The sequence below is a fragment of the Ruminococcus sp. HUN007 genome, assembly GCF_000712055.1.
In the GTDB taxonomy this organism is placed as follows: Bacteria; Bacillota; Clostridia; order Oscillospirales; family Ruminococcaceae; genus HUN007.
Window position 1 is genome coordinate 2,537,550 of the sequence record NZ_JOOA01000002.1, and the last position, 97,451, is coordinate 2,635,000.

Below are 97,451 nucleotides of genomic sequence, written 5' to 3' on the forward strand. Positions count from 1 at the left end.
GTACCCCTTTTCATTTAAAAAATAGTTTCAAATCATCTAATGATTTTATATTGATTATAGCACTTATATCACTATTTGTCAAATCGTTTTTTTGATGATTCTGAAAAAACTTTATAACTGAGAAGAAATGACGTGAACCGGACTTTTTACATAAACAATGAGCGGGAAAATGAATTATACATTCACAAAATGGAAAAATAATAATGAACAGTTTCTGAATTATGTGAAGATTAAGAGGCGGGCGATAAATCTGCACATGATCCGTACAGCGCGGTGACCTTTCAGTACGGACCGGTAAGGCTTAAATGCCGGATATAAAAAAACAACTGCAGACATTGTCTGCAGTTGTTCCTGGCGCGGAAAGAGGGATTTGAACCCTCGCGCCGGTTTCCCGACCTACTCCCTTAGCAGGGGAGCCCCTTCACCACTTGGGTATTTCCGCATGTTGAATCAAAAAAATATAACGCCAACTATTAAAAAAATTTGGCGCAGAGGGTGGGATTCGAACCCACGTGACCGTTAAGTCAAACGGTTTTCAAGACCGCCTCGTTATGACCGCTTCGATACCTCTGCGTGTGTCAGCTTTATTATTATATCACGCAGAGCACCGGATGTCAAGACTTTTTTTCAAAAAAATTCACGCAGGTTCCATGATGGAAACTGCGTGACGGTAATTTATACTGCCGGGCAGGAATTTTCAATGAAGTCTGCCACGTCAGTGTAAGGCATAGGCTTTCCGAAAAGATATCCCTGTACGAGTTCACAGCCGATATTCTGAAGGAACTGTACCTGCTGAGGGAATTCCACGCCTTCGCATACTACGCGTATGTTGATGTTGTGTGCCATATTGGTGATCGACTTTATTATCTCGGCAGGCTTTTTCTCAATAAGATTTTCAGTGAGGAAAGTCTTGTCTATCTTAAGTGAGTCAACAGGTATATCCTTAAGGAAGTTAAGAGTTGAATAGCCTGTACCGAAGTCGTCCATTGATATCCTGAATCCGCATTCACGCAGTTCAGACAGCACTGAGATCGTTTCATCCAGATTGTTTACATAGGCACTTTCGGTAACTTCAAGCTCAATGTACTTTGGCGGAATATTATACTTTCCTGTAAGAGCCATGAGCCTTCTGACATATCCTTTTTCATGTATGGTTATCTGTGACTGGTTTATTGCAATAGGAAGAACGCGCAGATCTGCGTCGAGCCTGCGGCGGATGTACGAGCACATCTGTTCGAGTACGCAGAAGTCTATGTCGCTTATAAATCCGTTTTCCTCGCAGACATCAATGAATTTGTCCGGAGTGAGAAGTCCGCGTACAGGATGGTTCCAGCGTACAAGCGCTTCCATACTTACGTATTCGTGGTTGAGTATGTCGTACTGAGGCTGAACAAAAGTGCATATCTGACCGGTACGGCAGGCGTTCTGAATCTCACTGAGTATTTCGTATTTATGAAATTCTTCGCTGTACATTGAAGGCTCAAAGCGGATGTGAACAGAGCCTTTCTTTTTCTTTGCGTGTTCATGCGCTGTTATTGAACAGTCGATGAGCTGCTCGAATTCAGTGCTTCTGTTCGAGTCGTCTATCTGTACGTATCCGGCAGAGAACTTTATTTCGTTTTCGTCGAGAATGTTGAGCTTCTGAAGTCTGTAGTTTATCTCTTCCATACGGCGCATTACTGCGAAAGTATCATGTACCTGCGTCAGAATAAGGAAGTTGTCTGCAAACAGCCTTGTAAAGTATTCACCCGGTTTCAGGAATTCCTGAAGCATCGAGCAGATCTCTTTCAGCATCTTGTCGCCTTTTTCGTAGCCGAGTATATGATTTATATTCCGGAACTCTTTTATATCAGCGTTGTAGAGGTGATAAACAACTCCCGGTTCCTTAACTGCTTTCGAGGCTTTTTCCTTGAAATCGTAGAGAATGAGCTGCCTTCTGTCCGAAGCATTTTCTTCGGAATAAATTGCGTATCTTGTCTTGTCGAATCTTTTTGCATTGCTCAGCGCGGCTTCAGCTTTCCTGTAAAGCGATTCAAAGTCACAGCCGTGCGCAGGAGAGTAAGCGACTCCGACACATCCGGTGACAGTCTCGTGATCACTGTCGGGAGTTTCAAGATTGTTGCATATTGAACAGAGTTCCTTTGCAGTGATGTTAAGATCGTCATAATCGCTGATGTCCTTGATGAAGATCAGAAATTCGTCTCCGTAGCTTTTGCCTGCTATTGAAGGACGCTTTACTGCAAGCAGCCCCTTTGAGACTGTGTCGAGTATTTTCTGACCTGCATCAGTTCCGTGGCGTTTCTGAAGGCTGCTGAAAGCGTTCAGGTCGAGCACGTAAAGCGCCTGCAGTTTTCTGCTGTTTTTACGGACGGAAAGATACTCATTCACAAGCCTGCGGAACAGGTCTTTCGGAACCATTACAGGCGGATGTACTGAAGTTGGTTCTTCAGGTATCTCTATGCCTGTGCTGTCGCCCAGGTCGGTGATTTTCATTGTGACAAAAATATCGCTTGATACATCTTCAGAGAAATATTTTACCTCAAGCTTTTCACACTTTGGTTCCTGCGTTTCAGTGTTTATCCTGAAATCAAGACTGTAGCTGGTTTTACCCTCAAAATAATTTTTCCAGAGATTTTTAAGCGTAAGGTTTTCAGATATCATTTTCCTGTCAGCCGGGAAGACGTGTGAAATAATAATGTTCATCAGAAGCGAATCGTGATAGGTCTGCCCTGACAGCGACATGATCGTGCCGCATGGATTGCGGCATATAACTATTCTGCTCTGACTCAGGTTTACAAGAAAGACCATACGTTCATTTTCAGAAGCATCCCCTATCATGCTTTCAAGGTATTCTTCCGATGTCATCTGCTCTGAGATGTCGGAAATAATAGCTATTGCCTTTGAAGGAGATTCGTTTACGCTTTCAATGGCTGACAGATCGGCCCTCAGCCAGATAGGACTTTCTGTTTCCGGCACGTACTTGAAAATACTGCTTCCGTTTCTTTTTCCGTTTCTTATGCTGTAGTAGAGGGAAGATATCGCCTCGTGAAACGATTCGTGGATGCGTCTGGTCCTGAAAAGTTCGTCAGGCATATTTTCGATAATTTCCGGAATGCCGTATTTCCTGCTGAAGTATTCCGGAAATGTAAGAGTTCTTTTTTCAAAGTCTATTGTACAGTAAACATCAGAATTGCGAGCAGCTGCCATGGTAAGGACGGCTTTTGTGGTCGTCAGTTCGTTTTCTGTTTCCTTTAGTGCGGTAACATCATGAAATGTGCACATGTAGCATGGTTTGCTGTTTTCCAGGGTCGTGAATGAATCACAGGATACCCAGATGACCTTTCCGGTTGCAGTAACAGCGCGGCATATACCGGAACGCTCATTTCCCGAGCGCATGATCCCGCTTATGAAGCGGCTGTGGTCGTCAGGATGTATGATCAGTTCGCTTATGTTCTGACTGAACTTTTCCATGTCTTCTTCAGTATATCCGAAAAGCCGGAAAAAACCTTTGTTTGCCCTGATAAGAGCAGCATGAGTTTCCGTTCTGTCAAGTGAAAGCAGTGCACATGAAAGATTCTCGGTTATGTTATTAAGGAGCATACGGTTTTTCGTCAGGTCGAGTTCGGTTTTCTTTAAGTCGGTTATATCTTCTCCGATGCCCATGAAGTATTCGCTGCCGCATGATGAGACCATTTTTTTGAATGAGCAGCTGACCCATTTTATATTCTTGTTTTTATCTGTTACACGTACTGTACAGCTTGAAAAAGTATCAGATTTGTCGGAACATCTTATTGCATGGAGAAAATGATCGACATCGAGTGAATTCATGAAGTCTGTATAGCTCAGATTTAATTCTGATATTTCTTCACGCGTGCAGGCTATGAGTTTCAGAAAGCTGTCGTTATAGTAGAACGGAAATTTGTCTGTACGTCTGAATTTGAATACGAGGGAATGCATGCCGCGGAGCATCTCTTCCTGCTGTCTGAAGAAGTCAGAGTCTCCGAGTACGGAAAAAGCACATACTATTCTTTCGTAATTGTCATCTGTTACATTATATATAAGGTTGCAGGTAACATAAATAAGTGTTCCGTCCTTTTTTATAAGTCTTAAGTCGATGCTTTCGAACGGATTTTCAGAAGACAGCGCTTCTTTTACGGAACGGTATTTTTCCAGATCGTCCGGATGGATTATCTTTGTCAGATCTCTTATTTCAGGATCAGTAAGGGAATTGTATCCGGTAAGACTGGAAAATCTTGCGTCATATTCGCAGGTAACATGGTGGTTGCAGACATCAGTGATAAAAAAACAGTCACAGCTGTTGTCGTTGTAGCAAAGATCATTTGGTGAATACATTATAGGTTCTCCTCCCGTTAGGCCGGTGTGTTCTGAATATCACGCCTGCGTGCATGAAGCAGGATTCTGGGGTGAATATCTTAATAACTGACTTTACACACAATTTGTATTATACGAATGTTCATAAAAAATATGACGTCCACTCTAATTATAGCCTGTAAGCAGAAAAAAATCAATACCGTATCAACAAGAACAAAAGAAATCTGTGAAATATCACGAAAATATGATTTTAAATACATATGAAATAGCAATGCAAAATGAAAAATAAAGAGATCCGGACGGAGAATACAGTTACAGAAAACAAAAACAGCACCCGTAAAAGGGTGCTGTGAAATGAATTGCAATTATTGTTTTACTTTGTTTTTATTCCGTTTTCTTCAGCATATTTTTCAGCGGCAGAGCCTTTCTTTGTCTTTATGCTGAAATCTTCCTTCAGTAATTCTTCAGGATCACTTACGGCTTTTGAAGCATCGACGTTGTAGCCGAATGCTTTTTCACCGATTTCCGTGACTGTTTCCGGTATTGCGGCTTCAGTGTAGTCCGGACACATGAAAAAGGCTTTTTCACCTATTTTTACGAGTGATTTCGGGAAGCTTACTCCGGAAAGAGCTGAAGAACGGGCAAAAGCGAAATCTCCGATCTCGGTCACGCCTTCAGGAATAACCACCTTTTTTAACAGGCTGTCGCTGAAGCAGCTTTCCGGAATGACTGTGAGCGACTTTGAAATGGTGAGATCACAAAGCGTATCACATCCGGCGAATGCTCCTGTTCCGAGTTTTGTAACTGAATCCGGAATAACGGCAGTTCTCAGATAATTACAGTTGTAGAAAGCGTATTCACCTATGGATTCGGTATTGCTTCCTGCCGACAGGGTCTTCATTGCGAAGCACTCGAAAAATGCGTAATCTCCGATTTCCTTTACAGTGGATGGCAGAGAAACGCCGGCAAGTTCATGGCATGATGCGAAAGCACCTTCGCCGAGGATCTCGACACCTTCTGCAAACGTAAGTTCAGTAAGCGAAAAACAGTTGGTGAAAGCGCCTTTTTCAATTGTTTTTACACTTCCCGGGATGTGTATCGATGTGATAGTGTTTATATTGTTTTCCCTGTAAGGCTTTTCATTCTGACCGTTCTGACCGGCTGTATCGTTTTTTTTCAAAACCGTCAAAAGCGTATTCAGCGATGGAAACAACAGGTTTGCCGTCTATCTCAGAAGGTATGTTTACTGTTTTTGAATTTCCCTTATATCCTCTGACAGTTATATTTCCGTCTTTTTCTTCGTATACAAACTCGGAAGCGTCGTTCGGGGTCACGTCACTGTCAGCAACGACAGGTACGGCCGGCGTGTCTGTACTTTTATCTGTATCAGTTTTATCTTTTTCGCATCCGCACACTGCACATGAGACAAGTGCGAGTGAAAGGATGCAGCACAGGATCTTTTTCATTGGCGGTTCTCCGTTATAGTTATTTTTTAGTAAAGAAATACGGACCAGGCTTTTACTTAGGCTTAACTTTCATTATGAATATTGTAAGGAAAGTCCATACCGTGTGATACAGAATGACCATAAGCGGTGTTATCTGTCCGATTATACCGATGATCATGAATACTACTGCAAAGATAAGCGCAAGTATTGCTGATGTGCTCTGAAGCACAAGCCCTGTAAGCGAACTGTGATGGATGTTTCTTATGTTTGAAAGCGCCTTTGTGATGGATGAAAGCTTTCCGGTGCAGATGACAGAGGCACTTGATTTTTCAACCGGTGCTGTTATACGTTCGCAGAAGTCACGGTGTTCTTCAGGAATGATCTTTACCATGTCTCCCGGAAGGCCGAAGAGTCTTGCGATTCTCGGGGCTGTAACTGCACAGTCATTGTTTTTCACTATGACTGAAATATTGTTGTCGATGAGTTCGGAAAGATATTCTGATACCTTTTTGTCAGCTGTGAGCATTACGGTAAACACCGCAGCCAGATTGCCTGAAACTGAAAGGTAAAGAGGAATGCGGCCGTTCATTACAGCATCCTGATCCTTTGACTTTGACGGAATGCCTTCGATGTTGTGGTTTACCATCAGCTGACGTGTGCCAAGAAGAACACGCTTGTTTTCCATCCATCCGCAGATCCCGAGTGAATCTTCAGCAAAGAAGTTTTCTACTTTTACAAGAAGCGATCTGTCATGGTTGATTATGCTGTCGAACATGTCACTGAAAATACTGCCGGATTCAATGATCAGGCTTGCCGCAGAAACTATTGCATCATCGATTTTCGTGTCGGAACACATTCTTATGGAACAGAGTTTGAGAGAACTGTCAGGGAACAGCTGCTTTGTATCAAGAATAACGGCGTTCGTGTCATAGAAATCGTCAATACTCTGGTATCCCAGTATCAGGCTTTCATTGTCCTCGACCTCTGCGGCAGCAGCGGCGAGCGGCATATTGACAACCAGCGGTACTGCAAAGCATGAACACAGTGAAACGAACATTGAGAACATTGAAGTGATGAATGTTATGTTCAGTGTTGTCACTGTACGGCTGCAGACTATGACTGAGGCAAGAGTCAGCAGAACTGAAATGAACAGCGAAGCCGGTACGTATTTTCTGCAGAGCTTGTCAGCGATATCGGCAGAATATGAATACCTGAGGAAGTTTTCTGAAAAATTCGTCTTTCTTGCTGCTGCAAGTATCGGATATTCATTTATAGTTCCCTTGGTGATCTGTTCCGCTCTGGCTTCATCGTCGACATAAATAAGTGAATACTTGTCATCGTATGAGGTGATAAGCGTGTCGAAATTGTTTATCGCCCTGTTTACAATAAGATGTTTTCCCATTGTATTAACAAGAAAAGCGGTTATGGCTGCCGGTGCGAAAAGACACACGGAACCTGAGCTGATGAGTTCAGGACTTTCCGTTGAAATTGCAGCGGCGATCGTGCTTACTGTTATTGAAACTGCCGCAAGGCTGTCACAGTCTGCTTTTTTTCTGAACAGATTTTTAAGTCCGCTTGTTATCACAGGGAAGGACGAGAAAAGAGCTGCTGCTGAGACCATGAACATCGTGAAACTGTACCTGTGAGGCGATATGGTGCTGCTTATGAATGAAGGTACGGGAATTTTATACAGTGCTGAAGCAGAAAGATAAATGCTGATGAGCATGGCAGCCATCTGTATTCCGAATTTTATCGTGAGATTGCTTTTCAGACTGTAAAGATCTTCAAGTATCAGCGATGCATCGGAAGGATCGTTGTAATCGTCAAGACTGTTTTCTGCTGCCCTCTCGAAGCTTTTGTTGATTTTTCTGAAAAACCCCTGCGGATTTTCAGCTGCTTCATCAGATGTGGTGTTTTCGTCTATATCAACGTCTATCGAGAAGTAGTCAACTTCAGGAACGGACTTAACGTCCATTTTCTGTTTTCTCTCAGAAACGCTGCGCGATCCGAACATATACTGCTTTAGTTTTGTGAAAATGCCTTCTGACTGTCCGGCATCTTCAGTGGAATCTGCTTTTTCCTTTACGGTTTCAAGCGGAGCGTAGTCCGACTTTGTTTCGTTCTGATCGGAAAGATGCTTTTTTTTTCGGGGTGATCTCCTCTTCGGCTTCTTTCTTCAGTTTTCTGCTTTCTTTTCTGACGTACCTTATGTTGTCCTCAGGATTGCGGATAGCAGGACCTGATCTGTCTTCGTTTTTTGCAGTACTTATGTAGGAAAAACTCTGTCTTTTGCTCCGGTATATGTCTTCGTCCGCACCGCGGAATGAAGACGGAGCTGTGTCGTCGGATACAGGTCCGGAGAAGAGAATAGGTTTCTTTTCATCTTCAGGACCGTCATCTGTTTTTTCTGCGCCGCTTTCAGATTCCGTACGGTCTGAAGTGTCTGCAGATTCTTCCGCATCTGATGGATCATCAGTACTTTCCGGTTCTTCATTATCGGGAACATCGGGGATGATGCTGATTTCTCCGGCATCTTCTTCCGTGATGTCTTCCTTTTCTTCATTAACGGGATCTTCAGAAGGTGATACGGTGTCTTCCGCTGATACGGAAAACATGTCTGTTTTTGCGAGCTTTTCTGATTCCTCTTCAAATTCCTTCAGAAAATCAGGTACGACCTCCTCAACGTGTGCCCCTTCGTCAGCTGTCTGACTGTCTGAAAATGTGCTGCTTTCCGGTTCGGAAATGTCCGGTGTGTTTTCCTCATTCTCTGCACCAAACTCAAATTCAGCTTCTGTGCCGGTGTGGAGAATTTCTTCTGTTTCATTTTCCGTCTCAGCTTCTGCATCCTCAAAAACGAGCTTTTTCAGAAGCTCTCCAAACGGATTTGGCTTTTTCGAGTCCATTTTAACTCCTTATTTGTTTCTTTGTCTTACCGCTTCATACATGAAAATTCCGGCTGCAACCGAAGCGTTAAGAGAATTTACGTGTCCGTACATCGGAAGGCTGAGAAGAAAATCACATTTTTCCTTTATCAGTTTTCCCATGCCGAAGCCTTCGGAACCTATAACGAAGGCTATTCCGCCGTTTAAGTCAACTGTGGTGTAATCGGCGCCTTCCGCATCGGTTCCGTATATCCAGATGTTCTTTTCCTTGAGATCATCGATCACTGAAGCGAGATTCGATACTCTGGCGACCGGGATCCAGCTTGCAGCTCCTGCGGAAGTTTTGTGCACTGTCTGATTAAGCGATGCGCTTCTCCTTTTCGGGATGATGACACCATCTGCACCTGCTGCTTCAGCTGTACGGATTATCGCACCGAGGTTGTGCGGATCTTCGATCTCATCGCATATGATGATGAACGGAGCATGTCCCTTTTCTTCTGCTCTTTCAAGAATGTCCTCAACAGTTGAGTATTCTGCACATGCGCATACAGCGACAACTCCCTGATGCGTAGCTGTGCCGCACATCTGACGAAGTTTCTGGTCGTTGACGTTCTTGACTACGACTCCGTTGTTTTTTGCCATGGAAGTGATCTTGCTGAAGATCGTTCCTGAACCTGCCAGATAGATGGTGTCGATCGGCTGGTCAGCCTTCAGCGCTTCCATTACGGGATTTTTACCGAGAATAAGATTCTGCTCGTTATCACGGCTGTTGTTTTTATCGTTCATATTATGATCATTCCTGTTTTATAGGTTGGCTTCAGAGACCGTTTTCTGCGGTTTCTCGTAACATACATTATTAATTATATCATTTCTCTGAATAAAAGACAATAGTCACTTAAAGCTTTTTTATCCTTATTATGGCATCGTTCCTGCTCCATGATACTGAAAAAGACAGATTTTCATATGTAACGTGCACAATTTTCTGAAAATTGCTTGTTTTACATTGCGTTCTGTATTATAATTTTATATATAGTGACTATGGAAGGAAAAGAGAAGGGAGGATTGGTTATGAAACTTTTTGGCAGAGAGCGTTTCACGTTCGGCAAAACAAAAAAAGAACAGGACGCCGACGATAACCAGGCCGTAAATTCCGGAGAAAACACAGATGAGGCTTCGGCTGCTTTGAAGCAGACTGATGAATCCCCTGAGAACGGATCCGCTGCGGAAAAGAAAAAAACTGACGAAAGACTCGGAATTTCTGAAAACTCGAAAATATATAAACTGTGGAACGAGTATCCGGAAAGCGTAAGGGGGGATAAATTTGATCCTCTGGGATTCATGTACGATAAGATACAGGAAACGCATGATGAGCTTAAGGAAAATTTCTACAGAATACATGCTGACACAGCGAATTTTAAGGATTTTGACGCTAATCAGAAAGAGATAGCAGAGTTTATAAAGGAACTTTCGCAATATTCCGGAAGGGTCCTCCGCACTGTAAGCAAAGGTTTTGAAATCACACAGGAACAGATAGAAAAGATAAAAAACATTGCCTTTGACGAAAACGGTGAGTTTTCGGAGACACGTCTCAGGAACAGTCTGCTGAACGACAGCAGTCTGGCTTCACTGGGCGGCTTCAGAAGCAGCGAGGAATTAAAGAAAATTATAGCTGCTGTACGTTCCGGAGATGATGCTCCGGGGAAAAAGGAAACTGATGCCGTGTATTCAGAAACAGAGGAAGCTGATTCTCTTCCGGCTTTCAGCGAACGTGACGCTGAAATAAAGTTTAAACTTTCATCTGATCTCATCCATGCCTGGGTGTTCATACTTCCTCCGGGCGTAAACGGAAAGGATGTGACCGTTTCAGGCATTACGGAAATACTTGCGCAGAACGGCGTTATTTTCGGAATAGATGAGTCCATGGCAGAAAGAATAGAAAAAGAAAAGCTTTACTTTAAACTCATCGAGATAGCCCGCGGCAAATATCCGGTAAACGGTTCAAACGGAAAGGTACGCGAACTTTTTTCAAGGGAGATAAATAAGATAAACCTTGTTGAAGACGAACACGGAAGAGTCAACAACAAGGAACTCGGTCTGATAAAGAGTGTGCACAAGGGCGATGTTCTTGCGGAGATCGAACTTCCGACCGAGGCCGCTGACGGAATGCAGGTAACCGGCGAGCCGGTACAGGGCACTGACGGTGAGTATCCGAAGGTCCCTGCCGGTACAAATACAAAGATATCCGAAGATAAAAAGACTGTTACTGCGGATGCTGACGGTGAGCTCTATTTTCAGAACGGTATTTTTGGTGTAAGAAAAGTGCTGAAGATAAACCATGACATTGATCTGTCAGTGGGAAATATTGATTTTGCAGGCGACCTGATCATAAACGGAAATATAAGGGAAGGATTTTCGGTAAAGTGTTCCGGCAACATGAAGATAAATGGTCTTTCGGAAAGCGCGGAGATAAGCGCAGGCGGCAATATTTTTATAGAAAAGGGCATGTTCGGCGGCTCGGACGGCAGCATTACCGCAGGCGGAAATCTTAACTGTAAATATCTTGAAAACTGCCGCGTTGATATCAGGGGTAATCTCAGTGCAGACCAGGTTCTGAGATGTACTGTATCAGCTGACGGATTTGTGGATGTTTCCGGTGTGAAGGGCAGGATAATCGGCGGAAGTATAACCGGAGGCAAAGGAATAAGCGCAAACTTCATCGGTACACAGTCGGGTATGGGAGCAAATGTGACCCTGACAACGGGAATGACCTCAGTTTATCTGAAGCAGCGTTCCCTGAAGGCGGCAGAGCTTGCGATCATCGAAGAAAGCCTGGCGAAACTCATGCAGAACATTCGTTTCCTTGAGGCTAAAAAGAATTCGCTCAATCAGCTTCAGAAGGCTCTTCTTGAAAAACTTGTGCTTCAGATCAAAGCAAGAAAAATTCAGAGAGATGAGCTTACGGCTGAGATTGAGGAAATCGATAAAAAAAGCCGCGGCAGCCGGTCCGCAGTTGAAATAAAATGCGGTCAGCTTCGTTCGGCAGTGGAAATCAACTTTGACGGATTCAGATATAATATCAGCAAGGAACTTAACAATTTCCGTGTTTTCAAGGACGGACCGAAGATAATCGCAAGGGCGAACGGGTTTGAAAAAGTAATAACCGACAAGGCGTGATCATTATCCGTGGTTAAGTCCGGGGTCTGTCTTAAACAACAGATCTGCATGCATATGTTATGCATGTTAAAACGTTTGGGATTAGTGGAAAATCCTGTTGAGAATGTGGAAAAAACAGATTACCATGTTGAAAATCAGAGGTTTTCCTGTTGAAAATTCTGTGGAAACAGTGGAAAAAGCACACTCTGACTCTTTGTTGAGTGTGTTGAATCGAATAATATATATCGGGAGAAAAAACAGTAGAGAAAAATTATGGATTACAGAGTAACAGATAATGGGATAATTGTGAGCCAGAATTGTTTTGATCTGGCACAGACGCTTGACTGCGGACAGGCGTTCCGGTGGAGCCGGAGGCCTGACGGAGCTTTCGAAGGAGATTTTCTTAACGAACATCTCGTTATATCGCAGCAGAGCAGTGATGAGTTTCTTCTGCACGGGGTTTCAGAGGAAAAATTTCTCGGCGTATGGAAGGATTATTTTGATCTTGATACAGACTACAGTGCCTTTATAGAACGTTTTTCCGATGACGAAACACTTTCACAGGCTGCGGAATTTGCGTCCGGAATAAGGATCCTCAGACAGGATCCCTGGGAAACGCTGTGCTCATTTATCATTTCGCAGAACAATAATATTCCGAGAATCAAGGGGATAATCGGCAGACTGTGTGAAAAATACAGCGGATTTCCGGATTACAGTACACTTGCTGAAGAAACTGCGGAATCACTGGCTTTTCTCAGGGCGGGCTTCCGCGCAAAGTATATTGAAGATGCCGCAAAGAGAATAGCCTCTCACGAGATCAGTCTTGAAAAAATAAAATCCATGCCGACTGATGATGCACGAAAGGAACTGATGCACATATGCGGTGTCGGACCTAAGGTTGCTGACTGTGTGCTGCTGTTCGGAATGCACAGACTGGAGGCTTTTCCGGTGGATGTATGGATGAAAAAAGTGATGGAACGCTTTTATCCTGACGGAATGCCGGAATGCGCAAAGGGACTTGAAGGTGTAGCTCAGCAGTATCTTTTCCACTATGTGCGGTGCAACCGTGAAAAACTTATCTGAACATATTGTGATATTATAACGAATTAGTTAGAACTTTTTTGTTCTTTCTTATGTAAATTGCATTAATATTATTGACACTAAGGGCATTTTGTTGTATTATTAATATATAGAATTGTATTATACCGGCGGAGCATTTATCAGGGGAAAATCTGCCCGTGGTTATTTTCGGGGTTAGGAGATATGTCCTGTATGCATCGGCTTTGATCAGACAGGTGCTTTATGCAGGAATTATTATGGTAAAGGGAAGGAGGGCTAATGAATGGAAGAAAAGAGAAGAGTAAGGATCGGGCTGTTTGTCAACAGTATACAGAACGACTACTCAACACTTGTGTGTCAGGGTGCAGCTGTAGCAGCAGAAGAGCTTGATGCTGATCTTCTTATTGTTCCGGGACGTGAGCTGGTCAATACGTGGGACAAAAGAGAAGTAAAAAGGTTTGAACTTCAGAACAATGTACTTTATACATTTATCAATTCCAGTAACATTGACGTGCTTATTGTTTCGATCGGAACTGTCGCTTCTTCTCTGAACGATAAGAAAAGAAAAGAATTTCTTGATCAGTACAGGGGCGTGAAAATTATTGCCCTTGAATCTGAGGTCGAAGGCTATCCGTCCATTCTTTACAGTATGAGCGGTCTCAGGCAGGAAATAGAACATTTCATAACTGTGCACGGAATGCGCAGGATTGCTTACCTGAGCGGTCCTGAAAACAATAATGTTGCACAGGAAAGAGTCGGCGTTTACAGGCAGGTAATGTCTGAACATGGTCTTGAAATACCTGACAACTACATTGCGTACGGCGATTTTTCGGATCTCTGCACTGATGTAGTGCGAAACTGGTTCGATGAAATGGCAGATAACTTTCCTGAAGTTATCTGCAGTGCCAACGATACCATGGTGAAGTGCATCAAAGAGGTATGCGCGGAACGCGGGATCAGGATCGGTACCGATCTGTTCGTTGCAGGATTTGACAATGCAGCATTTACAAATGTAATGGTGCCGCCGCTTACCACAGTAAAGTCCAATGTTATGACAATGGGCTATACTGCTGTTGTCAGCGCTGTGAATTACTATAAAACAGGAGTTTTCAAAAACACATCTGTTGACACCATGCTTATCACAAGGCAGTCCTGCGGATGCAGTCCTGAATCAGTCAGGGAAACAGAAACCAAAGGCATAAGTCTCGCTGTTGAAAAAGAAGAGCTTATTGAAAACATCATAAAATACACTGTAAAAAAATCATCACTTGATATAATTCCGCAGAGGCAGATACAGGTCCTCCGTGACTTTATCGGATATGTCTACGAACGCGCTGCGGGAAAAAGTTCTTCATCTGTCCCTTCTTCCGAAATGAGCAAACTTGTTTCGGAACTTATGAGTGAAGAAAATATGGAGTTCTTTACTTTTGATGCTATTAATGCTGTGGCTTTTGCTTTGCGCAAGATCGCACTTGAAGGAAACCCGGGAGCAAAACGCGAGGAAGTATTCAGAACCTTTGAAAGATTCTTCCGCAGTGTAAGCCTTCAGTTTGCTGAGAAGAGTCAGAACACTGAAAGCAGAATGATATCAGACCGCCTTGTTTTCTCGCGCATTGCTGATGACATGATGTCCAGCGGAAACGATGAATCCGAGAGCTTAAGACTGCTCATGAATGATATAAAACAGCTGTGTGTAAAAAGCTGTTACCTTTATCTTTACAATAAATCATTTGACGGTCTGTCCAAAGCAGCGTCCGCTGAAGAGGACATATCAGTCTGGAAAAGGCCGGACTATATTTATCTCAAGGCTTTGTATGACGACAACGCTTCTGTTTTTCCGGATCACGATGAGCAGAAGATGAGTTATGATGAATTCCTGACCAACAGATTCCATCAGAGTAAAAAACGCAGGACCATGGTTCTGCAGGCGCTTTATTTCAATAATGAGCACTATGGCATAATTCTCATGGAAAGCAGTACAATAGGTCTTATGTCTGAGACAATGAACATTTCACTTCAGATAAGCACGGCCATCAAACTTACACAGTTTATGGGGCAGCTTACTGATGCGCTTGACAATGTTGAGAAAGCCAACATAAAACTCAGCAGGGAATCCGTTACAGATCAGCTTACCGGTATTTATAACCGCCGCGGTTTCATAAGCGAGTCGGAAAAGATCCTTTCTGACAGAAGCGGAAAAGCATGCAGCGGTGCTGTGCTTTACGCTGACCTTGACTGCCTGAAAGTAATAAACGATACCTTTGGACACAGGGAAGGCGATTTTGCTATCAGGAAGGCTTCGGAGATACTCCGGACAAGTCTGAGAAAGTCAGATGTTGTCGGACGTGTGGGCGGTGACGAGTTCGTTGCGTTCATTATGGATATTGATGAGGAGAGAATAATGGCTGTCTGCCGGAGAATAACGAATATGGCGGCTGCCTTCAATAAAGAGAGCGACAAACCGTATAATATCGGGATCAGTATGGGATTGTACCGGTTCAATACTATTGACGGTGAGTCCATAGATCAGCTTATGTCCGGAGCGGACAGGGAGCTTTACAGCAATAAAAAGAATAAAGTCAAAGTAGTGCTTAAGGAAAAGCACTGATCAGGAGATCAATATGGAAAAAGAACACTGTCACTGTGTTTCGGAACACGGCGGATTTGACGGGAACATGCCGGATGACAATGTCCTGTACGATGTTTCCGAACTGTTCAAGGTTTTCGGTGACGCAACAAGGATAAAGATATTGTTTCTTCTTCTGAAAGAAGAAATGTGCGTCTGTGACATCGCGGGACTTCTTGGAATGCAGCAGTCCGCTATATCCCATCAGCTGCGTGTGCTAAAGCAGGCCAGACTGGTGAAATTCCGCAGGGAAGGCAAAACGGTCTTTTATTCCCTTGCAGACGGGCACGTCGAAACAATGCTCAGTCAGGGTATAGAGCATGCGACTGAGCAGCAGCCGAACACAGGCAACTAAATAAACGGATATGAATATAAGGAAACACTGATCAAATCGGAAATCCGGCGAAGCCGGATTTCCGGAGGTGGGATTTACGGGGCTTCGCCCCGAACCTCACGCTGATTTATGAATAAATCAGCGTTTCCATAAAAAACATATCTCTGATACAGAAAGGATACAGAATATGAAAAGAACTGGAAGACTATTTGCTTCTCTGGCAGCTGTTATTCTTGCGTCTTCGCTGGCTTCATGCGACAGCACAAAGCAGGAAAGCAGTAAAGACAATCTCGATACTGCCACAAGAGAAGAACTTGCCAGTCTTGCTGCCAAGGACTCAAGACTTACCGGAGAACTGGAAAACAAGACTATCAAGTGGATGGCAAACTGGGGCTATTCTGCTGAAAAAGATCCTAATCTTGTTGTTTTTCAGGAAAGATACGGCGGAACGATCGAAGAGACTATTATCGACTGGTCTGTAAGATACGACAAGCTCGCAACAGCTATAAACGGTGACGAAGGAATTGACTTTTTCCCTGCAGGAGATACGGATGCATTTCCTAAGGGCGCTATTAAATCAATGTTCGTTCCTGTTGATGACTACATTGATTTTGATTCGGAGCTCTGGAAAGATGTTAAGAAAGCTAACGACATATTCCTCTGGAACGGAAGCCACTACGTGATCTGTACAGATGTGAGCGGTGCCAATACTGCAGTTTTCTACAATAAGAAAACCATTGAGGAATACGGACTTGAGGATCCGGCTGAACTCTTTGCAAAGGGTGAATGGACATGGGATACCTTCAAGAAACAGCTTGATGATTTCGTTGATCCTGACAACGGCCTTTACGGTATTGACGGATACTGGACCGAGGCTGCTCTTTCACTTACCACCGGTGTTCCGTACATCGGACTTGAAAACGGAAAACTCGTAAACAACCTGAAAGATCCTGCTATAGAACGTGTACAGAATTTTATGGCAGAACTTCACGATGACGGATGTGTTCTTGACAAGGGACTCTTCGACTGGCAGGAAAAGCCGAACTTTATCGGCGAGGGTAAGGAACTTTTCTATCCGTGCGGATTATGGGCTGTTTACAAGCCTGCGGCAGAATGGAAAAAGACTTTAGGGGAGGATGCATTCTTCGTACCGATGCCAAAGGATCCGAAGGCAGACCACTACTACATTCCTTCAACTGTTGAAGGATTTATGATGGTATCAGGAGGAAAGAATCCTGAAGGCGTTGCAAAGTTTGCTGAATGCAAGAGAGCAGTGCTTCTGAATGAAGGCCTCAGACAGCTCGGAGAAGATATGACGGTTGAAAGCTACGGCTGGACACCTGAAATGGTTGCCATGAGAGACAAGATGACCGAAATGGCAAACGAGTATCCTGTGTTTGATTTCTATGTCGGCGTAAGCAACGATGTAACAAGTATTCTTGACAGTGCTGAAACCGGAATAAGAGGTACACTTCAGGCGGGAACACCATGGTCCGAGACTGTGGCTTCGTGCTATGATGTTATAAATACTCTGATTGATGATGCCAATAACGGAAAATCGTAACGGTAACAAGCAGAATAACAGGGGGAAGACAGTACCCTGAAAAAAGACCGGCATATCCTGGATCACATCAGAATTTGATGAGATCATGATATGCCGGTCTTGTTTTATTACAGCTCTTTTAACTTTCCTTTGATCTTATACCCTGGCGGCTGTTCCGGTTTTTTAGCTCCCTGTCTATTCCGTTGAGTACAGAACGCTTGTCACAGGTCCACAGCGGAGCTATAAGTGTTTTTTTTGTCTCCGTCTCCGGTGACTCTTTCAATTACGGTATCCGGTGCCATTATTTCGATCTGGTCACAGACAAGTGAGATATATTCATCTCTGTCAGGCAGCGGAAACGGATCAGCCGTGTACATTTCTGCAAGCTTTGTTCCTCTGATTATATGGAGCATATGGATCTTTACGCTTCCGGGATGAAGGCTGCTTACAGTTTCGGCTGTTTCCATCATCATTTCATATGTTTCACCGGGAAGACCGTTGATCATGTGAATGCAGGTGCGTATGCCTCTTTCCTTAAGCTTTGAGAATCCGCGGATGAATGTACTGAATGAGTGGCCGCGGTTAATGAGTTCTGCAGTTTTGTCGTGTATGGTCTGCAGGCCGAGTTCGACCGTCAGAAAAGTATGCTCTGACAGTTCGGAAAGCAGCTCTGTGATCTCATCGGAAAGACAGTCGGCTCTGGTGGCAATGGTAATTCCTCTGGTGCCCGGAAAGGCAAGTGCTTCATTATAGAATGCCCGGAGTGTGTTTACAGGGGCATAGGTGTTTGTGCCGGCCTGAAAGTAAGCGATGTAACTTGAACTTTTCCATTTGCCTGACAGAAGCTTTATCTGTTCAGTCATCTGATCGGTTATTGTGCTTCCGGAATTGCCTGAAAAATCTCCGCTGAGCATAGGTGAGCAGTAAATGCATCCGCCTGTGCCGCATTTTCCGTCCCGGTTCGGGCAGGAAAGGCCGGTGTTGACCGAAAGTTTTATCACTTTTTCGCCGAATGTTTCACGGAGAAAACGGTTCTGGGTGTAGTAACGCTTGTTATCGCGTGAGATATCAAATTCATTCATATAAGTGTCCTGTGCATGTGCAAAGTGTCGATTTTGTAAGAATCCTATTGATTTTGTTCTATAAATATGATATACTGTATATGAGAAATAGTACGATTTTTTATTAATATAATTATACACTAAAAAAGGAAATATAACAACACTGACTGAAAGGAGAATTGGGATGGCTAAGATCTTAGTTACCGGTGCTTGCGGGCTTATGGGTGAAAAGGTCTGCTCAGGATTACTTAAAAGAGATAATAATGAGATAATCGGAACCGACACTAAGTCAAGCACCTACAATGAGGGGAAAGAACGCTATACTTTCGTAGCTGCAGGTCCGAGAGACCGTGCTGTTTTTGAAGAGCTTTTTAAAAATGAGAAAATTGACATACTTGTTCACTGTGCTTGTACTGCTGACAACGATCTGAAAGATATTATCACAGAAGATGATATCAAGGAAAGCGGAATATATGATGACTATCTTTACACACTGGCAGTTTCGTCCGGAGTAAAGAAAGCTATTATAATCAGTACGAGTCAGGTCTATGATTTTCCGAAATCAAGAGAGCCGATCAGAGAAACAGACAAGCTGAAGCTTGACTCAAACTATGCAAAACTGAAAAGAAAAGCTGAGGAGAAGTTCGGAGAAGCCATAAAGGCTAATCCTGAAGTTATCGGAGCTGCACTCAGGGTCGCTCCTATCTATACCAGTGATTTTTCAGATAATCTTCTTGCGAAGATATATGACCCGGAAACAGACGGATTGTTTGTGTACTATTCAGGTGATTACGGATTTCAGTTCTGCTGTCTGCATAACCTTGTGGAATTTATCATGTGTTATGTAAAATATGCTGAAGACAGAACTTACAGTGGTCTCTACAATATTGCTGACAATAACATCTGTTCAGCGCGTGAGATCATATCCTATGCGAGAGCCCGCAAGACATACGGTCCGGCTCTTCAGAGAAATGTAAGCAAGGACAAGATGAGGAATCTTATCGGACGTCTGACGAGCAGGGGCGATCAGAAGACTAACTACCGTTACAATGATATGGACATTTTCTTCAACAATAATGTACTTGACGGAACCAGAGCCAAAAAACTCTGCAATTTCAAGTGGAATATCGAAAATACGAAGTAAATGCGGGATACATTCATGCCGAACGCATGATGAAAACAAAGATCATAAACAGGCGGAACACCACTAAAAAAAGCACATCGGAAGATGTGCTTTTTTTGTGCCGTAATTCCCGGATTATGATGATATTCCAGCTCAGTGCTGTTATCCGAGTATGCCTTTCCATTTGGTTATGAGTGCGGAACACTGTTCAAGTTCAGAGGATGAAACAGCTTCCTTCAGTTCGTCAAATACTGTTTTGCTTTCGCCGGTAAGTTTGAATTTGCTGAGATTTTCAACAACTTCTTCCATAGTAAGTGAGTCGAAGTCTTCTATGGCTTCCGCAAGCTTGTCCAGCTGTTCGTTTATCTGACCGCTGTCAGCTTCCTTTTCCTCGTCCTCGTCTGGAACGTCAGGGAAGAGATACTTCAGTGATTTTCTGTAACCGCGGTATTCTTCGAGCATAGATGCAGTCTTTTCGCGGATAAGATCGATGTTGCCTTCGTTGCCCGCCTTTTCCATTTCGGCAGCAACTGCAGAAACGTGTTCGGCACCGATCTGTTTTGAAGTGCTCTTGAGGGCGTGAACTTCGATGGTGTAGTTCTTCCAGTCCTCATTGTTGTAGTGGTTCTCGATGGAACGCGCTTTCTGTTCGATAGAACAGAAATACTGTTTGAGTACAGTGAGGAAGAGTTTTTCAGTTCCGAGAAGTGAAAGTGCAAGCTTTACATTGAGACCTTCAATTTCAAGCGGCCCGCTTCTCTGACCCGGAGCTGCAGGCTTAGGCGGAGCCGGTTTAGGAGCCGGCGGAGGAGCTGCAGGAGCACTCTTAGGAGCCGGCTGAGCAGGGACACTCTGTGAAGCTGGTGCTGATGCCGGCTGAGGAGCAGGCTGTGCAGGGGCACTCTGAGGGGCCGGAGCTGATGCCGGCTGAGGAGCAGGTTGTGCAGGAGTGCTCTGCGGAGCTGGTGCCGGAGCGGACTGAGGAGCCGGCTGGGCAGGAGCACTCTGTGGAGCTGGTGCCGGAGCGGACTGAGCTGCAGGCTGTGCCGGAGTACTCTGAGAAGCCGGAGCTGCTGCAGGCTGAACTTCAGGGGTTTCCGGTACAGGATCCGGTGAAGCGTCAAATGCAGACTGTTCTTCGGCGGCGCTTTCCGTTTCTGCTGTTTCAGTGTCGGTTCCGTCAGGATATGCTTCAGATTCAACTTCAACTTCCTTGTAGAACGGACCGAGCTCATCTTCCTGTTTTTCTTCATGTTGTGATTCTGCAATGACGATCTTTTCATGCGGCAGCCATTTCTTCAGTTTTGAAACGATATCCTTTATTTCAATCGGCTTTGCAACGAAGTCGTTCAGACCTTCGCTTAGGAACATGTCCTTGGCGTTGGCCACGGCATTTGCTGTAAGTGCGATGATAGGCGTATCCTCGTAGTCCGGGAATGTGGTCCTTATCATATGTGTTGCTTCGACACCGTCTATTTCCGGCATCATGTGGTCCATGAAGATAAGGTCGAATTTCTTTTCCTTTATCTTGTTGATAGCATCCTTTGCGCCGGTAGCAGTATCTATCTTCATGTTGAGCGGTTCAAGAAGACCTTCTGCAACCGTGAGGTTGATGGTGTTGTCGTCTACGATGAGGATCTGTGCATCCGGTGCGGTGAACGGGAAGTCGTCATCCATGAAGTCTGCAAATGCAGCGTAGTCTTCACCGATACCGAGTATCGAGTACAGTGAAAGTACGTAGATCGGCTTTCTTATTGTACGTATATTTACAACGTTGAAACGCTTGAGGCTCTTTCTGTTTTCGATAACCACACACTGGAGTTTCGGATTGTTTGTAACGAATGTCTGTATCTCCTTGGTGAAAAGATTTTCCTCGATGAACAGAAAATCAAAGTCGAGGGAGTCCATGTAGTTCTCTTTTTCAAGGACTGTGTAGGTTGCGTTGAGACGTGAAAGGTCCTTTACGAGCTGCATGCATATGTACATGTTCTGCGAAATGACTGCAGCTGAGATGGTTTTGTCAGCCTTAGGCACTGAAGGCTCCTTGCTGACGATCTTCTGCGGAATGATTATAGCAAAGGTACTTCCTACATTGTATTCACTCTCAACATCGATAAAGCCGCCCATGAGTGTGAGAAGCTGCTGCGTGATGGCAAGTCCCAGACCGGTACCTTCGATATTTCTGTTACGTTTACTGTCTACCTGCTGGAACGATTCGAAGATCTTGTCGAGGTTCTCTTCCTTGATACCCATACCGGTATCCATTACGAGAGCCTTGAGCGTTCCTTCGTTTTCATTCTTTTTTCTGAATTTGAGACGAAGCTGGACCTGACCCTGCTTTGTGAACTTAACGGCGTTTGTAAGAAGATTGATAAGTATCTGCTGTATTCTTACATTGTCGCCGAAGAGCTTGTGCGGTATCTCAGGCGGAGCATCGACAGTGAATTCGATGTTCTTGTCGCCGATACGGCTGTTTACCATACTTGCAATGTCGTTGATCATCGAAAGCGGTTCATACGGTACCTCGATGATCTCCATTTTTCCGGATTCGATCTTGGAGAAGTCGAGGATGTCGTTGATGATGGTGAGGAGGTTTTTACCTGAAGCACGTATCTGGTGGATGAAGTCACGTGCAGTAGGGGACATTTCCTCACGGAGAGCCATTTCCGCCATACCGAGCACGGCGTTCATAGGCGTACGGATCTCGTGGCTCATGTTCGCAAGGAAGTCGGATTTGAGCTTTGCACTTTTCTCGACTTCAGCGCTGTTGGCGAGCATGTTGAAGTTGTTCGTTGCAACTGTGCTGAGTACTTCGGCAAGACTGTTCAGTGAAAGTGCCGCCTTGTCGATTTCTTCCTGTGCAAGAATACGTACTTTCTTTGCTTCGTGTGTATAGTCATCCGGGTCTATTCCCAGTTCGTTTGCTTTTTCAGCGAAAGCATTCAGGTCAGGAGGTGATGAAAGGATCTGACCTCCGACAATACTGCCGACCATCTGGCCGTTTGCCATGATCGGTGCGGCGAATTCTATAAGTCCGGCGTGGCAGAAATATGTGCATACCCCTTTGTTTTCTATCGCCATTTCTGCTCCTCGCCTGTCGCATTCTTCGCATCTTCTGGCACCTTCAGGTGAAACACGCGTGAATCTTGAACAGAAATCACAGAAGTTCGACCCGTTTGTGACAGCTACGCCGTATGCATCGGTTATAATGCATGCCATGTCAGTCATAGAAGAAAACGCATCCTGGATCTTATGCAGTACATCCAGGTCTATAATATCAGTAAGATAAACATTTTCCGCTTCCATTATCAATAATCCCCTTTCACTTGCTTATCTTATGAGACTGTAAATGCTCGAAAACAGTTTTTCCATGTTGATCGGTTTCAGAACGTACCCCTGAGGTTTTAATGACATTACCTCCTGTATTTTCTTTCTGTCTGAAACACCTGTCAGGAAAACTATCGGTGTGGATTCCGCATTCGGTATTTTCCTGAGTCTCTGGAAGACCTGAGGACCGTTTTCTCCCGGCATTTCGTAGTCAAGAAGAATAAGGTCAACGGTCTTGGTCTCAAAATATTTGTCTATAAGATCTGCGTTAAGCATTGTGGTTATGTTGAAAAACTCGCTGCAGGCACTCTTGATAAGACGCAGAATGTTCTTGTCATCGTCGATAACAAGAATGTTTGCCTTTGAGTTCTTTACATTAGGTTCATCGATTATCTTGTCAGGCGGTATTACCGGAACGTTCTTCTTCGGCGGCGGAGGAGGCGCTGCCTCTTCTCTGACAGGTTCTGGATCCGGGGCCGGCTTTGGTGCAGAAGCAGGCTGAACTGCCTTCGGCGTTGATATAACGGAAATAGGTCTCGGTCCGGAAGAAGCTGTGCCTGAATGGCTCATCTGTACCGGAGCGGATGCCTGTTTTGTCCTGACCGTTTTAATTATTTCGGCTGTCATTACGTCTGAGGCAGTGCTCTGCGGTAAAATGAGATCCGGTTTCTGCGGAAGTCTTTCGAGCATTTTGCAGACATTTTCATCGGCTACAGCGATTATCGGAACATTTCCAAAGTCGTGACTGCTTTTTAAGGCGCGCATCTGCGTTACCAGCGGACCGCACTGTGCACCCTCGCTGAAATACACGTAAGCCTGCGGCTTGAAAAGCTTGAAGTGGTTAGCTATATCGTCAAGGCAGTCCGATGTGCTGAGACAGTCAAAGGCCTGCGATGTCTGTTTGAAAAAATCACTTATAACACTGTTATGCTTGGAATTTAACAGTATTCTGAGTTTCATAGGTTCATCCCTCTTTTCCCTTGGTCTGCGTCCACGATCCCCTGACGCAGTTTCTGTATCTCTGTAAATAAAATTATATCACAAAGTTGAACAAAAATCAACGGTAATATTATCAGAAAATTGTCGTTGTATATGTATATTCATTTGCTTTCGGAAAAATAAAAACCCCCGCACGTAATGTACGGGGGAGTTCTGATGCGGTGTTACTGCATCGCGGCTGTCTGATCTGTGAAAAACACCGGGCTTCCGGCAAAGGATAATGCCGGTCAGGCTTTTTCTTCGTCCTTTAATGTACAGCAGCAGATACCCATTATGAACCAGATGAATGGTGTTACTGATGCAGTACTGTTGGTGATAACAGCTGTTACTGTGTAGAACACTGCGATCACTGCTCCGGCTCTGAATATCCAGTTTCTGTTCTTTGCTGCGGAAATAACACCGTTTGCTGACGAATAGAAAAATGCAGCAGCAAGAGAAACAGCGGCCGGTATGCCGTATGTTGCAGCGTAGTAGAGATATTCGTTGTACGGACGGTCAACAGAGAGAGGAACGTCATTGAGCGTACCGCGTCTTTCAGCAAAAATGAAGGCGTCAGGACCTATACCTGTGATACCGAACTGATCGATTATGCTGTATGCCTTGCCCCAGAGGTAAGGGTATACAGCCTTTATGTCGTGAATGTTCACGGCACCTTCAATGCTTGTTGAGTACTGCCCGAAAGCGGCAAGTCTTACACATCCGTCTGTCCAGATGACTTCACCGTCGTAAACAGCGAAACCTTTTATAATGATGTATGCATAGGCAGCGGCCATGCCTGTGATAAGAAGGAGCAGCGGTGAGCCTTCTTTTTTCTCTGCTTTTCTGCCTCTGAAGTAATCAGCAGTACCGGCTGCAAGTATCAGGACTGAACCGGTATATCCGATGAGTGTCTGTGTTTTGACAAGGAAAAATGAAGCACCGACAACAGCGGCTTTATGTATCAGTGAAAAGAATCCGTTCCTGTCACCGGCTGCTGAGAAATATGCGGTTACAGAAGCTGCGGCCATGAATGTGGCGAGTGAAGCCGGACTTCCGGCTGTGCCGCTCGGGAGCATGACCGGCTGCATGAGGTAAGGAACTTTGTAGTAGAACGAAGGGAAGGACGGAATGAACTGAAGTCCTGACCATATGCACTGGCAGATAGTTATAACTGAGAATACTCTGAAAATATTTCTGACTGTTTTTTTCAGTATTTACTGACAGGGCGCCGAGAAATATGAACAGGTAACTGAGATACACCATAAGTCCTTCGTATCTGCCGTAACGGAATCCTAGAAAAGGTGAGTAGTCCTGTACGGTCGAAATGGCATTTACATATGAGATGTACATGCATACCGCAAGTACGAGAGCTATTACGGAAGCAGCTATCTGTTTTTTGTTAAGCGTCTGTTTAATGAAAGCGATAATAAAGATACTTACTGACAGAATACCTGTGATACCGAGCGCGACCGAAGGCACTATCTTCCAGTCGTATGTTGCGACAGAGATCCTTCCTTTTGACATGAGTTCTGTTACAGCAGACAGAACAAATATCAGCGAAAATCCGATGGTAAAGAGTACAGCTGCCAGTTTGCTGAACTGATCGTTTGTCATGTTCAGAATGAAGTTGGATTTTTCGGTGGTACCGAATATGGTTTTATGAGTTTTTGCCATACGAAAAATTCCTTTCCGTTAAGAAAACGCTGATTTATTCATAAATCAGCGCGGGGCTCCGGGGCGAAGCCCCGCAAATCCCACCTCCGGAAATCCGGTGAAGCCGGATTTCCGGGTTAATCAGTGTTTTCTTAATCAAAGTGTAAATATTAAGTTACCCTACTCGCTTGAGTAGGGTAATGTGGAAACTTATTTTGCGTATTCGATCGCTCTGCTTTCGCGGATGAGGTTGACCTTGATCTGTCCCGGGTATTCCATTTCATCTTCGATTCGCTTAACGATGTCTCTTGCAACAAGAACCATCTTTTCATCGTTGATGACTTCCGGAAGTACCATGATACGGACTTCACGTCCTGCCTGTACTGCGAAGCACTTTTCAACTCCGTCGTATGATGAGCAGATCTCTTCGAGCTTTTCAAGCCTCTTGATGTAGCTTTCGTAGTTTTCGCATCTTGCAGCAGGTCTGGCAGCTGAGATAGCGTCTGCGGCCTGTACGATACATGCGATGACTGTCTGCGGTTCAACGTCGTTGTGGTGAGCTTCAACAGCGTGGATGACTTCATTGCTTTCCTTGTACTTCTTACATACATCCACACCGATCTGTACGTGTGATCCTTCGATCTCGGAGGTGAGAGCCTTACCGATATCGTGAAGAAGACCGGCACGTCTTGCGATGTTTGCGTCAACACCGAGTTCTGAAGCAAGCACGCCTGCGAGCTGTGCAACTTCAATAGAATGATTGAGGACGTTCTGACGGTAACTTGTACGGAACTTGAGACGTCCTATAAGCTTTACAAGTTCATGGTTGATGTTGTGAACGTTTGTTTCAAGAAGAGCGCGTTCACCTTCCTGCTTGATCTTGTGTTCAACTTCACGTCTTGCCTTGTCGACCATTTCCTCGATTCTTGTCGGATGGATACGTCCGTCCTGAATGAGTTTTTCAAGTGCTATTCTGGCAACTTCACGTCTTACCTGATCGAAGCATGAAAGTGTGATAGCTTCAGGAGTATCGTCGATTATAAGGTCGACGCCTGTAAGTGTTTCAAGTGTTCTTATGTTACGTCCCTCACGGCCGATTATACGGCCTTTCATCTCGTCGTTAGGAAGTGCAACTACTGAGATGGAGGATTCTGAAACCTGATCAGCTGCACATTTTGCAATAGCAAGTGATATAAGGCTTCTTGCCTTGTCGTCGCAGCAGTCTTTTATCTGCTGTTCATAAGCTGATATCTTGAGTGCCTTTTCATGAACAAGTTCTGTTTCAAGCTGTGAAATAATGTAATCCTTGGCCTGTTCTCTTGTGAATTCCGAGATTTTTTCAAGAATATCCATCTGGCTTTTCTTGATGGATTCAGCTTCATTGAGTTTTTCCTCGGCTGACTTGATCTTGCTCTGAAGTATCTCTTCCTTGCGTTCAAGATTGTCATTCTTCTTGTCGAGGTTTTCTTCTTTCTGCTGGATTCTGCGTTCCTGACGTGAGATCTCTGATCTTCTTTCCTTAATCTCCTTGTCAGCTTCATTCTTAAGCTTGTAGATCTCGTCCTTTGCTTCAACAAGAGCTGCTTTTTTTCTGTTTTCGCTTTCCGCTTTTGCGCTTTCGATCAGTCTGGAAGCTTCACGTCTTATCTTGTCTGCTTCCTGCTCAGCTGAGCCTATAGCGGCTTCAGCCTGCTGCTGTCTGTAGAGAATGCCCTTCTGGAAACTCTGCTTTCCGTAAAAATAGGCACCGGCTGCAGCACCGACCGCACAAGCAATAATCGCAATAATAATAACTATTGGTATGCTCATGGAAAAATTATTTCCTCCTTTCACCGGTAAATATTAAGATTGTTTTCGTAAAACGCTTACCTGTAAAAGTCAAAAATATTCAGTTTTAAACCGTACCGTGTACGAAGAAAGATTCCGGACAGTATCTGGTCTGACTTCTTCAGAACGTACTGACGACAGGATCTTCTTTAAAAATTTTCAAAAAATGTAGATATATAAAAATTATATAAATTGAAATAAGAAGATATATAAAATTGTGTATTATATATAAATTTTAAGAAATTTATGCGTATCTGTAAGATTAAAATAATATATTTTGACCACGGACAGCGTTTAATTTAATCGCTTTGACAAGCGACAGTAATTGTTGATGCATTGGCTAATAGTAAATGAAAAATATAATTTTTGATTTACTAAAATAAATAAATGCAATACTTCTATTGTACTTCTTTTTGATGAAGATGTCAATAGATTTTTCATATATCGTAAGCATGCACTAATAGCTTTGGTGGGCAGAACAGAGGAAAAATGCGTGACATGATATTCAAAAAAACTATTGACATTTATTTTTTTTCGGTTATAATTAGAATATACGTAAAATCGAATACGTTAAAATGATGACGAGGAAAGCCTTGCACGGCGTTTGATCTTTAACAGAGAGTTTTCCGGAAGCTGAGAGCGAAAACAGGATCTGTCGGCGAAGGACACCGTCCTCTGAGTGCGTTTAATACACGCCGGATGTTCACCGTTACAGGAACACATCGAGATACAGATCATCTGCATCTGATAAGAACGTGTTATCAGTTGAGGTCTGTGAAAAAGGGTGGAACCGCATTTTAAGTGCCCCTTCAGAAGTATTTTCTGAAGGGGCTTTATTTTTTAATTCAAGAAAGGAACTGATTACAATGTTAAAACTGACATTAAAAGACGGCAGTGTAAGGGAAGTCGAAAACGGACAGTCTGCTGCTGACATCATCAAGGGCATCGGTGCCGGACTTTTCAAGGCTGCATGCTGCGTAAAGATCAACGGAGAAGTAAAGGATCTCCGTACCATTATAGATAACGACTGTGAATTTGAAGTAATGACTTTCGATTCACTTGACGGTAAAAAGACATTCTGGCACACTGCTTCACACATTCTTGCTCAGGCAGTAAAGAGACTTTTCCCTGAAGCAAAGCTTGCTATCGGACCGGCTATCGACACTGGTTTCTACTACGACTTCGATGTTGAGAAGCCGTTTTCAACTGATGAACTCACTAAGATCGAAGCTGAAATGAAGAAGATCGTAAAGGAAGGCATAGCGCTCGAACAGTTTGAAATGTCTCCTGCCGATGCGATCGCATATCTTAAGGAACAGGGTGAACCTTACAAGGTTGAACTCTGTGAGGAACACGCAGACAAGGGCGAACCTATCTCATTCTACAAGCAGGGCGATTTCACGGATCTCTGTGCAGGTCCGCACCTCCTTTCAACAGCTCCTGTAAAGGCATTCAAGCTTCTTTCATGCACAGGTGCATACTGGAGAGGAAACGAAAAGAACAAGATGCTCACAAGAATCTACGCTGTTGCATTCCCTAAGGCATCTGAACTTGAAGAACATCTTAAGAAACTCGAGGAAGCAAAGCTCCGCGACCACAACAAGCTCGGCCGTGAACTTGAATACTTCACAACAGTTGACTACGTAGGCCAGGGACTTCCTATCCTTCTTCCAAAGGGTACAAGAGTTATCCAGCTTCTCCAGAGATGGATCGAAGACGAGGAACAGAAGAGAGGCTGTCTCCTTACAAAGACACCTCTTATGGCTAAGAGAGACCTTTACAGAATCTCAGGCCACTGGGATCACTATCTTGACGGCATGTTCGTTCTCGGCGATCCGACAGACGAAACAAAGGAATGCTTTGCACTCCGTCCAATGACATGTCCGTTCCAGTATCAGGTATATCTCAACCGTCAGCGTTCATACCGCGATCTTCCTATGCGTCTTACAGAGACATCAACTCTCTTCAGAAACGAGGACAGCGGTGAAATGCACGGACTTATCCGTGTACGTCAGTTCACAATTTCAGAAGGTCACTACATTTTAAGACCTGATCAGCTCGAAGAAGAATTCAAGGGCTGTCTCGAACTTGCTAAATACTGTCTCGACACAGTTGGTCTTCTCGAAGACTGTACATTCCGTTTCTCACAGTGGGATCCTGCAAACCCGAAGAACAAGTACGAGGGTACAAAGGAACAGTGGGAGGAAGCTCAGCGCGTAATGGGTCAGATACTTGACCACCTCGGTGTTGAATATACAGTTGGTATCGACGAGGCTGCATTCTACGGTCCTAAGCTCGATATTCAGTACAAGAACGTATTCGGCAAGGAAGATACACTCGTAACTATTCAGATCGATATGCTCCTTGCAGAAAAGTTCGGCATGTACTACATCGACAAGGACGGACAGAAGAAGCTTCCGTACATTATCCACAGAACATCACTCGGCTGCTACGAAAGAACACTTGCATACATGATCGAACACTTCGCAGGTGTAATGCCTCTCTGGCTTGCTCCTGAACAGGTAAGACTTCTTCCTATCGGTGAGCAGCACGTTGAATATGCACAGAAGCTTGCTGACAGACTTACATCACTCGGCATGAGAGTAACTGTTGACAGCCGTGACGACAATATCGGTCCTAAGATCAAGGCTTCAAGACTTGAAAGAATTCCTTATACATTCATTATCGGTGACAAGGAAGTGGCTGATAACACAGTTACAGTACGTTCACGTAAGGAAGGGGAACTTCCGGGCGTTCCTGTTGACGATATCGTTGCTAAGCTCGTTAAGGAAATTGCCGATAAGGTAAAATGATCCCCCACCCCCCTGCCCCCCTCCCCGAGGGGAGGGGGGATACGTTCCCGCCGGAACGAATGAGTCACGCCGGATTGAATGGGTTCCGTCAGAACAGGTGGTATGCTCCTGATTTCCGGTCGTTGAATATCCGAATTAATAAAAAAGGCATCAATGCAGCAGGCTGCATTGATGCCTTTTTGACTATTTATATCTGATCGAGCACCGAAGGGTCGGCGTTTATTATTATTGTGTTCCGGGTTATGACAAAGCGGTCCGGAGCGGCGGTGTCTGCGGGGCGGCAGGCTATTACGGTGCCGTCCGGGGTGATACCGCTGTAGTTTTCCGTTCTGCGGTCGGAGAGTTTTTCAGTGACAGCCGGTCGTTCAGCGCGTTTCGGAGAGACGCTCTGGCTGTGGACTGCCGGAGTGAAGTTTTCATTTTTGTTGTGTATCAGGAAATGCACCAGTTCAAAGAAACGAAATCTGATGATGAAGATGATCGTCAGAACGATCAGTAAAACGGTCAGTGCACCTGAGCTTATAAATAGTATTTTCCAGAATGTATAAGTCATTGTTTTCCTCCGTATGCCCGGTTGATCGCCTTGTCAGCTGCGCTGTAGCTGTCGATTATACTCTGTCTGATCTGACCGGTTTTTTCCGTTGTGGTCACAAGTCTGTCCGTTTCCGCTTTTACTTCGCTGAACAGATCACGCATTTCATCCTCCTCAATAAATGATGAAAACTTGTAGGCGTATGTATTTATCGAGTTTATAATGAGTCTGTATGTTTCGAGAAGGACGATTTCGGTTTCAGTCTGCGATGACATGACGAACTGCTTCATTTCAGTGAGACTGTGCCAGTAGTCGCTGTATACTTCAGAGTCATCGCCTTCGATAACAAGTTTCTGTATTTCAGCGTGAAAATCAGCTATGTCGTGATATACCTTAGCCATCTGGTATTTCTTTTCCGATATTATGCGCATATCTTCGTTGAGTGCGTCCGAGAACCATTCCGATGAAGCTTTCATTCTTGTTGTGGTATTGTCATCGTTGCCGTCAGCGCCGTAGTCATAGTAGTACCAGTAAAGCTTTCCCGCCTCGAATGCCATCAGTTCGTATTCCGGATCGTTTTTCAGCTCAGAAAGATTTGTTGTCATAAGACGTATGAGTTCATATGATTCATCTTCGGTGAATGAAACGTCTTCCTTGTATGCCTCCATTAGTCCGAAATACGCCTTTGTCTTTTCCGGCCTGAGCTTTGCGGCCTGTCTGTAGGCTTCGGTCTTTTCGCTGCCGGAGGCGGATTTTTCTGCTCTCATGATAAGCTGGTCATAGTTCATTATCTCTTTGCTCCGGTACTCACCGTATGAAAACAGGCATACCGCACCTGTTATGACTGCAGCGGCAGCTGTGAAAAGAGTAAGTTTTATATTGCTGTTCTTTTCAGCTTTTTCAAGGGCGTGATAGAGTTCATGACAGGAGCGGTAACGCTTTTCCGGATCATCTTCCGTGCATTTTGCAATGATCTTTCTGAGTGTATAGTCCGTTTTTCTGTCCTTCGGATCAAAGACAAAGCGCTTGCCTGAACTTCTGAAATTCCTGTTTCTGTCGCAGACCGGCAAAGGCTTTTTACCGGTAACCATGTGGTAGATGGTGGCGCCGATATTGAATATGTCAGTACGTTTGTCGAGATGCTCAGCTCTGAACTGTTCAGGAGCGGCATATTCCGGGGTGTACTGAAGCGGCACGCCGGATTCCATCTGTACCACAGCTCCGAAGTCGATGAATTTGAGAAGTCCCGAACGCCGGTTTGAACTTAATGAGCTGCGTATGGTACTTTCCTTGTTTATGATCATTATGTTGTCCGGCTTCATGTCACTGTATATTTTTCCGTAGTCATGAAGAAACTGCATAACAGAACAGATCTCTTTTCCGTATTCAAGTACCAGCGGGTGGGGAAGAGCACCGGATTTCAGGACGCTGCTCATGGAAGCACCGTCGATGTAGTCCATGACTATGTAGAAAGAATCCCTTGTCTCTGCGTGCTGGATTATGTTCGGAAAGAAGTTTGACTTGTCAGCTTCGTAGAGCTCCTTGATAAGCTTTGATTCCTGCTTGGCTGATGCGACCATTTCCGTACAGCTTTTTGAGATCTCTTTTACGGCACGGACGGCACCGTTCGCTTCGAGGTCGAAGGCTTTGTAAACCACGGAAAGACCGCCGCGTCCGACTACTTCTTCAATGCGGTATCTGTTGTTAAGAATTGTACCTTTGCTCAGCAATCTGTTTTTCCGCCCTTTCGATCAGTTTTATTGCCAGTGAGGATATGTTGTCAGTTTCATCACGTTCAATGCAGAGCTTTGTAAGATGCGCAAGCTTCCGTTCTGTGGTATCATCGTCAGTGATCACCTCAGGATCAAGCTCCGCAGCTATTTCACCGGCGGTTATTTTCTTGACAAATCCGTCTGAACAGATCATGTACACCGTATCATATTCCGCCGTAAGGATGCTGTAGTCAAATGTAACATCTTCAAGACCGGCTCCTATACACCGGGTAAGCTGGTTCTGTCTTGTATCAGCTGCGGCTTCTTCTTCGGTGAGCTTTCCGGATCTTATCTCGTCGAAGATGACTGAATGATCCGTAGTCAGAAGCTCTGCATTTCCGTTCTTTATCATATATGCACGCGAGTCACCTATATGTGCAGCGATGATCTTACCCTGGTTTCCAAGAAAGATCAGAGCAGTCATAGTTGTACCGAGTGTTTTGCCTGTGCGCTCCGCATAAGAGTTGAGCCTGTCCGATGCGTCGTGAAGAGTATCATCCAGATCGTGACGTATCTGCAGGATATTTTTTTCTTCCTTCAGCATTTCAGGAAGCCTTTTTTCAAACCATTCCGACAGCGTGCAGATAACAAAAGCACTGGCAGTCTCGCCGTCTGAAAGTCCTCCCAGTCCGTCGCATACAGCGGCTAAAATATATTCGTTTCCGTTCATTGCCGCTGATTTGATGCAGAGACTGTCCTGGTTTATACGCTTTATAGCACCTGTGTCCGTACAGTATGCAGAAATATAGTTCATTTGCTGTTCTCCGTTTTCCTGTATTACAGTGAATGCTGTAATAAAAATTTATCTGATAATGAAAGTGTGTTCCTTTCCTCCTGCTCTGAAGTGACATCCTGAAAACAGTTCAGTCCGTTCACCTGCCGGTACAGATTCGCCTTCGATATCTGCAGGAACTGTGAAAGTTATAAAGTAGACGGTCCTGTTTCTTACATTTGACCGTTCTATTCTGAAGTTTTCACCGGTATATCCGTTTCCGTAAACCGGCACTGTTCCGTCTTTTGTCTCTATCACCGCAGGCGGTGCATCAGGCTTATCGTCACACTGGTCCAGCATCAGCGTATCAGCGTTCTGATCTGTTATCAGGCAGGTCTGGGAGGAACGTATGTCAACATGAAAGGTAAACTTCGTGCGGTACAGATAAAACCTGACTCCGTCATGGATCTCTTCTTTTTCCACGCGGCTTTCCTCAGAAAACAGTTCGCAGTCTTCACGTGCTGTGAATGTCCCGTTTGTTGAGTTCTGGTCACATAGAAAGTATCGTCCGTTTTCAAAAGTTATCGAAGCATGTATACCCGATATCTCAGCGATGTCCGGAAGCGAAAGATCATTTCCTTCCTGTACGGAACGCCTGCCGATATAGAACGGGAAGTGGTCAATGATGAAAGCGGTGCCGCTTTCGTCAGTAAGATAGGCCTTTTCATCATCTTCGTGAATAAGAGATGCTTTCTGCCTTCGCCTCGCTTCGCTGTCCGTAAGTTCGGTTTTCTGAGTATCCCCTTCAGGCTCCGATTTTCTGAAATGTCCGAAAAGTTTCATTCATACCCTCCTCTCATATTATAGTGAACGTAGTTTAAGCAGAGCAGTGTCACTCTGCACAGTCATTTTTCATTATATCCGAATTTTACCGGTTAGTCAAGGCTGAAGGTGCCGTTTTCTCTATTGCCAAAAAGCCGTAAATACAGTATACTAATATATGAAAGAAAACAACGGGAAAGGAGCAGATAGCATGCCACGAAAAATAGGAACAGGAGTGCAGAGTTTCAGTAAACTGAGAGAGCGCGGTAGTTTTTTTGTAGATAAAACAGAGTTTATAAGCGACTGGTGGAATTCAGACGATGACGTTACTCTGATCACTCGTCCGCGTCGTTTCGGAAAAACACTGAACATGAGTATGCTCGAATGTTTTTTTAGTCCGGAATATGCCGGAAGAGCTGATCTTTTTGAAGGATTGAATGTCTGGAATGATCCGGAAATGCGAGGATTACAGGGAAGTCAGCCGGTGATTTTTATCACTATGGCTAAAATAAAAGGAACTACCTATGAAGATTTTCTTAGACAAATGAATACGACTATGATGTCTGTGTATTCGCGTTATGAGGATTTTGTAAGTAAAAGCGAAAAGATATCAGCCGATAAAAAAGAAATATTCCGGCTTATGTATATGGAAATGGTTGAGACAATGCTTAAAAAGTCTGAGAAAAAGGTAAATACTGATCTTCTGATACAGAGCATAGCGTTTCTTTCGGAACTTCTTTCAATTCATTACGGAAAGAATGTCATAATTCTTCTCGATGAATATGACACGCCGATGGTCGAATCCTATGTGAATAAATACTGGGATGAAACAGCTGCGTTTATGCGTACTTTTTTCAATACTACTTTCAAAAGTAATCCGTATATGTATCGCAGTGTGCTTACAGGTATTACAAGAGTAAGCAAGGAATCCCTGTTTTCAGATTTCAATAATATAGAGATATGTACACTTTCAGCAGTAAAATATCAGGAATATTTCGGATTTACTGAAGAAGAAGTATTTGCTGCGATGGACGAATATGGCCTTACCAATAAGGATGAAGTGAAATACTGGTACGACGGATTTACGATCGGTGAGCTTAAGGATATCTACAACCCGTGGTCAGTGACCAATTTCCTTGGCAAGAAAAAATTTGCTCCGTATTGGGCAAATACAAGTTCAAATAAGCTTGTCAGCGATCTTCTGCGCGAAGGCGATGCGGAACTGAAAAGTGATTTTGAGTATCTTCTTTGCGGCGGAACGGTAACAAAGCAAATAAATGAAGAACTTGTTTACAGCCAGCTTGACAAGACACGCGATTCAGTCTGGAGTCTGCTTACAATGAGCGGATACCTTAAGATAAACAGCATAAACGGGAAAAATTATGAGCTGGAAATTGTAAATCATGAAACGCTGGAAATGTTTGAAGGACTGATCTCTAACTGGTTCGCTGAAGGCGACAGATACAGTAATTTCATAAAAGCACTGCTGCTGAATGATCTGAAATATATGAATCAGTTTATGAATGATCTTTCAGTTTCAATGTTCAGTTCGTTCGATACCGGAAAGAAACCGTCAGAAAAAACAGAACCGGAACGTTTCTATCACGGTTTTGTTCTTGGTCTGCTCGTAGATCTTCGTGACAGATATGCAGTGACCTCTAACCGTGAAAGCGGATTCGGAAGATACGACGTACTTCTTGAACCTCTTGATAAAGAAAAAGATGATGCAATGATATTTGAATTCAAAGTCATTGATAAAGACGAGGAAAAGACACTTGAAGATACCGTCGCAGCTGCACTTAAGCAGATAGAGGAAAAGAAGTACGAGCAGATACTGATCGATAAAGGCGTTAAGAAAGACAGAATTCGCAAGTACGGATTTGCATTCGAAGGCAGCCGTGTGCTTATAGGTGAATAAAAAGGTTGCGGCACGTCAATGACGTGCCGCAGCTATTGATAGTGCGCCTGCCGGCGCACGCTTCATATACCTGAAGTTGAATGGTACTCTGTATTGAGTGATGTTTATTTCAGTTAATGATTGGACTTTATTTGTGATGTTGCACTAAACATCGCTCTTAATATTTGATCAATCATATGAAACGACAAGAAATATGTTGACTTTATAATAGTTTGTGACTATAATTGAAAATATATTATACGACTAATGGAAAAGAAAAAAGTCGTCTGATACTTATTTAAAGTATGCGGAAGTGTACTTTGAGGTTTAAGGAAATATGGGATGTCAACGTACTGCTAGGTAAGGGGTTACAGTAAAAGCATAACGGATGATACCCATGAAAATTATGAAAAGGGATTTCGCAGATTTTAATTCATTATCTGCATAAAAAGGGGTTGACATAGTTATGTTCAAGACGTATAATGCGTTAACAGCACAGCACAGCACAGCACAGCACAGCACAGTTAGGACTAATTATGTCAATTATACAACTGAATATAAAAACATACAGGCGTATTCTGCAGGATGACTCTGTCCTGCGGGGTACGCTTTTTTGATTTTATCACGTTAATGGTCAGCCAGGACGGCTGTTTATTATATATTGGGGATGATCTTTCTGTATATAGTTTTTATGGTGAAGGATCATCAAAGAAAATTATAATTATATAAAACAGGGGGAATTTTAGAATGAAGCGGAACATTTTGAAGCGAACGATTGCTGGTGTGCTGGCGATTCTCTGCGTAGCAGGCATGCTGACTGCAAACGTTGACGGAGGAGGGCTTTTTGACACGGCTATTTTGGCGAAGGCTGAGCCCGACAGCGGTGTAACGGGGAATCTGCCCAGTAATGTTGAAATAAATAAAGCCGACTCTTGCGGCGAAAATGTTACATGGGCGTATGATGAAACGAACAAAACGCTCACCATAAGCGGTAGCGGGGATATGGCGGATTATACAGGTACTAATGCACCATGGAAAGATAAAATGAGTCAAATCCAGACAGTTGTTATTGGAGTCGGCGTGACAAGTATCGGAGGCGATGCGTTTAGGGGAGCCTCTAGTCTTAGTAACATAACCATACCCGAGGGTGTGACAAAGATAGGTGCTAATGCATTTGTCAATTGCACCAGCCTTACAGCTGTAACGATTCCAAGCACGGTGACAAGTATTGGTGCTTATGCATTTTTTTATAATGGTAATACCGCTCCGCAACAAACTATAACCTTTACACGCCCTGCAAAAGCCCAGCAATTAAATGTAGGTGATTATGCATTTAACGCTACTAATAATAATGATGCATATATTGCCTTTGCAGGAGACGGTAAGACTAATTTGTATGATGATGGTAATTGTGAAGTTAAAGCTAATGCTCCACTGATTATCAATAATAGTCGTACATATTACTGGGTCACGCCATTATCCGTCGGTACAGTGATATACAAGGGCGAAAAGGCTGCCTTTACGAGTGATATGTATTTTTATACAGATCAGACTGATGGACAAGCCGGCAGTGAATCACTTGAATGGCGTGAAGGCGGATTATACACTCTTGATGATATATCGTGCAGTGAGGGCGAGTGTAAGTTCATATTTGCATACAACACATATGATGATCCAAAAACTATCAAGATCGTATTCGATGCTCTTAGCCAACCCCCCGGCGGGCTCAAGGTTGTAAGTGGCGACGGCACAGCTGAACACCCCTTTGTTTTCAAAATGAACCCCGGCACTCCCGAGGTCACCACGACCCAGTCCCAGGTCATCAAGGCCGGGGATAGGTTTAAGGTCGGGGGTGAGGTCAATTCGATCATGCTAAATAACCAGGCACTATCCGGCAACTATAACATTCCGGAAAATACTGTTTTTACGGCAAGTCTTGCAGATAGCGGAAACCTTACGATCAGCGGAGGCGTATTATCACCGCTTGATTTAGGCGGCTGGAGCGATAATTCGGCTAAGACTTATCTTGTGGAGTATAATAACGGCACGCTCACGCTTACGGAGAATGTGATCTATAGCGGCGGAGCAAGTCCTGCATTTGCTGATATGCACATTGGCGATGTAGTTGCACTGGGGGCTAAGGTGGATGCAGATGCTCGAATGCAGAGTAGTTCAGGTGGGTATCAGTCTTATCCGGGTACTGAAATGTGGACAATTACTGCTCAAGGCGCACAAAAAGGTGATACGTTAGTCGAGTTCCTTGGCGGTACGAATATGAATGCATTTGTTCTTTGCGAAAAGAGCTATAATGATACATATGGTTATATTTGTGAATTCGATCAGACCCACGTTGACCTCCCCCTGTCGGTAGTGACCCACACCGTGGGCGAGCAGACCATCACCTTCCTGCCGTGGACCAGCACCACCAGCCTGCCCGCCAGTGGCGATTATTACCTTACTGGGGATGTGACCGTCAGTACGAATACCATCGTGTCTAACGCTAGCACATTAAACCTTTGCCTGAATGGATATGGCATCCTTATGACCGGAGACGACAGCGTGTTTCAAGTGAATACTGGCTGCACGATGAATCTGTATGATTGTAATGAATCAAACAGCAGCCATTATGTGACGCTTGATAATTGGCGCGGGATTTCCGTGAGTGACACCGGATCGGCTTCGGAAGTCACCAACGGAAACGGTGTAGTGAATCTTAACGGCGGCCTTATTACCGGTGGCCATAACACGGATCCCGGAGGCGGCGCGTTCCGCGTATACGGAACCTTCAACATGTACGGAGGTACCTTGCTAGGCAATTACGCAAAATCCGGTGGTGCGATTTGGACTAGCGGATCGACTGCGATTTACGGTAACTCCCGCATTGCGTATAATAAGGGTACCGACGGAAACCGCGGCGGCGTATATATCAGCGGTGGTACGTTCGACATTGCCGGAGCGCCTGACCTCCGGGGCAACAGCGGCTGTGACATTGTCTTGAATGGAACAGACAAAAGAATCAATTTTACAGACTTTGACCCGAATGTGCGTATCGGCGTCATTTATTATATCGGGAATCCTCAAGAGGTAACGGTTACTTCCAATGCGCAGTTTACGAGCGATGATCAAGTAAAGGAAGTCTTTACGCTGTACTCGAAGGATAGAAGTATTTTCGTGTTTGAAGGGCAGGCAAAGATCAGGACAGAGTATAATGTGACCGTTACGCCGGGCAGCAGCATGACAAAGACAGCGGACTCCGGTGAGACATCACAGAAAGTCGCTATGACCAACGCAATGACAGATGTTGTCTATACTGCAAACGATGGCTATTACTTCCCGACAGATTACAGCGTTACCGCCGTCAAAGGAATCACCGTGACCCGTAACAGCTACACACAGATCACGGTTTCCGGAACACCGTCCGCTGACGCTACGATCACACTGACAGCGCCTACGGCTAAAACGACACCGGCTGCACCAACAACATCCGCCGCAACAGACTGCACAACCGCAGACAACAACGACGGAAAGCTCACCGGCGTTACAGCTGCAATGGAGTATAAGAAATCGGATGCCGATAGCTGGACAGCCGGAAAGGGAAGCGACATCACAGGTCTTGTTCCCGGAACCTACTATGTGCGTGTAAAGGCAACCGAAACGACAAATGCGTCCACAAATCAGGAACTGACGATCAAGGGATTTATTTCGTACACGGTGACCTTTAAGGTAGTGAACGGAAAATGGAATGAGGGCGAAGGCGATGCTACAACAGCAGACAAGACTGTGACCCTTACCGGACATGATGGCGATACCTTGAAACTGACCGCAGACCAGATTCCGGCAGTTGGCAGCAAGCCGAACGACACCTACAAGGTCGGAAGCTGGGATACGACGCCGAGCGCGGACACGGAGATCACGGCGGATACGACCTACACCTATACCTATGCGCAGAAGGACAGCATCAGCCAGACCGTGACCTTCAAGGTGGTCAACGGTTCCTGGAACGATGAAACCACGACAGATAAGACCGTGATCCTGACGGGTTATGAGGGCGACACCCTCAAACTGGCGGCAGACCAAATTCCGACGGTCGGCACGAAGCCGAACGACACCTATAAGGCAGGAAGCTGGGATGTGATGCCGAATACTGACACAGCGATTACGGAGGCAACCACCTACACGTATACTTACGTAGCAAAAGAAGCATCCGTTGTAACCAAAGCACCTGAAGCGAAGACACTGACCTATAACGGACAGGTTCAGGAACTTGTGACTGCAGGTGAGGCAACTGGCGGCACGATGCAGTATGCCCTTGGTACGAATACAACTACCGAACCAACAACCGGCTGGAGTTCATCCATCCCTACAGCCACTGACGTGGGAACCTATAAAGTTTATTACAGAGTGGCAGGAAATGATTATTATAATGCATTTGAAAGCGCCGAACCGATACAGGTGAAGATAGCTAAAGCAGATATCACACCTTCAGTATCACTCGAAGGCTGGACATACGGAGAAACAGCGAAGACACCATCAGTAAGCGGAAATGCAGAAAATAGAACAGTAACGTATAAGTACAAGCTCAAGGGTGCCGATGATAAGACATATTCTGCAGAGGTACCGACAGCAGCTGGAACATATGTAGTAAAGGCCGAGATTGCCGGCACGGCAAACTATAATGCAGCCAGTGCAGAAAAGGAATTTACTGTAGCAAAGAAACCACTTAAGATCACAGCGGACAAGGCAGGAAAGGTTTACGGAACTGCTGATCCGGCGCTTACTTATACACTTGAAGGTACACTGGTCGGTGAAGACAGGATCACAGGTTCACTTACCCGTGAAAAGGGTGATAATACCGGTGAATATACGATCGGACAGGGTACACTTACAGCCGGTGACAACTATGCGATTGAATTTGTATCTGACAAGTTTACTGTAACACCTACAGAATTTAATGTCAAAGCGAATGGTTATACAGGCGATTATGACGGTAAGGATCATGGCATCGCAGCATCTGCTGATGTTGAATCTGCTAAGGTTTACTATCTTGTATCTGATACTGAACCTGCAGAAGCTGACTTTACAGAAGCAGATATTACTGTATCACCAAAGTACAAGGACGCAGGAACCTATAAGATCTGGTACTGCATTACTGCACCAAATTACAATACAGTTATCAGACAGTTGAAATAACAAAGGCTGCTGTTGCTCCGACAGTTTCAATAGCAAACTGGACATACGGAGAAAAACAGGGCGTTCCGAAGATCGAAGGTTTACCTGAAGGTACGGATTTCAGTGCTAAAGTAACCTATTACAAGAAGGGAAGCGACAAGGCACTCGGAGCTGAACCGACAGATGCAGGTGAATACACAGTTGCGGCAGTTATCGGTGAATCTGCTAATTATCTTGGCGGTACAGCAAAGGCAGATTTCAGTATAGCAAAGGCTGCAATCACACCTTCAGTAACACTTGCAGGCTGGAAGAACGGTGAAACTGCAAACAATCCGGTAGTAACAGGTAATGCCGGAAACGGTACTGTAAAATTTGAATACAAGGCTAAAGGAGCTGAAGACAGTACATACAGTGAAACAGTTCCGACTGCTGTTGGAACATATGTAGTAAAGGCTTCAGTTGGTGAAACTGCAAATTACAAGGCTGGTTCTGCAACTGCCGAATTTACTGTCGGACACGGTCATAGCTATTCAGATAAGTGGAACTATGACGAAAGCAAGCACTGGCACGAATGCACTTCTGCCGAAGGCGAATGCGATGCACAGAAAACTGATGTCGCTGAACATACATTTACAGAATGGAAAGTGACAAAGGAAGCAACATGTGAAGAAGCAGGAACAGAAAGCAGAAAGTGTACTGTATGCGGCAAGGAAGAAACCAGACCGGTTGCAGCAACAGGTCATAAGTACGGAACACCGGAATATACATGGTCAGCAGACGGAAAGACATGCACAGCAACTGTTATTTGTGAGACAGACAAGAAGTTTACAGTAACAGAAACAGTTGAAGTGACAAGTGAAATAAAGACACCGGCGACATGCGATAAGGCTGGAGTAACAGCATACTCAGCTAAATTTGAGAACGAACTCTTCAGTGCTCAGACAAAGGAAATTGAAAATATTCCTGCAACAGGCCATAAGTTTGGTGAGTGGACAGTTACCAAGGAAGCGACCTGCGACGAAGATGGTGCCGAAAGCAGAAAGTGTGAATTCTGCGGTAAGGAAGAAACAAAGGTTATCCTTGCAGAAGGTCATGAGCTTGGTGAGTGGACAGTTACAAAGCCGGCAACATGTGAAGAAAAGGGTATCGAAACAAGATACTGCACACATGATGACGGAACATTCGAAACAAGAGAAATCCCGGCAATCGGACATAGGTACGGTGAACCTGTATACACATGGTCAGATGACGGAAAGACATGCACAGCAACAGTAACCTGTGAACATGACAAGGCTCATGTAATAACAGAAGAAGCAGTGATCACAAGTGCAGTAAAGACAGCAGCAACATGTGATAATAAAGGCATAACAACATACACATCAACATTTAAGAACGAACTCTTCAGTGTGCAGACAAAGGACGTTGAAGACGTTCCTGCAGCAGGTCATGAGTTTGGTGACTGGGAAGTAACAAAGCAGCCAACATGTACAGAAAAGGGAGTTCAGACAAGAAAATGCAAAGACTGTGATGAAACTGAAACGCAGGAGATTGCAGCAACAGGTGAACATAAGTTCGGTAAGTGGACCATCAATATTGTTGCAGGTCCGGATGGCGACGGTGAAAAACAGCACGTCTGCGATGTATGCGGCAAGGTTGAGAAAGAAGCCACAAAGTACGATGACGAAGTTAAGCCGACTGAACCGGGAACACCGGAAGATGAGGATGCATCTGGTAAGATCGAGAACATAACCGATCCGAAGGAAAATGCATGCGGTGGTACTATCGAAGTAAGCAAGAGCGATATTCTCGAAACATTCCCGCTTGAAAAGGAAGAACTGGAGAGCGTTGAGAATGGCAGCGACATCAGTCTTAAGCTTGAAGTAAAGGATATTGCAGAAGAAGTAAAGGCTTCAGAAGATGCAGACAAGATAAACGCTGCAGTAGAAACTGCAATTGAAAAACTTGTTGCCGAAATGAATGAAGACAACAGTGTTGCTGAAGAGAAGAAGGCTGAAGAAATAGCAAAGGTAAAGAATGCTAAGGTTGCAGCCGTACTTGATGTAACAATTGAAAAGTTCATCGACGGTGAAGATGCCGGAAGAGTTACAGAGCTTAAGAAACCGCTTCGAGTATATATCAACCTTCCGGAAGGTCTTTATGAAGAAGGCAGAAGCTACTTTGTAGTTCGTGAACACAACGGCGAATACGAAGCACTTGAACTTCATATCATTGACGCATCAAGAGGCTGGTTCGAATCACAGTATTATTCGAAGTTCTATATCATGTACACAGAAAAGGCTCCGGAACCAGTAGTCGAACCGGAACCAGTAGTCGAACCGGAACCAGTAGTCGAACCGGAACCAGTAGTCGAACCGGAACCAGTAGTCGAACCGGAACCAGTAGTCGAACCGGAACCAGTAGTCGAACCGGAACCAGTAATCGAACCAGAACCAGTAGTCGAACCAGAACCGGTGATCGAACCAGAGCCTGTAGTCGAACCAGAACCGGTGGTTGAACCAGAACCAGTAGTCGAACCTGAACCAGTGGTTGAACCGGAACCAGTTCACGAACATAAATTCGGCGAATGGAAGACTTCACAGAACGCATCATGGCTCCACAGAGGTTATGAAGAAAGAACCTGTGAATGCGGAGAAAAGGAAACCAGAAGAGTCGAAGAAAGCTGGACGGAATGGCTTGTTGGTGCAATTGGCAGAAGACTCAGAAATCTTTTCCGCTGATAACAGAATTCTTAAAACTGCGATGAATGATCATCCGCATGTAAAACAAAATTAATGAGCGGCAGCTCATTTACGATTAAAAAGGCACTTTCAGCGTCAGCTGAAGGTGCCTTTTTCACCTTTTCAGAAGAAAGCCCAACAGAGTTTGGTGTGGTTTGGAGCAGTGTTTATTCATATAGAAGTACATAAAAAAATCAGCATATCCATTCGCGTAAAATACGCGGCAGGATATGCTGATATGGTTTAAAGAGAACTTTTATATTCTCTTATATATTTGGTTATTATGCTTCTTCAGTCGGCTGCTTTTCAGTGCAGGTGAATTCTCCCTTTTCCTTGTCGTAGTCAACGATAAGTTCTGAACCAGGGGCTAAGTCAACTGCGATGATCTTCTTTGCAACGAGTGTTTCGACTGTTCTCTGGATGTATCTCTTGAGCGGTCTTGCACCGAAGTTCGGATCGAATCCGTCTTCGACGATGAATTCCTTGGCAGCATCAGTAACTGTGATGGTGAGCTGCTTGTTTTCAAGACGCTTCTGGAGGGAAACGAGCATAAGATCAACGATCTTGATTACCTGATCCTTCATGAGCGGCTTGTAGAATACAATCTCGTCGAGACGGTTGAGAAATTCAGGACGGAAGCTCTGCTTGAGTACCTTGTCAACCTTTTCTCTTGCTTCTGCGGTGATCTCGCCGTCAACTATGCCGTCGAGTATGTAGCTTGAACCGAGGTTGGAAGTGAGAATGATGATCGTGTTTTTGAAGTCAACGAGACGGCCCTGTGAGTCTGTGATACGTCCGTCGTCGAGTACCTGAAGAAGTGTGTTGAACACATCAGGATGAGCCTTTTCAACTTCGTCGAAGAGAACTACCGAGTACGGTCTTCTTCTTACTGCTTCAGTAAGCTGACCGCCTTCCTCGTAGCCGACATATCCCGGAGGAGCTCCTATGAGTCTGCTTACGGCGTGTTTCTCCATGTATTCACTCATGTCGATACGGACAATGTTCTTTTCATCGTCGAAGAGGCACTGTGCAAGAGCCTTTGCAAGTTCTGTCTTACCAACACCTGTAGGTCCGAGGAAGAGGAATGAGCCGAGCGGCTGGTTCGGATTCTGGATGCCTGCTCTTGAACGGAGGATGGCTTCTGATACCTTCTGTACAGCCTCGTCCTGACCGATGACTCTCTTGTGAAGTGTTTCTTCCATGTGGAGGAGCTTTTCACGTTCACTTTCAACCAGCTTTGAAACAGGAATGCCTGTCCAGCGGCCGATTATCTTTGTGATCTCTTCTTCAGTTACCTTGTTTCTGAGGAGCGAGTTGTCGCCCTTTGATTCTTCGGCGAGAGCTTCCTTTTCTTCGATCTGCTTCTTGAGTTCAGGAAGCTTTGAATATTTGAGCTCGGCAGCCTTGTTCAGGTCGTACTCACGTTCAGCCTTTTCTATTTCAGCGTTTACAGCTTCGAGTTCCTCACGAAGCTTCTTTACGTCTGTGATCGCATTCTTTTCGTTTTCCCACTGAGCCTTCATTGAGTTGAATTTCTCACGGAGTTCAGCGAGTTCTTTCTGGATCTCGCTTAAGTGTTCAGCAGAAAGCTTGTCTTCTTCCTTCTTAAGCGCAGTTTCCTCGATTTCGAGGGTCATGATGTGACGTGAGATCTCATCGAGTTCAGTCGGCATTGAATCGATCTCGGTCTTGATCATAGCGCAGGCTTCGTCTACAAGGTCGATAGCCTTGTCCGGAAGGAAACGGTCAGTGATGTATCTGTTTGAGAGTACAGCAGCTGAGATAAGCGCCTGATCCTGGATCTTAACGCCGTGGAATACTTCGTATCTTTCCTTAAGACCACGGAGGATGGAGATAGTATCTTCAACCGTTGGTTCGCTTACATAAACCGGCTGGAATCTTCTTTCGAGTGCCTTGTCCTTTTCGATGTATTTTCTGTATTCGTCAAGTGTGGTTGCACCGATACAGTCGATCTCGCCGCGGGCAAGCATAGGCTTTAAGAGGTTGCCTGCGTCCATTGCGCCTTCGCCCTTGCCGGCACCGACTATCATGTGGATCTCATCGATGAAGAGGATGATCTGTCCTTCCGATGCCTTTATTTCCTTGAGGACAGCCTTGAATCGTTCCTCGAATTCGCCCTTGAACTTTGCGCCTGCAACGAGTGCGCCGAGGTCGAGTGAGAAGATGTGCTTGTCCTTGAGTGATGACGGAACGTCACCGCGGACGATTCGGAGTGCAAGTCCTTCGGCAATAGCTGTTTTACCTACACCAGGTTCACCGATAACGACCGGGTTGTTCTTTGTTTTTCTTGAAAGAATTCTGATTATGTTTCTGATCTCGCTGTCACGGCCGATGACCGGATCGAGCTTGCTGTTTCTTGCAAGGTCTGTAAGATCCTGACCATATTTCTTGAGTACGTCATATGTTTCCTCAGGGTTCTGGCTTGTAACTCTTGTGTTGCCGCGTACAGAAGCGAGGGCAGTCATGAATTCCTGCTCGTTTATGTTATGCTGTGAGATGATCTTCTTCATCTCTGAATCAGGATCCTTGAGGAGTGCGAGTACGATGTGTTCCACTGAAACATACTCGTCGCCCATCTGCTTTGCAATTGCTTCCGATGCGATAAGAGCGTTGTCAACGCTTCTTGAAAGATAAACTGTGTCCGGCTTTCTGCCTGAACCTGTTACCTTCGGAAGACCTGATACTATTGTCTCTGTTGTTGCAGTGACTGCTTCAGGTGAAATATCCATTTTCCTAAGCAGCTGAGCTGTAAGGCTACCCTCCTGATTAAGAAGCGCCAGAAATAGATGAACCTGTTCAATGTTCATCTGCTGGTTTGAAATTGCAATACTCTGGGCTTCGTTGACAGCTTCGAGTGATTTCTGAGTGAATTTCTGTGCATTCATAAGTTCGTTCTCCTTTTTTCCTTATTTAGTTATTTATTTTATACTTTATTATAACACTATAAAATCAAAAGTCAATAGCAGATAATGGGCGAGAGTGCTAATTAAAAACACTTGACAGGCTGAATGGTTTTATGTATAATATTCTTATAAAAATCTATGCGATTTTTATAAGAAAGAAAAAGTCAAAAGAAAAGAGAAAAAGGAGACGATAATTATGGGAGTAGTATTTGGCGGAGCAGTCGCAATGATTTATATCGGATTGCTGGTATTCAGCCTTGCGCTGTCGGTTGTAATTTTAGTAGCTTATTACAAGCTTTTCGAAAAAGCCGGTGAAGCAGGATGGAAAGCGATAATACCGTTCTATTCAGCACTTGTAATGTCGAAAATAGCGACAGGTAAAAAAACTCTCGGAGCTATATGGATCGCTGTTTATTCGGTATTCATGATGTTTTATATGGGATTCTATTCCAGACAAATGATGATGGCGCTGAATTCTTCACACATGTCAGCGTCTGGTGCAGCTTCAATGATGATTTCCGCACTGTTTATATTTTTGCTGAGTATCGGGGCAGCAGTTCTGACCGGAATTCTGATGTTCAAGTTTGCAAAATCCTACGGCAAGTCTGAAGGCTGGTGCGTTGCAATGATCTTCCTTTCAGGTATTCTCATTATTGCAATGGGATTTGACAATGAGCTTAAGTACGTAGGACCAAACGGTATACCTTCTTCTGATCAGTACGGCGTAAACAATTACGATAACAATAATAATTACTATAATTACTAAGCCCGCAGCCGGAATGTTTCAGATTTTAAAAACTTAATAAAAAATTACTCCTTCACTTTCTGTGATTCTGAAAGTGAAGGAGTTTTTTAATTATCTGCGGATCATTCGTCCTCTTCGGTATTTTCGTCCTCTTCGCTATCTTCAGCAGGAACGGTGTCTTTTCCTGTCAGATAGATGTTGTTTCTTAAATACTCCGTATTTGCGTAGAAATCAACTGTGAGGATCGACATTCCGTCCCAGGTCTCGTCAAATGACCATGTTCCTTCGGCCGGAACACGAAGCTGTTCGATTTCGTAGCGCCCTGCAATGAAAGGCAGGTAGAGACTCATTAAGTACATGTCAGTAACACTCATGTCAGAACCGATATATTTAACTGCCTCGCTCATGCTTTTGCTGAACTGTGACGGGCGGATCTTCTTTATACGTTTCATCATCTGAGTGATAACGGTACGCTGTCTCTGCGTTCGTTCAAAGTCTGCATCGCCTATATATCTTATTCGGCTGTATGACAGTGCCTGCTTGCCGTTCATAAGAAATGTGCCCTCAGCTTCAGGAAGAAAACCGTCGTTCGGGTCGTCGCCCATGAGTTCGTTTACTTCGCTGTAAAGTATTTCGTTTACGGCATGTGCTTCTTCGGCTGAAACGGTTATCTGAACTCCGCCGACTGCGTCCACAAGGTGTGCGACCGCCTGAAAGTTTACTGTGACGCATCCGTCAATCCTTATCTTGAAATTATCTTCGATGGTATCTTTCAGAAGCTCCGCACCGCCGTAGGCGTATGCTGCATTGAGCTTGTCCTCACCGCATCCGTCTATTTCGGTGTAAATGTCACGCATGAATGAGGTCATCTGGAAACGCTTCTTTTTATTGTTTATGGAAAGAAGGATCATAGAGTCGGAAAGGCCTCTTGTGGATGTATCTCTGGTGTCTTCACCGATTATCAGAATGTTTTTTATCTCGGATGAATAGAGCATTGTTTCCGGATCGTTTACGTAATCGCCGCTTACTTCAAGAGGGGTTACTTTTGAAATATAGTAAAGTGCGACGGATGAATAGATCAGGAACAGTGATATAAGAGCGACTATGAAAAGCCTTACAAAGAGTCCGGCACGTGATTTTTTGCGTCTGTTTCTGCTCTTCGAAGCTGTTTTGCTTACCTTTACGTTTGAGTATTCCTTTTCTTCAGGCGGGATCACAGACCCTGCCGGTGTGCTGCTTCTGTACGGAGCAGATGAAGGGGGAGCGGGTTTTGGCTTCTGAACAGGCCTTCCTGTATTCTGTACAGCCGAAGGTTTTCTCTGTGCCTGACTGTTAGCTGTTACTCTTCGTTTTTTATGTGTGTTTGCTGTCGGTGCGGTACTTTTCTTTACAGGTACCGGCATTGTCAGGGTGTCGTGAGCTTTTTTATTTGCCGCGCTCAGTTCAGCGCGTCTTTTCTTTTCGCTTTCTATATCACCTGTGCGGTAGATCCTTGTCTGTCCGGCCTGCGCAGGTACCCTGAATTTCATCGTATCCTGATTATCATTTGAATCTTTATACGACACGTTTTCACTTCCTCGCTTTCTGATGCTATATATAGATTATAACCATTCTGTCTGCAAAAATCAATACTTTTATACTTTACAGTGATTGTAAGGAAACGCTGATTTATGAATAAATCAGCGTGGGGTACGGGGCGAAGCCCCGCAATCTCCCCGCCCGGAAATACGGCGAAGCCGTATTTCCGATTTGATCAGTGTTTCCTTAATTATACCAGAAAACTTGCTTTTTATTTTTTAAACAGTATAATTGTATATAGCACAATAAACAGTGAATGAAAATATTTTTTCATCTGCTGTGATAAGAAAGGAAATATGGACACTGTTCATAAGGGGTAATTGCAATGAGTGAAGAAAAAAGAGCACGGGTTATTCAGAAACTTGAAAATTATGCAGGTATAATCGAAGGCATCAGCACGGCGGCGCAGTCTTTCATGCCTCCGGAGTTAAAGGCAAAACTTTTTGAACTGCACGGACTTAATACGGAACTGCTGGAAAGAGTTCGCAGTAACTCTTTTGAAATAGCGATTGTAGGTCTTGAAAAAGCGGGCAAAAGTACATTTGCCAATGCACTTATCGGACTTGACATTCTTCCTGCCAAGGAAGAAAGATGTACCTACACATCTTCATGTGTAAAATACGCAGACCAGACCTATGCGGAAGTGGAATACTACACTTCCGAGGAGTTCGGTGAAAGATTCGCATCAAATCTGAAGGCGCTCGGTGCTGAGTTTGATTCATATGAGTACGGAAGGGTAACTCTTGATGAACTTCAGAGCAAGATTGACGAAAATAATCTTGATGCAAACAGAAGAAATATACTCGAAGACGTTTCTGACATGATCCGCAGTGAGTTTGCTATAATGCCGCTGCTCGGAAAATCAGACCAGCATTTCAACGAAACTGCTATGAAGGAGACGGAATTCAAGAACCTGATACAGAATCCGGACAGAACGGAAGGTGAGTATGTTCCGAAGCCTTCTTTTGCAGTAAAGAAGATCACAGTTTATTCTGATAAGCTAGAGGATATGCGTAACTGTATCATTTATGATGTACCGGGTTTTGACAGCCCGACAGCTATACACATGGAGCAGACAAAGGAACGTATGGACAAAGCAGATGCCATTATCCTTATCGCCAATGCGTCCAAGCCGAGCCTTACCGGCCCGCAGCTTACCATTTTCAGCTCCGCTGTCGATTCCGACAATATCCCGTTCAATGAAAAGGTATTTGTATTTGCCAACCGTGCTGATGAAAGCAAGGATCTCGAATACAACATGGGAACGCTTAAAAACGATCTGGACAAATATCATATACTCCGGAAAAACGACAGCAACAGACTTATACCTGGTTCAGCCTATGCAGCTTTATGCATTGCGGGCGGCAGGGAAGATGATCAGGCAGTAGCTAACCTGAAAGCAAACGGTATTTCTGACGGTATAGAAGAAATAAAGAAAAAGCTTAAGGAATACAATGATGTTGTCCGCATCCACGTTATAGAAAAAAGAGTGGAGAATCTTGAAAAAATGATCCTCGAAACTGCAGATGCGATAAAGCTTTCGTGCAGTGCAGTATCATCCGGTGACGGATCAAATGCAGATATGATAAATGCGTTTGTTGATGTACAGAATAAAATAAAGGAAAAACTTGTATTCTTTGAAAGCGAAATCAGAAAGATACTTGATGAAAAACCGCTTACTTCCGGACTTCTTGCAGCGTTAAAAGGAAAACTGAACACCGGGGAACTTCTTCCGGATGAAGAGGAGATTGCATATATAAAAGAACGCTGCACACAGAGTACAGCGCAGTTTGAAGCAAGTCTCCGCGATTTCAAGCGTGCGGAAGTCCGTGAGATCTTTTCAGATGTTACACAGTGTGTCACTGAAGATCTGAAAAGAGAAACAGCGGATGAACTCACAGGAATACTTCTTGAATGCTTTAATGTAACTCCGGATCATTTATACTTTGAAGAGATCAAGACTATGACCAGGGAGTACGTTGACGGCTATTACCGTGATTTCAATCTGAAGACTATCCAGAAGACACTTACACTTCGTTTCTGCGATGAAGTGTTCGAGCTTCTTATAAACAAGCCGTTCCTTATGCCGGACAGACTTGATTTCTTCCTTAAGAACATCGATAACATAGCTGCTCTTGCGGTTTATGATCACAGTGAGGAAGAATCTCGTATCAGTAATTCAAAAATGGATATCGCTGATATGCCTTTGGTAAGAAGCATTCTCTTCCATGAAGGCACTGACGGAGCGAATTCGTTCAGTACGGTATCACCGGAGAGCAGACAGAAATATATAGCCGATCTGAAAAAATCCATCGTTCTTAAGCTGCATAATAATCTGTCAGAACTTGATTCGCTTGCAGAACAGACAGTTGACTGGTGCTGCGAATCAGGCTTAAGTGTCTACAGCTTTATCCAGAGCCTTAACAGGATACTGCCTGACCTGAGGTTCAAAAGATACAGCAGCGAGAAGGAATGCGACGAGCTTATGTATTATCTGAGCTTGACAAGTGAACACCTTGAATTCCAGATGACAGGCGAGAGCAGTAAAATGAATCTTCTCATTTCAAGATACAATGAAGCATGCAAGTCAAGGGAGAACACTCATGAATGGGTCATCGACCGCTTTAAGGAAGATATCAGCATTCTCGTAAGCATAATTTCCGGACCGGTGGTAAGTGCACTGGGACTGGAGATACCGTTTGCCGCAAATGTTTCTGAAATCACTGACAAGATAAAACAGCATGTGCAGGACAAGGATACGCTGTTTGTTGACTTCTACGGAAAGGTTTATCCGAAGAGCGAATATAAAAAGCTCGAGGAAAATGAATCGCTGCAGAAGATCAACAGTGAAAAGAAAGTTGTACTTGAAAACATTGATGAATTGCTTAAAGAATTAGGGGAACACTGATCAAACCGGAAATCCGGCTTCGCCGGATTTCCGGAGAGGGGGAGCGTGGCTTCGCCCCGGTACCCCGTGTCGATTAAACTATGAATTCGGTAAACCGGATTCACGGAGCAGAGATTTTCGGGGCGAAGCCCCGAAAATCAAAACTGATAAAAATAAGAAATGCCGTTTCGGATAAAATCCGGAACGGCATTTCTGTTAATTCATTATGTTTTATTCGCCCTTGTAGTTTACAATGTCATCAAGAAGAGCAGGAACCTTTTCAGCCATTTCATCGTCCTGGAACTGGCATGTGCCGACAACGCGGTGACCGCCGCCGCCGTACTTCAGCATCAGGCTTCCTACGTTTACATTTGAAGTTCTGTTGAGTATGCTGTGACCTACTGCACATGAGCAGCCAAGGCCGCCTCGTCCGTTTACGATCCATACTGAAATGTTCTGTTCCGGATAAAGGCTGTAGATCATGAAACGGTTGCCAGTGTAAATGGTCTCAACGCCGCGTAGATCGGTGATGATAACGTCTTTTCTGATCTCGGTGTGTTCGTGTACCATCTTCTTGAAAAGCTCTGTCTGTTCGTTGTAGACAGCAATACGCTCCTGAATGTCAGGAAGAGCAAGTATCTCGTCAGTGCTCATGGTTCTGCATGCATGGAGAAGCTTTTCCATGAGCTGATAGTTACTGATGGTGAAGTTTCTGAAACGTCCCAGTCCTGTACGCGGATCCATAAGGTATCCGACGAGTATCCAGCCGGAAGGATTGAGAACTTCGTCTATTGTGAGATGGCCGGAGTCAACCTTGTCAACGGCCTCCATCATGTCGTCAAAGTGTGAGAAACGTTCCTTGCCGCCGTAGTAGTCATAGATAATTCTTGCGCAGGAAGGAGTAATACGGCTTTCGCCCTTGTACTTGCCTTCAAGCTGGTTTCTTTCATGTTCGCTTGAGTGATGGTCGAACCAGAGTCCGCATCCTTCAACGAAAGGAACGTTTGCAAGTACGTCATCCTCAGTTACCTCAAACAGTCCGTCCTGAAGATCCTTAGGATGAACGAATTTCCATGAATCCACGATACCCACTTCAAGAAGAAGCGCACCGCATGCAAGTCCGTCAAAATCTGATCTTGTTACAAGTCTCATAATTAATAACCCCCAAATCGTTTGATAATAGTGAACGTCAGAATCATTCTGAAGTCCCTACAGCATAATCATTTATACTATCCCGCGTTTGTGTTTTACACGGGTGTTTAATACATATATTCATTATACACTATTTCTTTTGATTTTACAAGAGGATTTAATATATTTTGTACAGCAAAATATTTTCAATTACTTTGGCGAAACGGAGTTTAACACCGCATGATTACATCAGTAACAAACCAATCTTCAAGTTCATATATGTCTATAATTCCGTTGTTTTGGGCTAAAGTTTCAGTTATGCTTATCATGCCTAATCCGTGATTCTGACTGTCTTTTTTTGTTGTTTTAGGCAGTTTACCATTAATCAACACACTTTCAGAGATCCTGTTCTGAATGGTAATTTCGATATTGTTGCTATCTGATGTTATAGATAGTTTTATTACTTTGTTCTCTTCATTTTTTTCTGCTTCGATTGCATTGTCCATCAAGTTTCCCAAAACAGTGCTGAGCGAGAAATAATCAAAATCTGGAAGTTCACTTTGCAGATAACATTTTAAATCAATATTTTCTTTTTTGCAGATTACTCGTTTAGCATCAAGAATAGCGTTCAAAGCTGGATTATTGGTATTGCTAATAGCTTGAATGTCCGAAATATCAGAATCAAGTTTTTCAATATAATTAAGTGCTTGGTTTATATTTTGCTCGGCTAAAAGTTTTTTTAGAACTGTTGTATGATTGCGAAGATCATGCTTTACGGATTTTACAGAAATGTTCATTTGTACAAGTTCATTGATACGTTGCTCATCATCATGAAGTTTAGTTTGCAATGCGACTTTGATAATATCGGCGTTATTCTTTATTGAAAACTGAACAATGATGCTGAAAAGTAGTATGACAATTATTGATATACAAATCATTATTATAGATGCATATTTTAAGGAAACAACATTATCCAAAAGCATTTTTTCAATTGTTACTCCGGAAATAATAGATGTTATTAATAAAACGGTAGTAATGATACACTGCATAAACTGAAGACTATAATTTTTGTTTCTGATAAAATTGCTTATTATAAATAAAATAACAGCTAAACCGAGCTTTGTAAGGAGTAATAAAAATACTCGTGTAGGATTTCTCATCAATAAAATCTGCGAATAATGATCTCCAAGTATTACTCCTGAACATAAAGTTACGACAAGATTGACCAGAAATACAGATAATATCGCTATTAAAATGATAACCAGTTTTCGCCACCATTTTCCTATAAATATTGCTTCGGAGGTAATGTAAAACAATAATATGTATGTGCAGATATGAAGAAGTTCATGTTCAAATAGAATGGTGATATTGTCCCAAAGAAGTGCATTGGTTACTATTAATACGGAAAAAAATATAGTCTTGAATATGTTTTTTTGTTTTGAAGTTTGTTTATATCTTGACGATAAAACTAAAAACAATAGTATGATAATACACTCAATAATGGTGGCTGTGTATTCCGCTATTGTATAAATCATATCAGTAGTCTCCTTCGTGATTTAAGCCAGGCTTCATACACGGACTTGTATCTTCGTTTACTGACAGCAAATGATTTTCCGTCTTTAAAAACAACTTTGTTATCAATGTAAGTAATCAACTTAAGATTTACCAATGTGCCAGAGTCAATAAGGATAAAATTCTTGAATAGTTCATTTTTGTAGTAAAATGATAGTGGTTTTCTTACGGTAACTGTTTTGCTGTTACTTAATTGAATGATAGTATTATGTCCGTCGGTTTGGATGTATTTTATAGTTTTCACAGGGATTCTATGTTCTCTGCCGCCGGTACACTTAACTTCTGTAACATTTATAAAACCGTAGTTATTTTCAAATTCTTTAAATAATGTGCTAAGGGCATATCTGAGTTCAGATTCCATGTTTTGTTTTCTTACAAATCCAAGCGCTTTATATCTGAATGCCTGTATAACAAGTTCATCACGGCCAGTTACATATATAATAGGAATATCACTGTTTTGCTCCAGAAGTTTTTGACTTAACTCAAATCCGTTTACTATAGGCATATCAATATCTATAAAATAAGCGTCATATTCAGTTTCTTGGGTTTTAGCGTAAAAATCTAAAGCTTTTATATAGCAGTCGATTGAAACAGGCTCATTTATCAATGATTTTATAGTTTTTGTTATTTGCTCAAGGAATGGCTGCTCATCATCTATTATAGCAAATCTCAATAGTTATCCCTCCTTGTATATTTGTCATTATAACAAAAAAATATTGTGAAATCAATACGGATATGCAGTAGGCCGTTTAAATCATTGAAAGTGTTGAAAACTTGCCCACTTGTGCCAACGAACGCCCACTTGCGCCAAAAGCATTGACTGATTTTTTTGTGGATGATATAATGGCATCACAAAATAGAGTTTAATATATAAGATGGAGATATAGGAAAGGATGAGCGTAATTATGAAAAAATTTATTAAGAATACTATTGCGATTTTAATTTCAGCATTGCTACCAATTAACACAGTTTGGGCTTATTCACCTGTACCATGCGGAAATTATGTTGATGGATATCGATGCCATTTTGCCTCAAACGTTGGTACTCCTCCTCCGCGTTATCATACGCTGGGTGACAAAGTCATGAATTACGGAGTAGGTGCATATGGTTCGAACACACGGTATTATTGGATAGATCCTTATCTGCCAGCAAATTATACTTCACCAATACAAGATGCATTTTATGAATGGGTATATACAACAAATTCAGTAGGAGTAACAACATCTATTTCAATTCATGAAACGAGTATAAAATCCGCTGCATATTTTGAAGTAGTACTTAATGACGGTGAATTACCATACGGCACAATGGCGAGTACTCGTCACTACATTGGAAGTAATAGAGTTGATATAAATAACAAGGTGCTTGATTCTAATTATGGATGGGCTAAAATTATTATCAATGTCACTTATATGGCAGAACAAGGATACGACACAGCTACAGGAATTAAACAGACAGTCGCCCATGAAATAGGACATGGAATGGGATTAAGTCATCAAAATTGTAATTCTGCAAGTATTATGTGTCAAACTGCATATGGATTGACAGCAACCAGAGCTAATGCTTTCGATTTACAGACTATCAATCACTTGTATGGTTAAGTTATAGGAGGAATAATAATGGCGAAAAACAATAAGAACCTTTCTGCTATAATACTATTATTTACTGTATTTTTAAATGGGTGTGGTGCAATGGAAGAGGTGTCTGTTGTTCCGCAAACTGATGTTGTTTCTGAAACTAAAATATCGGAATCGGTAAGCTCAAGTACAGAGAATTATAAATTCACTGTTGTTCCAGATGTTCCAGAAAAATACAAAGGGAAAAATATATTAAGAAACGAAGCGGAACTTGAATATGATCGTATATTGAATTTAGATAATATTATGGATTATAATGACGTGTTTCTTTTAACTGCAAAAGTTGTTGGGATAAACTATATATGTCTGAGTAAATCAGGTGCTGGAGGGAGTCCGTGGACAGTAATTGATGTTGTTGTAACAGATAATTTAAACAGCAATTTGAAAATTGGAACAAATTTGAAAATATGCACATATGGTGGATATATAAGTCTAAGAGAAAATTTGAGTGATGTATTATATATGACTGGAGATAAATATGAAAGTGACACTAACATTACAGAAGAAGAGATAGATAATTCAGTTTACTATGAAGTTGTTAATAATGGAGAATTGCCTATAATTAATCAGGAATATGCGTTTTGTTTAAAGAAAACAGAAACAATTAATTCAATTGGTGATTATGAACTCATAGGCGGGATATATGGAATTTTACTAAAAAACAATGATACATATATATATCGTTCTTCTGAAATGGATAAGTACGTAGAAAATATGATTGAAAACTTTACACGTAATGATTTGCTGGATAAATACTGCAATACTATGTATGCTTCAAAGGAAGCTGAGTAAATCAGTATTGAGTGAAATGAGAGGTTTAACAACTGTATGATATCCGGCACAGCCTCATTTATAGTCGATATCCTTTTGAAAAATAAAATAATAGATAATTCGTCAGAGGATATTTATCAGTATGGTTTTGAAATAATGATTTCAACAATACTGACTTTTATTCTAGCAGTAACTTGTGGAATATTATTAAAATGCGTGACAGCTTCTCTTATATATTTTTTAATCTTTGCGATTCTTCGCTCAATATGCGGAGGGTATCATGCTAAGACATATTTTCAGTGCAATATGATATTCATTTGCGTTACACTTTTTGTCATTCTTGCGTATAAAAACGTTGCGATTGAGCAGTGTTCTGAACTACATTATTGTATTATTATATTTGCTGTTCTGATAACGATATTTTACGCTCCGGTTGAAAATAAGAATAAGCTGTTGACTATAAAACAAAAACGTTTTTTTCGTATTCTCGGTACAGTATTAGTCATATTGCTGGCAATGACTTCTTGCTGTCTGAAAATAAAATACAATTCAGGTTACAGCATTTTAATAGATTCAACATTGTTAGTTGTATCTGTTTCTATGTTTGTTACAAATCCTATGAGGGGGGGTGAGAGAAAATGTGCAAAAAAGCAAAAGAAAGTATCCTGAAACTTTTAGCTGATGCAGGAAAAAAAGCAGCTTTAATCGGTTGCGGATCGGCATCACTTCTTGGATACCATCAGCCAAAGGAGCCGGAATACATGAAAAAACAACTGTAAATGTTATTAATAACAAAGGGGCAATCTAACTATGAGTATGGTAAAAAAAATGATTTGTGCTATGGGCATTATTACAACCATTTGTACATCAATGATTTCACATAATAATGTTGTCGTTTCAGCTTGGGCATATAACGTTAATAACAGCACTACATATCCTTATATCAATTATCCATCAGTAATTACTAATGGTAATAGCGAAAATAACTATATTAAAGCCTATGGATTAACAAGAAATCGTATTGATAAATCCGGTGAACATCATGTTAGAGTAATTCAATATTGCCTAAATGTGACTATGGATGGAATAATAGGTAACAACACTGATTATGCAATCAAGGAATATCAGAGGAACAATGGCTTGGATGATGATGGCATAGTAGGAAAAGATACATATAGGTATCTTATGTATGATAACAGCGTTATTGGATATACATATAACACAGGATATTCTTCACCTTATATGACGGTTGGCGTAATTAATTATACGAAATAAGGGATGATAATGAATTTGGATAAATGTTGCCGGTCCTGTCGGCAACATTTATCTTTATAGTGGAGTCTGAAAATGAAAAGAATATCACTTATAATTTTCGTAGTTGCCATTGTGTTTCTTCTTTCATCTTGTAATAAAAATGAAATGATATCATCAAATAATACTGCGGATATGAACACTAAATCAAATAATATTAAACAAACAGAGTATAAACTTGAGGAGTATTATGAAACGTCTGAATTCGAAAAAATATGGATACGAATGGATTGACGCTATAAATTACTGCGGGAATGATTTGCTTATTTCAGGAAGCAAAAGTATAAAATCAAATAAAAGATGCCTTATAGTTTCGGATAAGAGTGATGAATATAAAACTATTAACTTAAACATTGACTATTCATCTGTTAAAGATTCATGTATAGTAGGAGAAACTATGTTTGTCCTTCATGATGATAAGGTAAGCAGTGTTAATATAAATACCGGAGAAATTGAATACGAGAAAGTAATATCTAATGTTGTTTCTGTCATACAGAGTAACGGAGATAATTTTATACTGAAAGATTTTGCCGGAGATACACTGTTTATATATGATAAAAACTTTGATTTCATAAAAAAAATAGATATTAAGAAACTTTTGAATATTAATTCGGAAATACATAATATACGTTTACTCGGAACAAAAGAAAGAATATATTTAGCTGGAGATATAGATGGTATTATTACACTATATGTACTTAATAGTAATTACAAAGTTATTTTCAGTAATGAATATCCAGATCTGCCTGGAATGGCGTATCAAATATACGATGACGGTACAAATATAATTTTGATTTCAAACGATAGCAACACAGATCCAGATACTCATGAATATACGATATGTTCATATATTGATGTACTTGATTACAATAACGGAACTTTAAAACAAATGTATGAGGTACCTGATGCACAGTTTGTATTTTGGAATTATTATAACTCAGATATAATATCAAAAAATTCAAAAAAGATTAATATCTGGAATTTGGATACGAATTATAAAAGTGATTTTGATTTGCCTGAAAATTATATTGTTCAAAGAGTAACACAGTCTTCAGATAAAATAATGTTTTTTGAAGATTGTGAAGATGAAATCAGCTCATGCATTACGCATGTATCCATTGACGGTGCCATAAGCGAATACAGATTAGATTCCAACATGAATAATATACAATTCACGAAACACGGGGATATTATATACAGTTTAACCGATGAAAACACAAAGATAACTAAAGTTATTATAAATGATAGTGAATTTAAAACAGTAAAAGAGATTCAACTTGAAAGTAGTACAATTAATCAAATATCAGAGAGCATTAAAATTGAGTATTGTGATAATAAATTTTATGCGATTGTATATGATACAGATAACAATTTGTGGACAACAGTATATGATTTAGATGGAAAAATTCTGAATGAGTATATCCTTGATTTTTCTATCGTTTATAAATTACTTAATAGCGGTGATTCGATATACGCAGTATACGATAAATATATCGATGGTTGTGGAATATCAGAAATTACTAATACAGATGCTATTCCGCTTAGATATTTCCATGATCTTGATATAAACAATTGTTACTCTGGAGATGAACAGTATGACTTGTATTATACAATAGGTTCAGTAATATATGGTTATGAGCAAGAAACTGAAACAAGTAGCAGAATTATAAATTATTATGATTCAGGTATTTCTAATATCGAAAGCATGTTCACTAAAATTGCTGATAATAAATATTTGTGCGACACAAACGAAAATAATAATATAAACCTGAATTATTCATCGCGGCATAAAGAAACTCTTTTCAGCCACATAATCATGTAATTTAAAAAGTTTTTCATGTTTCACCTAAAAAGTGAAGCTATGGTATAGAAAAAGAGCTTCAAATTTGTTATAATTGAAATCGCCAAACAACAAAATAACAAAGGAGAAGCTCTCATGATTAATAGTATAAGCGATTTTTCATTTAAATTCAATAGTTCTGTGAAATTTAATTTCGATGGTGGCGATTTAACGTCAGATTCCGGTGCCCTTTTGATAGAAGAATTCATGCATGTAACAGGTATAAAAAAGCTGTTTCAGCTGTTTAAAACAAAAGATTCCGCTGTTAGATTTCACACTGACGCAGATAATCTTCATCAGGCAATTTCACAGATTTTTCTTTCATACTACAACGATTACGATGCTAATGAGCTTGCTCATGAACATGTTCTCACAACTTCCCTAAACAAGGATCGCATTGCTTCACAGTCATCAATGTCAAGATTTTTCAGCCGCGCAGATGGAACTACAATCAAGCAGCTTAACTGTATACTGACTGAGTTAAGAAGAATAGCTTATGCAATTAAAAGACCTGAATTCATAGTCTTTGACTTGGATTCAACATTGCTTGATACTTATGGGAATCAGGAAGGCACAGCCTTCAACTTTCATTATCAGAACGTTGGATATCATCCATTACTATGCTATGATGCATTAACCAAAGACCTCATTGGAGCTGAATTACGCGAAGGATCAAAATACTGCAGTAAAGATGCTGCAGATTTTCTTGAACCAATATTCAAAGAGTATACTGAATCATATCCTGATATGAACTGTATGCTCAGAGGAGACAGCGGTTTTGCCGCTCCGGAAATATATGATCTTTGTGAAAAGTATGGTATCAGCTATGTAATCAGGCTGAAGGAAAATAATGTACTCAGACAGCTCGCAGAAGCTAAACTTAAAGATTTGAAAACAGCTGTAGATTTGAATTCGCTTGACTATGCATGTACATACGGAGAATTCGAATATCAGGCTTCCTCGTGGAAACACCCGAGACGTGTTGTTTTCAAAATTGAAAAACCATACGGCCAGATGATTTACATGTACACCTTTGTTGTTACTTCAATGAAAAGCGAAGCGCAGCAGCTCATCAATGCATACTGTAAACGCGGTGCTATGGAAAACTTCATCAAGGAAGGTAAGAACGAATTTGGATTCCGACATGTCAGCAGTAAGTCGATGACTGTAAACGCTAACCGATTTCTTATCCATGCGCTTGCATACAACATCTTCAATCTGTTTAGAAGATTTGCCTTGAGTAAAAGACTTAGAAACTGTAATGCCAATACTATACGTATGGCTATATTCAAAGTAGCAGGAAAAATTGTATGCAAGTCCAGATACAAATACTTTAAGTTCTGCAGCAATTGCGTACACAAGAGCGATATTATAGAAACGTATATCAATATTCAACAGCTTTATGTACAGCTGAATGAATAGTTGTGGAAAACCAAGTATTTTGAAAATCGAAAAATCAAAAAAAATATATTTACAGGATAGGTGTACCATCTCGAACTGTTTTATAGTGGCAAATATTCCGAATTTTCACTTTTGAAAATTGATTTTTAGAAATTCATAATTTTTCACAGCGTTCCGAAGTTTCGTGAATTATTCGGGATAAAGTATATTCAGCTTTTAGAGGCAGATGATGAAACACTTAAACGTTTAAACGAAAGAAAAATAATAGTTGCAGCAGGAGACACTGTTTACTGGGGAGATACTGTATCAAAGGCAATAGTGAATTTTAACCATGTAAATAAAGATTATTACATTGTAACACAAGATTATAGTAAAACTTTTGATTCTGGTATTGATCAGTTTAAAATTGATATTATAAAAGGCAAAATTCCTGATTTGTTTATATCTGGAGGTAGCCTTGATACAAAATTGATGGAAAACAATAATGCATTTGAGAATCTCAGTGAATATATAAAAAATAGTAAAATTAGTTTTGAAGATTTTTATCCGAAAGATATTGATAACAGTGAAATATTCTATATTTCGCCTGTAATCGGATTTGGTGTGATTGAGAACAACAGCATTTTGTCAGAATTTGAGGGTGGTATTTCTACAGCTGATTTTTTAGAAAAATCTAAAAAATATAATCTTAAATTTTCTAACTGTACAATATCTCAATTATTCGACTATTTGGTTGTGGATAATCTTGACGATTATGTTGACTATACAAGTAAGAAATGCTATTTTAAAACCGATACGTTTGTTGATTTGATGGAATATATCAAAAATGCTGAAAGTAGCAATGGTGAACTTAAACTGGCCATATATAATAATTTTTACGAACTAATGAATTTTTCAAGTGAAAAATCTTATTTTGATATCTCTGACAAAGGTTTGTTTACAGCTCATATTAACGAAAATATTAAGATGTCTATTTATATCAATTCAGAGTATAAAGATGTTATATGGGGGTTTATTGAATCTGTTTTTGATTCAGGCGAACAGATTTTGAATTATGGATTACCTGTGAGTAAGGATATTAATGGTTTAAATTATTATAATTCATATGCTATCAGCAACCAAAAATTATTCTCACTTCTTTCAAGAGGAAGATTAGTGAACATTTCGGATAAAAATATACATAATATATTGTATAATGAACTGGATAGCTTTATTAATGGTAAAATAACAGCTAGTGAATATGCTGAAAATGTTCAGAACCAGATCATGCTGTACTTATCTGAATTATGATTTCAACAATATTGACTTTTTTCTGTCAGTAACCTGCTGAAATGTCTTTCAGCTTCTCGTATATATTTGGGGATCTTTACGCTACATTACTGTATGATATTTTTGGCTGTTCTGGTAACGATATTTTACGCTACGGTTGAAAAGAAGTTGTTGACCATAAATCAAAAACGTTTTTTTCGTATTCTCGGTACAGTATTAGTCATATTGCTGGCAATGACTTCTTGCTGTCTGAAAATAAAATACAATTCAGGTTACAGCATTTTAATAGATTCAACATTGTTAGTTGTATCTGTTTCTATGTTTGTTACAAATCCTATGAGGGGGTGAGAGAAAATGTGCAAAAAAGCAAAAGAGAGTATCCTGAAACTTTTAGCTGATGCAGGAAAAAAAGCAGCTTTAATCGGTTGCGGATCGGCATCACTTCTTGGATACCATCAGCCTAAGGAACCAGAGTTCCTTAGAGATATAGAAAATGCGAAAAATGCGGATAACTGTATCTAAGAAGACACTGATTTGAGAGAATCAGGGGAACGAAGCGAATTTTTTCATAACTGCGCTCTCTAAAATGACGGATTCTTGTTTTTGAAATGAGAGTAAGAATTCTAACTGAAAACGATAATTAAGTGCATATTGTATATGCCGGAATATAAACCGCAACGACACGGACTTGGAACCGCACCTTTCCGGACCTAGAACCGCACTTTGCCGGGCGAAAACCGCACCGATTTCAGATCAAGGACAATCTATTCTTCACGCTCTGCATAAGTGAGCTTTTATGCCGCAAAAGCCGCTTGACAGTGAGTATGAGTGTGGTAGGCTGGTGGCCAGGCAGCAGCCCTCGTGGCTGCCTGCCTGTGCTGCCGGACTACCGCGCTCATAGAGGCTTGCTGTCAAGTGGACTGTGGAATAAATGCGAACGGACTGGACGAACACCACGAAGAGTACCTAATTAAGTACAGTGCGGTTCTTCTCCGGCAGCGTGCGGTCGATACTCCGTGCAGGTGCGGTTCTGGTGCCGGCATATACACATATGATAAAAAGGGGATTTGAATATGAAAATTAAAAATAAAATAGCTGTATTTCTTATGGCAATGATTTCTGTAGGTACAGTATTATCACCAATTCAAGTTTCGGCCTACAAAGCTAACGGAAAGTACTATCTTGGAAAATACATACCGGGTGACAACGTTAATACTTCACTGACATTGAGGGCGGGATCTGACTTTAATTCAAGCACGGTTGGAATAGTTTATAAAACTGATTATCCAGGGACTGATTATGACTGTATACCAATTTTAACGATAACGTCAAACTTAGCTGGTTGGACTAATTCAGTAATAGTAAGAACTAATGATGGTGGAACAGAAACAAGATCAGGTTATCTTAACCTGAATTATTGTAAGGAAACCTACAATATTAATGGATTGTTCATCATTCCTGATGGCAATAATAATGTAGATAATTGGAATGAAGAATATGTTACGTTATGGGGAACTGGTATTAGAATTTATGCGAATAATTATACCGGAAACCTCAATGGAAACTACAAACTTGGCACAGATGAGACTATTGCTGTGTATGGAAATGGAAGTGCATATGGTTCAGCAAGCAAAGGCGGATATACCGGAACAGTTAATCTTAACTATTTGTTGCCTAGTGAATTTGATAACAATAATACAAGCACAGTAATCAGGTAGAAAAATCAAAAGTATTTAACAATAACAGAACAGGCGGTAATGAATTTGCTTTATTACTGCCTGATTTTTTAAGGAGCCATTTTATATGAAAAAAATAAGAATTTATGCTGTTACACTTGCCGTTTCTATCCTGCTTTCCAGCGGTTGTAGTTTTGGCGGTAATACTACTTCTGATATTACTGATAATAGTAAGTCCGAAGAGCCGACAATAGTATTGTCAGATAACGACTTATCAAATCAGTATTGTAATAGTTCTGCGTTTATGGAAGACGATGATTTTTACATTAAGAAAGCTATGAAGTGTATAGATGATAAACTGTATGTTGCTGGATATGTTATTGATGATAATGGCGATACTCCTAATCTGGTATCACGATACTTGCAGTCTAACGCAGAATATACGTATAGTCTGGATAAGGAGGAGAAATTTTACTACAGCGATGATGTAATATATACTTTTAAATTTAATAATAATCAGATTAGTACCGTCAATCTTTTAGATAGCAAAATGAACCTCTTGATGTCAAAAAAACATGGAGAAATACAACATTCGTGATATAGAAACTGTTCTGGTAAACGGTGATACGGTATATGTTTTTGATAAAGAAATGATTTTGCATAAATTTGAAGATGGTTTCGATAATTGCACTGAAACAGATGTTTCTGAATATTTACTAAGAGCATACAGGATAATCACAGATAAACAAAATAATATATACATATTCACGTCTGATGCGGAAGAAACTGTTCTTTTTAAATTGGATGCGGAGCTGCATTTAGATTATAAATCTGATGACTATTCAGATATGCCAGGAGATGTATATGATATATTTATTGAAAATGAAATGTTGTATGTTCAAACAATAGCTGATGGACAAGTGTACACTAATATTATAGATAAAAACAGTGGGAAAACACTATCACGAGAAGTTGCTTTCGAGTATAATGATACAAATAATGAAGGTAAGTTGAATCTGGATGAAAATGAAACTTATATTGGAACATGTTCTGATGAGAGCTTTATAGTACTACGGTATCCGGAAATTCAAGAATACTATTGTGTTTTAGTAAAAGATGAAAATGAAAATACAATTGAGCAGAAAAAGTTTATAATTGAACAAAGCCCAATAATTTCGAAAGTTGAGATTTGTAATAATGGAGATACATTATACATTGAAGAATCTTATGATGTTAAGACTGCGTTTAATGAGAGTGATGAAGCCGAGGAACATATTATTCATCGCATTAAATCAGATGGAACTCATTCGTCATTCAGAGTTCCGGTATATAATAACGAAAGATATCCTTTGGCGTTGAAATCTGATAATATAGGCAATATATATATTATTGAAAACAAGGATTCAAGATACCAGATATGCTGTTATGATGAATATGGAAATTTAAAGTACGATATGGAAGATAGCAATAAGATGCTGTCGTATATTAATTCGGAAATAGTCAATGATGAGCTTTATGTTAATTATATTAGCTATGATGAAAAATATATTGTCCAAAAAATAAATTCAGAAGGTGGTTGGGGAACATATAATGAAAATTTAGTGTTCAAAAGAATCTATTCCGGGAACAATCAATATGATTTATTTACAACGGACGGGAAGAAAGTGTTTGGCTATAATATAGATAAATGCGAGTTAACAGAAATACTAAGTTTGATTAATTGTGGAATACAATTTACGCCTTCAGATTTTTTTGGCTACAATAAAAATTATGTGATAAGTGATGATCATTCATATTATTTGTTATCGAAGGATGATGCAGCAAAATCAAAACAGGTGATTAAAATGTCCGGGATAGATATTTCGCAAGCGTTAAAAAATCAGGTGGTAAATTATAACAGCAAAGACGATGAGTATATTATTGAATGCGTTGATTATAATTTTGATGAGGATTCTGTAAATAGTTTAAATATGGATATTGTCATGAAGAAAACGGATTTAGTAGTGTTTAATAACTATTCTCCGATAAAAGCTGAAAATTATAATTCGTTTGTTTTTGCAGATTTTTCAAATTATTTAAATGAGAATTCAGAGATTAATGATGATCGTTATTTTTATGGAGTAATTAATCTTTATCGAAGTGACGCAAAGCTTTACACAATGATAACAGAATTTAATATTTACACTATGATTAAAAGAGCAGGGGAGGATGTTAGCAGTATAAAGCTTAATGATTTCTTAAATGATGTTTCTCAGATGAATGAACATCGTTTTGGACTTGCATCTAATCTTTTTTCAGCATATATAAAAAACAATGACTTTGTAAATAATGATTTCCGTTCGATTTTAAAATTTCTAAAAGAAAACGTTCACGATATCAGTGATGGAAATCGAATCAATTTTGGGTATGTGGAAATTACAAAAGAAAATAATAATGCGTATCGTGGCTGTGTTATGACACCATATTTCTTTCAGAAGAATGCAGATATTTCTTATTGCGGATTTCCAACCAATCAAGGAAAGGGCATAGTTGTAGAACCGTTGGAAAGTATTTCGATTCTCGATAATTCTGAAAACAAGGAAGGCGCCTGGAGATTTATTGAATATTGTTTGTCTGATGAGTATCAGAATAGTTTATATCGTGGAATCCCTGTAAAAAAATCTGCATATGATAAAGTTTTTACAGGAGACAGTAAAGAAAAGGAACGCTGTTTAAATGTAATTAATAGTGCTGATTGTAAATATATTGGAGATACAGATTTGTTTAATATTATCTGGGAAGAATCAGAACAATATTTTAATGATGAAAGATCGCTGGATGAAACAGTTAAGTCGATTAAGAATAAAACCAATATCTACTTATCTGAAACAACGCCTTCTTTATTTTAGGGAAACACTGATTATATCGGAAATCTGGCTTCGCCGGATTTCCGGAGGTGGGATTTGCGGGGCTTCGCCCCTGAGCCCCACGCTGATTTATGAATAAATCAGCGTTTCCTTAGTAACGAACTGTGATCTGTTCAAAAATCGATATTTTCGAAAATGATATAAAAATAAATCCCCCTGGAGACATTACACTTTTGATGTACTGTTAGCGCCCACCTATCCTGTCATCCAAAAGTGAATGTATTTTGTCAGGGCAGGGACAGTATTTTGTCAACTGAATTGGAAAAACAAACTGACACCCCCAGCACGGAGGTGTCAATTTCAATCTAGAGAGCTATGCTCTCGGCAAAATCCCACATGGCGCTCAGGTCGCTCCCCAGCGTTGCCCTATCCTCCATTGTGGGCAAAAGCCCGTTAATCAAGTTGAACCGCAACATCAGATAATCAGTGACCGGCTCCGGTTACTTCGTTTTCAAGTACAATATCTACAGATTTGCTGTCGATACAGGTCTGTTTCATCTGTGCACCATAGATAAGTGACTGACTGCAGGCACGGTTTACGAGTCGTGGATTTCCGCCTGAAAAAGTAAAAATAGATTTCATTGCATCTTCAGTGAAGACAGGATTTTCCTGTCCGGCATAATGAAGCTGTGATTCAATGTACTGCTTGGTTTCTGAAAAATCCATAGGAGTAAGAAAGCATTCAACATCTACTCTTTCAAGAATGGCTCTGTATGCGGAAAGACGGAGTTTGTCCCAGAGTTCAGTCTGACCCGAAAGTATTAGTGCCATTGGATTTTCGGAATCCATTTTGTAATTCAGAAGAAAGCGGGCCTCTTCAAGCATTTCTTTTGGCAACAGATGTGCTTCGTCAAGAATCACGACCACTTTACGTTTCTGCATATTCCTCATTATTTCAATCTGCTTATGCAAAGCGTTTCTCGCTGCATTGCGATGAAATTCGGATTTGCATCCGAGCTGGTTCAGGAGATAGTTGTAGAAGCTTCGCGGAGTCAGTTTTGAATCAGAAACGTACAGAACCATGTACTCTGATTCAGGAAGTTCATCCTTTAAACGACGAAGTGTACTTGTCTTGCCGGTACCTGGTTCACCAATCAGCAGTGCGAATGACTGTTTCTGTGCAGTGATGATCAGACGACTGAAAACTTCAGTATTCTGATGTGTTCTGTGCAGCTGATCAGATGGAATACCGCGCGTAAACGGTGTATGCTGCATACCATAAAACATTTCAAACATTTTCAGCACCCTCCAATACCTGTGAATACGAAATAATAGCTCGACGTTCCTTTTCCCCGGCGCTCTTTGTAACAGCATCAAGAAGTCTTGAAGAATCCGCTGGGATACTTTCAATTTCAGCACGTTTCGGTTTTTTAGCAACGTGTGTACCTACCTTAGCCGGTTCAGCGTAAAACGGTTCATGATTCTTTGCTTCAATCCTTACACGTGCAATATTCTGAGGATCATAAACAACATCCACCTGCTGTCCGGCATAAAGAACGCCAACATCATAATCTTTACCCATGAAGCTGATACATCCTGACTTGTTAACTTTACGGGTTTCACAGTGCAGGAAAGCAGTTGAGAGTATTGCATCATCCGGATAGCGTAATGGCATGGAATCGCATTTGAATGCCTGTTCCGGGGTTATTCCGAGTGCACTGTGTATTTTACTGTGGTAACATTCAGAGAGCCAGGCGTTAAACAGTCTGTTCAGTTCTTCTATGCTGTCAGGACGGTTCAGGTTTACCTCTTCAATGAACGAGTCAACGGTATGGTTGAAGCGTTCCTGTTTTCCTTTACCCTGAGGATTACGCGGTTTAGCATACAGCAGTTTAATACTCAGAAGACTGCATGCACGCTTCATCCATTGGGTACGATACTGTGAACCGTTGTCGAAGTAGATACGACGGGGAAGTCCAAATTTCTGAATGCCTTTCTTCAGTGTATCCTCAACAATGCTCTGCTCCATATCTCCATAAAACTCAGCATGAACAATGTAACGTGTTGCATCGTCAATCAGACACGACATGTACGTTGGCTGCGGCTTTCCGTCGATAGTCAGCGTTGGTCCGTATTTCAGGTCTCCCTGCCACAAGTCACAGCGATGAACTCTGGCAAAACGCTGTGAACCGTATCCATGATCCTGATAGGTCTTCATCATCTGAGATGAATAACCCGCCCTTGATAGTGCACGCTGAAGCGTCGTTCGTTTCAGCATGCCAACTTCGACCTTGTTTTCAAGTTCAAGTATCTGGATGATGGTAGGGACGCTTCGTGACGGAACTTCACGGCGCAGACGGATTGCCTCTTCCAGGATCTCCTTAGTGATCACGGTATTCTGTTCCGGTACTTTCCCTTTGGGTTTTAATCCGTCGATTCCATTTCCGTTATACGCATCCACATAGCGCTGGAGTGTTCTTGTTGATACTTCAAACGTATCAGCTAATTCCCGGCGCTTGCCGTAATACTCATCCTGAGACAGAGTGGTATCAAGCAGTGGCGCTATCATGATCACACGCTGTTCAGCTATCTCTTTTGCCAGTTTCTGATTTTTCATGTCCATAGAGGTACCTCCTTGTAGTTGATATCTCTATCATAGTACAGGTCAGACTGAAATGACAGGCGAACTAATGAACTTCCATTCATTGGAATTTACGACTATTCTGACAAAATAGGTGAGCGTGTCAAATGTTGATTCAAAACTGCTTCTGACGACCAGTGCAGGATGCTCAATTTTAAGTCTTCTGACAGTCGCAGAACCAAAATTCAGGAACTTTCTTACCCAGTTTCGGATGCGTATTATCGTGCTGTCATCAACATCATAGTTGTCAAGACCATCATATATTTCAGCTATTATTTCAGTACTGAGATGTTTGTAAGGAGCAACGTAATCCGGAAGCTCGCGGTGATAACGGTCGCATTCCGGGCAGTAGAAAACTCTGAGAGACAGAGTGATTCGCTCTTCGCCGGATACGCGCAGATACCGTCTGCACCTTCCGTGTGACTTCATTGGTTTGCCGCAAATTGGACAAACAGGTGAATTTGTTCCTGTAATTTCGACGATTCCGTCCTTGACTTTTTCACGAAAAAATGATATACTTTTCATTGTTGAGGGACGATAGCTGTGTCATAATTGCGAGTTATGACGATCAAAACAGCTATCGTTTATTCCTTTCTAAAGGTTAATACAATTATTATATCATTTTTATAGATAAAAACACAGACGGCATCATCCCGAAATTCGAATCGGAACGATGCCGTTTTCTATTATTTGTTACCGCGTGCCCGAAGGATGGGTTTATCGCGTTGGTTTTCCCGTGAGCATTCCGTGTCTGGGCCGCAGTTGCAGGACTGACTTTCCAGAATCTTGTACATTTCCCTTGACAGAACTGTTGCCTGCGTGACAAGATACAGTGCCTATTGGACGACATTATGGGTGGTCGGTAACATGTACTCCAAGGGGGATTTTTATTGAACTAGAAAGTGTGTTTTTTATGCAGCTATGCATAGGAAATTTGCAGTTAATCAGTTTTCCTCTTTTTCAATTACTTTGATTCCAAGAACGTCGAGGTTTTCCTTGTCAACTACTGAAGGACACTCTGACATGAGTTCGCTTGCGTTCTGTACCTTCGGGAATGCTGTTACATCTCTTAAGCTGTCGCAGCCGCACATGAGCATTGAAAGTCTGTCGAGACCGATGCCGAGACCGCCGTGAGGTGGTGCGCCGTACTTGTAGGCTTCAACGAGGAATCCGAACTTGGCTTCGATCTCTTCTTCGGTAAGACCGAGTGAGCGGAACATCTTCTGCTGGAGCTCGTAGTCGGTGATACGCATTGAACCGGATGAGAGCTCAATACCGTTGAGTACGAGGTCGTAGGCCTTGGCAAATACCTTTTCAGGTGCTGTGTCGAGGTACTGGAGACATTCGTCCATAGGCATTGTGAACGGGTGGTGCATTGCAAGCCACTTGCCGCTTTCCTCGTCGTATTCGAAGAACGGGAATTCTGTGATCCAGAGGAAGTTGTAGCCTTCAGGGATGATGTCGAGCTTCTTTGCAACGGTGAGTCTGAGTGCGCCGAGAACAGGAAGTGTTACCTTGTTCTTGTCAGCTACGATGAGAGCAACGTCGCCCTTTTCGCATCCGAGAGCGGCAAGAACCGCCTTGAGTTCTTCAGGTGTCATGAACTTTGCAAATGAACATGCAGGTTCTTCGTCGTTCCATCTGATGTATGCAAGACCCTTTGCGCCGATACCCTTTGCAGCTTCGGTGAGTTTGTCTATTTCTTTTCTTGTGAGTACTGATGCAGCGTTCTTGGCAACGATACCTCTTACGCTGCCGCCGTTTTCGATTGCAGATGTGAACACGCCGAATCCGCATGACTTAACGATGTCGGAAATATCAGTGATCTCCATGCCGAATCTTGTATCAGGCTTGTCTGAACCGTATCTGTTCATAGCTTCTGTGTATGTAAGTCTCGGAAGCGGAACAGGAATGTCAACGTTAAGAACCTTTTTGAAGAGGTATGAAACAAATCCTTCTGTCATCTGGAGGATATCCTCAACGTCAACGAATGACATTTCAAGGTCTATCTGAGTGAATTCAGGCTGTCTGTCTGCTCTTAAGTCCTCATCACGGAAGCATCTCGCAAGCTGGATGTATCTGTCGTAACCGGCGATCATGAGAAGCTGCTTGTAGATCTGAGGAGACTGCGGCAGAGCGTAGAACTTGCCGTTGTGTACTCTTGAAGGGATGAGGTAGTCACGGGCACCTTCCGGTGTTGACTTCATCATCATAGGAGTTTCTATTTCAATAAATCCGTGGTCGTAGTAGTATTCTCTTGCTGCTCTTGCAATCTCATGACGCATCATGATGTTCTTCTGGAGCGGCTGACGGCGGAGATCAAGGAAACGGTACTTGAGTCTGAGCTCCTCGTTTACCTTTGTTTCGTCTGTTATCTCGAAAGGCGGTGTCTGAGCCTTTGCAAGGATACGTAAGTCAGTTACGATGATCTCGATATTGCCTGTCTTAAGATCAGGATTCTTGCTTGATCTTTCCTCAACTGTACCCTTTGCCATAAGTACGAATTCCGCACGGCATGAAGCTGCCTTTTCAAATATCGCTCTGTCTGTGTTGTCGTTGAAGGCAAGCTGAACAATACCTGTTCTGTCGCGGAGATCAATAAAGATGAGGTTTCCGAGATTACGCATTTTCTGTACGTATCCGCCGACAACTACTTCTTTTCCTATGCCGTCAACTTCGCCGCAGTAATGGGTTCTTTTGAGGCCCTGCATATTATCTGCCATTTTAAGTATTCCTTTCAGTTTTATTATGGACATAAGAATCTCCGGCCTAGCCGGAGATCAGGTCATATCTTTAAAAGACTGCCGTCGTCTTCGTTTGCTATCCTTGTTGTAATAACGTGGATAGAGAAGTCTTCAGCAAATGAGTCACCGAGAGAGATCTCTGTTTCTTCTCCGGTTTCCATATTTTTAAGCTTTGCACTCTTGTTTTCAAGTTCCGAGTCACCGAGAACAATTACAAAAGCAGCACCGAGCTTGTTGGCATATTTCATCTGAGCCTTTACGCTCTTGTTCATAAGGTCGTATTCAGCAGTAAAGCCTTCAGCTCTTGCAAGACCTGCAAGACGTGCGGCTTCCTTAACTGCGGCACTGCCCATCGGAGCGATGTAAAGGTCGCACTTTGACTGTTCCATGAATGACGCACCCTGTTTTTCCATTGTGAGTATGAGTCGTTCAAGACCTGCTGCAAAACCGAGAGCAGGAGTGTGGGCACCGCCGAGCTGTTCAACAAGACCGTCGTATCTTCCGCCTGCGAGGACTGTACCCTGGGCACCGATGTCTGTTGTGATGAATTCAAAAACAGTTTTTGTGTAATAGTCAAGTCCGCGGACAATCTTAGGGTTTACTCTGTAGCTGATTTTCATAGCATCGAGAAGTCCCTTGAGCTGTTCGAAATGATCCGAGCATTCTTCGCAGAGGAAGTCTAAAATAAGAGGAGCGTCCTTGGCGATACCTGAGCATATCGGACTCTTGCAGTCGAGGATACGCATCGGGTTCTTTTCAAGACGGCTGTGGCATGTTTCACAGAGCTCAGACTTCTTTTCCGAGAAGTACTCCTTCAGAGCAGTGTGATATTTTGCACGGCATACCGGACAGCCGATGGAGTTTATGTTGAGCTCAATGTTCTTAAGGCCGAGTGTTTCAAGCAGGGTATGTGCCATTGAGATCATTTCAGCATCAGCAGCAGGGGATGCGCTTCCGAGCATTTCTGCACCGAACTGATGGAATTCTCTGAGTCTTCCTGCCTGAGGCTTTTCGTGCCTGAAACATGAAGTCAGATAGAAAACCTTCTGCGGAAGAGCGTCATTGAGCATACCGTTCTGCATTACGGCACGGATAGTTCCGGCAGTACCTTCAGGTCTGAGAGTGAACTTGCTTTCCTTAGCCATTACGGTGTACATTTCCTTCTGAACAACGTCTGTTGTTTCTCCTACTGAACGCAGGAAAAGGTCGGTGTTTTCGAAGGTAGGAAATCTTATTTCCCTGAAACCGAATGTACGCGCAGTATTGCGGGATACCTGTTCAACAGTATACCATTTGTGGATCTCTGCAGGTGTTACGTCAGCTGTACCAAGCGGTCTCTGAACAATTAAAGCCATCTGTTAAAAAACTCCTTTTTGAGGTAATATGGAAGCACTGATTTATAAATAAACCAGTGCCTTTGATACCGGAAAGTTCCGGCAGTATCTGCAGTCTGATCAGGCTGCAGTATTATAATTCAGGTGTACCGTAAGCACGCCAGTCAAGGTCGCCTCTTTCAAGAGCGAGGATGAGTGCTTCGGCTGTTGCTATGTTTGTTGCAACAGGAACGTTGTGAACGTCACAGAGTCTGAGAAGCTCGATGTCGTTAGGTTCGTTTGCCTTTGGTGTGATAGGATCCCTGAAGAACAGGAGAATGTCTATTTCACCGCATGAGATCCTTGATGAGATCTGCTGATCGCCGCCCTGTGAGCCGCTTAAATATCTTTTTATGTTAAGACCGGTAGATTCACTTACCAGCTTGCCTGTTGTGCCTGTTGCACAGAGGTTGTTCCTTGAGAGTATACCGCAGTATGCGATACAGAACTGGACCATAAGTTCCTTTTTTGAGTCATGTGCTATTAATGCTATAGTCATTGATGATCATATCCTTTCTGAATGGATTTTTCCCCGAAAGCCCTGTTTTTGTTTAATTATACTCAGGCATATCCGGTACATCCGGTTATGCCGGTTATGAGCATTTCATTATATATATATTCTATTGTACCATAAATACCGGTTTTGTCAAAGTGATTTTGAATTCAAAACTGAAAATTGTTATTATACACGATTTATTTTAAGACAATTGTTTAAATGATACAAAACGAACTGAAATATCGACGGGGAAATCAGCTTATTGTATTACCATAATGTCTGTTATAGCAGTCTATCAGTTTTCTTACCAGATATTTTGAATTTTTACCATCTTCTATAATTGCAGAAAATGCAATTACAGGATCATCGGCAGGCGCAAAGCCTATAACTGCGGTACTTGTGCGGTCGTTCGAAGTGGTCTGAGGAGTACCGGTCTTGATAGCCACGTCGTAACCGAGATCGTTGAGCGAGAACTCACCTTCCGGTGTGTTGTGCGAAGCTCCGATCATACCGCTTATTATTGTAGGGTAAACGTAGTCGTAGTTTGTTTTTATTGTTTCCGCAACTTCCGGAGGAACGTCATCCACCTTGTTTCCCTTGTAGTCATAGATGCTGTCCACAAGGTGCGGTTTGTAGCGTACGCCGCGGTTGGCGATAGTCGAAGCGGCCACGGCCATCTGAAGCGGAGTAACTCTTGTTTCCTCCTGACCGATAGCTGCCTGAAGAAGACCGCCTGAGTACCATTCAACGCCGAGCATTGCGCTTGTTTCCGGTCCGGCAATGTAGCCTTCGGAATCACCGCTTTCAAGGCCGAGATGTGTGCCGAGACCGTAAAGGTGAGCGTATTCGATTATCTTGTCGATACCGAGAAGACGTGAAAGCTCGTAGAAGTAAACGTTACACGATACTCTGATAGCTTCGCTTGCCGCGATGTCCTGATGCCAGCCGGTACATCTTACAACAGTTTCGTAGAACTGATAATCTGTATTACAGTAGAACGTGGTATTCGGAGTAACGACACCCTCGTTCAGACCTGCAGTGGCAGTTACCGTCTTGAATGTCGAACCCGGACGGTAGATACCGTCTGTTGCACGGTCCACAAGAGGAGTGCCTTCACGGTTAAGTACCTCAGAGTAGTTTTCAATGTAGTCGTCGAGCCTGTATGTAGGTGCTGTTGCAAGAGCAAGCACGTCATTGTCCTTTGCATCAAGAACGACTATTGCACCCTTGCTTATTCCGAAGCATTCCTCGTCGTTTTCGTTGAGCCATACCATGAAGTCTTCGAGTATTTTCTGAACGTCGCGCTGGAATCCTGAGTCGATGGTAAGATGCACGGTGTTTCCCGGAACGGCAGGTTCGGTAACTTCCGATGAGATCACACCGTTATTCTGCACGGTTATCTCACATGTTCCGTTTTTGCCGCGGAGCACATCTTCCATTCCTTTTTCTATGCCGCTTTTGCCCACATAGTCATTCATGAAATAACCCTTGTTTCTGAGCTCTTCATATTCCTCGGCGTAGATCGGTCCGACTGTTCCTATCTCATGAGGGATAACGTCAACAACAGGATTGGTTCTTATGGCATCTTCGAGTATTTCGACGCCCGGAATCTCCGGTCCCATTTCCTTTATCTTGGTTACGGCGCTTATGTCTATGTCTTCACAGAGCGTGAAGATGTTGCTGAGCGAAAAGTCGCGGCGCTTCATTTCGTACCGAAGTCCGGCGATTATTCTTTTTTCAGCGTCGGAATAGCTTTCGTCTATATCGTAGTCGACAATGAATTTGTCCATGCAGTTTTCAGCAGTCGCATAGACGTTTACTCCGAGTGAGGATTTGAGGTATGAGAGTTCATCTTCATCTTCGGTAGTGAATTCAAAAGGTGCTTCTGTAGTCATCGGAAGCGAATCGTAATATCTGTAGCCCTCACGGGTGAGAAAATCGGCGATTTTAAGTATGACTTCGTTCGCTTTGCGGTTGTCTTCAGGAAATGTTGATTTTTGAATAATTACATTGAAACCCAGCTTGTTTTCCACTATAGGAACGCCGCGTACATCCTTTATTTCACCGCGTGTTGCATGAAGTGTCTGTTCCTCGGTATAGACATTTGTCTTGTCTGTCATGCGTACTTCCTGATCAACGATCTGCAGCTTCATGAGCTTTATTCCGGCACCGGCAGATATTGTAAGAACTCCGCATATTATCAGTGCGGCTCTTATTTTTTCTGTGATAGCATTCATATGATCAGTCCTTTATCAGAGCCTGATTATCCTCCGGCTCATATCTCTTTCTCAGAGTAAGATGTTTTCTCAGCTTCCTTACGACAGGGTAGACAACTACCATTGATACCACTGTAAGTATAAATTCCGGAAGGATGTATTCGAGCAGAAGTATCAGTTCGTTGTCGTAACCCCAGATCATGTAGGAGAAGAAGTATTTTATTGAAAAATGGATCGCTGAGTAGAGGATCATTATCACTGAAAAATTGAGCAGAAGCTGCCTCAGCAGACGTGTGAAAAGCAGTGATGTGCAGACACATCCGAAAATCAGTATTATCGCGCCTGAACCTATAAGGTCACCCATTGCAAGATCGCTCAGAAATCCGCATACAAAGCCGATAACTGCGCTCACAAGAGCATCTTCGTCCATCGAGATACACAGCGCAAGCGGAATAAGTATGTTAGGCTTAATGTAACTGCCGGTGGTCATGAAAATGAAGGCAAACCAGATTATTACGGAAAATACCAGCCAGCGGACAACAGCATACCTGCGCTTTTTTCTGGAGGATATCATCCTAATTCCCATCTGATTCACCTTTTTTCTGAGGAACTGCTGCTTCCGTTACAGCTTCTCCGCCCTCTGTATTTTCTCCGGCATTTTTGTAGTCATCTTCTGATTCACCCTTGCCTTCAAAATCTGTTACGACCATAACGCTTGAAAGCTTTCTTACGTCAGCAAAAGGTATTACAGAGGCGTAGAATGATATACCGCTGTCCGCAGCATCTGTTTCCTTTACGGTGCCTACAAGGTATCCGGCAGGGAAAAGACCGCTTGTGCCGGTTGTGATTATTGTATCGCCGGCTTTGATCTTTGTGTCCTTCGGAAGATAGATTATCTGGCTGAGTCCGTCAACGGCATATTTTATGTTGCCTTCAAGTATGCCGGTGTCACCCTTGTTCTGTACCTTGATTCCCACGGAGAGCTCCGGTGAGAGAATAGTCTTTACTGTGCAGTATTTTTCTGATAATTCAGATACGGCACCGACAAGTCCTGCTGATGTGACTACAGGGTCGCCGACAGATATTCCGTCACGGCTGCCCTTGTCGATCATAAATGAACAGAACGGGTCGTTTGCGCTGTAGGAAAGTACACGGCACGGAGGAGAGAGCACATAGTCTGAGTGTCTCTCCTTTATGCCCATAAATTTTTTTAGTTCGTTGAGTTCTGCTCTGGTATTTTCATAGTCAACCAGTTCGTTTCTGAGACGGTTTATTTCATCCTGCAATTCAAGATTTTCCTCATAGTACTTCTTTGAACTGAAGATGTATGATACACCCTTGTCAAGTCCGTTGTATACTGCTGTTGAAGCGTAACGGAACGGCATGGCCAGCGTGTTTACAGCTTTTGAGCTTCCTACAGAATAGCCGGCCTGTGAAAGGGCATAAAGCATTATGCCTATTGCAAGTGCAATAATACACAAAATCAGTTTGAACTTAATGCTTCTGAAAAAATCACGCATTTTTTACTCCGATCAATAGTATTTTGGTCCGTATTCGCTGAGCGCGTCCTCATACTTCTGGTAGTTTTCAATAACTCTTCCTGTGCCCTCGGCAACACAGTCCAGCGGATATTCAGCGATGTAGACAGGCATGCCTGTTTCACTGTTTATAAGGGTATCAAGTCCCTTTAAGAGCGCGCCGCCCCCGCAGAGCGTTATGCCCTGTTCGATGATGTCAGCCGCAAGCTCCGGAGGTGTCTTTTCAAGTGTGACCTTAATAGCGTCTATTATCTTTGAAAGCGGATCCGAAAGTGCTTCTCTGATATCATCTGAGGTAACGGTTATATTTTCAGGGAGTCCGTTGATAAGGTTGCGTCCCCTGATTGTCATTTTTTCAACTGCATCACCGGCAAAAGCAGAACCGATGTTAAGCTTGATCTCCTCAGCTGTTCTTTCGCCTATGAGCATGTTGAATTTTCTTCTTATGTATCCGACGATGGCGTTGTCAAGTTCGTCACCGGCGATTCTTATGGAACGTGAAGTTACTATGCCGCCCATTGAGATAACTGCGACCTCACTCGTTCCGCCGCCGATGTCAACTATCATGTTGCCAACCGGATCTGACACCGGAAGACCGGCGCCGATAGCAGCGGCCATCGGTTCTTCTATTATGTAAACTTTTTTTGCACCTGCAAGTTCGGCAGCATCTTTTACTGCTCGTCTTTCGACCGGAGTTACACCGGACGGGATGCATATTGTAACTCTTGCTTTTGAAAACGGTTTTCCCCTGAGTGCTTTTTTTATAAACTGTGCAAGCATGGTGGTGGTAATGTCAAAGTCAGCTATTACACCGTTTTTCAGCGGCCTTACAGCGACGATGGAACCAGGCGTTTTACCTATTACCTCCTTGGCTTCCCTTCCTACATAGCTTGCGCTTTCATCTTTTGTATTTACGGCAACGACAGAAGGTTCACGTATGATTATGCCTTTGCCTTTAATGTATATAAGTGTATTGGCAGTGCCCAGATCTATACCAATGTCTTTTGTAAACATCTATCATTCTCCTCTTGAACTTAAGCAGATAAATCTTGTGTGTGGATATTTTTTGATTTTTTAAATAATATAGTGCTGTGACAACAGAGTGTGATCAGTCGATAAATTTTGAAAAAACTGCGTAGACTGCTACAGAACCTATGAGACATAAGATCTGAGCGATACTGATGTTGAATGTAAATCCTATTGAGAGGGTAATGATAATAAGGTTAAGGGTTATCGGAACATCATGTCCGAACCCGAATGATGCTGTGTAGGAGAGAATGCCGCTGCTTGTGTGTTCGCCGACATATGCGCCTACGATCAGGGCACTTACAATAAGAATGAGAAATACAAAACCTTTTTTTGTCATTTTCATTAACTCGTATATCCTTTCTGAAAATTTTCAGGAGATCCCTGCCGGACAGGGGAATGGCGGACCTTTCATTCTCCGGTCAGATCATCCTTTATTTTATTCCGCGGAAGTAAAGTCCTCTGGTGATACCCTGAGGGGCTGCCTGGGATCCTTCCGCGTAATCAGTAAATATCTTTTTTATTTCTTTTTCGCTTTCGTCAGTAAAGAAAAGTGTTATAAAGTCCAGTTTTTCATAAGCTTCAGGTTTGTCTGCAAGATATATTGCTTCTGAATTGAAAATCTCAGCATATCCTTCACTGCACATTACTCTGAAACGTCTTCCGGTACGGTCTGTTATTGAATGACGGCATCTGCCGCATCCTACAGAATTTCTGACCGGACAGTTAGCGGTGAGCATGAGCGGAACTTTTCCGTATGCGATAATGCCTGTTTCAGATGAACACGATATATTTCCGGCCTGAACTGATTTGAGTTCAAAGGAAAGTGTGATGTCTTTCAGTCCGTATCCGGCAAGTTCTTCGGCTGAAAACCGGTTGGTAACATTGAGACCAAAATCGCCGTGAAGGACGAAACCAAGCTCTCTGCCCGTTTTTAAATATGCAGCGTTTGAACACATGAGATGTCTGAATCCGTGATCCAGAATGTACTTCAGTTCTTTTTTCAGTTTCTCTTCGTCATAAATGAAGCGCGGCGGTTCTGCAATGATCTTTTCCTTTACAGTTCCGGGAATATCAGCGCTTATTATTTCTCTGAGAGGAAGTATGATATATTCTGCAGCTGTCAGATCATGAGATATCACTGCGGATGCTTTTTCAAGACGCACCCTTACGGCAGGCGGTGATGTGCACGGCTTTCTTTTTTCTTCCGCGTTTTTTCCGCTGCTCAGTGTGCTGTACGTCTGATAAGGCTTTCTTTCTTCGCGCATACTGTACAGTTTTTCAACTGCTTCACGTCTCAGCTGGTTGAGAGATGATGCCGGAACGGAAAGTCCTTCTCCGGCATTTATGCTGTTTCTGCCGCAGCTGTAGATGGTGTCGCCGAGCTTTGTAAGCTGTCTGCTTATATCTTCTGCGGTGACTGCTCTGTTTACGGCTGCTTCAGGTTCTGCACCTGTGACCGTACATGAAAAACCATCGCTGTCTGATGCGGTTATTGTTACCGGACTGTCCTTTCTGACAGTTACGTCAAAATCCAGAACGGATACTTTGCGTTCCTTTCTGTAAAGCTGACGCAGATCAGGCAGAACTTCCGAAGATGACATAACATCATCCCTGTCACGCATACCGAACATGTTTTTTCTGTTTCCGGTGAAGTAACCGTCTGTGAAACCGTTCCGTGAAAAAACAGCTTTCAGCATTTCGGTGTCCGGACTTCCGCCGTCGATCGCAGTTCTGTATGCGGTCACGGCAGCAGCAACATATTCAGGGCGTTTCATTCTGCCTTCTATCTTTAAGGAGGTCACACCGAGAGCTTTTATCTCGCCGATGTGTCCGATAAGAGAAAGATCCTTCAGTGAGAGGCAATGCTCGTCAGGATGTCCGACAGGTGAAAACGGAAGACGGCAGCTCTGTGCGCACAAGCCTCTGTTTGCGCTCCTTGAGCCTATCATCGCGGACATGTAGCACTGGCCTGAGACCGACATGCACAGAGCTCCGTGAACGAAGATCTCTGTTTCAAGTCCTGCCGATGTTATTTCGGATATCATCTGTCTGCTTGCTTCTCTTGATATGACTACTCTTGAAAATCCAAGGCCTTTTGCAAATTCCGCGCCTCCGGGTGTATGGACAGTCATCTGGGTGGATGCATGCAGTGGAATGTCAGGTACGGTGTTTCTGATGATATATGCTGCACCGGGATCCTGCACAATGAATGCATCAGGTGAAAACTCTGCGTATTTTCTGATCTCGCGGATGAAATCATCCGTCTGGCTGTCTGTAATAACTGTGTTTACAGCAATATGAAGCGCCGCGCCGTACCGGTGGCACAGACGGGCTGCTTCCTTTATTTCTGCAGTATCAAAGTTTGAGGCGTTCTGTCTTGCGGAAAAACTTTTTCCGCCGATGTATACGGCATCAGCACCGCAGCGAAGTGCGGCGACAAGTGATTCTGTATTTCCCGCCGGAGCAAGTAATTCCATAATTTCAAAACCTTATTTTCCGGATTTTTTCTCGAGTTCTGCTATCCTGTTTTTAAGCAGTTCAACTTCGCGCAGTGCACTGTCACGTTCAAGGCGTGCCCTTGACGCTTCATCTGCATAGTCCTTGAGCTGCAGGCGAAGATTGTCGTTGTCCTCGTTGCAGTGGTTCATTTCGTCGAGAGTTGAAAGTGCTATCATAACAGATGCGGAGTAGACCGACTGGTTTACATTTATGCCTACGAGTTCTGCAATATTCTTTTCAAGCTTTCTTGCAAGGTTGTAAACATAGGTTGGTTCCTCATCGGTGCGGATAGTATACTCTCTGCCGCATATTACTACCTTTACTCTGTTCATCTGGCATATTTCCTTTCTGATAAAATGTAAAAAAATATGAAGGCCAAAAAAGCCTACATAATTATTATAATATATTTTTCCGGAGTTGCATAGACCCTTAGTGAAATTTTTTTGCTAATTTTTATGCCTTTGGATTGGGCATTTTTATGCATAAATATACAGATAAAAAAAGAAACCACAGTGCAGCAGAGAAAGAAAATGCACTGTGGTTTACGGTTATTATATTTTATGCTTTAACACGGTCAAATTATACACACTTTTATTTAAATAATATCCCATCCGGGATACCGGAATGCAATGTCCGAATTCCATTGCATGAGAAACAGATGAATTATTCTTCTGTTATAACTGCTGCTGTTTCAGTTTCTGCAGAAACTGTCTTTGCAAGTAAGCCCTTGATTGTAACAAGGTCATTTGCATCGATAACGCCGTCAGCAAGAACGTCCTTTACAAGAGCCTTGATCTGTGGCTTTTCCATGTTTCTGATAAGCGGAACAGCGATAGATGTGATGTCAACGATCTCTTCGTCGCTGAGGTCTTCAGTAGCTGCTGTTACCTGGTCAACTGCAAGGTCAATAAGATCGTCGATCTTGTGGCAGTGAGCGAGCTTGTCAGGCTTTGGAGGTTCAGGCTTTTCACCGTCTTCGAGTACCGGAGGTACAGGAGGTACAGGCTTGTTAGCTTCACGTTCTGCCTTTTCAGCTTCGCGCTTAGCGTCTTCTTCAGCCTTCTTGGCTTCTCTTTCAGCTCTCTTTTCAGCTTCCTTAGCTTCTCTTTCAGCCTTCTTGGCTTCTCTTTCAGCTCTCTTTTCAGCTTCCTTAGCTTCTCTTTCAGCCTTCTTAGCTTCACGTTCAGCCTTCAGTTCAGCTTCCTTGGCTTCTCTTTCAGCCTTCTTAGCTTCTCTTTCAGCTTTCTTTTCTTCTTCAGTCTTAGCATCTTCTGCTGCCTTCTTAGCTTCACGTTCAGCCTTGAGTTCAGCTTCCTTAGCTTCTCTTTCAGCCTTTTCAGCTTCGCGCTTAGCCTTCAGTTCAGCTTCCTTGGCTTCTCTTTCAGCCTTCTTTTCAGCTTCCTTAGCTTCACGCTCTGCCTTTTCAGCTTCGTGCTTAGCCTTGAGTTCAGCTTCCTTAGCTTCTCTTTCAGCCTTCTTCTCAGCTTCCTTAGCTTCACGTTCAGCCTTTTCAGCTTCACGCTTTGCATCGTCTTCAGCCTTCTTAGCTTCTCTTTCAGCCTTTCTTGCTGCTTCTTCTTCCTCGTCAACTACAGGAGGCTTCGGAGCTTCAGGAGCTTCAGGTGCCTCAGGAGCAACGATTACAGGAGTTTCAGCTGCAGCTTCTTCAGTTTCAGCTGCTGATACGAATGTTGCTGCGCTTGTTGCGAGCATTGAGATTGCTGAGATACCAGCGATGATCTTATTGATTTTCATAGTAATTCCTGTTCCGTGAAATAAGCGGAACAGACCTCCCTTCAGAATAGATCTCAGGAAACGCTGATTTAAAGATCAGCGTCCTTATAAACGTGTTTTGGTTTTGTAAGTGTAAAAAGAAATTTTTTTGAGTAAAAATGACTGGCACAAACCAGATACTATAGATTCAAAACTGCAGTTTTTGTTTTCTATGTTAATTAGATGCACGGGTTTTAAAAAAGGTTCCCGGAAAAAAATTTTTTTTAAGAAAACGCTGATTTATTCATAAATCAGCGTGGGGTTCGGGGCGAAGCCCCGTAATCTCCCCGCCCCAGCAATCCGGCGAAGCCGGATTGCTGGCTTAATCAGTGTTTTCTTAAATTTATTTTTTCATTCAGAAAAGCGATACACTATATTAATATAAATTTCAGCAGACTGAATTTTCCCCGCTTTATATGTATGAAAAATTTCTGCATACAAATTTTCTGCATACGGGAACCTTTCACTGTTTCCGTGCATCTAATTAGTGATGTATTGACAGACCCTTATTTCGAATGTACAATATACATTATACATATCGTATTATGACCAGAGGGGATACTATTATATGAATTCAAAGGAACAGTTTGGTCAGCTGGTTATGAAATATAAAGAATCGCTTTTCTTTACGGCAAAGTCAATACTGCGGAATGACACTGATGCGGAGGATGCCGTATGCAGTGCGATAATGAAAGCTTTTGAAAATTTCAGTCAGCTGCGTGAACAACAGTATTTCAAATCATGGATAACGCGTATAGTTATCAATGAAGCATATGCAATATGCAGAAAAAACAAGAATCTTCAGTCCATGGAAGAAATGACTACGGAACCGGCGTACAGTGACTATCATGACGAAATGTGGGAGATAGTCAATACTCTTGACGAAGAGTTCAGAACAGTTATAATAATGTTCTACTATAACGATATTCCGATAAATGAGATCGCTGAATATCTTGACATAGCCCCCGGAACTGTAAAGTCAAGACTTAACCGCGGACGAAAAAAACTTAAGGAACTGATTACATTATAGAAAGGTGTGAATTGTTATGAGCAAAGATATGCTGAAAGAAAGTATTAAAAATAAAAAGAATCTTATTCCTGACGACTATGACAGCAGGCTCAGAACGCTTCTGGCTTCTCTTCCGGATGAACCACCTGTATCAGATCCGGAAAACGCTGAAGTTATTACTGAAATAATCAAACGTCCGGCACGTTTCAATATACGTCCTCTTATATCTGCTGCTGCAGTTTTCGTTCTTGTTTTCGCAGGACTTTATTCTGCAAGAAGCGGTATACAGAACGTCTTTGACGGAAGACACGATGAACAGCGCTCATACGTAACGACAGCAGCTTCACAGACGACGGCTGCAGAAACTACAGTAACAGATACAACTGAAGAACCTGAGGTGACTTCAGTTACAGGCATTTCATCCGAAACTGAAGCTCCTGCCGAAACAGCAGGAAACACTGTAACTGAAAAGAATAATGACGGCAGACAGACGCCTTCTGAAGAAAGCGCTCCTGTTCCTGTGAACTCACCGGCAGTACCGGAATCACGCGGAGCACAGGAAGGACCTGCTGTACCTCCGTCAGCAGGAGCAGATACCCCTGCGGCAGAACCGAAACATCCTGACAAGCCTTCCGAACCGGCTGTACCGTCACATCCAGCCGATCCGACCCACCCGGCCGAACCGTCACTTCCTGCCGAACCGACTCATCCTGCAGATCCTGCACATCCTGCAGCACCTTCTCATCCTGCTGAACCGGTTCAGCCGACAGAAGAACCTGAAAAGCATGAACCACCTTTCGCACCGTCTCACCCTGTTCATCCGGGACATGATGATGATGACGACGATGATGATATGAAGAAGAAAGCTGAGGAAAAAATAAAAGAAGCCGAAGAAAGAATGAAGGAAAACCAGGAGAGGATCAGGGAAGAGCAGAGCAGAAGAGCAGAAGAGCTCGAAAAGAGAAAAGAAGCTGCCGAAGCGTTTAAAAATGAAAATGCATTTGCTCCGCTCCCTCATGAGAACGAAGGAAAACTTCTCAGGTAATACTGCGAAAATATAAACTCAGAAAAGGCACGTTCTGTAAAACCAGACGTGTCTTTTTCTCTGCTTTTACAGACGGCAGCTTTGAACTTTGGACAGTTAATGACCAGTGCAGTTATGCATGTTTAACTAAATTGCGAAATTTGGTTGACATAAGCATTATCCTTTGATATACTATTAAAGGCTCTATTGCTTTAAACCATTAAAGTTGAACTTTGACTTTAACGATTTAAAGCGGTACGGAAATATATAACAGGAGGTATATGCAATGATAATTGCAATTCTGATACTCTACGTGCTGATGATGATCGGCATCGGCGTATCAACACACAGTAAAAGTTCGTCTATCGACGGATTCATTCTCGGAGGAAGAAACGTAGGTTCATGGCTTACAGCATTCGCCTTCGGTACATCTTATTTTTCAGCGGTCGTTTTCGTAGGATATGCCGGTCAGTTCGGATGGAACTACGGTATGTCAGCTTCATGGATCGGTATAGGAAACGCCGTTATCGGAAGCGCGCTTGCGTGGATGGTTCTCGGAAGAAGAACAAGAACCATGACAAAGCACCTCGAAGCTTCCACAATGCCTGAGTTCTTTGAAAAAAGATTCAGGTCAAAGGGCATCAAGACAGCAGCTGCAGTAATAATCTTTATTTTCCTTATTCCTTACACTGCATCTGTTTACAACGGCCTTTCAAGACTGTTCTCAATGGCGTTCAACATTGACTATTCAGTCTGCATCATCGCCATGGCTCTTCTTACAGCCGTTTACGTTATCCTCGGAGGATATGCCGCAACAGCTATCAACGACTTCGTTCAGGGCATCATCATGCTCGGCGGCATTATTGCTGTTATTCTTTTCGCACTCAACGAAAAAGGCGGTTTCTCATCCGTTCTCACACAGCTCGGTGAGATCGAAGCAGGTGTTCCGAAAAACACACTCAACTCATGCTTCGGCCCTGACCCGATCAACCTTTTCGGTGTTGTAATACTCACTTCACTCGGTACATGGGGACTTCCTCAGATGGTTCACAAATTCTACGCTATCAGGAGCGAAGATGCGATCAAAAAGGGAACTGTCATTTCCACTGTCTTCGCTGTAGTCGTAGCAGGCGGTTCATATTTCCTCGGAGGTCTCGGCCGTGTTTACTGCACAGCTGACAGTACAGACGGAAGCGGCAGAACATTCATTGAAAAGCTCGCCAACGGAAAGCTCGACTTCGACGCTATCGTACCAAGCCTTCTTCAGTCATGTCTTCCTGACATCATGATCGGTCTCGTTGTTGTACTCGTTCTCTCAGCTTCAATGTCAACACTTTCTTCACTCGTTCTCACATCAAGCTCAACAGTAACAATCGATCTTATCCGTCCTCTTACAAATGGTAAGATGAATGAAAAGAAGGAAGTTCTCACAATGAGAGTTTTCATCGCAGTATTCCTTCTTATCTCAGTTATCATCGCACTTAACAAGAACGCATACATCTCAACTCTCATGTCCATCTCATGGGGCGCTCTCGCCGGTGCCTTCCTTGCACCTTTCATGTACGGACTTTACAGCAAAAAGGTTACAAGAGCTGCCGTTATCGCAAGCTTCGTATCCGGTGTAGGTATTACAGTTGTTCACATGTTCATCTTCAGCCTCGGCTTCTTCCCTGAAGCAACAAAGGCTGCAGCATCACTCAAACTCAACATGGCATCACCTATCAACGCCGGTGCTATCGCAATGATCGCAGGTCTTATCATCGTTCCGATAGTAAGCAGCTTCACAAAGAATTCTGATCAGGCTGAACTTGACAAGGCTTTCGAGTGCTACAGCAAGTGATCCGGAGAACCAAAATACTAAGGAAACACTGATTTACGGGTGGGAAGACTGAGGGGCTTCGCCCCGTACCCCACGCTGATCTATGAATAAATCAGCGTTTTTCTGAAAAAAGATCCGTTTCGTGTGAAATTACGAACGGATCTTTTTGTATGTAAACTTTAAGTTGCCGCATCGGATTTTCTGCGGTGGTGAAAAAATTTTTCATGTATACCTCTGGTTTATTGTTAATTTAAAGGATCTGTGATATCATATAAAAAGAAAAAATAAAGAAAGGGGACGACGGCATGTCTTTTGCTTCGGAACTTCAGAAAATCAGAACAGAGAATAATATATCACAGGAAGGACTGGCTGAACTGCTGGGGGTATCGCGTCAGTCGGTATCCAAGTGGGAGCGCGGAAAAGGCTATCCGGAAATTGAAAAACTGATATTTATAAGTGAACGTTTCGGCGTATCGCTCGATACACTGCTCAAAAGCAGGGACGATCATCCCAGTAGTCAGAGACGGCCTATAAGTCTTGAAAAGGAAAGTCCGGAAAATCTGCGCATCAGCAGCAGATCAGATTCAGTAAGAATCAGCTATCCGGAAAATTCGCTCGATGAGGAGATATATCCGGAAAATAAAGTCTATGCCTCAGAGAATAACACGGCTTTTTTCGGTAACACTGTAGTGTCAGGAAAATCCGGACTCAGAGCATATACCGACACTTCCGGCGCATCATATTCTGCCGGCGGCAGTTCCGGAGGAAAAAAGAGCTTCACAGGACAGGTGTTTGACCGCATCCGTCGGAGAAGGAAGCGCTTAAAACCATTTGCGAGACGTTTTCTGCTTGCCCTTGTTATTCTGTCATATACAGTGGGGATTATCTGCTTTATTTTAGTTGCGAGCGGGTATTTTGACAGGACTGTCTACAAGACTGTCTATACTGAAAGTCCGATGGATGGTGTATACGACGATGGATTACCTGACCCGGATATACCATATCCGGATTTAAGATATCTTTATGATGAAGCTACAGGAACAAGATATATTTTCGACAGTCAGTATTCGGATGGTATTGTACAGGATGTGCAGAGTACCGATTTAAACGAATGTATTAAACTTACCGATCCTGAAACAGGAAATACATTTTACTGTGAAAACAGTTACTATTATAACAATGCAGCTGTTTCACCTGCAGAGGAAAATTCTCATGTGTACGTGATACCGTATTATATGCTTGCAGGAGCTGTTCATGCGGAAAACCAGCATGAATATACGGCCTGTCAGGATATAAACACTAATACATGGTACTTCGTTCCTAACATGATCTTAGAGAAATGCGAAGCGACCTTCGAAACAGAAACCGACGCTGATGCCGGTCATCGTTCTTAGAAAACGCTGATTTATTCATAAATCAGAGTGGGGCACGGGGCGAAGCCCCCCGCAATTTCCCCCTGATTTAATCAGTGTTTCCCTTAAATTGTATTTTTATATATAAACACGCAAATGCATTTCATAAAATATGTACATTCAGTACTGTTGAAACAGTGCGTTTTGTATGGTATAATTAGTATAGTGAACGCAAACAGGTATTTACGTTCACTATACTAATTTTTTTATTAAAGTTATCAATATTCTTAAGGTGAAAGGGAAAGAATTGATGTTGACTGATATCGAAATCGCTCAGGGAGCAAAAATGAAAAAAATCACTGATATCGCGGCCGGAATCGGTCTTGATACTGATGATATCGAACAGTACGGGCAGTACAAGGCTAAGCTTTCAGAATCTGTTTACAGGAAGTATGAAAATGCTCCGGACGGAAAACTGATCCTTGTAACAGCGATCAATCCTACTCCGGCAGGTGAAGGAAAGACTACTGTAAGTGTCGGCCTTGCTCAGGCAATGGCGAAGATTGGAAAGAAAGCCATGCTCGCTCTCAGGGAGCCTTCTCTTGGTCCGGTGTTCGGAATAAAGGGCGGTGCTGCCGGCGGCGGATACTCACAGGTAGTTCCTATGGAGGATATCAACCTTCATTTTACAGGTGACATGCACGCCATCACTGCTGCAAACAACCTGATCTGCGCTATGATCGATAATCATATCCATCAGGGAAATGAACTGAGGATCGACTGCAGAAGAATAATTTTCAGACGCTGCCTCGATATGAACGACAGAGCCCTCAGAAACACGGTTGTCGGACTCGGCGGAAAGATCAACGGATTCCCGCGTGAAGACGGATTCCAGATAACAGTTGCTTCAGAAGTAATGGCTATTCTCTGTCTCGCTTCTTCGCTCGATGACCTTAAGACAAGAATAGGGAACATTCTCGTGGCATACAATCTGGACGGAGAACCGGTGTATGCACGTGAACTCGGTGTCGCAGGAGCGGCTACTGCACTTCTTAAAGATGCGCTCAAGCCGAATCTCGTTCAGACACTTGAAAACAATCCTGTTTTCATCCACGGAGGCCCTTTTGCCAATATAGCACACGGATGCAATTCCGTACGCGCCACAAAGCTTGCACTTAAGCTCGGTGACTACTGCATAACCGAAGCAGGATTTGGTTCCGACCTCGGTGCTGAAAAGTTCTTCGACATCAAGTGCCGCTTTGCCGGAATCAAGCCGTCATGCGTTGTAATGGTCGCAACTATCCGCGCACTCAAGTACAACGGCGGCGTACCTAAGACAGAACTTACAGCTGAAAACACTGAAGCTCTGAAAAAAGGTATCGTAAACTTAAGAACACACATTGAAAACATGAAAAAGTTCGGCGTTCCGGTCGTTGTAGCGATCAACCGTTTCCACACTGACACGGACGCTGAAATAGCAGTAATAGAAGAAACATGCCGTGAAATGAACGTAGAAGTATCTCTTACCGAGATCTTTGCAAAGGGCGGCGAAGGCGGAAAGGATCTTGCTGAAAAGGTTTGCTCCACTATCGAAAAGGCTGAAAAGAACGGTGAGATAAACTTCGCACCTATTTACGATGAAAAGCTTCCTGTAAAGGAAAAGCTTGATATAATCGCACGCGAGATATACCGTGCTGACGGTGTCATCTTTACCGCACAGGCTGAAAAATCCCTTAAGGAGATTGAAAAGCTCGGACTTACAGATATTCCGGTATGTGTTGCAAAGACACAGTATTCACTTTCCGATGATTCTTCTCTTCTCGGAAAGCCGGAAAACTTTAAGATCACAGTCCGCGACCTTAAGGTTTCATCAGGTGCCGGATTTATCGTAGCCTACACAGGTGACATCATGACTATGCCGGGACTTCCGAAACAGCCTGCAGCTCTAAAGATCGACTGCGACAACGACGGCAATATTACAGGACTTTTCTGATATGTATAAGTTTGAAACTCATTCTCCGGAGGAGACAATAGAGCTTGCCGCTAAAATCGGAGCTCTTCTCCGTCCGGGAGATATAATAGCCTTTAAGGGCGGGCTCGGTGCAGGAAAGACAACATTCACAAGAGGACTTGCCATTGGCGCAGGACTTGACGATGAAGTTGCTTCACCAACCTTTGCTCTTGTAAACGAATATCACGGTGCTCTCGACATCTATCACTTTGACATGTACCGCATCGAAGGACCGGATGATCTTGAAACTACCGGATTTTTCGATTATCCGATGGAGGACAGTGTCTTCGTTATCGAGTGGTCGGAAAACATCATCGATGTGCTCCCTGAAAATATTATTTCTGTAGAGATAATACGCACCGGTGACGAGTCGCGTGAAATAATCATCGAAGGAGATGACAGGTTTGCAGATATTAGGAATTGACACATCAGGTAAAAACGCTTCCGTTGCCGTATGGAATGACGGTGAACTGAGGGCTCAGTACTTTGTGCAGACCAGAATGACTCACTCACAGGTCATACTTCTGCTGTGTGAAAAAATGCTTGCAGATCTCGGAATTACCGTAAAGGACATTGACCGGTTTGCAGTTGCCGCAGGACCTGGCTCCTACACGGGTCTCAGAATAGGCATTTCGGCTGTAAAGGCACTTGCCTTCGGACTCGGAAAGAAATGCAGCGGTATTTCCACGCTTGAAGCTGTCGCATATAATTTTGCAGGTGCAGCCGACTGTTATGTATGTTCAGTTATGAAAGCAAGACTCGACATACTCTACTGTGCTGTTTTCAGAATATACGGAAACGAAGTTTCCTGTGTTCTTGAAGACACCATGATGACAAAGACTGAACTTGCCGGAAAGCTTAAGGATTTTGACGGAAAGATCATCGCTGCAGGCGATGCGGCATCCGATTTTGTCTCATATGCTGCCGATGAACGAATAGTTCTCGCTCCGGCACATCTCAGATATCAGCTTGCATCAGGAATATGCATGAGTGCTGCTGACAAGGAGGGCAAAGATCCTGATGAGATCGATGCACTTTATATGCAGATAACAAAGGCTGAAAAGGATCTGCTTGAAAAAAACTGATCTATTATGCCGGATCACGTTCCGGACAGAACGGCCGTCATGTGTCTGTCACAGAAAATTCGTCACAGAAAATTCAGCAAATGATTTGAAAATAGCTGTTGATTTTTTATTGTATAAGTGTTATAATTTAATCATTATTTCCAATGTCCACAGTTTACAGTTTTACTGTATCTGCGGACGTAAATTTTTTATGAAAACGGAGGAACTGCGATGATAGCAATAGGATGCGATCATGCTGCTGTAGAACTTAAAGATGAGATAGTGAATTTCCTTAAGGAAAAGAACATAGAAGTTACCGACTGCGGTATTAAAGCCGGCGAAAAATGTGATTATCCTGACATGGCCGAAAAGGTATGCGGAATGATCACTTCAGGCAAGGCTGAAAAGGGCATTTTAGTATGCGGCACAGGTATCGGAATGTCGATAGCTGCCAACAAAATTAAGGGTATCCGTGCAGCCTGCTGTTCAGATCATTTCTCAGCAAAGTACACAAGACTCCACAACGATGCAAACGTACTCTGCATGGGTGCGAGAGTTATCGGACCGGGCATTGCACTTGAACTTACTGATCTTTTCCTGAACACTGAATTTGAAGGCGGCCGTCACCAGAGAAGAGTCGACCTTATAACAAAACTTGAAGAAAAATAACTTTTACAGTTCCGGGGAAACGCTGATTTATTCATAAATCAGCATGGGCACGGGGCGAATCCCCGTAATTTCCGGTTTAATCAGTGTTTCCTTAAAAAAAACTGCAGTTATAAAGGAGGATAAACTGACATGTATAATAACGTAAAAATAATCGAACACCCGCTCGTACAGCATAAACTTTCACTTCTCAGAGACAAGACTACCGGCTCCAAGGAATTCAGGGAGCTTATAGCTGAAACTGCAACACTTATGTGCTACGAAGCTACAAGAGATCTTCCTCTTAAGGAAGTTGAGATATCAACTCCTCTTGCAACAGCAAAGTCAAAGATAATCTCAGGACGTAAACTTGCCTTTATTCCGATCCTCAGAGCAGGTCTCGGAATGGCTGAAGGTGCAATGTCACTCGTTCCTGCTGCCAAGATAGGCCACATCGGTACTTTCCGTGATCCGAAAACACTTGAGTCTGTTCTTTACTACAGCAAGCTTCCGGAAGATATCAACGAACGCGATGCGATCATTCTTGATCCGATGCTCGCAACAGGTGCGTCAGCGTGCGTAGCGATCGACGAACTCAAGAAGAAGGACGCAAAGAGCATAAAGCTCATGTGTATCATTGCTTCACCTGAAGGACTTGAAAAGGTAGCTACACTTCACCCTGAAGTTGAGATCTACTGCTGTGCAGTGGACGAGCGCCTTGATGAACACAAGTACATCATTCCTGGCCTCGGCGATGCAGGCGACCGTATTTTCGGTACAAGATGATCATAAACCAGTAAAAGCAAAACGTTCGGCAGACCCATGTCCGCCGGACGTTTTTTTAAAAGGAGAGAAACATTATGAATATGGATGAGAAAATAGCAACATTGCAGAAATGGATCGACGAATCAGAAAACACAGTATTTTTCGGCGGAGCGGGAGTATCAACGGAAAGCGGAATACCGGACTTCAGAAGCGTAGACGGACTGTACAGCCAGAAGTACGATTATCCGCCTGAGGAGATAATAAGCCACGAATTCTTCTACGCAAAAACCGAGGAGTTCTACAGGTTTTACCGTGACAAGCTTCTTGCGCCGGACGTAAAACCGAACAAAGCTCATCTTAAACTCGCAGAGCTTGAAGCTGCCGGAAAACTGAATGCTGTCATTACGCAGAACATCGACGGTCTTCATCAGATGGCAGGAAGCAAAAAGGTTTTCGAGCTTCACGGTGCGGTAAGCAGAAACTTCTGCCTTGAATGCGGAAAAAGATTTGACGCAGAGTACATTATGGAACACACTCCGGTACCGAAATGCAGCTGCGGCGGACTTATAAAGCCGGATGTAGTCCTCTACAACGAAGGACTTGACGACAACATTGTTAGCGGAGCGATAAAAGCGCTTTCCGAAGCGTCTCTTCTGATCGTCGGCGGCACATCACTGGTAGTCTACCCGGCCGCCGGACTCCTCAGATACTTCAAAGGCAGTCACATAGTTCTTATAAACAAATCGGCAACTGCATTCGACAAAAACTGCGATCTCGTTTTCAATGATTCTATCGGTGCAGTCCTCGACTGTATCAAAGCATGATCTTAGGGAAACGCTGATTTATTCATGAGTTATCAGAACAGATCAAGCATGTTGTCAAGGTATATTTCTTCACGTACTGTAAGCTGATATTCCGTTTTTGTAAGATAGTAAAGGAGAAATTCAAGGACAACGGCACTTCCGAGACTGCGTCCTTCTATTTTGAAATTTGAAAAACCGAGCGGCATGTATGTGTTTAAAATATCGTTTACGCCTATGAAAGCAGGGTTTTTCATTGCTTTCGAGAAACGGTATCCGCCCTCAGCGTCAGGAGCGGTGCAGATGTGGTCTGGACAGTCTTCACCAAGATTTTTCCGGCTTACATTTTCGTAGCATGCTTTACGGTCCTTACAGTAAAATGAGCAGCATTCATTGCACAGAAATTCGACTTTGTTTTTCTGTGTCTGTGAGAGTGTGCCGAGTTTGTCAAACATCTTATTCAGTCTGAAATCAGGAACTACATATTTAAAATCATTCCGGTCTGTTTCCTTAAGAAATTCATCAAAATCAGTCTGGACCTTTGTGGTTGAGGAAACGAAATAGAGACCGGGATAATTATTTTTAATATGTTCAAGAAGCAGATCGGAATGGATTATTACACCGTTCTGAACATGTTTGCTGCTGTTTAAAAGTTCACACAGGGCATTGCATTTTCTGTCGGCAAGATCTTCGGGTCCTAAAAGTGAATTACTGAACGTAAGCCTTGAAGATATTCCGTATTCATTCATAAGTGCAAGCACATCTTCGGCTGAACATTCACCGTATCCGGCACGTCCTCCGCCCCAGATGCAGTCAGCCGGAGCGCCGTAAACGGAACTGATCTCACACCAGTCGTAGAAATACTCCCGGTGCTCACGGTACAGCGGCAGGAATACGCTGTACAGGTCATAAAATTCAAACAGTCCCGGGAGATGATAGTAAGCTTTCTTTGTTTTTTTATCGTTCATATGATCAGACCTTTTTATGAAGCCGGAATTCCGGTTTAATGAGTGTTTTCTTAGAATTATAACATGATAATAAAACGGAAACAAGACAGCGCGAAATGCCAAATCAACATATACCCGTGATGTATCGGAAAATCGTCAGCTTCAGACAGTACATGACTGGACTTATTCATATAAAAACAGTTTGAGGAACAAGTAAACTGTGGAACATTCACAAACTGAAAAAAACGGCCGAAAAAGTGTTGACAAGCGCGTATCTGCGTGATATAATAATAAAGCTGTCGGACGCGAGAACACTCCGGAAGACAGAGTAATAAGTATCTTGAAAATTGAACAATGCACTAAACAATACCCTTGAAGATTCTTTGAGATTTAATTCTCTTGAATTATTTAAGAAGTCAAGCAGAAGACATAATAAAATCTGCAGCTAAGTATTCTGAACAGAGTACAGGAAAGATAATAAACCGAAAGGTTATTATAGAACTTTTATAAAGAGTTTGATCCTGGCTCAGGATGAACGCTGGCGGCACGCCTAACACATGCAAGTCGAACGGAGTTTAAGAGAGCTTGCTCTTTTAAACTTAGTGGCGGACGGGTGAGTAACACGTGAGCAACCTGCCTTTCAGAGAGGGATAGCTTCTGGAAACGGATGGTAATACCTCATAACATATTGGTACGGCATCGTATTAATATCAAAGATTTATCGCTGAAAGATGGGCTCGCGTCTGATTAGCTGGTTGGTGAGGTAACGGCCCACCAAGGCAACGATCAGTAGCCGGACTGAGAGGTTGAACGGCCACATTGGGACTGAGACACGGCCCAGACTCCTACGGGAGGCAGCAGTGGGGAATATTGCACAATGGGCGCAAGCCTGATGCAGCGATGCCGCGTGAGGGAAGAAGGTTTTCGGATTGTAAACCTCTGTCATCGGGGACGAAAATGACGGTACCCGAGAAGGAAGCTCCGGCTAACTACGTGCCAGCAGCCGCGGTAATACGTAGGGAGCAAGCGTTATCCGGAATTACTGGGTGTAAAGGGAGTGTAGGCGGGACTGCAAGTCAGATGTGAAATATGCCGGCTTAACTGGCAGACTGCATTTGAAACTGTGGTTCTTGAGTGAAGTAGAGGTAAGCGGAATTCCTAGTGTAGCGGTGAAATGCGTAGATATTAGGAGGAACATCAGTGGCGAAGGCGGCTTACTGGGCTTTAACTGACGCTGAGGCTCGAAAGCGTGGGGAGCAAACAGGATTAGATACCCTGGTAGTCCACGCTGTAAACGATGATTACTAGGTGTGGGGGGACTGACCCCTTCCGTGCCGCAGTTAACACAATAAGTAATCCACCTGGGGAGTACGGCCGCAAGGCTGAAACTCAAAGGAATTGACGGGGGCCCGCACAAGCAGTGGAGTATGTGGTTTAATTCGAAGCAACGCGAAGAACCTTACCAGGTCTTGACATCGAGTGAAGTATCAAGAGATTGATATGTCTTCGGACACAAAGACAGGTGGTGCATGGTTGTCGTCAGCTCGTGTCGTGAGATGTTGGGTTAAGTCCCGCAACGAGCGCAACCCTTACCATTAGTTGCTACGCAAGAGCACTCTAATGGGACTGCCGTTGACAAAACGGAGGAAGGTGGGGATGACGTCAAATCATCATGCCCCTTATGACCTGGGCTACACACGTACTACAATGGCAATCGAACAGAGGGAAGCAATACAGCGATGTAAAGCAAAACCCGAAAAATTGTCTCAGTTCGGATTGCAGGCTGCAACCCGCCTGCATGAAGTCGGAATTGCTAGTAATCGCAGATCAGCATGCTGCGGTGAATACGTTCCCGGGCCTTGTACACACCGCCCGTCACACCATGGGAGTCGGTAACACCCGAAGCCAGTAGTCCAACCGCAAGGAGGACGCTGTCGAAGGTGGGATTGATGACTGGGGTGAAGTCGTAACAAGGTAGCCGTATCGGAAGGTGCGGCTGGATCACCTCCTTTCTAAGGAGAACCGTTCTTCATGAAGAAGAACAAAATTCCTAAGGTTAGTTCATGGGTTAGGCATTGTTCAGCTTTGAGGATACTTATCCTAAATGGGGGTATAGCTCAGCTGGGAGAGCACCTGCTTTGCAAGCAGGGGGTCAGGAGTTCGATCCTCCTTATCTCCATTCTTAATTGGGCGCATAGCTCAGGTGGTTAGAGCGCACGCCTGATAAGCGTGAGGTCGATGGTTCGAATCCATTTGTGCCCACTCATTAAGAACAGATATCAGATGATAAAAAGTTATCCTCTGATATGTATTCTTAATG

At 42.8% G+C, this 97,451-nt stretch carries 69 protein-coding genes, 4 tRNA genes and 1 rRNA gene; 36 read left to right on the forward strand and 38 right to left on the reverse strand.

Features of this window, described 5'->3' with window-relative positions:
• Positions 1-352: 352 nt before the first annotated feature.
• From CC97_RS15250 to rlmB, 8 genes are all read right to left on the reverse strand, one after another.
• A tRNA-Ser gene (locus CC97_RS15250) sits at positions 353-442 on the reverse strand.
• A 42-nt stretch (positions 443-484) separates the two neighbouring features.
• Positions 485-573, reverse strand: a tRNA-Ser gene (locus CC97_RS15255).
• Between the two features lie 102 nt (positions 574-675).
• Complete coding sequence (locus CC97_RS15260) at positions 676-4,353, reverse strand: EAL domain-containing protein (protein WP_044975974.1); 3,678 nt, start codon at positions 4,351-4,353, stop codon at positions 676-678.
• Between the two features lie 352 nt (positions 4,354-4,705).
• A complete protein-coding gene (locus CC97_RS15265) occupies positions 4,706-5,512 on the reverse strand; it encodes a leucine-rich repeat domain-containing protein (RefSeq protein WP_049962960.1) in 807 nt (268 codons plus the stop codon).
• The gene (locus CC97_RS15270) at positions 5,472-5,798 is read right to left on the reverse strand and encodes a hypothetical protein (protein WP_044975976.1); all 327 of its coding nucleotides are present in this window, start codon (positions 5,796-5,798) and stop codon (positions 5,472-5,474) included. Before CC97_RS15270 ends, CC97_RS15265 begins: the two co-directional genes overlap by 41 nt.
• Before the next feature lie 52 nt (positions 5,799-5,850).
• Positions 5,851-7,752 (reverse strand): hypothetical protein, encoded by a 1,902-nt coding sequence (locus CC97_RS15275; RefSeq protein ID WP_156036938.1) that lies wholly within the window; start codon positions 7,750-7,752, stop codon positions 5,851-5,853.
• A gap of 115 nt (positions 7,753-7,867) precedes the next feature.
• Complete coding sequence (locus CC97_RS15280; RefSeq protein ID WP_044975979.1) at positions 7,868-8,680, reverse strand: hypothetical protein; 813 nt, start codon at positions 8,678-8,680, stop codon at positions 7,868-7,870.
• Between the two features lie 9 nt (positions 8,681-8,689).
• Positions 8,690-9,445, reverse strand: coding sequence for a 23S rRNA (guanosine(2251)-2'-O)-methyltransferase RlmB (gene rlmB / locus CC97_RS15285; protein WP_044975981.1), 756 nt, complete (start codon positions 9,443-9,445; stop codon positions 8,690-8,692).
• A gap of 282 nt (positions 9,446-9,727) precedes the next feature.
• Here rlmB and CC97_RS15290 point away from each other — a divergent pair, with 282 nt between their 5' ends.
• The 5 genes from CC97_RS15290 to CC97_RS15310 all read left to right on the forward strand — a co-directional run bounded on the left by CC97_RS15290 (position 9,728) and on the right by CC97_RS15310 (position 17,395).
• Positions 9,728-11,833, forward strand: coding sequence for a FapA family protein (locus CC97_RS15290; protein WP_044975983.1), 2,106 nt, complete (start codon positions 9,728-9,730; stop codon positions 11,831-11,833).
• A gap of 252 nt (positions 11,834-12,085) precedes the next feature.
• A complete protein-coding gene (locus CC97_RS15295; protein WP_044975985.1) occupies positions 12,086-12,895 on the forward strand; it encodes a DNA glycosylase in 810 nt (269 codons plus the stop codon).
• Between the two features lie 259 nt (positions 12,896-13,154).
• Positions 13,155-15,479 (forward strand): GGDEF domain-containing protein, encoded by a 2,325-nt coding sequence (locus CC97_RS15300; protein ID WP_044975987.1) that lies wholly within the window; start codon positions 13,155-13,157, stop codon positions 15,477-15,479.
• 13 nt (positions 15,480-15,492) lie between these two features.
• Positions 15,493-15,852, forward strand: coding sequence for a metalloregulator ArsR/SmtB family transcription factor (locus CC97_RS15305; RefSeq protein WP_044975989.1), 360 nt, complete (start codon positions 15,493-15,495; stop codon positions 15,850-15,852).
• Positions 15,853-16,018: 166 nt separating this feature from the next.
• Positions 16,019-17,395, forward strand: coding sequence for an extracellular solute-binding protein (locus CC97_RS15310; RefSeq protein ID WP_044975991.1), 1,377 nt, complete (start codon positions 16,019-16,021; stop codon positions 17,393-17,395).
• A gap of 200 nt (positions 17,396-17,595) precedes the next feature.
• Here CC97_RS15310 and CC97_RS15315 read toward each other — a convergent pair whose 3' ends face one another.
• A complete protein-coding gene (locus CC97_RS15315; protein ID WP_347493742.1) occupies positions 17,596-18,456 on the reverse strand; it encodes a TIGR01212 family radical SAM protein in 861 nt (286 codons plus the stop codon).
• 163 nt (positions 18,457-18,619) lie between these two features.
• Between CC97_RS15315 and CC97_RS15320 the strand changes: the two genes are divergently transcribed.
• On the forward strand, positions 18,620-19,579 hold the full coding sequence (locus CC97_RS15320) for an NAD(P)-dependent oxidoreductase (protein ID WP_044975993.1): 960 nt from the start codon (positions 18,620-18,622) through the stop codon (positions 19,577-19,579).
• A 141-nt stretch (positions 19,580-19,720) separates the two neighbouring features.
• Here CC97_RS15320 and CC97_RS19115 read toward each other — a convergent pair whose 3' ends face one another.
• The 5 genes from CC97_RS19115 to rny form a co-directional block, all read right to left on the reverse strand.
• Positions 19,721-22,864 carry a PocR ligand-binding domain-containing protein gene (locus CC97_RS19115; RefSeq protein ID WP_049962961.1) on the reverse strand — a complete coding sequence of 1,048 codons (3,144 nt, stop codon included), beginning with the start codon at positions 22,862-22,864 and terminating at the stop codon, positions 19,721-19,723.
• 24 nt (positions 22,865-22,888) lie between these two features.
• The gene (locus CC97_RS19120) at positions 22,889-23,845 is read right to left on the reverse strand and encodes a response regulator (protein WP_049962962.1); all 957 of its coding nucleotides are present in this window, start codon (positions 23,843-23,845) and stop codon (positions 22,889-22,891) included.
• Between the two features lie 266 nt (positions 23,846-24,111).
• Positions 24,112-24,939, reverse strand: coding sequence for a hypothetical protein (locus CC97_RS15340; protein ID WP_156036939.1), 828 nt, complete (start codon positions 24,937-24,939; stop codon positions 24,112-24,114).
• A complete protein-coding gene (locus CC97_RS20630; protein WP_044975997.1) occupies positions 24,848-25,537 on the reverse strand; it encodes a hypothetical protein in 690 nt (229 codons plus the stop codon). The genes CC97_RS15340 and CC97_RS20630 overlap by 92 nt, the downstream gene beginning before the upstream one ends.
• 189 nt (positions 25,538-25,726) lie before the next feature.
• The gene (rny, locus tag CC97_RS15350; protein ID WP_044975999.1) at positions 25,727-27,325 is read right to left on the reverse strand and encodes a ribonuclease Y; all 1,599 of its coding nucleotides are present in this window, start codon (positions 27,323-27,325) and stop codon (positions 25,727-25,729) included.
• Positions 27,326-28,209: 884 nt separating this feature from the next.
• Here rny and thrS point away from each other — a divergent pair.
• Positions 28,210-30,156 (forward strand): threonine--tRNA ligase, encoded by a 1,947-nt coding sequence (gene thrS, locus CC97_RS15355; RefSeq protein WP_044976001.1) that lies wholly within the window; start codon positions 28,210-28,212, stop codon positions 30,154-30,156.
• A 187-nt stretch (positions 30,157-30,343) separates the two neighbouring features.
• Here thrS and CC97_RS15365 read toward each other — a convergent pair whose 3' ends face one another.
• The 4 genes from CC97_RS15365 to CC97_RS15380 are packed head-to-tail and all read right to left on the reverse strand — an operon-like array spanning position 30,344 to position 34,015.
• The gene (locus CC97_RS15365) at positions 30,344-30,709 is read right to left on the reverse strand and encodes a hypothetical protein (RefSeq protein WP_044976005.1); all 366 of its coding nucleotides are present in this window, start codon (positions 30,707-30,709) and stop codon (positions 30,344-30,346) included.
• Positions 30,706-32,418 (reverse strand): serine/threonine-protein kinase, encoded by a 1,713-nt coding sequence (locus tag CC97_RS15370; protein ID WP_044976007.1) that lies wholly within the window; start codon positions 32,416-32,418, stop codon positions 30,706-30,708. The genes CC97_RS15365 and CC97_RS15370 overlap by 4 nt, the downstream gene beginning before the upstream one ends.
• Positions 32,393-33,214 (reverse strand): protein phosphatase 2C domain-containing protein, encoded by an 822-nt coding sequence (locus tag CC97_RS15375; RefSeq protein WP_044976009.1) that lies wholly within the window; start codon positions 33,212-33,214, stop codon positions 32,393-32,395. Before CC97_RS15375 ends, CC97_RS15370 begins: the two co-directional genes overlap by 26 nt.
• Before the next feature lie 48 nt (positions 33,215-33,262).
• Positions 33,263-34,015, reverse strand: a complete 753-nt coding sequence (locus tag CC97_RS15380; protein WP_044976011.1) for an FHA domain-containing protein — start codon at positions 34,013-34,015, stop codon at positions 33,263-33,265.
• A 190-nt stretch (positions 34,016-34,205) separates the two neighbouring features.
• Between CC97_RS15380 and CC97_RS15385 the strand changes: the two genes are divergently transcribed.
• The 3 genes from CC97_RS15385 to CC97_RS20635 all read left to right on the forward strand — a co-directional run bounded on the left by CC97_RS15385 (position 34,206) and on the right by CC97_RS20635 (position 43,798).
• Positions 34,206-35,912 (forward strand): AAA family ATPase, encoded by a 1,707-nt coding sequence (locus CC97_RS15385; protein ID WP_044976013.1) that lies wholly within the window; start codon positions 34,206-34,208, stop codon positions 35,910-35,912.
• Between the two features lie 726 nt (positions 35,913-36,638).
• Positions 36,639-41,081, forward strand: a complete 4,443-nt coding sequence (locus CC97_RS15390; RefSeq protein ID WP_081850149.1) for an MBG domain-containing protein — start codon at positions 36,639-36,641, stop codon at positions 41,079-41,081.
• A 623-nt stretch (positions 41,082-41,704) separates the two neighbouring features.
• On the forward strand, positions 41,705-43,798 hold the full coding sequence (locus CC97_RS20635) for a hypothetical protein (protein ID WP_197021873.1): 2,094 nt from the start codon (positions 41,705-41,707) through the stop codon (positions 43,796-43,798).
• A 281-nt stretch (positions 43,799-44,079) separates the two neighbouring features.
• On the opposite strand, the gene clpB is transcribed toward CC97_RS20635, so the two are convergent.
• On the reverse strand, positions 44,080-46,704 hold the full coding sequence (clpB, locus tag CC97_RS15400; RefSeq protein ID WP_044976017.1) for an ATP-dependent chaperone ClpB: 2,625 nt from the start codon (positions 46,702-46,704) through the stop codon (positions 44,080-44,082).
• Positions 46,705-46,918: 214 nt separating this feature from the next.
• Here clpB and CC97_RS15405 point away from each other — a divergent pair, with 214 nt between their 5' ends.
• On the forward strand, positions 46,919-47,488 hold the full coding sequence (locus CC97_RS15405) for a DUF5684 domain-containing protein (RefSeq protein ID WP_044976019.1): 570 nt from the start codon (positions 46,919-46,921) through the stop codon (positions 47,486-47,488).
• 101 nt (positions 47,489-47,589) lie between these two features.
• On the opposite strand, the gene CC97_RS19125 is transcribed toward CC97_RS15405, so the two are convergent.
• A complete protein-coding gene (locus CC97_RS19125; RefSeq protein ID WP_049962963.1) occupies positions 47,590-49,032 on the reverse strand; it encodes an LCP family protein in 1,443 nt (480 codons plus the stop codon).
• A gap of 338 nt (positions 49,033-49,370) precedes the next feature.
• Between CC97_RS19125 and CC97_RS15415 the strand changes: the two genes are divergently transcribed.
• Complete coding sequence (locus CC97_RS15415) at positions 49,371-51,953, forward strand: dynamin family protein (protein WP_044976021.1); 2,583 nt, start codon at positions 49,371-49,373, stop codon at positions 51,951-51,953.
• 210 nt (positions 51,954-52,163) lie between these two features.
• Here CC97_RS15415 and CC97_RS15420 read toward each other — a convergent pair whose 3' ends face one another.
• The 3 genes from CC97_RS15420 to CC97_RS15430 form a co-directional block, all read right to left on the reverse strand.
• Complete coding sequence (locus tag CC97_RS15420; protein WP_044976023.1) at positions 52,164-53,084, reverse strand: exopolyphosphatase; 921 nt, start codon at positions 53,082-53,084, stop codon at positions 52,164-52,166.
• Between the two features lie 209 nt (positions 53,085-53,293).
• A complete protein-coding gene (locus tag CC97_RS15425; RefSeq protein ID WP_044976025.1) occupies positions 53,294-54,598 on the reverse strand; it encodes a GHKL domain-containing protein in 1,305 nt (434 codons plus the stop codon).
• Complete coding sequence (locus CC97_RS15430) at positions 54,595-55,308, reverse strand: LytTR family DNA-binding domain-containing protein (protein ID WP_044976026.1); 714 nt, start codon at positions 55,306-55,308, stop codon at positions 54,595-54,597. Before CC97_RS15430 ends, CC97_RS15425 begins: the two co-directional genes overlap by 4 nt.
• Positions 55,309-55,540: 232 nt before the next feature.
• Between CC97_RS15430 and CC97_RS15435 the strand changes: the two genes are divergently transcribed.
• From CC97_RS15435 to CC97_RS15485, 11 genes are all read left to right on the forward strand, one after another.
• Complete coding sequence (locus CC97_RS15435) at positions 55,541-56,236, forward strand: matrixin family metalloprotease (protein WP_044976029.1); 696 nt, start codon at positions 55,541-55,543, stop codon at positions 56,234-56,236.
• 18 nt (positions 56,237-56,254) lie between these two features.
• Positions 56,255-57,064 carry a hypothetical protein gene (locus tag CC97_RS15440; RefSeq protein WP_044976031.1) on the forward strand — a complete coding sequence of 270 codons (810 nt, stop codon included), beginning with the start codon at positions 56,255-56,257 and terminating at the stop codon, positions 57,062-57,064.
• A gap of 617 nt (positions 57,065-57,681) precedes the next feature.
• Positions 57,682-57,822, forward strand: coding sequence for a cyclic lactone autoinducer peptide (locus CC97_RS19755; protein ID WP_081850150.1), 141 nt, complete (start codon positions 57,682-57,684; stop codon positions 57,820-57,822).
• Positions 57,823-57,853: 31 nt separating this feature from the next.
• The gene (locus CC97_RS15450) at positions 57,854-58,318 is read left to right on the forward strand and encodes a peptidoglycan-binding domain-containing protein (RefSeq protein WP_044976036.1); all 465 of its coding nucleotides are present in this window, start codon (positions 57,854-57,856) and stop codon (positions 58,316-58,318) included.
• A gap of 226 nt (positions 58,319-58,544) precedes the next feature.
• Positions 58,545-60,176: a hypothetical protein gene (locus CC97_RS15460; protein WP_156036942.1), complete on the forward strand. Its 1,632-nt coding sequence runs from the start codon at positions 58,545-58,547 to the stop codon at positions 60,174-60,176.
• Between the two features lie 117 nt (positions 60,177-60,293).
• Positions 60,294-61,616, forward strand: coding sequence for an IS1380 family transposase (locus CC97_RS15465; protein ID WP_044973808.1), 1,323 nt, complete (start codon positions 60,294-60,296; stop codon positions 61,614-61,616).
• A gap of 297 nt (positions 61,617-61,913) precedes the next feature.
• Positions 61,914-62,885: a hypothetical protein gene (locus tag CC97_RS15470; protein ID WP_044976041.1), complete on the forward strand. Its 972-nt coding sequence runs from the start codon at positions 61,914-61,916 to the stop codon at positions 62,883-62,885.
• Between the two features lie 333 nt (positions 62,886-63,218).
• A complete protein-coding gene (locus CC97_RS19760; RefSeq protein WP_081850151.1) occupies positions 63,219-63,386 on the forward strand; it encodes a cyclic lactone autoinducer peptide in 168 nt (55 codons plus the stop codon).
• A 551-nt stretch (positions 63,387-63,937) separates the two neighbouring features.
• A complete protein-coding gene (locus CC97_RS15475) occupies positions 63,938-64,582 on the forward strand; it encodes a hypothetical protein (RefSeq protein ID WP_044976043.1) in 645 nt (214 codons plus the stop codon).
• 85 nt (positions 64,583-64,667) lie between these two features.
• Positions 64,668-65,138, forward strand: coding sequence for a hypothetical protein (locus tag CC97_RS15480; protein WP_044976045.1), 471 nt, complete (start codon positions 64,668-64,670; stop codon positions 65,136-65,138).
• A complete protein-coding gene (locus CC97_RS15485; RefSeq protein ID WP_044976047.1) occupies positions 65,116-67,428 on the forward strand; it encodes a hypothetical protein in 2,313 nt (770 codons plus the stop codon). Before CC97_RS15480 ends, CC97_RS15485 begins: the two co-directional genes overlap by 23 nt.
• Before the next feature lie 441 nt (positions 67,429-67,869).
• Here CC97_RS15485 and CC97_RS15490 read toward each other — a convergent pair whose 3' ends face one another.
• The 14 genes from CC97_RS15490 to CC97_RS19130 form a co-directional block, all read right to left on the reverse strand.
• A complete protein-coding gene (locus tag CC97_RS15490; protein WP_044974499.1) occupies positions 67,870-68,682 on the reverse strand; it encodes an AAA family ATPase in 813 nt (270 codons plus the stop codon).
• On the reverse strand, positions 68,675-70,009 hold the full coding sequence (locus tag CC97_RS15495) for a DDE-type integrase/transposase/recombinase (RefSeq protein ID WP_049962895.1): 1,335 nt from the start codon (positions 70,007-70,009) through the stop codon (positions 68,675-68,677). Before CC97_RS15495 ends, CC97_RS15490 begins: the two co-directional genes overlap by 8 nt.
• 42 nt (positions 70,010-70,051) lie before the next feature.
• The gene (locus tag CC97_RS15500; RefSeq protein WP_197021841.1) at positions 70,052-70,552 is read right to left on the reverse strand and encodes a DUF6431 domain-containing protein; all 501 of its coding nucleotides are present in this window, start codon (positions 70,550-70,552) and stop codon (positions 70,052-70,054) included.
• Positions 70,553-70,971: 419 nt separating this feature from the next.
• Positions 70,972-72,750: an aspartate--tRNA ligase gene (gene aspS, locus CC97_RS15505; RefSeq protein ID WP_044977124.1), complete on the reverse strand. Its 1,779-nt coding sequence runs from the start codon at positions 72,748-72,750 to the stop codon at positions 70,972-70,974.
• A gap of 62 nt (positions 72,751-72,812) precedes the next feature.
• Positions 72,813-74,126, reverse strand: a complete 1,314-nt coding sequence (hisS, locus tag CC97_RS15510; protein WP_044976049.1) for a histidine--tRNA ligase — start codon at positions 74,124-74,126, stop codon at positions 72,813-72,815.
• Between the two features lie 112 nt (positions 74,127-74,238).
• Positions 74,239-74,643, reverse strand: coding sequence for a methylglyoxal synthase (locus tag CC97_RS15515; RefSeq protein WP_044976051.1), 405 nt, complete (start codon positions 74,641-74,643; stop codon positions 74,239-74,241).
• Between the two features lie 251 nt (positions 74,644-74,894).
• Positions 74,895-76,877, reverse strand: a complete 1,983-nt coding sequence (locus CC97_RS15520) for a penicillin-binding transpeptidase domain-containing protein (protein ID WP_049962964.1) — start codon at positions 76,875-76,877, stop codon at positions 74,895-74,897.
• A 4-nt stretch (positions 76,878-76,881) separates the two neighbouring features.
• Positions 76,882-77,442, reverse strand: coding sequence for a rod shape-determining protein MreD (gene mreD / locus CC97_RS15525; protein ID WP_156036943.1), 561 nt, complete (start codon positions 77,440-77,442; stop codon positions 76,882-76,884).
• Positions 77,432-78,376: a rod shape-determining protein MreC gene (gene mreC, locus CC97_RS15530; RefSeq protein ID WP_049962965.1), complete on the reverse strand. Its 945-nt coding sequence runs from the start codon at positions 78,374-78,376 to the stop codon at positions 77,432-77,434. The genes mreD and mreC overlap by 11 nt, the downstream gene beginning before the upstream one ends.
• Before the next feature lie 12 nt (positions 78,377-78,388).
• Positions 78,389-79,408, reverse strand: a complete 1,020-nt coding sequence (locus CC97_RS15535) for a rod shape-determining protein (protein WP_044976055.1) — start codon at positions 79,406-79,408, stop codon at positions 78,389-78,391.
• A gap of 94 nt (positions 79,409-79,502) precedes the next feature.
• Positions 79,503-79,766 carry a DUF4321 domain-containing protein gene (locus tag CC97_RS15540; protein WP_044976057.1) on the reverse strand — a complete coding sequence of 88 codons (264 nt, stop codon included), beginning with the start codon at positions 79,764-79,766 and terminating at the stop codon, positions 79,503-79,505.
• Between the two features lie 88 nt (positions 79,767-79,854).
• Positions 79,855-81,900, reverse strand: a complete 2,046-nt coding sequence (locus tag CC97_RS15545) for a U32 family peptidase (RefSeq protein ID WP_044976058.1) — start codon at positions 81,898-81,900, stop codon at positions 79,855-79,857.
• A 12-nt stretch (positions 81,901-81,912) separates the two neighbouring features.
• Positions 81,913-82,254 (reverse strand): cell division protein ZapA, encoded by a 342-nt coding sequence (locus CC97_RS15550; RefSeq protein WP_044976060.1) that lies wholly within the window; start codon positions 82,252-82,254, stop codon positions 81,913-81,915.
• A gap of 331 nt (positions 82,255-82,585) precedes the next feature.
• Positions 82,586-83,677 carry a hypothetical protein gene (locus tag CC97_RS19130; protein WP_049962966.1) on the reverse strand — a complete coding sequence of 364 codons (1,092 nt, stop codon included), beginning with the start codon at positions 83,675-83,677 and terminating at the stop codon, positions 82,586-82,588.
• 586 nt (positions 83,678-84,263) lie between these two features.
• Between CC97_RS19130 and CC97_RS15560 the strand changes: the two genes are divergently transcribed.
• The 10 genes from CC97_RS15560 (at position 84,264) to CC97_RS15605 (ending at position 94,208) form a co-directional block, all read left to right on the forward strand.
• Positions 84,264-84,725: a sigma-70 family RNA polymerase sigma factor gene (locus CC97_RS15560; protein WP_044976062.1), complete on the forward strand. Its 462-nt coding sequence runs from the start codon at positions 84,264-84,266 to the stop codon at positions 84,723-84,725.
• Positions 84,726-84,741: 16 nt separating this feature from the next.
• Entirely contained in the window at positions 84,742-85,749 is a 1,008-nt protein-coding gene (locus tag CC97_RS15565; RefSeq protein WP_044976064.1) for a hypothetical protein, read from the forward strand.
• 265 nt (positions 85,750-86,014) lie between these two features.
• Positions 86,015-87,568, forward strand: a complete 1,554-nt coding sequence (locus tag CC97_RS15570) for a sodium/solute symporter (protein ID WP_044976066.1) — start codon at positions 86,015-86,017, stop codon at positions 87,566-87,568.
• Between the two features lie 284 nt (positions 87,569-87,852).
• Positions 87,853-88,941, forward strand: a complete 1,089-nt coding sequence (locus CC97_RS19135) for a helix-turn-helix transcriptional regulator (protein WP_049962967.1) — start codon at positions 87,853-87,855, stop codon at positions 88,939-88,941.
• Positions 88,942-89,209: 268 nt separating this feature from the next.
• Complete coding sequence (locus CC97_RS15580) at positions 89,210-90,892, forward strand: formate--tetrahydrofolate ligase (protein WP_044976068.1); 1,683 nt, start codon at positions 89,210-89,212, stop codon at positions 90,890-90,892.
• A 1-nt stretch (position 90,893) separates the two neighbouring features.
• Positions 90,894-91,334: a tRNA (adenosine(37)-N6)-threonylcarbamoyltransferase complex ATPase subunit type 1 TsaE gene (tsaE, locus tag CC97_RS15585; RefSeq protein ID WP_044976070.1), complete on the forward strand. Its 441-nt coding sequence runs from the start codon at positions 90,894-90,896 to the stop codon at positions 91,332-91,334.
• Positions 91,315-91,995: a tRNA (adenosine(37)-N6)-threonylcarbamoyltransferase complex dimerization subunit type 1 TsaB gene (tsaB, locus tag CC97_RS15590; RefSeq protein WP_044976072.1), complete on the forward strand. Its 681-nt coding sequence runs from the start codon at positions 91,315-91,317 to the stop codon at positions 91,993-91,995. The genes tsaE and tsaB overlap by 20 nt, the downstream gene beginning before the upstream one ends.
• 210 nt (positions 91,996-92,205) lie before the next feature.
• Positions 92,206-92,643, forward strand: a complete 438-nt coding sequence (gene rpiB / locus CC97_RS15595; protein WP_044976074.1) for a ribose 5-phosphate isomerase B — start codon at positions 92,206-92,208, stop codon at positions 92,641-92,643.
• Positions 92,644-92,772: 129 nt separating this feature from the next.
• Positions 92,773-93,405: a uracil phosphoribosyltransferase gene (gene upp / locus CC97_RS15600; protein WP_044976076.1), complete on the forward strand. Its 633-nt coding sequence runs from the start codon at positions 92,773-92,775 to the stop codon at positions 93,403-93,405.
• Positions 93,406-93,485: 80 nt separating this feature from the next.
• Positions 93,486-94,208 (forward strand): NAD-dependent protein deacylase, encoded by a 723-nt coding sequence (locus tag CC97_RS15605; protein WP_044977129.1) that lies wholly within the window; start codon positions 93,486-93,488, stop codon positions 94,206-94,208.
• 32 nt (positions 94,209-94,240) lie between these two features.
• On the opposite strand, the gene CC97_RS15610 is transcribed toward CC97_RS15605, so the two are convergent.
• Complete coding sequence (locus CC97_RS15610) at positions 94,241-95,152, reverse strand: hypothetical protein (RefSeq protein ID WP_044976078.1); 912 nt, start codon at positions 95,150-95,152, stop codon at positions 94,241-94,243.
• A 482-nt stretch (positions 95,153-95,634) separates the two neighbouring features.
• On the opposite strand from CC97_RS15610, the gene CC97_RS15615 reads away from it, so the two are divergent.
• The 3 genes from CC97_RS15615 to CC97_RS15625 all read left to right on the forward strand — a co-directional run bounded on the left by CC97_RS15615 (position 95,635) and on the right by CC97_RS15625 (position 97,393).
• Positions 95,635-97,143, forward strand: a 16S ribosomal RNA gene (locus CC97_RS15615).
• Positions 97,144-97,237: 94 nt separating this feature from the next.
• Positions 97,238-97,310, forward strand: a tRNA-Ala gene (locus CC97_RS15620).
• A gap of 9 nt (positions 97,311-97,319) precedes the next feature.
• Positions 97,320-97,393: transfer RNA gene (locus CC97_RS15625), tRNA-Ile, on the forward strand.
• Positions 97,394-97,451 lie beyond the last annotated feature (58 nt).

Coding starts and splice junctions, on each gene's coding strand:
- CC97_RS15565 (WP_044976064.1), top strand. CDS start 84,742: ATGAGCAAAGATATGCTGAAAGAAAGTATTAAAAATAAAAAGAATCTT.
- CC97_RS15480 (WP_044976045.1), top strand. CDS start 64,668: ATGAAAAAAATAAGAATTTATGCTGTTACACTTGCCGTTTCTATCCTG.
- CC97_RS15550 (WP_044976060.1), bottom strand. CDS start 82,254: ATGAACAGAGTAAAGGTAGTAATATGCGGCAGAGAGTATACTATCCGC.
- CC97_RS15605 (WP_044977129.1), top strand. CDS start 93,486: ATGGATGAGAAAATAGCAACATTGCAGAAATGGATCGACGAATCAGAA.
- CC97_RS15260 (WP_044975974.1), bottom strand. CDS start 4,353: ATGTATTCACCAAATGATCTTTGCTACAACGACAACAGCTGTGACTGT.
- CC97_RS15275 (WP_156036938.1), bottom strand. CDS start 7,752: ATGGACGTTAAGTCCGTTCCTGAAGTTGACTACTTCTCGATAGACGTT.
- CC97_RS19760 (WP_081850151.1), top strand. CDS start 63,219: ATGTGCAAAAAAGCAAAAGAGAGTATCCTGAAACTTTTAGCTGATGCA.
- CC97_RS15490 (WP_044974499.1), bottom strand. CDS start 68,682: ATGTTTGAAATGTTTTATGGTATGCAGCATACACCGTTTACGCGCGGT.
- CC97_RS15405 (WP_044976019.1), top strand. CDS start 46,919: ATGGGAGTAGTATTTGGCGGAGCAGTCGCAATGATTTATATCGGATTG.
- CC97_RS15560 (WP_044976062.1), top strand. CDS start 84,264: ATGAATTCAAAGGAACAGTTTGGTCAGCTGGTTATGAAATATAAAGAA.
- CC97_RS19130 (WP_049962966.1), bottom strand. CDS start 83,677: ATGAAAATCAATAAGATCATCGCTGGTATCTCAGCAATCTCAATGCTC.
- CC97_RS15610 (WP_044976078.1), bottom strand. CDS start 95,152: ATGAACGATAAAAAAACAAAGAAAGCTTACTATCATCTCCCGGGACTG.
- CC97_RS15385 (WP_044976013.1), top strand. CDS start 34,206: ATGCCACGAAAAATAGGAACAGGAGTGCAGAGTTTCAGTAAACTGAGA.
- CC97_RS15475 (WP_044976043.1), top strand. CDS start 63,938: ATGAAAATTAAAAATAAAATAGCTGTATTTCTTATGGCAATGATTTCT.
- CC97_RS15420 (WP_044976023.1), bottom strand. CDS start 53,084: ATGAGACTTGTAACAAGATCAGATTTTGACGGACTTGCATGCGGTGCG.
- CC97_RS15300 (WP_044975987.1), top strand. CDS start 13,155: ATGGAAGAAAAGAGAAGAGTAAGGATCGGGCTGTTTGTCAACAGTATA.
- CC97_RS19120 (WP_049962962.1), bottom strand. CDS start 23,845: ATGAAACTCAGAATACTGTTAAATTCCAAGCATAACAGTGTTATAAGT.
- CC97_RS20630 (WP_044975997.1), bottom strand. CDS start 25,537: ATGGCAAAAACTCATAAAACCATATTCGGTACCACCGAAAAATCCAAC.
- CC97_RS15280 (WP_044975979.1), bottom strand. CDS start 8,680: ATGGACTCGAAAAAGCCAAATCCGTTTGGAGAGCTTCTGAAAAAGCTC.
- mreC (WP_049962965.1), bottom strand. CDS start 78,376: ATGCGTGATTTTTTCAGAAGCATTAAGTTCAAACTGATTTTGTGTATT.
- CC97_RS15415 (WP_044976021.1), top strand. CDS start 49,371: ATGAGTGAAGAAAAAAGAGCACGGGTTATTCAGAAACTTGAAAATTAT.
- CC97_RS19115 (WP_049962961.1), bottom strand. CDS start 22,864: ATGGAAGCGGAAAATGTTTATCTTACTGATATTATAGACCTGGATGTA.
- CC97_RS15500 (WP_197021841.1), bottom strand. CDS start 70,552: ATGAAAAGTATATCATTTTTTCGTGAAAAAGTCAAGGACGGAATCGTC.
- CC97_RS15340 (WP_156036939.1), bottom strand. CDS start 24,939: ATGCTCCCGAGCGGCACAGCCGGAAGTCCGGCTTCACTCGCCACATTC.
- CC97_RS15295 (WP_044975985.1), top strand. CDS start 12,086: ATGGATTACAGAGTAACAGATAATGGGATAATTGTGAGCCAGAATTGT.
- CC97_RS15365 (WP_044976005.1), bottom strand. CDS start 30,709: ATGACTTATACATTCTGGAAAATACTATTTATAAGCTCAGGTGCACTG.
- CC97_RS15320 (WP_044975993.1), top strand. CDS start 18,620: ATGGCTAAGATCTTAGTTACCGGTGCTTGCGGGCTTATGGGTGAAAAG.
- CC97_RS15315 (WP_347493742.1), bottom strand. CDS start 18,456: ATGAATGAATTTGATATCTCACGCGATAACAAGCGTTACTACACCCAG.
- CC97_RS15580 (WP_044976068.1), top strand. CDS start 89,210: ATGTTGACTGATATCGAAATCGCTCAGGGAGCAAAAATGAAAAAAATC.
- CC97_RS15380 (WP_044976011.1), bottom strand. CDS start 34,015: ATGAAACTTTTCGGACATTTCAGAAAATCGGAGCCTGAAGGGGATACT.
- CC97_RS15435 (WP_044976029.1), top strand. CDS start 55,541: ATGAAAAAATTTATTAAGAATACTATTGCGATTTTAATTTCAGCATTG.
- CC97_RS15375 (WP_044976009.1), bottom strand. CDS start 33,214: ATGAACTATATTTCTGCATACTGTACGGACACAGGTGCTATAAAGCGT.
- tsaE (WP_044976070.1), top strand. CDS start 90,894: ATGTATAAGTTTGAAACTCATTCTCCGGAGGAGACAATAGAGCTTGCC.
- CC97_RS15485 (WP_044976047.1), top strand. CDS start 65,116: ATGGAGAAATACAACATTCGTGATATAGAAACTGTTCTGGTAAACGGT.
- CC97_RS15515 (WP_044976051.1), bottom strand. CDS start 74,643: ATGACTATAGCATTAATAGCACATGACTCAAAAAAGGAACTTATGGTC.
- aspS (WP_044977124.1), bottom strand. CDS start 72,750: ATGGCAGATAATATGCAGGGCCTCAAAAGAACCCATTACTGCGGCGAA.
- CC97_RS15270 (WP_044975976.1), bottom strand. CDS start 5,798: ATGAAAAAGATCCTGTGCTGCATCCTTTCACTCGCACTTGTCTCATGT.
- CC97_RS15495 (WP_049962895.1), bottom strand. CDS start 70,009: ATGGACATGAAAAATCAGAAACTGGCAAAAGAGATAGCTGAACAGCGT.
- CC97_RS15545 (WP_044976058.1), bottom strand. CDS start 81,900: ATGGAATTACTTGCTCCGGCGGGAAATACAGAATCACTTGTCGCCGCA.
- CC97_RS15570 (WP_044976066.1), top strand. CDS start 86,015: ATGATAATTGCAATTCTGATACTCTACGTGCTGATGATGATCGGCATC.
- thrS (WP_044976001.1), top strand. CDS start 28,210: ATGTTAAAACTGACATTAAAAGACGGCAGTGTAAGGGAAGTCGAAAAC.
- mreD (WP_156036943.1), bottom strand. CDS start 77,442: ATGGGAATTAGGATGATATCCTCCAGAAAAAAGCGCAGGTATGCTGTT.
- rny (WP_044975999.1), bottom strand. CDS start 27,325: ATGAGCATACCAATAGTTATTATTATTGCGATTATTGCTTGTGCGGTC.
- rlmB (WP_044975981.1), bottom strand. CDS start 9,445: ATGAACGATAAAAACAACAGCCGTGATAACGAGCAGAATCTTATTCTC.
- CC97_RS15290 (WP_044975983.1), top strand. CDS start 9,728: ATGAAACTTTTTGGCAGAGAGCGTTTCACGTTCGGCAAAACAAAAAAA.
- rpiB (WP_044976074.1), top strand. CDS start 92,206: ATGATAGCAATAGGATGCGATCATGCTGCTGTAGAACTTAAAGATGAG.
- CC97_RS15535 (WP_044976055.1), bottom strand. CDS start 79,408: ATGTTTACAAAAGACATTGGTATAGATCTGGGCACTGCCAATACACTT.
- CC97_RS15440 (WP_044976031.1), top strand. CDS start 56,255: ATGGCGAAAAACAATAAGAACCTTTCTGCTATAATACTATTATTTACT.
- CC97_RS15425 (WP_044976025.1), bottom strand. CDS start 54,598: ATGATTTATACAATAGCGGAATACACAGCCACCATTATTGAGTGTATT.
- CC97_RS15390 (WP_081850149.1), top strand. CDS start 36,639: ATGAAGCGGAACATTTTGAAGCGAACGATTGCTGGTGTGCTGGCGATT.
- CC97_RS15305 (WP_044975989.1), top strand. CDS start 15,493: ATGGAAAAAGAACACTGTCACTGTGTTTCGGAACACGGCGGATTTGAC.
- upp (WP_044976076.1), top strand. CDS start 92,773: ATGTATAATAACGTAAAAATAATCGAACACCCGCTCGTACAGCATAAA.
- CC97_RS15460 (WP_156036942.1), top strand. CDS start 58,545: ATGAAACGTCTGAATTCGAAAAAATATGGATACGAATGGATTGACGCT.
- CC97_RS15450 (WP_044976036.1), top strand. CDS start 57,854: ATGAGTATGGTAAAAAAAATGATTTGTGCTATGGGCATTATTACAACC.
- CC97_RS19755 (WP_081850150.1), top strand. CDS start 57,682: ATGTGCAAAAAAGCAAAAGAAAGTATCCTGAAACTTTTAGCTGATGCA.
- CC97_RS15520 (WP_049962964.1), bottom strand. CDS start 76,877: ATGAATGCTATCACAGAAAAAATAAGAGCCGCACTGATAATATGCGGA.
- hisS (WP_044976049.1), bottom strand. CDS start 74,126: ATGGCTTTAATTGTTCAGAGACCGCTTGGTACAGCTGACGTAACACCT.
- CC97_RS15310 (WP_044975991.1), top strand. CDS start 16,019: ATGAAAAGAACTGGAAGACTATTTGCTTCTCTGGCAGCTGTTATTCTT.
- clpB (WP_044976017.1), bottom strand. CDS start 46,704: ATGAATGCACAGAAATTCACTCAGAAATCACTCGAAGCTGTCAACGAA.
- CC97_RS19135 (WP_049962967.1), top strand. CDS start 87,853: ATGTCTTTTGCTTCGGAACTTCAGAAAATCAGAACAGAGAATAATATA.
- CC97_RS15540 (WP_044976057.1), bottom strand. CDS start 79,766: ATGAAAATGACAAAAAAAGGTTTTGTATTTCTCATTCTTATTGTAAGT.